102 protein-coding genes and 1 tRNA gene (1 of these 103 running past the window's edge) are annotated in these 112,639 nt (G+C 71.1%); 53 read left to right on the plus strand and 50 right to left on the minus strand.

Annotation, left to right across the window (positions count from 1 at the left end):
• Nucleotides 1-274 precede the first annotated feature (274 nt).
• From ACZ49J_RS11410 to ACZ49J_RS11425, 4 genes are all read left to right on the plus strand, one after another.
• The gene (locus ACZ49J_RS11410; RefSeq protein ID WP_467451260.1) at nt 275-649 is read left to right on the plus strand and encodes a response regulator; all 375 of its coding nucleotides are present in this window, start codon (nt 275-277) and stop codon (nt 647-649) included.
• A 199-nt stretch (nt 650-848) separates the two neighbouring features.
• Nucleotides 849-1,817, plus strand: a complete 969-nt coding sequence (locus ACZ49J_RS11415; protein WP_467451261.1) for a hypothetical protein — start codon at nt 849-851, stop codon at nt 1,815-1,817.
• Between the two features lie 208 nt (nt 1,818-2,025).
• The gene (locus ACZ49J_RS11420; RefSeq protein ID WP_467451262.1) at nt 2,026-3,120 is read left to right on the plus strand and encodes a LacI family DNA-binding transcriptional regulator; all 1,095 of its coding nucleotides are present in this window, start codon (nt 2,026-2,028) and stop codon (nt 3,118-3,120) included.
• Nucleotides 3,117-4,028 (plus strand): carbohydrate kinase family protein, encoded by a 912-nt coding sequence (locus ACZ49J_RS11425; protein WP_467451263.1) that lies wholly within the window; start codon nt 3,117-3,119, stop codon nt 4,026-4,028. The genes ACZ49J_RS11420 and ACZ49J_RS11425 overlap by 4 nt, the downstream gene beginning before the upstream one ends.
• Before the next feature lie 149 nt (nt 4,029-4,177).
• On the opposite strand, the gene uvrA is transcribed toward ACZ49J_RS11425, so the two are convergent.
• Nucleotides 4,178-7,204 carry an excinuclease ABC subunit UvrA gene (gene uvrA / locus ACZ49J_RS11430; RefSeq protein WP_467451264.1) on the minus strand — a complete coding sequence of 1,009 codons (3,027 nt, stop codon included), beginning with the start codon at nt 7,202-7,204 and terminating at the stop codon, nt 4,178-4,180.
• Nucleotides 7,205-7,427: 223 nt separating this feature from the next.
• On the opposite strand from uvrA, the gene ACZ49J_RS11435 reads away from it, so the two are divergent.
• The 5 genes from ACZ49J_RS11435 (at nt 7,428) to ACZ49J_RS11455 (ending at nt 11,757) form a co-directional block, all read left to right on the plus strand.
• A complete protein-coding gene (locus ACZ49J_RS11435) occupies nt 7,428-8,114 on the plus strand; it encodes a maleylpyruvate isomerase family mycothiol-dependent enzyme (RefSeq protein WP_467451265.1) in 687 nt (228 codons plus the stop codon).
• Nucleotides 8,115-8,124: 10 nt separating this feature from the next.
• A complete protein-coding gene (locus ACZ49J_RS11440; protein WP_467451267.1) occupies nt 8,125-8,781 on the plus strand; it encodes an MBL fold metallo-hydrolase in 657 nt (218 codons plus the stop codon).
• A 390-nt stretch (nt 8,782-9,171) separates the two neighbouring features.
• Entirely contained in the window at nt 9,172-10,065 is an 894-nt protein-coding gene (locus ACZ49J_RS11445; protein ID WP_467451268.1) for an ABC transporter substrate-binding protein, read from the plus strand.
• Between the two features lie 10 nt (nt 10,066-10,075).
• On the plus strand, nt 10,076-10,984 hold the full coding sequence (locus tag ACZ49J_RS11450) for an amino acid ABC transporter permease (RefSeq protein ID WP_467451269.1): 909 nt from the start codon (nt 10,076-10,078) through the stop codon (nt 10,982-10,984).
• On the plus strand, nt 10,981-11,757 hold the full coding sequence (locus tag ACZ49J_RS11455) for an amino acid ABC transporter ATP-binding protein (protein WP_467451270.1): 777 nt from the start codon (nt 10,981-10,983) through the stop codon (nt 11,755-11,757). Before ACZ49J_RS11450 ends, ACZ49J_RS11455 begins: the two co-directional genes overlap by 4 nt.
• 81 nt (nt 11,758-11,838) lie before the next feature.
• On the opposite strand, the gene aroQ is transcribed toward ACZ49J_RS11455, so the two are convergent.
• The gene (aroQ, locus tag ACZ49J_RS11460; RefSeq protein ID WP_467451272.1) at nt 11,839-12,312 is read right to left on the minus strand and encodes a type II 3-dehydroquinate dehydratase; all 474 of its coding nucleotides are present in this window, start codon (nt 12,310-12,312) and stop codon (nt 11,839-11,841) included.
• A 100-nt stretch (nt 12,313-12,412) separates the two neighbouring features.
• On the opposite strand from aroQ, the gene ACZ49J_RS11465 reads away from it, so the two are divergent.
• Both ACZ49J_RS11465 and ACZ49J_RS11470 read left to right on the plus strand, forming a co-directional pair.
• A complete protein-coding gene (locus tag ACZ49J_RS11465; protein ID WP_467451273.1) occupies nt 12,413-13,462 on the plus strand; it encodes a S66 family peptidase in 1,050 nt (349 codons plus the stop codon).
• 113 nt (nt 13,463-13,575) lie between these two features.
• Entirely contained in the window at nt 13,576-14,844 is a 1,269-nt protein-coding gene (locus ACZ49J_RS11470) for an MFS transporter (protein ID WP_467451338.1), read from the plus strand.
• Nucleotides 14,845-15,001: 157 nt separating this feature from the next.
• Here ACZ49J_RS11470 and ACZ49J_RS11475 read toward each other — a convergent pair whose 3' ends face one another.
• From ACZ49J_RS11475 to ACZ49J_RS11495, 5 genes are all read right to left on the minus strand, one after another.
• Nucleotides 15,002-16,018 (minus strand): TerC family protein, encoded by a 1,017-nt coding sequence (locus ACZ49J_RS11475; protein ID WP_467451274.1) that lies wholly within the window; start codon nt 16,016-16,018, stop codon nt 15,002-15,004.
• Between the two features lie 286 nt (nt 16,019-16,304).
• A complete protein-coding gene (locus ACZ49J_RS11480) occupies nt 16,305-18,344 on the minus strand; it encodes a TerD family protein (RefSeq protein ID WP_467451275.1) in 2,040 nt (679 codons plus the stop codon).
• 46 nt (nt 18,345-18,390) lie between these two features.
• The gene (locus ACZ49J_RS11485) at nt 18,391-18,969 is read right to left on the minus strand and encodes a TerD family protein (RefSeq protein ID WP_467451276.1); all 579 of its coding nucleotides are present in this window, start codon (nt 18,967-18,969) and stop codon (nt 18,391-18,393) included.
• Nucleotides 18,970-19,153: 184 nt separating this feature from the next.
• Nucleotides 19,154-21,289, minus strand: a complete 2,136-nt coding sequence (gene uvrB, locus ACZ49J_RS11490) for an excinuclease ABC subunit UvrB (RefSeq protein ID WP_467451277.1) — start codon at nt 21,287-21,289, stop codon at nt 19,154-19,156.
• A gap of 40 nt (nt 21,290-21,329) precedes the next feature.
• The gene (locus ACZ49J_RS11495; protein ID WP_467451279.1) at nt 21,330-22,211 is read right to left on the minus strand and encodes an MHYT domain-containing protein; all 882 of its coding nucleotides are present in this window, start codon (nt 22,209-22,211) and stop codon (nt 21,330-21,332) included.
• A gap of 279 nt (nt 22,212-22,490) precedes the next feature.
• Between ACZ49J_RS11495 and ACZ49J_RS11500 the strand changes: the two genes are divergently transcribed.
• Entirely contained in the window at nt 22,491-23,363 is an 873-nt protein-coding gene (locus ACZ49J_RS11500) for a glycerophosphodiester phosphodiesterase (RefSeq protein WP_467451280.1), read from the plus strand.
• Between the two features lie 150 nt (nt 23,364-23,513).
• Nucleotides 23,514-24,068, plus strand: coding sequence for a methylated-DNA--[protein]-cysteine S-methyltransferase (locus ACZ49J_RS11505; protein ID WP_467451281.1), 555 nt, complete (start codon nt 23,514-23,516; stop codon nt 24,066-24,068).
• Between the two features lie 25 nt (nt 24,069-24,093).
• On the opposite strand, the gene ACZ49J_RS11510 is transcribed toward ACZ49J_RS11505, so the two are convergent.
• Nucleotides 24,094-24,522 (minus strand): VOC family protein, encoded by a 429-nt coding sequence (locus ACZ49J_RS11510; protein ID WP_467451283.1) that lies wholly within the window; start codon nt 24,520-24,522, stop codon nt 24,094-24,096.
• 99 nt (nt 24,523-24,621) lie between these two features.
• On the opposite strand from ACZ49J_RS11510, the gene ACZ49J_RS11515 reads away from it, so the two are divergent.
• Both ACZ49J_RS11515 and ACZ49J_RS11520 read left to right on the plus strand, forming a co-directional pair.
• Nucleotides 24,622-25,530 carry a pseudouridine-5'-phosphate glycosidase gene (locus ACZ49J_RS11515; protein WP_467451284.1) on the plus strand — a complete coding sequence of 303 codons (909 nt, stop codon included), beginning with the start codon at nt 24,622-24,624 and terminating at the stop codon, nt 25,528-25,530.
• Nucleotides 25,531-25,568: 38 nt separating this feature from the next.
• A complete protein-coding gene (locus tag ACZ49J_RS11520) occupies nt 25,569-26,504 on the plus strand; it encodes a carbohydrate kinase family protein (RefSeq protein WP_467451285.1) in 936 nt (311 codons plus the stop codon).
• A 61-nt stretch (nt 26,505-26,565) separates the two neighbouring features.
• On the opposite strand, the gene ACZ49J_RS11525 is transcribed toward ACZ49J_RS11520, so the two are convergent.
• Entirely contained in the window at nt 26,566-27,360 is a 795-nt protein-coding gene (locus tag ACZ49J_RS11525; protein WP_467451286.1) for a methyltransferase domain-containing protein, read from the minus strand.
• 263 nt (nt 27,361-27,623) lie between these two features.
• Here ACZ49J_RS11525 and corA point away from each other — a divergent pair, with 263 nt between their 5' ends.
• Nucleotides 27,624-28,751 carry a magnesium/cobalt transporter CorA gene (gene corA / locus ACZ49J_RS11530; protein ID WP_467451289.1) on the plus strand — a complete coding sequence of 376 codons (1,128 nt, stop codon included), beginning with the start codon at nt 27,624-27,626 and terminating at the stop codon, nt 28,749-28,751.
• Nucleotides 28,752-28,842: 91 nt separating this feature from the next.
• Here the strand turns inward: corA and ACZ49J_RS11535 are convergent, their stop codons facing one another.
• On the minus strand, nt 28,843-29,271 hold the full coding sequence (locus ACZ49J_RS11535) for a CBS domain-containing protein (RefSeq protein ID WP_467451290.1): 429 nt from the start codon (nt 29,269-29,271) through the stop codon (nt 28,843-28,845).
• 153 nt (nt 29,272-29,424) lie between these two features.
• Nucleotides 29,425-30,066 carry a nucleoside/nucleotide kinase family protein gene (locus ACZ49J_RS11540; protein ID WP_467451292.1) on the minus strand — a complete coding sequence of 214 codons (642 nt, stop codon included), beginning with the start codon at nt 30,064-30,066 and terminating at the stop codon, nt 29,425-29,427.
• A gap of 153 nt (nt 30,067-30,219) precedes the next feature.
• On the opposite strand from ACZ49J_RS11540, the gene ACZ49J_RS11545 reads away from it, so the two are divergent.
• The 3 genes from ACZ49J_RS11545 to ACZ49J_RS11555 all read left to right on the plus strand — a co-directional run bounded on the left by ACZ49J_RS11545 (nt 30,220) and on the right by ACZ49J_RS11555 (nt 33,289).
• Nucleotides 30,220-30,927, plus strand: coding sequence for a DUF2293 domain-containing protein (locus ACZ49J_RS11545; RefSeq protein ID WP_467451293.1), 708 nt, complete (start codon nt 30,220-30,222; stop codon nt 30,925-30,927).
• 165 nt (nt 30,928-31,092) lie between these two features.
• Nucleotides 31,093-31,572 (plus strand): anthrone oxygenase family protein, encoded by a 480-nt coding sequence (locus tag ACZ49J_RS11550; RefSeq protein ID WP_467451295.1) that lies wholly within the window; start codon nt 31,093-31,095, stop codon nt 31,570-31,572.
• Between the two features lie 229 nt (nt 31,573-31,801).
• Nucleotides 31,802-33,289, plus strand: coding sequence for a glutamate synthase subunit beta (locus tag ACZ49J_RS11555; protein WP_467451296.1), 1,488 nt, complete (start codon nt 31,802-31,804; stop codon nt 33,287-33,289).
• A gap of 516 nt (nt 33,290-33,805) precedes the next feature.
• Here the strand turns inward: ACZ49J_RS11555 and ACZ49J_RS11560 are convergent.
• From ACZ49J_RS11560 to ACZ49J_RS11570, 3 genes are all read right to left on the minus strand, one after another.
• Complete coding sequence (locus tag ACZ49J_RS11560) at nt 33,806-34,609, minus strand: SAM-dependent methyltransferase (RefSeq protein ID WP_467451297.1); 804 nt, start codon at nt 34,607-34,609, stop codon at nt 33,806-33,808.
• Between the two features lie 118 nt (nt 34,610-34,727).
• Complete coding sequence (locus ACZ49J_RS11565; RefSeq protein WP_467451299.1) at nt 34,728-35,000, minus strand: DUF397 domain-containing protein; 273 nt, start codon at nt 34,998-35,000, stop codon at nt 34,728-34,730.
• Entirely contained in the window at nt 35,001-35,861 is an 861-nt protein-coding gene (locus ACZ49J_RS11570; RefSeq protein WP_467451300.1) for a helix-turn-helix domain-containing protein, read from the minus strand.
• Between the two features lie 244 nt (nt 35,862-36,105).
• Here ACZ49J_RS11570 and ACZ49J_RS11575 point away from each other — a divergent pair, with 244 nt between their 5' ends.
• The 3 genes from ACZ49J_RS11575 to ACZ49J_RS11585 all read left to right on the plus strand — a co-directional run bounded on the left by ACZ49J_RS11575 (nt 36,106) and on the right by ACZ49J_RS11585 (nt 39,662).
• On the plus strand, nt 36,106-36,849 hold the full coding sequence (locus tag ACZ49J_RS11575) for an ATP-binding protein (RefSeq protein WP_467451303.1): 744 nt from the start codon (nt 36,106-36,108) through the stop codon (nt 36,847-36,849).
• 41 nt (nt 36,850-36,890) lie between these two features.
• Nucleotides 36,891-37,301 carry a hypothetical protein gene (locus ACZ49J_RS11580; protein WP_467451339.1) on the plus strand — a complete coding sequence of 137 codons (411 nt, stop codon included), beginning with the start codon at nt 36,891-36,893 and terminating at the stop codon, nt 37,299-37,301.
• A 498-nt stretch (nt 37,302-37,799) separates the two neighbouring features.
• A complete protein-coding gene (locus ACZ49J_RS11585) occupies nt 37,800-39,662 on the plus strand; it encodes an ABC transporter ATP-binding protein (RefSeq protein ID WP_467451340.1) in 1,863 nt (620 codons plus the stop codon).
• A gap of 90 nt (nt 39,663-39,752) precedes the next feature.
• Here the strand turns inward: ACZ49J_RS11585 and ACZ49J_RS11590 are convergent, their stop codons facing one another.
• The 3 genes from ACZ49J_RS11590 to ACZ49J_RS11600 form a co-directional block, all read right to left on the minus strand.
• The gene (locus ACZ49J_RS11590) at nt 39,753-39,926 is read right to left on the minus strand and encodes a hypothetical protein (RefSeq protein ID WP_467451305.1); all 174 of its coding nucleotides are present in this window, start codon (nt 39,924-39,926) and stop codon (nt 39,753-39,755) included.
• A gap of 220 nt (nt 39,927-40,146) precedes the next feature.
• Nucleotides 40,147-41,535 (minus strand): amidohydrolase, encoded by a 1,389-nt coding sequence (locus tag ACZ49J_RS11595; RefSeq protein ID WP_467451307.1) that lies wholly within the window; start codon nt 41,533-41,535, stop codon nt 40,147-40,149.
• A 52-nt stretch (nt 41,536-41,587) separates the two neighbouring features.
• Entirely contained in the window at nt 41,588-43,501 is a 1,914-nt protein-coding gene (locus tag ACZ49J_RS11600; protein ID WP_467451308.1) for an FUSC family protein, read from the minus strand.
• 356 nt (nt 43,502-43,857) lie between these two features.
• Here ACZ49J_RS11600 and ACZ49J_RS11605 point away from each other — a divergent pair, with 356 nt between their 5' ends.
• Nucleotides 43,858-44,265, plus strand: a complete 408-nt coding sequence (locus ACZ49J_RS11605; protein WP_467451309.1) for a RidA family protein — start codon at nt 43,858-43,860, stop codon at nt 44,263-44,265.
• A 2-nt stretch (nt 44,266-44,267) separates the two neighbouring features.
• On the opposite strand, the gene ACZ49J_RS11610 is transcribed toward ACZ49J_RS11605, so the two are convergent.
• Nucleotides 44,268-45,002, minus strand: a complete 735-nt coding sequence (locus ACZ49J_RS11610; RefSeq protein ID WP_467451310.1) for an aspartate/glutamate racemase family protein — start codon at nt 45,000-45,002, stop codon at nt 44,268-44,270.
• Between the two features lie 2 nt (nt 45,003-45,004).
• Nucleotides 45,005-46,486 (minus strand): NCS1 family nucleobase:cation symporter-1, encoded by a 1,482-nt coding sequence (locus ACZ49J_RS11615; protein WP_467451311.1) that lies wholly within the window; start codon nt 46,484-46,486, stop codon nt 45,005-45,007.
• Nucleotides 46,487-46,686: 200 nt separating this feature from the next.
• Here ACZ49J_RS11615 and ACZ49J_RS11620 point away from each other — a divergent pair, with 200 nt between their 5' ends.
• Together ACZ49J_RS11620 and ACZ49J_RS11625 are read left to right on the plus strand one after the other, a co-directional pair.
• Nucleotides 46,687-47,475, plus strand: a complete 789-nt coding sequence (locus tag ACZ49J_RS11620; protein WP_467451312.1) for a GntR family transcriptional regulator — start codon at nt 46,687-46,689, stop codon at nt 47,473-47,475.
• On the plus strand, nt 47,472-47,879 hold the full coding sequence (locus ACZ49J_RS11625; protein ID WP_467451313.1) for a (2Fe-2S) ferredoxin domain-containing protein: 408 nt from the start codon (nt 47,472-47,474) through the stop codon (nt 47,877-47,879). Before ACZ49J_RS11620 ends, ACZ49J_RS11625 begins: the two co-directional genes overlap by 4 nt.
• On the opposite strand, the gene pip is transcribed toward ACZ49J_RS11625, so the two are convergent.
• Complete coding sequence (gene pip, locus ACZ49J_RS11630) at nt 47,876-48,850, minus strand: prolyl aminopeptidase (protein ID WP_467451314.1); 975 nt, start codon at nt 48,848-48,850, stop codon at nt 47,876-47,878. The genes ACZ49J_RS11625 and pip overlap by 4 nt on opposite strands.
• Before the next feature lie 87 nt (nt 48,851-48,937).
• Nucleotides 48,938-49,657 carry a uracil-DNA glycosylase gene (locus ACZ49J_RS11635; protein ID WP_467451315.1) on the minus strand — a complete coding sequence of 240 codons (720 nt, stop codon included), beginning with the start codon at nt 49,655-49,657 and terminating at the stop codon, nt 48,938-48,940.
• Between the two features lie 99 nt (nt 49,658-49,756).
• Between ACZ49J_RS11635 and ACZ49J_RS11640 the strand changes: the two genes are divergently transcribed.
• A complete protein-coding gene (locus ACZ49J_RS11640) occupies nt 49,757-50,350 on the plus strand; it encodes an RNA-binding S4 domain-containing protein (protein WP_467451316.1) in 594 nt (197 codons plus the stop codon).
• Between the two features lie 106 nt (nt 50,351-50,456).
• Here ACZ49J_RS11640 and ACZ49J_RS11645 read toward each other — a convergent pair whose 3' ends face one another.
• A complete protein-coding gene (locus ACZ49J_RS11645; protein WP_467451317.1) occupies nt 50,457-51,149 on the minus strand; it encodes a class I SAM-dependent methyltransferase in 693 nt (230 codons plus the stop codon).
• A gap of 76 nt (nt 51,150-51,225) precedes the next feature.
• Nucleotides 51,226-52,224 (minus strand): acyltransferase domain-containing protein, encoded by a 999-nt coding sequence (locus tag ACZ49J_RS11650; RefSeq protein ID WP_467451341.1) that lies wholly within the window; start codon nt 52,222-52,224, stop codon nt 51,226-51,228.
• Nucleotides 52,225-52,307: 83 nt separating this feature from the next.
• Between ACZ49J_RS11650 and ACZ49J_RS11655 the strand changes: the two genes are divergently transcribed.
• A complete protein-coding gene (locus tag ACZ49J_RS11655) occupies nt 52,308-52,574 on the plus strand; it encodes a DUF6343 family protein (protein WP_467451318.1) in 267 nt (88 codons plus the stop codon).
• Between the two features lie 93 nt (nt 52,575-52,667).
• Here ACZ49J_RS11655 and ACZ49J_RS11660 read toward each other — a convergent pair whose 3' ends face one another.
• From ACZ49J_RS11660 to rpsA, 4 genes are all read right to left on the minus strand, one after another.
• Nucleotides 52,668-53,048 carry a tetratricopeptide repeat protein gene (locus ACZ49J_RS11660; RefSeq protein WP_467451319.1) on the minus strand — a complete coding sequence of 127 codons (381 nt, stop codon included), beginning with the start codon at nt 53,046-53,048 and terminating at the stop codon, nt 52,668-52,670.
• A gap of 50 nt (nt 53,049-53,098) precedes the next feature.
• A complete protein-coding gene (gene coaE, locus ACZ49J_RS11665; protein WP_467451320.1) occupies nt 53,099-53,713 on the minus strand; it encodes a dephospho-CoA kinase in 615 nt (204 codons plus the stop codon).
• Between the two features lie 80 nt (nt 53,714-53,793).
• On the minus strand, nt 53,794-54,732 hold the full coding sequence (locus ACZ49J_RS11670; RefSeq protein ID WP_467451321.1) for a PAC2 family protein: 939 nt from the start codon (nt 54,730-54,732) through the stop codon (nt 53,794-53,796).
• Nucleotides 54,733-55,013: 281 nt separating this feature from the next.
• Nucleotides 55,014-56,504 (minus strand): 30S ribosomal protein S1, encoded by a 1,491-nt coding sequence (rpsA, locus tag ACZ49J_RS11675; RefSeq protein ID WP_467451322.1) that lies wholly within the window; start codon nt 56,502-56,504, stop codon nt 55,014-55,016.
• Between the two features lie 398 nt (nt 56,505-56,902).
• Between rpsA and ACZ49J_RS11680 the strand changes: the two genes are divergently transcribed.
• Nucleotides 56,903-57,715 (plus strand): class I SAM-dependent methyltransferase, encoded by an 813-nt coding sequence (locus ACZ49J_RS11680; RefSeq protein ID WP_467451342.1) that lies wholly within the window; start codon nt 56,903-56,905, stop codon nt 57,713-57,715.
• Nucleotides 57,716-57,744: 29 nt separating this feature from the next.
• The gene (gene hrpB, locus ACZ49J_RS11685) at nt 57,745-60,279 is read left to right on the plus strand and encodes an ATP-dependent helicase HrpB (RefSeq protein ID WP_467451323.1); all 2,535 of its coding nucleotides are present in this window, start codon (nt 57,745-57,747) and stop codon (nt 60,277-60,279) included.
• On the opposite strand, the gene pgfA is transcribed toward hrpB, so the two are convergent.
• The 3 genes from pgfA to ACZ49J_RS11700 form a co-directional block, all read right to left on the minus strand.
• On the minus strand, nt 60,269-61,261 hold the full coding sequence (pgfA, locus tag ACZ49J_RS11690; protein ID WP_467451324.1) for a cell envelope lipid trafficking protein PgfA: 993 nt from the start codon (nt 61,259-61,261) through the stop codon (nt 60,269-60,271). The genes hrpB and pgfA overlap by 11 nt on opposite strands.
• A gap of 21 nt (nt 61,262-61,282) precedes the next feature.
• On the minus strand, nt 61,283-61,417 hold the full coding sequence (locus ACZ49J_RS11695; RefSeq protein ID WP_467451325.1) for an SPW_0924 family protein: 135 nt from the start codon (nt 61,415-61,417) through the stop codon (nt 61,283-61,285).
• Between the two features lie 148 nt (nt 61,418-61,565).
• A complete protein-coding gene (locus tag ACZ49J_RS11700) occupies nt 61,566-63,281 on the minus strand; it encodes a lytic transglycosylase domain-containing protein (RefSeq protein ID WP_467451326.1) in 1,716 nt (571 codons plus the stop codon).
• A gap of 312 nt (nt 63,282-63,593) precedes the next feature.
• Between ACZ49J_RS11700 and ACZ49J_RS11705 the strand changes: the two genes are divergently transcribed.
• On the plus strand, nt 63,594-64,445 hold the full coding sequence (locus ACZ49J_RS11705) for a DUF4184 family protein (protein ID WP_467451327.1): 852 nt from the start codon (nt 63,594-63,596) through the stop codon (nt 64,443-64,445).
• A 30-nt stretch (nt 64,446-64,475) separates the two neighbouring features.
• Here ACZ49J_RS11705 and ACZ49J_RS11710 read toward each other — a convergent pair whose 3' ends face one another.
• Both ACZ49J_RS11710 and polA read right to left on the minus strand, forming a co-directional pair.
• Nucleotides 64,476-64,682, minus strand: coding sequence for a hypothetical protein (locus tag ACZ49J_RS11710; protein WP_467451328.1), 207 nt, complete (start codon nt 64,680-64,682; stop codon nt 64,476-64,478).
• Between the two features lie 182 nt (nt 64,683-64,864).
• On the minus strand, nt 64,865-67,591 hold the full coding sequence (gene polA, locus ACZ49J_RS11715) for a DNA polymerase I (protein ID WP_467451343.1): 2,727 nt from the start codon (nt 67,589-67,591) through the stop codon (nt 64,865-64,867).
• 310 nt (nt 67,592-67,901) lie between these two features.
• On the opposite strand from polA, the gene ACZ49J_RS11720 reads away from it, so the two are divergent.
• The 9 genes from ACZ49J_RS11720 (at nt 67,902) to ACZ49J_RS11760 (ending at nt 77,878) form a co-directional block, all read left to right on the plus strand.
• The gene (locus ACZ49J_RS11720) at nt 67,902-70,181 is read left to right on the plus strand and encodes an FdhF/YdeP family oxidoreductase (protein WP_467451344.1); all 2,280 of its coding nucleotides are present in this window, start codon (nt 67,902-67,904) and stop codon (nt 70,179-70,181) included.
• 80 nt (nt 70,182-70,261) lie between these two features.
• A complete protein-coding gene (locus ACZ49J_RS11725) occupies nt 70,262-70,750 on the plus strand; it encodes a PaaI family thioesterase (protein WP_467451345.1) in 489 nt (162 codons plus the stop codon).
• A 56-nt stretch (nt 70,751-70,806) separates the two neighbouring features.
• Nucleotides 70,807-71,232, plus strand: coding sequence for a hypothetical protein (locus tag ACZ49J_RS11730; RefSeq protein ID WP_467451346.1), 426 nt, complete (start codon nt 70,807-70,809; stop codon nt 71,230-71,232).
• Nucleotides 71,229-71,864: a Tat pathway signal sequence domain protein gene (locus ACZ49J_RS11735; protein ID WP_467451347.1), complete on the plus strand. Its 636-nt coding sequence runs from the start codon at nt 71,229-71,231 to the stop codon at nt 71,862-71,864. Before ACZ49J_RS11730 ends, ACZ49J_RS11735 begins: the two co-directional genes overlap by 4 nt.
• Nucleotides 71,865-72,141: 277 nt before the next feature.
• Nucleotides 72,142-73,371 carry a branched-chain amino acid ABC transporter substrate-binding protein gene (locus tag ACZ49J_RS11740; RefSeq protein ID WP_467451348.1) on the plus strand — a complete coding sequence of 410 codons (1,230 nt, stop codon included), beginning with the start codon at nt 72,142-72,144 and terminating at the stop codon, nt 73,369-73,371.
• 112 nt (nt 73,372-73,483) lie between these two features.
• Nucleotides 73,484-74,416, plus strand: coding sequence for a branched-chain amino acid ABC transporter permease (locus tag ACZ49J_RS11745; protein ID WP_467451349.1), 933 nt, complete (start codon nt 73,484-73,486; stop codon nt 74,414-74,416).
• A gap of 5 nt (nt 74,417-74,421) precedes the next feature.
• Complete coding sequence (locus tag ACZ49J_RS11750) at nt 74,422-76,248, plus strand: branched-chain amino acid ABC transporter permease (protein ID WP_467451350.1); 1,827 nt, start codon at nt 74,422-74,424, stop codon at nt 76,246-76,248.
• A 5-nt stretch (nt 76,249-76,253) separates the two neighbouring features.
• A complete protein-coding gene (locus ACZ49J_RS11755; RefSeq protein WP_467451351.1) occupies nt 76,254-77,165 on the plus strand; it encodes an ABC transporter ATP-binding protein in 912 nt (303 codons plus the stop codon).
• A complete protein-coding gene (locus ACZ49J_RS11760) occupies nt 77,162-77,878 on the plus strand; it encodes an ABC transporter ATP-binding protein (RefSeq protein WP_467451352.1) in 717 nt (238 codons plus the stop codon). The genes ACZ49J_RS11755 and ACZ49J_RS11760 overlap by 4 nt, the downstream gene beginning before the upstream one ends.
• A gap of 109 nt (nt 77,879-77,987) precedes the next feature.
• Here ACZ49J_RS11760 and ACZ49J_RS11765 read toward each other — a convergent pair whose 3' ends face one another.
• Nucleotides 77,988-78,644 (minus strand): ANTAR domain-containing response regulator, encoded by a 657-nt coding sequence (locus tag ACZ49J_RS11765; protein WP_467451353.1) that lies wholly within the window; start codon nt 78,642-78,644, stop codon nt 77,988-77,990.
• 103 nt (nt 78,645-78,747) lie between these two features.
• On the opposite strand from ACZ49J_RS11765, the gene ACZ49J_RS11770 reads away from it, so the two are divergent.
• Both ACZ49J_RS11770 and ACZ49J_RS11775 read left to right on the plus strand, forming a co-directional pair.
• Nucleotides 78,748-78,820 (plus strand) — tRNA-Leu (locus ACZ49J_RS11770).
• A 106-nt stretch (nt 78,821-78,926) separates the two neighbouring features.
• The gene (locus tag ACZ49J_RS11775) at nt 78,927-79,688 is read left to right on the plus strand and encodes a transcriptional regulator (RefSeq protein ID WP_467451354.1); all 762 of its coding nucleotides are present in this window, start codon (nt 78,927-78,929) and stop codon (nt 79,686-79,688) included.
• Nucleotides 79,689-79,695: 7 nt separating this feature from the next.
• On the opposite strand, the gene pyk is transcribed toward ACZ49J_RS11775, so the two are convergent.
• Both pyk and ACZ49J_RS11785 read right to left on the minus strand, forming a co-directional pair.
• Nucleotides 79,696-81,132, minus strand: a complete 1,437-nt coding sequence (gene pyk, locus ACZ49J_RS11780) for a pyruvate kinase (RefSeq protein WP_467451355.1) — start codon at nt 81,130-81,132, stop codon at nt 79,696-79,698.
• Nucleotides 81,133-81,286: 154 nt separating this feature from the next.
• A complete protein-coding gene (locus tag ACZ49J_RS11785) occupies nt 81,287-82,003 on the minus strand; it encodes an SIMPL domain-containing protein (RefSeq protein ID WP_467451356.1) in 717 nt (238 codons plus the stop codon).
• A 163-nt stretch (nt 82,004-82,166) separates the two neighbouring features.
• Between ACZ49J_RS11785 and ACZ49J_RS11790 the strand changes: the two genes are divergently transcribed.
• Complete coding sequence (locus ACZ49J_RS11790; protein WP_467451357.1) at nt 82,167-83,972, plus strand: bifunctional metallophosphatase/5'-nucleotidase; 1,806 nt, start codon at nt 82,167-82,169, stop codon at nt 83,970-83,972.
• 274 nt (nt 83,973-84,246) lie between these two features.
• On the opposite strand, the gene ACZ49J_RS11795 is transcribed toward ACZ49J_RS11790, so the two are convergent.
• The 6 genes from ACZ49J_RS11795 to ACZ49J_RS11820 form a co-directional block, all read right to left on the minus strand.
• Nucleotides 84,247-85,668 carry a lysine N(6)-hydroxylase/L-ornithine N(5)-oxygenase family protein gene (locus ACZ49J_RS11795; protein WP_467451566.1) on the minus strand — a complete coding sequence of 474 codons (1,422 nt, stop codon included), beginning with the start codon at nt 85,666-85,668 and terminating at the stop codon, nt 84,247-84,249.
• A 62-nt stretch (nt 85,669-85,730) separates the two neighbouring features.
• A complete protein-coding gene (locus ACZ49J_RS11800; protein ID WP_467451358.1) occupies nt 85,731-87,092 on the minus strand; it encodes a pyridoxal phosphate-dependent decarboxylase family protein in 1,362 nt (453 codons plus the stop codon).
• 114 nt (nt 87,093-87,206) lie between these two features.
• Nucleotides 87,207-89,723 (minus strand): aminopeptidase N, encoded by a 2,517-nt coding sequence (gene pepN / locus ACZ49J_RS11805; RefSeq protein WP_467451359.1) that lies wholly within the window; start codon nt 89,721-89,723, stop codon nt 87,207-87,209.
• Between the two features lie 99 nt (nt 89,724-89,822).
• On the minus strand, nt 89,823-90,434 hold the full coding sequence (locus ACZ49J_RS11810; RefSeq protein ID WP_467451360.1) for a response regulator: 612 nt from the start codon (nt 90,432-90,434) through the stop codon (nt 89,823-89,825).
• 114 nt (nt 90,435-90,548) lie between these two features.
• Nucleotides 90,549-90,899, minus strand: a complete 351-nt coding sequence (locus ACZ49J_RS11815; RefSeq protein WP_467451361.1) for a chorismate mutase — start codon at nt 90,897-90,899, stop codon at nt 90,549-90,551.
• Nucleotides 90,900-90,909: 10 nt separating this feature from the next.
• Nucleotides 90,910-91,731 carry a helix-turn-helix transcriptional regulator gene (locus ACZ49J_RS11820; RefSeq protein ID WP_467451567.1) on the minus strand — a complete coding sequence of 274 codons (822 nt, stop codon included), beginning with the start codon at nt 91,729-91,731 and terminating at the stop codon, nt 90,910-90,912.
• A 110-nt stretch (nt 91,732-91,841) separates the two neighbouring features.
• Here ACZ49J_RS11820 and ACZ49J_RS11825 point away from each other — a divergent pair, with 110 nt between their 5' ends.
• Complete coding sequence (locus ACZ49J_RS11825; protein ID WP_467451362.1) at nt 91,842-93,659, plus strand: glycoside hydrolase family 35 protein; 1,818 nt, start codon at nt 91,842-91,844, stop codon at nt 93,657-93,659.
• Here ACZ49J_RS11825 and ACZ49J_RS11830 read toward each other — a convergent pair.
• Nucleotides 93,578-94,027, minus strand: a complete 450-nt coding sequence (locus ACZ49J_RS11830; RefSeq protein ID WP_467451363.1) for a GNAT family N-acetyltransferase — start codon at nt 94,025-94,027, stop codon at nt 93,578-93,580. The genes ACZ49J_RS11825 and ACZ49J_RS11830 overlap by 82 nt on opposite strands.
• Nucleotides 94,028-94,481: 454 nt before the next feature.
• Nucleotides 94,482-95,264: a S1 family peptidase gene (locus tag ACZ49J_RS11835; protein WP_467451364.1), complete on the minus strand. Its 783-nt coding sequence runs from the start codon at nt 95,262-95,264 to the stop codon at nt 94,482-94,484.
• 226 nt (nt 95,265-95,490) lie between these two features.
• On the opposite strand from ACZ49J_RS11835, the gene ACZ49J_RS11840 reads away from it, so the two are divergent.
• Both ACZ49J_RS11840 and ACZ49J_RS11845 read left to right on the plus strand, forming a co-directional pair.
• Nucleotides 95,491-96,477 (plus strand): hypothetical protein, encoded by a 987-nt coding sequence (locus tag ACZ49J_RS11840; protein ID WP_467451568.1) that lies wholly within the window; start codon nt 95,491-95,493, stop codon nt 96,475-96,477.
• A gap of 77 nt (nt 96,478-96,554) precedes the next feature.
• Complete coding sequence (locus tag ACZ49J_RS11845) at nt 96,555-97,445, plus strand: ankyrin repeat domain-containing protein (RefSeq protein WP_467451365.1); 891 nt, start codon at nt 96,555-96,557, stop codon at nt 97,443-97,445.
• 40 nt (nt 97,446-97,485) lie between these two features.
• Here the strand turns inward: ACZ49J_RS11845 and ACZ49J_RS11850 are convergent, their stop codons facing one another.
• Complete coding sequence (locus ACZ49J_RS11850; protein WP_467451366.1) at nt 97,486-98,400, minus strand: SDR family oxidoreductase; 915 nt, start codon at nt 98,398-98,400, stop codon at nt 97,486-97,488.
• Nucleotides 98,397-99,206: an SDR family oxidoreductase gene (locus ACZ49J_RS11855; RefSeq protein ID WP_467451367.1), complete on the minus strand. Its 810-nt coding sequence runs from the start codon at nt 99,204-99,206 to the stop codon at nt 98,397-98,399. The genes ACZ49J_RS11850 and ACZ49J_RS11855 overlap by 4 nt, the downstream gene beginning before the upstream one ends.
• An 83-nt stretch (nt 99,207-99,289) precedes the next feature.
• Here ACZ49J_RS11855 and ACZ49J_RS11860 point away from each other — a divergent pair, with 83 nt between their 5' ends.
• The 4 genes from ACZ49J_RS11860 to ACZ49J_RS11875 are packed head-to-tail and all read left to right on the plus strand — an operon-like array spanning nt 99,290 to nt 102,795.
• The gene (locus ACZ49J_RS11860) at nt 99,290-100,060 is read left to right on the plus strand and encodes an enoyl-CoA hydratase family protein (protein ID WP_467451368.1); all 771 of its coding nucleotides are present in this window, start codon (nt 99,290-99,292) and stop codon (nt 100,058-100,060) included.
• Nucleotides 100,053-100,961, plus strand: coding sequence for a CoA transferase subunit A (locus tag ACZ49J_RS11865; RefSeq protein WP_467451369.1), 909 nt, complete (start codon nt 100,053-100,055; stop codon nt 100,959-100,961). The genes ACZ49J_RS11860 and ACZ49J_RS11865 overlap by 8 nt, the downstream gene beginning before the upstream one ends.
• The gene (locus ACZ49J_RS11870) at nt 100,958-101,737 is read left to right on the plus strand and encodes a CoA-transferase subunit beta (protein WP_467451370.1); all 780 of its coding nucleotides are present in this window, start codon (nt 100,958-100,960) and stop codon (nt 101,735-101,737) included. The genes ACZ49J_RS11865 and ACZ49J_RS11870 overlap by 4 nt, the downstream gene beginning before the upstream one ends.
• Nucleotides 101,737-102,795, plus strand: a complete 1,059-nt coding sequence (locus ACZ49J_RS11875) for an NAD(P)H-dependent flavin oxidoreductase (RefSeq protein WP_467451371.1) — start codon at nt 101,737-101,739, stop codon at nt 102,793-102,795. Before ACZ49J_RS11870 ends, ACZ49J_RS11875 begins: the two co-directional genes overlap by 1 nt.
• Here ACZ49J_RS11875 and ACZ49J_RS11880 read toward each other — a convergent pair.
• From ACZ49J_RS11880 to ACZ49J_RS11890, 3 genes are read right to left on the minus strand one after another with little or no spacing between them, the layout of a single operon-like run.
• A complete protein-coding gene (locus ACZ49J_RS11880; RefSeq protein WP_467451372.1) occupies nt 102,779-103,936 on the minus strand; it encodes an acetyl-CoA C-acetyltransferase in 1,158 nt (385 codons plus the stop codon). The genes ACZ49J_RS11875 and ACZ49J_RS11880 overlap by 17 nt on opposite strands.
• A gap of 31 nt (nt 103,937-103,967) precedes the next feature.
• Entirely contained in the window at nt 103,968-104,606 is a 639-nt protein-coding gene (locus ACZ49J_RS11885; protein ID WP_467451373.1) for a TetR/AcrR family transcriptional regulator, read from the minus strand.
• A 15-nt stretch (nt 104,607-104,621) separates the two neighbouring features.
• Nucleotides 104,622-105,422 carry an SDR family oxidoreductase gene (locus tag ACZ49J_RS11890; RefSeq protein ID WP_467451374.1) on the minus strand — a complete coding sequence of 267 codons (801 nt, stop codon included), beginning with the start codon at nt 105,420-105,422 and terminating at the stop codon, nt 104,622-104,624.
• Nucleotides 105,423-105,533: 111 nt separating this feature from the next.
• Between ACZ49J_RS11890 and ACZ49J_RS11895 the strand changes: the two genes are divergently transcribed.
• Together ACZ49J_RS11895 and ACZ49J_RS11900 are read left to right on the plus strand one after the other, a co-directional pair.
• A complete protein-coding gene (locus tag ACZ49J_RS11895) occupies nt 105,534-106,673 on the plus strand; it encodes an acyl-CoA dehydrogenase family protein (RefSeq protein ID WP_467451375.1) in 1,140 nt (379 codons plus the stop codon).
• Between the two features lie 61 nt (nt 106,674-106,734).
• Nucleotides 106,735-107,715 carry an acyl-CoA dehydrogenase family protein gene (locus tag ACZ49J_RS11900; protein ID WP_467451376.1) on the plus strand — a complete coding sequence of 327 codons (981 nt, stop codon included), beginning with the start codon at nt 106,735-106,737 and terminating at the stop codon, nt 107,713-107,715.
• 52 nt (nt 107,716-107,767) lie between these two features.
• On the opposite strand, the gene ACZ49J_RS11905 is transcribed toward ACZ49J_RS11900, so the two are convergent.
• Nucleotides 107,768-108,496, minus strand: a complete 729-nt coding sequence (locus ACZ49J_RS11905; RefSeq protein ID WP_467451377.1) for a vWA domain-containing protein — start codon at nt 108,494-108,496, stop codon at nt 107,768-107,770.
• Nucleotides 108,497-108,728: 232 nt separating this feature from the next.
• Between ACZ49J_RS11905 and ACZ49J_RS11910 the strand changes: the two genes are divergently transcribed.
• Together ACZ49J_RS11910 and ACZ49J_RS11915 are read left to right on the plus strand one after the other, a co-directional pair.
• Nucleotides 108,729-109,661, plus strand: a complete 933-nt coding sequence (locus ACZ49J_RS11910) for a rhomboid family intramembrane serine protease (protein ID WP_467451378.1) — start codon at nt 108,729-108,731, stop codon at nt 109,659-109,661.
• 212 nt (nt 109,662-109,873) lie between these two features.
• Complete coding sequence (locus ACZ49J_RS11915; protein WP_467451379.1) at nt 109,874-110,779, plus strand: chitosanase; 906 nt, start codon at nt 109,874-109,876, stop codon at nt 110,777-110,779.
• Nucleotides 110,780-111,221: 442 nt separating this feature from the next.
• Here ACZ49J_RS11915 and ACZ49J_RS11920 read toward each other — a convergent pair whose 3' ends face one another.
• Nucleotides 111,222-112,639, minus strand: partial view of a glutamate synthase subunit beta gene (locus ACZ49J_RS11920; RefSeq protein ID WP_467451380.1) — the 3' portion only. 43 nt of this gene lie beyond the right edge of the window; 1,418 of the gene's 1,461 nt are visible here — the last part of the coding sequence; the start codon falls outside the window, past its right edge; it ends in the stop codon at nt 111,222-111,224.

Genomic DNA, 112,639 nt, shown 5'->3' on the forward strand with positions numbered 1-112,639 from the left:
AGACCGGACCACACTCCTCCGGCCATCGCGCACAAGACCGGACCACACTCCTCCGGCCATCGCGCACAAGACCGGACCACACTCCTCCGGCCATCGGGCACGGGACGTCAGCATTCCACCGGCTCTGCGACCCACGCGAGGTGCGCACTCCCCGGCCTTCGGGCACAGGACGTCAGCACTCTTCCCGCCCCTCGCGGCCCTCGTGAACTGAGCACCCCGTACTTTTCCGGCTAGCCGGAAGGCGCAATCACCGACCGGTTGGCACCCTTGCTGCATGTCCATGCGCTGTCTGCTCGTCGATGACAGCGCCCGGTTCCTGGAGGCAGCGCGCTCCCTGCTGGAGCGCGACGGGGTCAGTGTCGTCGGCGTCGCCTCGACGGGCGCGCAGGCGATCGCGCGGGCCACCGAGCTGGCCCCGGACGTCGTGCTGGTGGACCTGGACCTCGCCGGCGAGAGCGGCTTCGACCTGGCCACGCGGCTGGCGGAGACCGTTTCCTCCGTCATCATCCTCATCTCCACGCACCCCCTGGACGACTTCGAGGAGCTCGTCGCCGCGAGTCCCGCCCGTGGGTTCCTGCACAAGTCGTGGCTGTCCGGGCGCGCCATACGCGATCTTCTGGGACCGGAGCCGGGGTCACCGACGGCTTGACGGGTGAGCGAGGCGTTCCGCGCCAGGTGTTGTCGGAGCATGGTCAACACGCTTCAATGCGGGATGGCCCGGCGCCGTGAACTGCCCACATACGGGCGTGGAGTTCCGGCCCACCGAGCACCGGCGCCCACCGGGCACCTGACGCACGTACGCGAACGGTCCGACCAGCCGTCCGCACCCCGGACAGAAAGGCCCCTGCATGCTGCACGGCACAGAGCACGCGGACGTCGCCATGGCGGAGGCCGACCTCGCCGCGGCGGAACTGGAAACGGCCTTGCGGAGCGGCCCCTTCCATGTCGCCCTGCGTGCCGCCATCGCCGCGCGCGGGCTGCCCCTGCAACGCGTCCAGCACCACCTGTCGCGCTACGGGGTGAAGGTCGGCGTGACCAGTCTGAGCTACTGGCAACAGGGCGCCCGACGGCCACAGCGTCCCGAGTCCCTGCGGGCCGTGCGCGCCCTGGAGGAGATCCTCCGCCTCCCCGACGAGTCGCTGATCCGCCTGCTCGCCGAGACCGAGGAACGCCCTGGCCAGGAACGTCACGCCGGCCGCTCGTACCGCTCCCTGGTGGAGGCGTCGGGAGTGCTGGAGCAGCTCCTGAACGAACTGGAGACGTCGCTCGACGGCGGCCTGCACACCATCGGCCACCACGAACAGGTCCGGATCGGGGCGCGCCGCGAACTGCTGGCCCGCGAGTCCCACCACATCGTGCGCGCCTACAAGGACGGTGTGGACCGATATGTGGCCGTCCACCACGGTGACCCCGGATGCGCCCCGGAGCGCATGACCGTGCGTGCCCTGGAGAACTGCCGCACGGGGCGCGTCCGCTGGCACCGCGACACCGGGGTACTCGTCGCGGAACTGCTCTTCGACCTCCGGCTGCGCACGGGCGACACCTTCCTCTTCCGGTACCGGGTCGAGGACGGCACGGCCGGGACGTCCTACGAGTACGCCCGCGGGTTCGGCTACTCGGACGGGCAGTACGCGCTCCAGGTCTGCTTCGACGAGCGGGCGCTGCCCACGCGCTGCCACCGCTTCGCCCAGCACACGGCGGCGGCCCCGCGCACCGGCCGCCACGAACTGCCTCTGAACCGCCGGCACCGCTCGGTCCACCTGGTCGAGCCGCGCGTCCGCTCCGGGATCCTGGGCATCGGCTGGGACTGGGAGTGATCTGACCGGCCGAGCGCCTCCGCCACCGTCTCCGCTCGTGCCCGTACCCATACCCGTACCCGTACCCGTGCCCTCGCCCTCGCCCTCGCCCTCGCCCTCGCCCTCGCCCTCGCCCTCACACGTAAGCGCTTGCGTAAACGTTTACGTCCTCGTCCGGATGCGGTAGCTTCCGCTCAGGCAGCTCACCGTGTTCGAGGAGGGGACCGCCTTGGCCACCATGGTCGACGTCGCGCAGCACGCGGGTGTGTCCGTGGCGACCGTCTCGCACGTGCTGAACAACACGCGCGCCGTGCGGCCGCAGACCCGCCAGCTGGTCCTCGACGCCATCGAGGCGCTCGGTTACACGCCCAACACGCTGGCCCGTTCCCTGGTCACCTCGCGGACGCGGTCCATCGGGCTCGCGGTGTCGGCGGTCAGCAACCCGTACTTCACGGAGATCCTCCAGGGCGTCGAGGCAGGCGCGCTGGAGCACGGCTACAGCCTGCTGATCGCCGATCCGCACGACGACCCGGAGCACGAGCGGAAGGTCGTCCAGCTCCTGCACGAACGGCGTGTGGACGGCATGATCGTCGCGCCCTCCGCCCGACCGGACGGCCTCCTGGACTACCTCCGCCGGCACGACGTCCCGACGGTGTTCCTGGACCGGCTGGTCACCGTGCCCGACGGCGACCCGTTCCGCTTCGACCAGGTCTGCACCGAGAGCACCGGGCCCATGGCGCGACTGGTCGGACATCTCGCCGATCTCGGCCACCGGCGCATCGGGCTGGTCGCGGGTCTGCCCGGCCTGAGCACCACGGGCGAGCGGATCACCGGCTACCGTCTCGGCCTCTCGGCCACCGGGCTGCCGTACGACGAGTCGCTCGTGGCGCAGGGCGACTCCGACGCGGAGGTGTCCCGGCGCGTCACGCGTGAGCTGCTCACCCGGGCGAGCCCGCCCACGGCGCTCGTCACCGGCAACAACGCCATGACCATCGGCGCCCTGCGCGCCATGGGCGAGCTGAGCGTCCGCGTACCCGAAGACGTCGCGCTGTGCTGCTTCGACGACTTCGCGTGGGCCGATCTGTTCCACCCACGGCTCACCGCCGTCGCCCAGCCCAGCAAGGAGATCGGCGCTCAGGCCGTGCGGCTGCTGCTGGAGCGGCTGGGTACGCCTGAGCAGCCCGCCCGTACTGTCCGGCTGCCCTCCACGTTCGTCCACCGCGGCTCGTGCGGCTGTCCGGAAAGCCGCGAGAGCACCCCACGTCCGGAGATCTCCGTGGGCGCGCGGAGCCCGAAGGACTCCCAGAAAGGACCCGACTCGTGATCGTCGTCGCCGGTGAGGCCCTGATCGACCTGGTACCGCGGGGCGCGGGCGCCCTCGTGGACCTCCAGCCCGCTCGCGGCGGCGGCCCTTACAACACGGCGGTGGCCCTCGGCCGCCTCGGCTCGCCCACCGCGTTCTGTTCCCGCGTCTCGCGCGACGCGTTCGGTGACGCGCTGCTGGACGGGCTGCGCGCGGCGGGTGTGGACGTGGCGTCCGTGCAGCGCGGTGCGGAGCCGACGACCCTCGCCGTGGCCTCGATCGACGAGAGCGGTTCGGCCGCGTACTCCTTCTACGTCGAGGGCACGGCGGACCGGCTGTTCGAGGCTCCCGGCGGCCTGCCCGCCGGCACGAGGGCCGTGTCCTTCGGTACCTGCTCGCTCGTCCTGGAGCCCGGCGCGAGCGCGTACGAGGAGCTGATGCGGACGGCCGCGGCCCAGGGGGTCTTCACCGCGCTCGACCCGAACATCCGGGCAGGGCTCATCCCGGACGCGGACGCCTACCGTGCCCGGTTCAAGAGCTGGCTGCCGTCGGTGTCCCTGCTGAAGCTCTCCGAGGAGGACGCCCGGTGGCTCGGCGGCACCCCGCGTGAATGGCTGGCCTCCGGCCCCGCCGCCGTCGTGGTCACGCACGGCGGCGACGGGCTGACGGCCTTCACCGGCGACGGCGGCGAACACTCCGTTCCGGGCGAACGCGTTGACGTCGTGGACACCATCGGCGCCGGCGACACGGTCAACGCGGCCCTGTTGCACGGTCTGTCCACGTGGGACGCGCTGTCCCCCGAGGCCCTCGTGGGCCTCGGCGCCGACGGCTGGGCGCGGCTGCTGCGGTTCGCGGCGCGCGCTGCGGCGATCACCTGCTCCCGGGCGGGCGCGGAACCGCCGTACGCCACCGAACTGGGCGGCCTGTGACCGTCGCCGTGGAGCCTGTGGTGTCCGCGGACTCGGCGGACGCGGCGGACTCGAACGGCTGCTGACGTGCGGCGGGCGGTGTCCCGCGGGGAGTTCCCGTGGGACACCGCCCGTCGTGCGCTTCGCTGTCTCGCCTCAGGGCGCGGACGTCACGCCTTGGGTGCCCGCGCCGCCTTCTTCGTGGCGGCCCTCTTGGTGGCCGAGGCGGCCTTCCTGGTCGCCGTGTTGTTGGCGGTCTTCGCCGTGGCTGTCTTCCTGGCCGTCGCCGTGGCGGCGACCGCCTTCTTGGCCGCGGCCTTGCGCGGGGCCTTCACCTGGGCGGCGTCGCTGACGCGCTCGGCGCCCAGGATCTCCCGCAGGAACTTGCCCGTGTGGCTGGCCGGGACCCCGGCGACCTGCTCGGGCGTGCCCTCGGCGATGACGAGGCCGCCGCCGCTGCCGCCCTCGGGGCCCATGTCGACGATCCAGTCGGCGGTCTTGATGACGTCGAGGTTGTGCTCGATGACGATGACCGTGTTGCCCTTGTCGACGAGGCCCGACAGCACCGAGATGAGCTTGCTGATGTCCTCGAAGTGCAGACCGGTGGTCGGCTCGTCGAGCACGTACACCGTGCGCCCGGTGGACCGCTTCTGCAGTTCGCTCGCGAGCTTGACGCGCTGGGCCTCACCGCCGGACAGCGTCGGCGCGGGCTGGCCGAGCCGGACGTAGCCGAGACCGACGTCGTTGAGTGTCTTCAGGTGTCGGGCGATCGCGGGCACGGCCTCGAAGAAGCCGAGGGCCTCCTCGATCGGCATGTCAAGGACCTCGGAGATGGACTTGCCCTTGTAGTGGACCTCCAGGGTCTCCCGGTTGTAGCGCGCCCCGTGGCAGACCTCGCACGGGACGTACACGTCCGGCAGGAAGTTCATCTCGATCTTGATGGTGCCGTCGCCGGAGCAGTTCTCGCAGCGGCCGCCCTTGACGTTGAAGGAGAAGCGCCCGGGCTGGTAGCCGCGCACCTTCGCCTCGGTCGTCTCGGCGAACAGCTTGCGGACGTGGTCGAAGACTCCGGTGTACGTCGCCGGATTGGACCGCGGGGTGCGGCCGATGGGCGACTGGTCGACGTGGACGACCTTGTCGACGAGGTCGTCGCCGTCCACGCGCGTGTGGCGGCCGGGCACGGTCCTCGCGCCGTTCAGCTCGCGGGCCAGGTGCGTGTACAGGATGTCGTTGACCAGCGTCGACTTGCCGGAACCCGACACGCCTGTGACGGCGGTGAGCACGCCCAGCGGGAAGGACACGTCGATGTCCTGGAGGTTGTTCTCGCGGGCGCCGTGCACCGTGAGCCTGCGGCCCGGGTCGACGGGGCGGCGGATGTCCGGGAGTGCGATCTCCTTCTTGCCCGCCAGGTACTGCCCGGTCATCGACTCGGCGTTGTCCAGCAGCTCCTTCAGGGGACCGCTGTGCACGACCTTGCCGCCGTGCTCGCCGGCGCCGGGGCCGATGTCGACGATCCAGTCGGCGGTCTTGATGGTGTCCTCGTCGTGCTCGACGACGATGAGCGTGTTGCCCATGTCGCGCAGCCGGACGAGGGTCTCGATCAGCCGGTGGTTGTCGCGCTGGTGGAGGCCGATGGACGGCTCGTCGAGGACGTAGAGGACTCCGACGAGTCCGGAGCCGATCTGGGTGGCCAGGCGGATGCGCTGGGCCTCGCCGCCGGAGAGGGTGCCGGCCGCACGGTTCAGCGACAGGTAGTCCAGGCCGACGTCGACGAGGAACCGCAGCCGCTCGTTGACCTCCTTGAGCACCCGCTCGGCGATCTTCTTGTCGCGGGCGTTGAGCTTCAGCTCGCCCAGGAACTCCGCGCAGTCGCTGATGGACATCGCCGAGACCTCGGCGATCGACTTCTCCATGATCGTGACCGCGAGGACGATCGGCTTCAGGCGCGTGCCCTCACAGGTAGGACAGGGCACCTCGCGCATGTAGCCCTCGAAGCGCTCACGGCTGGCGTCGCTCTCGGCCTCGCTGTGCCGCCGCTTCACGAACGGGACGGCGCCCTCGAAGGCCGTGGTGTACACGCGCTCGCGCCCGTACCGGTTGCGGTAGCGGACCTCGATCTGCGTCTTGTGGCCGTAGAGCAGGGCCTTCCTCGCGCGCTGCGGGAGACCGGCGAAGGGAATGTCGGTACGGAATCCCAGCGCGTCGGCGAGGGCTCCGATGAGACGGCCGAAGTAGTCCTTGGTGTGACCGTGCGACCAGGGGTGGATGGCGCCCTCGTCGAGCGACTTCTCCTCGTCCGGGACGATCAGCTCGGGGTCGACCTCCATGCGCGTACCGATGCCGGTGCAGTCCGGGCAGGCGCCGAAGGGCGAGTTGAAGGAGAAGGAGCGGGGCTCCAGTTCCTCGAAGGACAGGTCGTCGTACGGGCAGTACAGGTGCTCCGAGTACATGCGCTCGCGCTCGGGGTCGTCCTCGGGGAGGTCGACGAAGTCGAGCACGACCATGCCGCCGGACAGGCCGAGGGCCGTCTCCACGGAGTCGGTGAGGCGGCGCTTGGCGGAGTCCTTCACCGTGAGGCGGTCGACGACCACCTCGATGGTGTGCTTCTCCTGCTTCTTCAGCGTCGGCGGCTCGGAGAGCTGGATGGTCTGCCCGTCCACGCGCGCGCGGGAGTAGCCCTTGGTCTGCAGGTCGGCGAAGAGGTCGACGAACTCGCCCTTGCGCTCGCGCACCAACGGCGACAACACCTGGAAGCGGCTCCCCTCCGGCAGCTCCAGGACCTTGTCGACGATGGCCTGCGGCGACTGACGCGAGATCGGGCGGCCGCACTCGGGGCAGTGCGGCTTGCCGATGCGCGCGAAGAGCAGTCGCAGGTAGTCGTAGACCTCGGTGATGGTGCCGACCGTCGAGCGCGGGTTGCGCGAGGTCGACTTCTGGTCGATGGAGACAGCCGGGGACAGACCCTCGATGAAGTCCACGTCCGGCTTGTCCATCTGGCCGAGGAACTGCCGGGCGTACGAGGACAGCGACTCCACGTAGCGGCGCTGGCCCTCGGCGAAGATGGTGTCGAAGGCCAGCGAGGACTTGCCCGACCCCGACAGGCCCGTGAAGACGATGAGCGAGTCGCGCGGCAGGTCGAGCGAGACGTTCTTCAGGTTGTGCTCGCGCGCGCCACGGACGATGAGACGGTCGGCCACGCCGGTCCGCACCTTTCTTGAGTGAAGTAGCAGGGGCGGGACCCCCACCCCTCACAGACTAGGGGGAGCCACTGACAGCGCCGGTCCTGTTTCCCCGTTCCACAACAATCCCGGGCCTTCCAGCATGCCCGACGCAGACCCCGACCATATAGCACGCGCATTCGATTTGCGGCGGCGGTCCACATCCTTCACCCAAACGTGTGGCGGGGTTAGGGTCGGACTCATGATGGATCACGCCCGCGACCTGGCATCTGTACGTGACGCGACCGAACGGCTCCTCACCGCAGCCGCCAAGCTGGACAACGCCTCTGTCTCCGAGCCGTCGCGGCTGCCGGGCTGGACCCGCGGCCACGTCCTCGCCCACCTCGCCCGCAACGCGGACGCTCTCGTGAACGTCTCCCAGGGGCGCCCCATGTACGTCTCCGAAGACGCCAGGGACGCCGACATCGAGCGGGACGCCCCGCGTCCCCTGGACGTCCACCTCGCCGACGTGCGCGAGAGCGCGAACCGCTTCCAGGACGCCACCTCGGCGTCCGCGGACTGGTCGCGCACGGTGGAGCTGCGCAACGGGGTGACCGACCAGGCGGCGAGGGTGCCTTTCCGGCGCTGGGTCGAGGTGGAGTTGCACCACGTGGACCTCGGGATCGGGTACGAGCTGGAGGACCTGCCGGAGGAGTTCGTGCAGCGGGAGATCGCCTTCCTCGCGGACCGCTTCGCGGGGCACCCCGAGGTACCGCCGACCCGGTTGACGGACGGCACGCGCGCGTGGAGCACGGGCCGCACCTCGTCCGGGGCGGAGGTCACGGTGACCGGTGCCGCCCCCGAGCTGCTCGGCTGGCTGGCCGGGCGCCGCGAAGGAGCGGGGCTGGACACCTCGGGCGGCCCCCTCCCGTCGCTGCCCCCGCTATAGGCTTGCAGACATGACGTACAGCGGAGCGGTGAAGGTCGGCGGCCCTGCGGATGTGCACGAACTGCAGGACCTGATGATCTCCAAGGTCGCGGTCGGCCCGATGGACAACAACGCGTACTTGCTGCGCTGCCGGGCCACCGACGAACAGTTGCTGATCGACGCGGCGAACGACGCGGACACGCTGCTCACGCTGATCGGCGGCGACGGCATCGCCTCCGTCGTCACCACGCATCAGCACGGTGACCACTGGCAGGCGCTCGCCGAGGTCGTGGCGGCCACGGGTGCGCGTACCTACGCGGGCCGGGACGACGCCGACGGCATCCCGGTACCGACCGACGTCCCGGTCGACGACGGCGACACGATCCGGGTGGGGCGCGTCGAGCTGACGGCCCGCCATCTGGTCGGCCACACACCGGGGTCGATCGCACTCGTCTACGACGACCCGCACGGGCACCCCCATGTGTTCACGGGGGACTGCCTGTTCCCGGGAGGTGTGGGCAACACACGTAAGGACCCAAAGGCGTTCGCCAGTCTGATCCACGACGTCGAGACGAAGATCTTCGACGTGCTCCCGGATGAGACATGGGTCTACCCGGGACACGGCAACGACACGACACTGGGTGCGGAGCGTCCGCATCTGCCGGAGTGGCACGCACGGGGCTGGTGACACCCCGGACTTTCCTGAAGGCCTAAGGCCGTTCTTGAAGTCCCTGACGCCGGGCGGAAGTTGGTGCACCGCCCGGCGCGCACCGCGGGGCGCGCGCCGTACGCGCCCCGTGTGAACCGAACACACGCGCTGGTGCCCTTCGCGCGCTCCCGGCGCAGTCATTGGCGCAGTCCACTGGAAGCAGGCCCGCACAGGATGACGGCTCCTGTGGGGTATGGGCCGCCGGCCATTCAATCCCCGCCCTCGGCCGGCGGCCCCTCGGGCTGACCGCCGGGCCCTCGGGGAGGTTTCCCGCCAGGTGTTCACGAGATCGCAACACGCGCTCCCACTATGCGGACAATTGCCGTCGTGACCTCGACAAACGGGACTCCGCACTGTCAGTCTCCCGCCATGCCTCTCGCCCTTGGAGCGCCTCGCGCCCTGCGCCGCGCCGCGTCCGCCGTCACCGTCGCCCTGCTAGCCGTCGCCGTGGGCTGCGCCCCGCAGCCCGAGGACGACGCGTCCGGCGATGCCTCCGGCTCCGCCCAGGAGAACTGCGCCAGGGGCAGGTTGAGCACCGAGACGTCCGGCAAGCTGACGATCGCGACCGACAAGCCGGCGTACGAGCCCTGGTTCGAGGACGACGACCCCGCGAACGGCAAGGGCTTCGAGTCGGCGGTCGCGTACGCCGTGGCGAAGCAGCTCGGCTACGACAAGTCCGACGTGGTCTGGCAGACCGTGCCCTTCAACAAGGCCTTCGCGCCCGGTGAGAAGACCTTCGACTTCGACATCAACCAGGTGTCCATCAGCGACGAGCGCAAGAAGGCCGTGGACTTCTCGTCCGGCTACTACGACGTGCGCCAGGCCGTCATCGCGCTCAAGGGCTCCAAGGCCGCGAAGGCGACGAGCATCGCCGGCCTCAAGGACGTGAAGCTGGGCGCCCAGGTCGGCACCACCAGCCTCGACTACATCAACGACGTGGTGAAGCCCCAGCAGGAGGCCGCCGCGTTCGCCAAGAACGACCAGGCCAAGTCCGCGCTGAAGAACGGCCAGGTCGACGCCATCGTGGTCGACCTGCCGACCGCCTTCTACATCACCGCGGCCGAGGTGACGGACGCGAAGATCGTCGGACAGTTCGAGAACGAGGGCGGCACTCCGGAGCAGTTCGGACTCGTCCTCGACAAGGGCAGTGCGCTCACTTCGTGCGTGACGGACGCCGTGGACGCCCTGCGCGAGGACGGCACGCTGGCGAAGATCGAGAAGCAGTGGCTGTCCGACGCCGTCGACGCCCCGGTGCTCAAGTGACGGTGCTGAAGTGACTGTTCTGAAGGAGGAGTCCGGGCAGGACGAACCGGGCGACGTGCGGGGTGGGGGCGAGGCGTACGTCCCCTCCCAGCGGCGGATCGAACGGGAGGCCTACAAGCGTGCCCGCACCCGCCGCGCGACCGCGATCGCCGCGCTCTCGACCCTGGTCACGGCTGTCGTCCTCTATCTGATCGTCGTCAACGCGCCGGGCTGGCCACGCACCAGGGAGACCTTCTTCGACTGGGGGTACGCGCGCGAGGCGTTCCCCAAGGTCCTCGAAGGGCTGTGGCTCAACGTCCGGCTGCTGCTGGTGTGCGGTGTCGCGGTGCTCGTCCTCGGCATGCTCATCGCCATCGCGCGCACCCTGCCCGGCCCCGTCTTCTTCCCCCTGCGGGCGCTGGCCGCCGCGTACACCGACTTCTTCCGGGGCCTGCCGCTCATCATCAACCTGATGATCGTCGTGCTGGGCGTCCCGGCTCTGCGTCTGCAGGGCGTGACCGTCGATCCGGTGCTGCTGGGCGGCACGGCACTGACACTGACGTACTCGGCGTACGTCGCCGAGGTGTTCCGTGCGGGCATCGAGTCCGTGCACCCCTCGCAGCGGGCGGCGGCACGCTCCCTCGGCCTGACCAGCCGGCAGGCACTGCGGCACGTCGTCCTTCCCCAGGCGGTGCGCCGCCAGGTGCCGCCCCTGCTCAACGACCTGGTGTCGCTGCAGAAGGACACGGGGCTCGTGTCGATCGGTGGCGCGGTCGACGCCGTGCGCGCGGCCGACATCATCGTGGGCCGCAGTCTCAACTACACGCCGTACATCGTCGCCGGGCTGGTCTTCGTCGCGCTGACCATCCCCATGACCCGCTTCACGGACTGGGTCACCGCCCGCATGGACCGGCGCAGGGCCCAGGGAGGCACGCCATGAGTCAGTCCACGGAGCAGTCCTCGCCGCAGTCCCCGGTGCTGCGGATGGAGTCCGTCCGCAAGACCTTCGGTGGTGCTGTGGTCCTGCGCGACGTCGACCTGGAGGTCGCCCCGCACACGGTGACCGCCCTGATCGGTGCCTCCGGGTCCGGCAAGTCGACACTGCTGCGCTGCGCCAACCTCCTGGAGGAGATCGACGACGGGGCGATCTGGCTGGACGACGAGGAGATCACGCACCCCCGGGCGGACCAGGACGCGGTGCGCCGCCGGATCGGCGTGGTCTTCCAGGCGTACAACCTCTTCCCGCACATGACCGTCCTGGAGAACATCACCCTCGCCCCGCGCCGCGTCCACGGCGTGGCCCGCCCGGAGGCCGAGGAACGCGCCCGGGAGCTGCTGGAACGGCTCGGGCTCGGCGACAGGGCGGCCGAGTACCCCGACCGGCTGAGCGGCGGGCAGCAGCAACGCGTGGCGATCGTCCGCGCGTTGGCCGTACGGCCCCGGCTGCTGCTCCTCGACGAGATCACCGCCGCACTCGATCCGGAACTCGTGGGCGAGGTCCTCACCGTCGTCCGGGATCTGAAGGACGAGGGCATGACCATGGTGCTGGCGACGCACGAGATGGGCTTCGCCCGCGAGGTCGCGGACCAGGTGTGCTTCCTGGACGGCGGCGTGGTCCTGGAGCGCGGCACCGCCGAGCAGGTCTTCGCGGATCCGCAGCAGGAGCGCACCCGACGCTTCCTGCGGCGGATCGTGGACGCCCGGCGGCTGTGAGGCGGGAGATCTGGGACGGGGCTCGCGGACAGTCCGTATGAGGGCGGTCTGCGGGCGGCTTCGAGCCCCGTCCGGGCCCGCTCAGGTGTCCGCCTGTCCCCCTCCCGCCAGCGCCGCGACCCGCTCCACCCCGAACACGTACCCCTGGACCCCACAGCCCGCGATGACCCCGTCGGCGCGGAGCGAGACGTACGAGTGGCGCCGGAACTCCTCCCGCTTGTGGACGTTGGAGATGTGGACCTCCACCACGGGCAGGCCGTCACAGGTGTTGAGGGCGTCCAGGATCGCGACCGAGGTGTGCGAGTAGGCGCCGGGGTTGATGACGATGCCGCAGTGGTTCAGGCGCGCCTCGTGGATCCAGTCGACCAGTTCGCCCTCGTGGTTGGACTGCCGGAAGTCCACCGTGCCGCCGTGCGCGGCCGCCGCCTTGGCGCACAGGGCCTCGACGTCGGCGAGCGTGTCGGAACCGTAGATCTCGGGCTGGCGCTGGCCGAGAAGGTTCAAATTGGGCCCGTTGAGGATCATGATCGGGGCGTTGGCGAGGGTGCGGGGCACGGTTCCTCCGGTCCGGTCGCTCGGGCGGCCGTCCAAGGCCGCTGCTCAGACCCGGTTTATCACGGTGCACCGGCAGTGAGTGAGCCCGTACGCTCCCCGCATGACCGCACCCGCGTATCCACCCAAGCCCTCCCCCGGCGACCGCGTAGCCGTGCTCTCCCCGTCCTCCGGACTGCCGGGACTCCTCCCCCTCCCCTTCGAACTGGGTCTGGAACGGCTGCGCAACGACTACGGCCTCGAACCGGTCGAGTACCCGACCACCCGGAAAATGGGCTCGCCACCCCAGGCACGCGCCGACGACATCCACGCGGCCTTCGCCGACCCGGGCATCAAGGCGGTCATCGCGTCGATCGGCGGCGACGACCAGATCACGGTGCTGCCGCTGCTGGACCGCGAGCTGATCCGCGCCAACCCGAAACCGTTCTTCGGTTGGAGCGACAACACGAACATGCTCGCGTACCTGTGGAACACCGGCATTGTCGGCTACCACGGTGCGTCCGTGATGGCCGAGTTGGGCCGGCCGGTCGCGATGCACCCGTTGACCGCCGAGTCGGTGCGGGCGGCCCTCTTCACCTCGGGTGAGTACGAGCTCAGGCCCGCCGAACGCTGGAGCGACGTCAGCCGCGACTGGGCGGACCCGGCGACCTTCGCGTCCGAGCCGGAGACCCGACCGGGCACGGGCTGGACCTGGGTCAACGCGGACCGGGTGGTCGAAGGCCGCAGCTGGGGCGGCTGCCTGGAGATCGTGGGCTGGCTGCTGATGGCCGACCGCGAGGTCCCTCGCGACCTCTCGGTGTTCGACGGCGGCGTGCTGTTCCTGGAGACCTCGGAGGAAATGCCGAGCGGCGAGGAGGTCTTCCGCACCCTTCGCAACATGGGCGAGCGCGGACTGCTCCAGCGCTTCTCCGCGCTCCTGATGGGCCGGGCCAGGACCAGGTCGATCGAGCGACCCGGCACCAGCCCGGAGGAGGGCGCCCGTTACGCGGCCGAACAGCGCGAGGCCGTGCTGCGCGCCCTGCGCGTGTACGCCGCCGACATGACGATCGTCTTCGACGTGGATCTCGGGCACACCGATCCCCAGGTCGTCATCCCCTATGGGGGCGCGATTCGCGTGGACGGTCCCGCCCGGCGCATCACGGTGACGTACTGAGACTCGTGGGGAGGCACTGACGTCGTACGGACCACCGCGCGCCCCCGTAACCGCCCGTCACCGTGGGTAGTTGACGCGGCATGCGCCATGCACACACCGTGAGACCACCCTCCATGTTGCGGCTCGCGGCCGCCTCGCTCGCCGGGACGGCCATCGAGTTCTACGACTTCTTCGTGTACGGCACGGCGGCCGCGCTGGTCCTGGGGCCGCTGTTCTTCCCGACGTTCTCGCCGGTGGCGGGCATGCTCGCCGCCTTCGCGACCTTCGGCGTCGGCTTCGTCGCTCGCCCCCTGGGGTCGGTGCTGTTCGGGCACATCGGGGACCGGCACGGACGGCGGCCGGTCCTGGTCGCCTCGCTGCTGCTGACCGGCGGGGCGACGGTCGCCGTCGGCTGCGTCCCGACGTACGACTCGATCGGGCTGGCCGCTCCCGCGCTGCTGCTCGGGCTGCGTTTCCTGCAGGGGCTCGGGGTCGGCGGGGAGTGGGGCGGGGCCGTGCTGCTGACGGCGGAGCACGCGCCTGCCGAGCGGCGCGCGTTGTGGTCCAGCTTCCCGCAGATCGGCCCGGCGGTGGGGTTCTTGCTGGCCAACGGCGTGATGCTGGTGCTGTCGGCGACGCTTTCGGAGGACCGGTTCGCGTCCTGGGGATGGCGGGTGCCGTTCTGGGTGGCGGGGGCGCTGGCCCTGGCCGGGCTGTGGCTGCGCTCCTCTCTCGCCGAGAGCCCCCAGTTCCTCGGCATCGACAACCACGCGCGCGTGCCCCTCGCCGAAGTGGTGCGCGGCCACTGGCGGCTGGTGCTGCTGACAGCCGGGGCGCTCGCGACCGGGTACGCCGTGTTCTACGCGGTGACGACCTGGTCCCTCGCGTACGCCACCGAACGGCTGGGCGTGGACCGTACGGTCATGCTGGCCTGCATCATGGCCGCCGTGGTCGTCAAGGGCGCGCTCACGCCGGTGGCGGCGCTCCTCGGCGACCGGTTCGGTCGGCGGCCCATGTGTCTGGTCGGCTGCGCGGCGTCCGCGCTGTGGATGTTCCCCATGGTGAGACTCCTGGCGACCGGTGAGCCGCTGCTGATGTTCTTCGGCTTCCTCGTGGCGATGCTCGCGTTCATCACGATGTTCGCCGTCATCGCGGCGTATCTGCCCGAACTGTACGAGCCCCGTGTGCGGTGCACGGGGGCCGCGGTGGGCTACAACCTGGGCGGGGTGCTCGGCGGCGCCCTGACGCCGATCGTGGCGACAGCCGCGGCTCAGGGCGAGGGGATTCCCTGGGGCGTGGCCGCGTACCTGACGGGCATCGCGCTGCTGAGCCTCGGCTGCTTCGCGTTGCTGCCGGAGACACACCCGGGGCGGGTGGTCGCTGCCGGAGCCACCACCGGCTGAGGCGAGGACGGGCGGCCCCGACTGAGAGAGACGGGCCCGTTGCACCGACCGCGGCGGGCCCGTCCCAGGTGCCCCGAGTCGCGGGGCACCTGGACGAACAAGCACCGGGAGCGGTGGCCTGCGACGCGACCAGCGGTGCTCCCGGTGCTGGTTGTCGCTACGCCTGCGGCCGTCCGGCCTCGACGCTGTCCTGCGGAGCGCCTTCGGTCTCCTGCTGCGCCGCCTCGGCCGCCGCCTGCTTCTTGGAAGCCATCAGGCTGGTGATCGTGGTGACGATCAGGACCGAGCAGATCACGCCGAGCGAGACCGGTATGGAGATCTCGGGGACGTGGACGCCGGACTCGTGCAGCGCGTGCAGCACCAGCTTGACGCCGATGAAGCCGAGGATCACCGACAGTCCGTAGGAGAGGTGGACCAGCTTCTTCAGCAGGCCGCCGATGAGGAAGTACAGCTGCCGCAGGCCCATCAGCGCGAAGGCGTTGGCCGTGAACACGATGTACGGGTCCTGGGTCAGACCGAAGATCGCCGGGATCGAGTCGAGTGCGAAGAGCACGTCCGTCGTGCCGATGGCGAGCATCACGACCAGCATCGGCGTCATGACCCGCTTGCCGTTCTGCTCGATCCACAGCTTGGTGCCGTGGTAGCGGTCGGCCACGCCGAAGCGCTTTTCGGCCGCCTTGAGCAGCTTGTTCTCCTCGTACTCCTCCTCGGGCTCGTCGGCCCTGGCCTCCTGGATCAGCTTCCAGGCGGTGTAGATCAGGAAGGCGCCGAAGATGTAGAAGACCCAGGCGAAGCTGGAGATGATGGCGGCGCCCGCGGCGATGAAGACGGCGCGCAGCACGAGGGCTATCAGTACACCGATGAGCAGGACCCGCTGCTGGTACTGAGAGGGCACCGAGAACTTCGCCATGATCAGGACGAAGACGAAGAGGTTGTCGACGCTCAGCGACTTCTCGGTGATGAAGCCGGCGAAGAACTCCCCGGCGGGCTGCCCACCGGAGAAGACGAGCAGGCCGAGCCCGAAGAGCACGGCGAGGACGATCCAGACAACCGTCCAGATCCCGGCTTCCTTGATGGACACGTCATGCGGCTTGCGGCCGATGAAGAAATCGACCGCGATGAGGGCGGCAAGGCCCACGATGGTCAGGACCCACAGGGTCGTGGAAACTTCCACTGCGCCTCCGGCAGTACGTAACGGCAAATGTCAGCGTCGTCGCTACCGGAGGTCTCTTCCACCCGTGCCCGCCCCTGGCGTCTGACACGCCTGGTGCCGCCGGGCCGACGCCCCGGGATCTGGCCAGATCCGTACTGACGGGTGCGCCGCAGTTGGTAGGGAGTACTCCCCTCCGTGTGGAAAAGAGTACCCGAATCACCAAGGAAAGGTAAAGGGTTGAGCAAAAGCGAGGTCAAAATGCCTGGTCAGATGGCTTTGCTTGCGCTTGGGGCGTAACCCGGAGGGCTCAACGGTTCCAGGAGCGGCGGGCCGCCGCGACCTGGGTGAGGACCTGCTGCAGGACCTGACTTCCGGGTGGGACGAGCGCGGGTTCGTACGTCCAGGCGTGCCCCACCCAGGGGTCGGCGAGGTGGTCGTCGGGCACGGGTGTGAGTCGCAGCAGCGAACGCCAGAGGGGGTCGAGCAACGGCCCGTACGCGGCGGCGTCCTGACGGTCGGCGACCATCATCAGGTGGACACCCACGGCCGGGCCCTCGTCCGCGAGGTAGCGCAGCTGCGTGACGGCCCGGTCGTCGAAGCCGTGCGGGAAGTCATTGACGATCAGCAGCTGTTCGGACGTGTCGAAGTCCGGGGGCAGGGCGTCGGACGCGCCACCGCGCACCGCCATCTGCACCAGGTCGACGCGCTGGGTGAGCCGGCTCAGCATCTCGGTCACGCCCGCGGCTCCGGCGGCGGGTGGACCTGCGAGCACGCCGGTCCGCACCAGCGGCGCGAGCGCGGACGCGCCCGTACCGGCGGGGTCGATGACCTGCACCGAGAAGTCGCCCGGCGGGTAGACCGCGAGGATCCGTGCGGCGAGCGCGGCCGCCGTCTCCAGGGCCAGGACGCGCAGTTCGTCGGAGTCGGTGAGCGAGGCTTCGTCCGACCCGGAGCGGCCGCTGTCGATCCACAGCCCCCGCTCCAGCGGCAGTCGGACCAGCATCGGTATCCGCAGGTTCTCGCTCTCGGGGAGGTGTAGGTCGCCCAGGCGCAGGGCCATGGGGGTCTCCATCGGGACCCGGTAGCCGTGCCAGACGGGGTTGTCCCAGCGCGCGTACGCCGGGGGCAGTGCCGGCTCGACGACGTCCGCCTCCGCCTTGAGCTGGGCGAGGTCCCGGTCGAGGGCCTCCCTGGCACGTTCGACGAGCTGCGTGTGCCTGGCCCGGGCCGCCTCGCGCGCGGCGTCGCCCTGGCCGCCCATTCGGTTGCGCGGGTCGGACAGGACCTTGTCGAGCTCCTGTTCCATGCGCGAGTCGGCGAAGTCGACGGCGCTGCGGTAGGCGGCCGTGGTGCGGGCCAGGTCCTCGAACATGCCCCACACCTGGTTGTAGAGCCGCTCGTCCATGGACCAGCCGGTGGCGTCACCGGCGACGGGCTGCGCGGGCTGTCCCGGCTGGGCCTCTGGCGCGGTCGGCGGAGGCGGCGGAGCAGCCGCGGTCTGCCGACCGGGGTGCGTGTAGTTGACGGGGCCACCGGCAGTGGGTGCGGCGGACGGTGTGCCGGCGGGCGGTCCCGCCGACGCGGGCCCCGGCTGCGGTGCCGCTCCGTGGTCGGCTCGCCTGCTGCCCTGGGCGTCCGGGGCGCCGTAGGGGCTGTGCGGCGGTGACCCGTTCGGGGAGGTGCCCTGGGGGGCGGTGGCGCCGTGGGTCTGGTCGTGGCCCTGTGCCGGGGCGGCGGCGTGCCGGGGGCGGTCGGCATCGGGGATCCGGGGCGGGGGCGCCGCCACCGAGCGGGCCAGGCCCTGGGCCACCGCTTCGTTGATGCCGTGCGCGAGCTGCGGCGCCTCGGACAGGCCCTGGTCGGCGAGGAGTTCGGCGAGGCCACCCGCGTATCCCTGGCCGACCGCGCGGACCTTCCACGCGCCCTGCCGGCGGTAGAGCTCCAGGGCGACGACCGCCGACTCGGAGTCCAGGCCGGTGACGGTGTAGCTGGCGATCTCGGTGCCGTCGAGGCAGGTGACGGCGAGGAAGGGAGCGGCGACGGCACCGAACCGGACGGGGCCCCCGACGCCGGACGGCAGCGCGAGCAGCACGCTCACCCTGTGCACGGTCTGCGGCAGGGCGTCCAGGTCGAAGGCGAGACGGTGGTCGGCCGCCGCCTGCCTGGACACCTCGAGGCCGGGCAGCGTGGGCGCGCCCGGGTGGGCCACCCACTCCACGCCGTGCACCTTGCCGTGCTCGTCGCTGAGCGTGGCCCCGGCCACGATCGGCTTGCCGGCCGAGACACGGACTTCCAGTCGGACCTCGGGGAGCGGATGGTTCTGCCCCCGGACCAGCTCGGCCGTCATCGCCTTCGCCCCCCTGTGTCGCTGTGTGCGCTGCGCTTCGGTCTGCCTACAGGACCGGCAGGATCGCCGGCATCAGGTCCTGGAAGGTGCGGCCGTTGGCTGCGGAGCCGATGGCCGTCATGCTCCAGCCCCCGCCGACCCTGTGCACCTTCGCCATGATCTGGGCGGTGTAGTTGCCGCCGCCGTCCAGCGTGTAGCGCGCCAGCTCCTGGCCGTTGGTCTCGTCGACCAGGCGGCAGAAGGCGTTCTGCACCTCCTGGAAGGTCTGGCCCGTGAAGGAGTTCACGGTGAAGACGATCTGGTCGATGTGGACCGGAACGCGCGCCAGGTCGACGAGGATGGCCTCGTCGTCGCCGCCCTGGCCGACACCGCCGACGAGGTTGTCTCCTGTGTGACGTACGGAGCCGTCGTCGCTGACGAGGTGGCGGAAGAAGACGACGTCGACCGGCTGCTTGTCCGCGAACAGCACAGCCGAGGCGTCGAGGTCGATCTCCCGGGTGCGGGAACCGAACAGCCCGCGACGCGGGGCGGCCTGCCAGCCGAGCCCCATGCGCACCGCGGTCAGCGTGCCCCCGTCGTTCTTCTGCAGGCTGATGGCCTGCCCCTTGGTCATGTTGACCGTCACGGGCTGTTCCCCTCTCGAACTGTCCCCTGTTGCCGCAGAGTCCGCGGTTGACCAGCACCCTACGGTTCTGTGCGGACGGTGCCGAACCCTGGGTCGCACTTTGTGTCGGTCTTGCAACACAGTGCGCCCGAGCCGGTGGCGCGGGGTCCTCTCCCGGTACTCTGCGCCGTCCCGTGCGGGACTCTCAGGACAGACCTGCCTCCTGCATCTGCCGCAGTTCCTTCTTCATCTCGGACACCTCGTCGCGCAGGCGGGCGGCGATCTCGAACTGGAGGTTGGCCGCCGCCGCGCGCATCCGCTCCGTCATTTCCTCGATCTGCTCGGCGAGCTCCGAGGCCGGACGGTCGGTCGGCACGGTGTCCCGCGCCTTGCCCTTGGCGGACTTGGCGTCCTTGGCCGCTTTGCCGAGAGCAGGGACGGGGGCCTTGGCGCCCTTGCCGTCCTTCCCCTTGCGGTAACCCGTACCGAGCAGCTGCTCCGTGTCCACGTCCTCGCGGGCGATCTGCGCCACGATGTCGTTGATCTTCTTGCGGAGCGGCTGGGGGTCGATCCCGCGCTCCTTGTTGTACGCGATCTGCTTCTCCCGGCGGCGGTTGGTCTCCTCGATGGCCTTCTCCATCGCCGGAGTGATCTTGTCGGCGTACATGTGGACCTGGCCGGAGACGTTGCGCGCCGCGCGGCCGATGGTTTGGATGAGGGAGGTCCCGGAGCGCAGGAAGCCCTCCTTGTCGGCGTCGAGGATCGCCACCAGGGAGACCTCCGGCAGGTCGAGGCCCTCGCGGAGGAGGTTGATTCCGACCAGGACGTCGAACTCTCCGGAGCGCAGCTCGCGGAGCAGCTCGACACGGCGCAGGGTGTCGACGTCGCTGTGGAGGTAGCGGACCTGGATGCCGAGTTCCAGGAAGTAGTCCGTGAGGTCCTCGGCCATCTTCTTGGTGAGCGTGGTCACGAGGACACGCTCGTCCTTCTCGGTACGCCCCCGGATCTCGTGCACCAGGTCGTCGATCTGCCCCTCGGTCGGCTTGACGACGACCTCTGGGTCGACGAGTCCGGTGGGACGGATGATCTGCTCGACCTGGCCGTCGGCGCGGGAGAGCTCGTACTGCCCGGGGGTCGCCGACAGGTAGACGGTCTGGTCGATGCGCTCCTGGAACTCCTCCCACTTCAGCGGGCGGTTGTCCAGCGCGGAGGGCAGCCGGAAGCCGTGGTCGACCAGGGTGCGCTTGCGGGAGGCGTCGCCCTCGTACATGGCGCCGATCTGCGGGACGGTGACATGCGACTCGTCGATGACGAGGAGGAAGTCCTCGGGGAAGTAGTCCAGCAGGGTGTTCGGCGGGGAGCCCGGTGCGCGGCCGTCGAAGTGCATCGAGTAGTTCTCCACGCCGGAGCAGGAGCCGATCTGGCGGAGCATCTCGATGTCGTACGTGGTGCGCATGCGCAGCCGCTGGGCCTCCAGGAGTTTGCCCTGCTTCTCCAGCTCGGCCAGGCGCTCCTCCAGCTCCTTCTCGATGTCGTTGACCGCGCGCTCCATGCGCTCGGGGCCGGCGACGTAGTGGGAGGCCGGGAAGACGTACAGCTGCTCGTCGTCGCTGATGACCTCGCCGGTGAGGGGGTGCAGCGTCGAGAGCGCCTCGATCTCGTCGCCGAACATCTCGATGCGGACGGCCAGCTCCTCGTAGACCGGGAAGATCTCGATCGTGTCGCCGCGGACGCGGAAGGTGCCGCGGCTGAACGCCATGTCGTTGCGGGTGTACTGGATGTCCACGAAGCGGCGCAGCAGATCATCGCGGTCGATCTCGTCGCCCACTCTGAGGGGGACCATCCGGTCGACGTATTCCTGTGGGGTACCGAGGCCGTAGATGCAGGAGACCGAGGCGACCACGACGACGTCGCGGCGGGTGAGCAGCGAGTTCGTCGCGGAGTGGCGCAGGCGCTCCACCTCCTCGTTGATCGAGGAGTCCTTCTCGATGTAGGTGTCCGACTGCGGGACGTACGCCTCGGGCTGGTAGTAGTCGTAGTACGAGACGAAGTACTCGACTGCGTTGTTCGGCAGGAGCTCGCGGAACTCGTTCGCCAGCTGGGCGGCCAGCGTCTTGTTCGGCGCCATGACGAGGGTGGGGCGCTGAAGCTTCTCGATCATCCACGCGGTGGTGGCGGACTTGCCGGTGCCGGTCGCACCCAGCAGGACGACGTCCTTCTCACCTGCGTCGATGCGCCGCGCGAGCTCGGCGATGGCCGCGGGCTGGTCGCCACTTGGCTGGTAGGGGCTGACGACCTCGAAGGGCGCCACCGTGCGTTCGATCTTTGATACGGGCCGCATGGAATCCACCGTACGACTCCGCACTGACAACGGGCTCTGATCACCAGTTCTGCGGTGTGCGGGAGCCAGGCCGCCGGGGGCGCTGGTGGTGGTGGCGGGAGCGGGCCGCGGGGCGCCTGCCGAGGTGGGCGGCGGTGGCGTGGGCGGGAATGCCGGGGCGCTGCTCGGCGGTGGTCCAGGCGGCGGGCTTGCCCATGACCATCATGGGGTCGAACAGCACGACGACACCGGCGAGGAATAGGAACGCGAGCGGGCCGATCATCATCGGCGCGAGCAGGGAGGCGGGGGATTCGCCCCCGGGGACGCTGCCGGCGGGACCGTGCAGGTGGACGCGGAGCGCGGCCATGCCCGTGTAGTGCATGCCGGTGACCGCGAGGCCCATGACGAGGCTGGCCCCCACGCTCCACAGGAAACCGCGGACCTGCCCGGCGGCCCAGAGGGCGGCGGTGGCGGCCGCGACCGCTATGACGACCGAAGCGCACACGGTGAAGGTGTTGTACTCGAGCTTTCCGTTGAGACGCATGCCTGCCATGCCCAGGTAGTGCATGGTGGCGATGCCCAGACCGGTGATGGTGCCGCCGGTGAAGAGGGCCGTTCCCGTCGCCCCTTTGTATCCGACGATGAAGATCCCGATACCGACCATCACGATCGCCACGGCCAGGCTCGCGAACGTGATCGGTTTGTCGTAGTGGATCGGGGTCTCCCGGACCGTGAAGCCCATCATCGCGATGAAGTGCATGGTCCAGATGCCGGACCCGATCGCCGCCGCGCCCATGGCGAGCCAGCCGACCCGCCAGCGACCGGCGACAAGCATCGATCTGGTGGTGCAGCGCAGGCCGAGCGCACCGCCGAGGCAGGCCATGAGATAGGCCACCAACGGCGTGACGAGTCCGTAGCTGAAGCCGTCGACCGTGCCCTGCATGCGCGGCTGCCCTTCCCACCCTGTTACGTCACGAACGTACTGAATTGCCCCCACCCCGGAACCGCGGACAAGCAGTCAGGGGTGAGCAGAGAGTATGACTCCCACCGGAATGGTCGAACGATAATCCGGCAAAGAAACACGGCCCTGCCCCACTTGTGCGGTGTCCGTGTGCGGACTTGGGCATCTCCATTCAATTCGTGGCCATCCTGCGCCCCCCTCCCGTTGACCGTCTGCTGTCACTCTGGAGCTGTCCGTGACCGCTCGACGCGAGGAGTACGCATGCACGTGCGCGCTGTTGCCACCGCGACCACCGCGCTCATGGGGGCCACCGTCCTCTTCCTCCCCACTTCCCACGCCCAGGCCGCTCCCACGAGCGGCAGTCCCCTGGTGGTGGCGCATCGCGGAGCCTCCGCGTACGCACCCGAGAACACGCTGGCGGCCGTGGACAAGGCCGCCGAGATGGGCTTCCCCTGGGTGGAGAACGACGTCCAGCGCACCAAGGACGGCGAACTCGTCGTCCTCCACGACGCCTCCCTGGCCCGAACGACGAACGTGGAGGAGGTCTTCCCCGGCCGGTCGCCGTGGAACGTGCGGGACTTCACCGCCGCGGAGGTCGCCCGGCTGGACGCGGGCAGCTGGTTCAGCTCCCGGTACAAGGGCGCGCGCGTGCCGACCCTGAAGCAGTACATGGACCGCGTGTCGCGCAATCACCAGAAGCTCGTCCTGGAGATCAAGAACCCCGCTCTCTACCCCGGCATCGAGCGGGAGACCCTCAAGGTGCTGAGCAACGAGGGCTGGCTCAGCCCGGCGCGACTGAGGAACAGTCTGGTCGTCCAGAGCTTCAGCGCCGACACCGTGCGGACGGTTCACCGGCTGCGTCCCGGCGTCAAGACCGCCTTCCTGGGCACCCCCTCGGTCGCCGACCTGCCCGAGTACGCCACGTTCGCCGACCAGATCAACTCCTCGTACACCACGATCTCCCGCAGCTACGTCACCGCGATCCATGCGTTCGACGGGCCGCACGGCAAGCCGCTGGAGATCCTCACCTGGACCGTCGACGACGCGACCGACGCCCGCCGCGTCGCCGGGTACGGCGTGGACGGCATCATCACGAACAAGCCCGACGTCGTCCGGGACGCGACTGAGCGCTGACGGGCGAGCACTGACACGGACGGAGCGCTGACGGAGGGCTGTCGGTGCCCTGACGGAGGGCCGCCGGGAGCGGGCCCCCGCCCGGGGTTCGGACATGCGCGTGTGTCCGAACCCCGGGTGCTGTCAGTGGGGCGCCGTACGGTGGGTCGCATGAACAGCCACGGGCAGAACGAGCAGCAGGTCGTGTGGGCCGTCGTGGACACGGACATCGGTCCACTCCTGCTGGCCGCGACGCGTGAAGGCCTGGTGAACGTCGTGTTCCACGCCACGGAGACGGTCCGGGACAAGGCGCTCGACCGGCTGGCGTCCCGGCTCGGCACCGAGCCCGCCGAATTGCCGGACTCCCCGCTGCTGACCGAGGCGATACGTCAGGTCGAGGCCTACTTCACGGGTGAGCGGCGCACCTTCGACCTGCCCCTGGACTGGTCGCTGATCTCCGGCTTCAACCGCCAGGTGCTGCGCGAGCTGGCGTCCGGTGTCCCGTTCGGCACGGTCGTGGGGTACGGCGACCTGGCAGGGCGGGTGGGGCAGCCCGGCGCGGCCCAGGCGGTGGGCATGGCCATGGGGGCGAACCCCCTGCCGGTCGTGGTGCCCTGCCACCGGGTCGTCGAGAGTGACGGCGGGATCGGCGGGTTCGGAGGTGGCCTGGAGACCAAGCGGAAGCTGCTGGCGCTGGAGGGAGTGCTTCCGGAGCCGTTGTTCTGAAGCACTGCCGGCCCGGCCCCCGTGCCTACTCGTAGTGCCGCGCCTCGAACACGTTGCCGTCGGGGTCGCGGAAGTAGAAGCTGCGGCGAGCCATGCCGCGGGCGCCGAACGAGTCGTACGAGAAGTCCGAGACGGGCACGCCCCGCTCCTCGAGCCGGGCCCTCAGCGCCTCGAAGTCGTCGGTCTCGAAGGAGAGGCACACATGGTTGACCGGGTGACCCGCGCTCTCCGCGGCCCCGGGCACCATGGTCATGCGTTCGGCCATCGTGAGCGGCATGAGGTCGAGGATGGTCTCCTCGTTGACCCGAACCGAAGGGAACGGCACCTGGCCGCTGGCGTACTCGGTGAGCCTCACCGGCCGCAGCCCGACGGCCTTCTCGTAGAAGTCGGCCGCGGCGATCGGGTCACGGGCCCAGAGGACCACATGGTCGAGGCGTGTCGCGTTGTCCTTCATGTGTCCCAGGCTGGTGGCCTCCCCCACAGGTCGCAAGGGTTTGGCCGGGCGCGCCGCCCGCCAGAGATGAGGGAGAGCCCGAAGACAGGAGGCAGGCGCGTGGTGCTGGTGGTGTCCGAAGAGGTGCGGGAGGCGCTCGACGCCCGCCGTCCGGTGGTGGCCCTGGAGTCCACGATCATCGCGCACGGGCTGCCGCGCCCGCGCAATCTGCAGGTCGCGCTCGAGCTGGAGGAGGTGGTGCGCAGGGAGGGCGCCGTCCCGGCGACGATCGCCGTGCTGGACGGGCGGCCCCGCGTCGGCCTGGACAAACAGCAGCTGGAGCGTGTCGCGAACGAGGACGGGATCCGCAAGCTGGGCCACCGGGACCTGCCGCTCGCGGTGGCGTCGGGGGTGAGCGGTGCGACCACCGTGTCGGCGACCGCGCTGCTCGCGGCCCTCGCCGGCGTACGGGTGTTCGCGACAGGCGGTCTCGGCGGGGTGCACCGGGAGTGGACGGTCACCCAGGACGAGTCCGCGGATCTCGGGTTGCTGGCGCGCACGCGGATCACGGTGGTCTGCGCGGGAGTGAAGTCGATCCTGGACGTGCCGGCGACGCTGCAGCGCCTGGAGACGCTGGGTGTCGCCGTCGCCGGATACGGCACGGACCGTTTCCCCGGCTTCTACCTGTCCGACTCGGGGCACCCGGTGGACTGGACCCTGGAGTCGCCGGAGCGGGTGGCGGAGGTCATGCGCGCGCAGGACGCGCTCGACGGGCCGGATTCGGCGCTCATCGTCGCCAACCCCGTGCCGGAGGCGGAGCAGCTCGATCCCGGGCTGCACGCCCGTGTGCTGGCCGACGCGCTGCACGCGTGCGAGGCGGAGGGCGTCACCGGTCAGGCCGTCACACCGTTCCTGCTCGACTACCTGGTGCGGCACACCGACGGCGCGTCGCTGAGCGCGAACCTGGCGGCGGTGCGCGGGAACGTACGGCTCGCGGCCCGCATCGCGGCGGCCTGGTCCGGGATGTGACCGGTCCGGGCGGGCGAGGGCGAAGAAGGAGCATCGAGGTGCCGCCTTCCGGTGGGGCGCTGCTGGTCGTCGGGGACGTCGTCACCGACATCGTCGCCCGGCACCGAGGACCGCTCGCGTCGGGGACGGACACCACCGCGTCGGTGAGGACCCTGCCGGGAGGTGCGGGTGCCAACGTGGCGTGCTGGGCTGCTCACTGGGGCTGCGCGGAGGTTCGGCTGCTCGGGCGGGTGGGCGCGGACGCGGCCGCGTGGCACGAACGGGCACTGGCGGCCTGTGGCGTGCGGCCGCGCCTCGTCGTCGATCCGGTGGCGCCGACGGGAACGGTCATCTGCCTGGTCGACACCGACGCGGCGGCCGAGCGGACGTTCCTGACGGACAGTGGGGCGTCCTTGCGGCTCGACCCCGGAGACTGGTCGGACGCCCTGCTCGACGGGGTCGCCCGGCTGCATCTGTCGGGTTATCTGCTGTTCTCCGGGCCGAGCCGTGCGCTGGTCGCGGTGGCCCTGGACTCGGCACGCGCGCGTGGCGTGCCGGTGAGCCTGGATCCCGCGTCGGCCGGTTTCCTGGCGGGGCTGGGTGCGGACCGCTTCCTGGCGCTCGTCGAGGGGATCGACCTGCTGCTGCCCAGTCGTGACGAGGCGTGCCTGATCACGGGCCTGCCCGATCCGTCGGACGCGGCGGCCGAGCTGAGCCGCCACGTTCCGCTGGTGGTCGCCAAGCAGGGCGCTGACGGAGCGCTGGTGGCCCGGTCCGGGGCCGTCTGCGCGCGTGTTCCCGCCGTTCCCTCCACCCCGAGCGACACGACAGGCGCCGGCGACGCCTTCACTGGTGCGTTCCTCGCCGCTCTCCTCGCGGGCTCCGGTCCCGAGGAGGCGGCGGGCGAGGGATGTCGTGCCGGAGCGCTGGCCGTGCGACGGGTGGGCGGGCGGCCACCAGAGCGGCCACCCGGGCGGCCACCGGTGGCGAGCTGACGGCGCCGCGCCGGCTCCGTGGGACCAAGCAGGTGGGAGGACTTCACTTGCAGTCGGGACGCTACGGCTTCCTTCCCCAGGCGGAGATCATCGGGGCCGTGGCGAGGTCCATGGTGCCGGACGCCACGTTCGCGAGGTGTTGTTCGACCTCCTGATCGGTGGCGAGGCCGGACGAGACGAGCTGGTCGCGGATCTGAAGGATCGTCGCGGACTCCAGGGCGGCGCACGCCGGCGAGGCGACCGGGAAGTAGGCGTCGGCCTGTACGCCGCGCAGGCCGGCCTCACGGAGCAGTCGTGGCAGCCTGCGGCCGTACGCGAGGTCGGCGCCGCGCTCGGAGAGCAGGGCGCGAAAGCCTTGGCGCAGGCGGTTGGCCAGCTGCTGCTCGGGGCCGTACTCCTCGGGGCAGAGCAGCGGCTGGAGGGCCGGATCGGCGTCCTCGACCAGGATCCGCCCGCCGGGCCGCAGCGCCCTGATCATGGACTGCAACGCTCGCTCCCGTTCCCGCACATGGACCAGGACCAGCCGGGCGTGCACGAGGTCGAAGCCCTCCCCGGGCAACTCGTCCGCACCCACGTCATGGACGCGGACCTCGACCGGCGGGCGCGCGGCCGAGGCCATGAGGGAGGTGTCGATGTCGGTCGCGAGGACCTTGCCGGTCGGACCGACCTTCTTGGCGAGCCAGGAGATCACGGAAGTGCCTCCCGCGCCGACCTCCCAGCATCGCCAGCCCGACCCGATGCCGAAGTCCTGGAGGTGCCCGAACGTGATGGGGTCGAAAAGCGTGGCGAAGGCCTCGAAGCGCGCTCCCGCCCCGGCCTGCTGGTTGTCGAGGAGATACTCATCGGTTCGCGTCATGCCGTGATCATCCCATTTATGCGTGTTGTTCAGCACGGTGACGCCCCGCAGCCGCCCGGCTTGCCCGGCCCCGGTGCGGTCCGGGACCGGTCGGCGGGCGGCACGCCCGGCAGGCCGTCCGGGCAGCAAAGCGGGTCGATCGACCACGAAGCGAAGCGGAGGGCTCCGTTCCCACAGTCTTACCCGTCACTCGATCGGTGCTGGCAAACTGGCCACGACAAGGCGCAAGAGCGGCGCGGGGAGATCCACGCAAGGAGATCCAGATGTCCATGGCAGGGAATCTGCGGAAGGTCACGGGCCTCGACAAGGTAGGCGGCTTCCGCAGGGTGGCACGGCTGGCACGGCGCCGTGCCCGGGTCGATCTGAGTCACCCGGCCCGCTCCCCCCTGGGCTCCGCGGTGGTCAACTGCGTGACGTATCAGGACGGGCAGCGCGTGCCCGGCACCGGCGACCTCGTCGATTCCGTCGAGCGCGTCCGCAAGACGGACGACGGCTTCGTCTGGCTGGGGTTGCACGAGCCGACGGAGCGTGAGTTCGCGGGCATCGCGGAGCTGTTCGGGCTGCACCCGCTGGCCGTCGAGGACGCGGTCGAGGCCCATCAGCGCCCGAAGCTGGAGCGCTACGGAGAGACACTTTTCGCCGTGTTCAAGACCGTCTGCTACGTCGAGCACACAGAGCTGACGGCGACCAGCGAGGTGGTGAACACCGGCGAGATCATGGTCTTCGTCGGCCACGACTTCGTGATCACGGTGCGGCACGGCCGGCACGGTTCGCTCGGTCCGCTGCGCGAGGAGCTGGAGGCGAATCCCGAGCAACTCGCCAAAGGTCCTGCGGCGGTGCTGCACGCGGTCGCCGACCACGTGGTGGACGACTATCTGAACGTCACGGACTCGGTCCAGGCGGACATCGACCAGGTCGAGACGGACGTGTTCGCGGAGAACGGCGCGCGGGCGGACCCGGGCCGCATCTACCAGCTCAAGCGCGAACTGCTGGAGCTGAAGCGGGCGGTGGCCCCGCTCGCCCGCCCGGTCCTGGAGCTCGCCACCCGGCCGGAGCGGGTGGTCGCCCCGGAGATACAGGCCTACTTCCGGGACGTCTCCGACCACCTGCTGCGGGCCACGGAGCAGATAGCCGCGTTCGACGAATTGCTGAACTCGATCCTGCAGGCGCACCTTGCGCAGGTCAGCGTCGCGCAGAACGAGGACATGCGGAAGATCACGGCCTGGGCGGCGCTGATCGCCGTGCCGACGATGGTGTGCGGGGTGTACGGCATGAACTTCGAGTACATGCCGGAGCTGCACTGGAAGCTCGGCTATCCGATGGTCTGGATGGTCATAGCCGTCGCCTGCACCGCCCTGTACCGGGGCTTCAAGCGCAACGGCTGGCTGTGACCTCCCCCGCCCGGGACGGAGGGCCGGGCACCGGCCCGTCCGCGGACTGGGCGGGGGCGCGCTCTCGGCGGGGCCGCGCGGGCCCGGGGAGTCAGCGCGTGGTGCCCTTCGCGTAGACGCTCTCGGCCCAGGAACCGATCTGCTCCTCAGGCAGGTGCTGGGCGAGATCGGCCTCGCTGATCATGCCGACGAGGCGCTTGTTCTCGATGACCGGAAGCCGGCGGATCTGATGCCCCGTCATCTCCCGGAGCACTTCGCTGACGTCGGCGTTCGCGTCGATCCAGCGCGGTGTGCCCTTGGCCATCTCGCCCGCCGTGACGCGTGACGGGTCGTGCCCCACCGCCACACAGCCCACCACGATGTCGCGGTCGGTCAGGATGCCGCAGAGCCGTTCGTTCTCGTCGCTGATGGGCAGGGCTCCGACATTGAGCTCGCGCATCAGCTGCGCGGCACGGTCCAGGGTCTCGTGGGCGGGGATCCACTGGGCGCCACGGTGCATGATGTCTCCGGCAGTGGTCATGAAGTACCTCCCGTTGCCGGACGGCCGGCGCGGCGCGGGACGCACCGCTGGTCCCGGCCACAACATTCTCGCCGCGCCGCGGGGGGAACGCACGCGGAGAGCCGAGCCTCCCCCGGGAAGGGTGCCGGCCCTGCCCGAGGGCGGCGCCGGAACTCAGCCGCTCCACGCGGGGTGCCGTGGGTCGTCGGCGCGCACCAGGACGTCCGCCGTCGCCACCGGATCGGCCTCCGCCGCGTAGCGCTCATAGGCGGGGAGCGTCCAGTGCTCGGCCTCGGGGGTGCGGCGGCGCAGAGCGCCCGCCGAGAGGAGGACATGGACGGACAGGTCGAACGGGAACCAGTGCTTGAGGAGAAGAGGACCGTGCAGCAACAGAAGTGCACCGGCCGGGAGCTGGACGTAGGGGCTGCGGGTGGCGCGGTCGGTGGCCGGATCCCACAGGTCGGGAAGGACGCGGCCGTCGCCGCCGGGGTCGAGGGGGCCGAAGACCTCGCGCCACAGGGCGGCCGTGTCGAACCATCCGCTGTAGTACGCCTCCACGTCCTCGTGCCCGTGCTCGAACCGGAGGGACGCGGGACGCAGGAAACCGTCCGTGCCGACGACGAGCGAGGGCCGGCCGCGTACGCGCAGTGCCTCGGAGACGCGCTGGGCGAGATCGCCGGGGCGGGCGGCGGGAGCTCCGTCGAAGGCTATGCGGGGCCAGGGGCTGTCGTCGTCCGGTTTCAGGTCGAGCAGGCGGTCGGCGAGGAGGTCGCCGAGCCGTTCCCAGGTGATCGCTTCGAGTCGCACACGGCCCATGATGCCTCGCGGGAACGCACGGCCCTGAGAGCGGTCAGGGGCGGAGGACGGACCCCCCGCGTGCGGCGCGGGCGGCGGAAAGCCACCGGAAGGAGGCCGGTCATGGGCCCGTGAACCGGGTGAAGTGCTGGTCGGGCCGGGAATGATCCACGTATGACAGCACTCGCGACTCCCCCGGTCGGCACCGGGCTTGTGGTGATCCAGGCACTCAGGAAGAAGCACTGCGCCGAGTGCCGGAGCGGGCCGCTGGCGTTGCTGGTCCTGGAGGACGGTGTGCCTAGGTGTCTCGACTGCGTGGATCTCGGGCATCTGGTGTTCCTGCCGCGGGGTGACACCGCCCTGACGCGGAGGGCGCGGGAGGAGAGCGCGCTGTTCGCGGTGGTGGTGCGGTTCAACCGGAGGAGGAGCCGGTACGAGCGGCAGGGCGTCCTGGTCGAGGAAGCGGCGCTCGCCCGCGCCGAGGAGCGGTGCCTGGCGGACGCGGAGGCGCGACGCCGGCGCCGGGCTCGGGACACGCGGCGGCGAGCGGCGGAGGACGTGCGGTTCACGGACGCGTTCGCGGCGGAGATCCGGCGACTGTTTCCCGGCTGCCCGGCCGGGCGGGCGAGGGCGATCGCGGCACATGCCTCGGTGCGTGGCAGCGGGCGGGTCGGGCGGAGCGCCGCGGGGCGGGCGCTGTCCGAAGTGGCCGTGACCTCGGCGGTCATCGCCTCCGTACGGCACCTGGACACGCCGTACGACCAGCTCATGATGAGCGGGATGTCCCGGCACGAGGCACGACGGCGGATTGCGGGGGCGTTGGAGGTGACGTTGCGAAACTGGAGAGGAACCGGAGAGGACGGGCATGACCGGACAGCGTGAGAGAACGGCCCCGGCACTGGATGCTCAATGGCGGGATCGCTCTGGACGCTCGGGTGTCGGCTCGCGCATCGCGGCGAAGGTCACTGTGCCCGTACGGCTTTTCACTTGTGGTGACGACAGCGGACGCTCAGACCGCGCGTTTCGGGGGACGATGGGGGAGTGATCATGATTGATGGGCCGTACTACGTGATGACGGTGCTGGGTGTGCTCGGGACGGGGCTGGTCGCCGGGGTGTTCTGCGGGTTCTCGACGTTCGTGATGAGGGCCCTCGCCGCGCTGCCGCCGGCGCAGGGCGTGGCCACTATGCAGGCGATCAACGTCGCGGCACTGAGGCCGCCCTTCATGCTCGTCTTCCTCGGGTCGGCCGTGCTGAGCGCCGTACTGGCGGTGGTCACGTTTGTGCTGTGGCCGGACCACGGGACGGTGGAGCTGCTGGTGGGGAGCGCGCTGTATCTGTTCGGGTGCTTCGGGGTCACGGCGGTGGCGAACGTGCCGCGCAACGAGGCCCTGGCCAAGCTGGACGCCGGCACGCCGGAGGCCGCCGCGTACTGGCCGACGTACGTGAACGAGTGGTCGACGTGGAACCACATCCGGGGCGTGGCCGCGGCCGCGGCGGCGATATCGTACGTGCTCGCCCTGACCTGAGGCGGATACGCGGGCGTCCGCCCGGGCAGCCTGAAGGGTGACAGGCGCGCGCGTGCCTGGAGGGAAGGGGCCTGCGCCGGCCGGGGCGGTTGCGGCGGCCGCCGCGTATCGTGGCTGGGAAGAGAGTGCCGCCCGACGGCGTACGGCCTCGCGCAGAGCCTCGCGAAGACCGAATTCCGCAGGTCGTACGGCCACGCCGTACGCGTACGTCACACAAGAGGACACGGCCATGGCCGATCCCAAGGGTTTCATGACCACCCCACGTCAGGAATGGCCACGCCGGCCCGTCGAGGAACGTGTACGGGACTGGGACGAGGTCTACGTCCCCGGAGCCCTGTTGCCGATCATCAGCAAGCAGGCCGACCGGTGCATGGACTGCGGCATACCGTTCTGTCACGACGCCTGCCCGCTGGGGAACCTGATACCCGAGTGGAACGACCTCGTCTCGCGGGAGGACTGGCGGGCGGCGAGCGACCGGCTGCACGCCACGAACAACTTCCCGGAGTTCACCGGACGGTTGTGTCCCGCGCCGTGCGAGGCGGGATGCGTGCTGGCGATCAACCAGCCGGCGGTCACCATCAAGAACGTCGAGGTGGCCATCGCCGACCGGGCCTGGGACGAGGGCTTCGCGCCGCCCCGGCCGCCGGACCGGCTCACCGGGCGGACGGTCGCGGTGATCGGGTCGGGGCCCACCGGGCTGGCGGCGGCCCAGCAGTTGACGCGGGCCGGGCACACCGTGGTGGTGTTCGAGCGGGCCGACCGGATCGGCGGGCTGCTGCGGTACGGCATCCCGGCGTTCAAGATGGAGAAGCGGCACCTGGACCGCCGGCTGGAGCAGATGCGGGCAGAGGGCACCAAGTTCCGTACGTCGACGGTGGTCGGGCGGGACATCGGGGCGGCCGAGTTGCGGACGCGGTACGACGCCGTGGTGATCGCCACGGGGGCGACCGCGTGGCGGGACCTGGACGTCCCCGGGCGCGGGCTGGACGGTATCCACCAGGCGATGGAGTACCTGCCGCTCGCGGACCGGGTGTGCGAGGGGGACTTGGAGGCCTCGCCACTGTCGGCCGCCGGGAAGCACGTGGTGATCGTCGGGGGTGGCGACACCGGGGCGGACTGTCTGGGGACGGCCGTGCGGGAGGGCGCGGCCTCGGTGACCCAGCTGGACATCTACCCGCTGCCGCAGGCCGAGCGCGACGAGGACACCGAGCCGTGGCCGACCTATCCGAAGATCTACCGGCTCTCGGCGGCGCACGAGGAGGCGCGCGATCTGCGGACCGCGCCGGCGGCGAACGCCGACGCCCGGTTGTTCGCCGCGTCCACGCTCCGCTTCACGGGGGACGAGGACGGACACGTGCGGGCGCTGCACCTGGTGGAGGTGGACGCGGAACGACGCCAGGTGCCGGGCACCGGGCGCACGCTCCCCGCGGACCTCGTCCTGCTCGCCCTCGGCTTCTCCGGGCCCGACCGGCGGGACGGGCTGATCGACCAGTTCGGTGTCACGCTCGACCGGCGCGGTCTGATCGCCCGTGACGCGGACTTCGCGACCGACGTGCCCGGGGTGTACGCCGCCGGTGACGCCGCCCGTGGGCAGTCACTCATCGTGTGGGCGATCGCGGAGGGGCGGGCGGTGGCCGCCGCGGTGGACCGTCATCTGACGGGTGCGACCCGGCTTCCGGCGCCGATAGGTCCGTACGACCGGCCCATGACCGTGTAGTCCTCCCGGGCCTCCGCGGGGTACGCGTCGCCGGCCTGGTCGATCGCATCCTCGGTGAGCGGCGCGCGGCGGGCCCGACACACCGGTCACCGGCGACCAGCCTGCTCCGGCCACTGGCTGAGCGGGCGGGGTCGGATGCCGCGGACGGAGACACCCACGGCGCCACCGGAGTCCGGCGCCGACGGGGCAGGTCCCCGGAAGCGTGGCGGGCGGCACCCGCGCGCGGCCGATACTGGCGCGCCCCCCATCGCGCTCGTTATCGACGAGGGCGGGCGGCTGTGGCGGTTCCCGCACCGGCCGGTCGCGGCGATGCCGGCCCGGCGACCACGCGGGGCACGACTCCTCGGCTCGGGGCGGATGTCGGAGACGCTGCCGGACCAGGGAGCCACTCGCCGCCCGCGGTGGTCGGTTCCCAGCCGCCCGGCGGACGCGCCGCGCCGCACGTGGAGCCGGGGCTCCGACCGCGCCGCACACGGCGCGGGGCGTGCCCGCTTCGTACACGGCGCGGCTCCGGCGTCAGGCCTTGCGGCCCACCGCCCCGTACCCCGGGACGACGTCGTCGTCCTGGCCCGGAACGGGCTCACCGAGCTCGGGATGCCAGTCGGTGATCAGTGACACGCCGGGGTCGACGAGTTCGAGGTTCCGGAAGAAACGGCCGACCTCGTCGCGGGACCGCAGCGCCAGGTTGATGCCGCCGGCCCGGTACGTCTCGACCGCCGCCTTCGACTTCTCCGGAGTGAAGTCCGCCGTGGCGTGCGACACCGTCAGGTAGCTGCCCGAGGGCAGCCGGGCGAGCAGCCGGTCCACGAGGTCGTACGCGCCGTCCTCGTCGGTGACGAAGTGCAGCAGCGCGACGAGCGAGAGCGCCACGGGCCGGTCGAAGTCCAGGACCTCCCCGGCCCGCTCCACGATGGCGTCCGGCTCCCGCACGTCGCCCTGCACGTACTCGGTCACGCCCTCGGGTGTGCCGCGCAGCAGGGCCCCCGCGTGGGCCAGCACGATCGGGTCGTTGTCGCAGTACACGACACGGGCGTCCGGCGCGACCCGCTGGGCGATCTGGTGCAGGTTGGGCTCGGTCGGGATGCCCGTGCCGATGTCCAGGAACTGGCGGACACCGTTGTCAGCCAGCCAGCGCGTGGCGCGGTGCATGAACGCGCGGTTGACCTTGGCCATCACCGGCGTCCGCGGGTCGAGGGCGAGCATCTTGCGGCCCAGTTCCTCGTCGACGGGGTAGTTGTCCTTGCCGCCGAGGAACCAGTCGTACGTCCGTGCCGGATGCGGCTTGCTCGTGTCGAGCTTCAGAGGACCCTGCCCGGTCATGGAGAACTCCGTAAGCGGTTGCGGCCGTTGACGTTCGATTCCATCAATTCCACGCTCAATTCATCATCAAGATCAGGGAAGTTGGCTGAACAGTCGGCTGAACAAAAGCCTCAGGAGCTCACGACAGCAGGAAGTCGGCCTCCCCCGCCTTGGCGCCCTTGATGAACGCGTTCATCTCGTCGGGCGTGTAGATCAGCGCCGGCCCGTCGGGGTCGGTGGACTGGCGTACGGCGATCCGGCCGTCGGCGAGCTTCATCGCCTCCAGGCAGTTGCCGCCGTTGCCACCGCTCCACGGCTTGTGCCAGCCCTCGCTGCCCAGTTCCCGGGCGGGCATGCCGTTGTAGGCGCGCATGTGCGACTGCTTGGGGGACTGGGGCTTGATGCGATCCATTCACAGCTCCTTGCGGAGATCCCGGAGGATCTCCTTCGTGCGATGTGCTGTGGCGGCCTGGGCCGCCATGCGGTCCATGACCTCGAGGTGGGTTGCCACTTCGTTGCGTGCGTCCAGGTAGACGGCGCCGGTCAGGTACTCGCTGTAGACCATGTCGGGAAGCTCCGGCACGGCGAATCGGAACAGCACGAAGGGCCCGTACGTCCCGGGGTGCGGCCCCCGGTCGAACGGCACGATCTGCAGCGTCACGTTGGACAACGCCGTGGCGTCGAGCAGCCTGTCGATCTGGGCGCGCATGACCTCGGGCCCGCCGACGGGACGGCGCAGTACCGTCTCCTCCATCAGGACCCAGAAGCGGGGCGCGTCCTCACGCGTGAGCAGGCCCTGCCGCTGCATGCGCAGCGCCACGTGACGCTCGATGTCGTCGGGGCTGGTCTGCCCGATGGCGCCCGACTCCAGGACGCCACGGGCGTACTCCTCGGTCTGCAGCAGTCCGGGCACGAAGTGGGGTTCGTACGAGCGGATGGTGCTCGCCGCGCCCTCCAGGCTGACGTACATCGAGAACCAGCCCGGCAGGATGTCGTGGAACCGCTGCCACCAGCCGGGTTTGTTGGCCTCCTCGGCCAACTGGACGAAGGCTTCGGCATCTTCGTCACTGATGCCGTACGCCTTCAGCAGGAGCTGCAGGTACGGGATCTTGAGAGCGACCTCCGCCATCTCCATGCGGCGCACCGTGGCGGGCGCGACGCGCAGGACGCGTGCGGCCTCCTCGCGCCTCAGGCCCGCCTGCTCCCGCAGGTCCAACAGGCGTCGCCCGAGGACGACCTGACCGACCGTCGGCGCGGACCGCGGCTCGCTCACCTCGCCCCTCCTCCTGGCCCGTGGGCGCTGTTCCTCCTGGTCTCGACAGCCCTGCGGCGCCCGTCAAAACCTTGCCGTGCCCGTGCGTGTTCATGTGGTCACACACCTGTGCACTCGTGCAGGGATCCAACTGGCGCCGCGTCACGTGCTGTTACCGAGCAGTGTGCCACGACCTTTCAGAGAGTCACACCGCACTCTGCAATTTTCAGAGTGACTCTTGCCAAGTGTTCGAGGCGAGGAGATAGTGGCTACTGTGATTCCGCCTGCGCCCTTAGGAACAGATGCCGCCGCAGACCGGTTCGGTCCCGGACCGGCGGCCGGGGTGCGCCCCGACGCGGCCGTCGAACGCCGGTTCCGCTTCGAACTGGCCGCGCATCCGGGGTCCGTGGCTCACGCCCGGCGGATGACGCGCGCCCGGCTGTCCGGTTGGGCGCTCTGCGAGGACACCTGCGACACGGCCGCACTGGTCGTCTCCGAACTGGTCACCAACGCCATCGTGCACGCGGCCGGCCACCGGGTCGTCTGCGAGCTGTACGACCGTGACGACCTCGTCCGGATAGCTGTGCGTGACGAGGGGTGCGCTCCGGGCGAGCCGCATCCCTCGCCGCAGCGGCCCGAGGAGGAGCACGGGAGGGGACTGCTTCTCGTCGAGGCCATGTGCCGGGCCTGGGGCGCGCAGGAAGCCGGCCCGGGACTGCTGGTCTGGGCGGATCTGCCTCGCGGGGTCATTCCCGCTCAGCGTTCGGCGGACACGTCGCGCCCGGCGGACTCCGCGCGCCCCCTGCGTGCTGTGCCGCCCCCCGCGGACCGTCGCGGCCAGGCCCGCGGCCGGGACACGGCAGCCCGCTCCGACCTGGGCTGGAGCGCGAAGAAGCCACCCGCCGAGGACCGGGGCAACGGCGCGGGGGCGTCCTACGAGACGTCCCACGAGACGGCGGCCATCGAGGTCCCCGCGGTCGAGCACGGCCGAGAGCGGGGGAGTGTGTGAGGGCGTCGGCCGGTGCGAATTCGGCGGGTCGTACGGCCCCGGTGGTGTGCCTGGACACGCTGATCCGCCTCCGGCGCGGGCAGCGCACCCCCGAGACGCTCCGGCGGCTCGCGCTGCCCGAGGGAATGTCCGCCCCCATGGGCTGCGACGCGGTCGGGGTGCCCGCCGACCTCGGCCCCGAGGTACTGCCGCGGCTGCCGCGCGTGGGGTGCGTGTACGCCGACGGAACGCACTGGTGGTGGCTCGTGCCCTCCGACTCCGACTACGCCCTGCAGTGGCCGGAGCCCGTCCGGTACGTCGCGGGAGCGGCCCTGCCCGGCAGCCCGGCCGTCCCCGGCCTCATCCACAAGCCCGCCGGCACGATCCCGTACACCCCGCCGATACCGCTCTACCTGGCCCTGTGCCGGGTGACGGGGACGACGCCCACCTGGTCGCGGCCGATCAGCGCCTGAGCGCTGTCCACCGGGCCGGTGGTGGCGGGCGGGATTCGGGTCGGGGGTGTTCCGGTCCCCCGAGTCGCACGAACCGTCACCACCTTCCGGCCCGCCTTCCCCCGGCCTCTCCCGCCGTTTTCCCCCTCTTCCCCCCGCACCGCCCCGCCTCCCCGGTCTCCCCACCACTCCCCCGCACCGGCCGCCACTCCCCACGCACAGTCGTCCGCCGACACGCGCTCCGCGTGCCCCGTACGAGCCGCCGCGAGACGGTCGCGCGCTCTGGTCCCCCGGCCGTCCACCCCGCGATAGTGGCCGTGCGCCGACGATCGGGGGAGGCCCGGGGTGGGGACAGCGCGCGACGCGAACAAACGCACACCACGCACACCACGCACACCGCGCAAAGGTGAGCGGGACCACAAGCCCGAGACACCGGAGACACCGGAGACACCGACCCCGAAGACCCCGGAGACATCGGGCTCCGAGGTACTCCTCTTCGGCGGGCCGCTCCGGTACGACATGGGCTGGTCCCAGCACGCCGACGCGTTCCTGGAGCTGAACTTCCGCGCCATGGTGAGGCGGCTGCCGTCGCTGCTCACCTCCAGTTTCCGGCTGGCCTGGCAGGCGGACCGGCGCGCCGCCCGGACCGTACTGGCCGCCGAGGTCGGCCAGGGTCTGGCCCAGGCGGTGAGTCTGCTGGCGGTCAACACCGTCCTGGCCCGGCTGATCGCCGACGGCTCGGTCGAGGACCGGTTGCGCGGCGCCGCTCCGGCACTCGTCATGATCGCCGCCGCCGCGCTCCTGGCCGTGCTGCTGCACGCCGCCTCGACGTACGCCACCGGCCGTCTGGAACCCAAGGTCGAGCGGGTGGCCACCGAGCTGTACCTGGAGCGGGCGGCGGCCGTGGAGCTTGCCGCCATCGAGGACGACGCCTTCCACAAGCTGCTCGACACCGCGAAGTACGGCGCCCAGTCGGCGCGCCGGATGATCTCCTACTCCGCGCGCGTGGTGAACGCGATGATCTCGCTGGTCGCGGCGGCGGGCGTACTGACCGTGCTGCACCCGGCCCTGCTCCCGCTGCTCGTCACGATGACGCTGCCGAGCGCCTGGAGCTCGTTGACCATCGCCCGGCGCCGTTACGAGTCGTTCCACGCCTGGGTGCAGCACGCGCGCGCGGGACACCTGATCAGCACGCTGCTGACCGAGCCGGAGGCGGCCCCGGAGATCCGCGTGCACGGCGTCGGCCCGTTCCTGCTGCGCCACTTCCGTTCGATGTCGGAGACGGCGGAGGCCGAGCAGGCACGGCTGGCTCGCCTGGCGGCCCGTACGGGGCTGATCGCCGCCGCCTGGACGGGGCTCGCGACCGTGGCGACATACGCGACCCTCGGCGGCCTGCTGCTCGCGGGTGCCATGGCCCTGTCCGTGGCGGGGACGGCGGTCATCGCGATCCGCACCGGCTCGACCAGCCTCGACACGCTCGTCCTCGAGCTCAACGCGCTGCACGAGGAGGCGCTGTTCGTGGGCGACATGGAACGCCTGTACGTGGAGGCGGCCAAGCGCGCCATACCGGTGGGCGGGGAGCCGCTGCCCGCGGACCCGCGCGAGATCCGCCTGGAGAACGTCACCTTCTCGTACCCGGGCAAGGCGAGCCGGCCGGCTCTGTGCGACGTGACGCTGACGGTGCCGCTCGGCAAGATCGTCGCACTCGTGGGTGAGAACGGCTCGGGCAAGACCACGCTGGTCAAGCTGCTCGCCGGGCTGTACACGCCGGACAAGGGCCGCATCCTGTGGGACGACGTGGACACGGCGACCGCCGACCGGCAGCAGCTCGCCGAACGCATCGCGATGGTGGCGCAGGACTTCAAGAGGTGGCCCTTCACGGCCCGCGTGAACGTAGCGGTGGGCCGCCCGTCTGCGCCGCTGACCGACGAGCGCGTCTCCTCGTCGGTCGCCGAGGCGGGGGCCCAGGACGTGGTGGCGGACCTTCCGCGCGGCCTGGACACGCTCCTCGCGCGCGGGTTCAGCGGCGGGCACGAGCTGTCGGGCGGGCAGTGGCAGCGGCTCGGTATCGCGCGGGCGGCCTACCGGCGCGGCCACATCCTGATCGTGGACGAGCCGACGGCGGCCCTCGACGCCCGCGCCGAGCTGGAGGTCTTCGAGAAGATCCGTGCCCTCGCGGGCACCGGCCAGACCGTCATCCTCATCACCCACCGCCTGGCCTCGGTGCGCCACGCCGACCTGGTGCACGTCCTCGACCAGGGCCGGCTGGTGGAGTCCGGCACACCGGAGGAACTGCTGGCCACGGGCGGCGTCTACGCGGAGTTGTACGCGCTGCAGGCGGAGCAGTTCACGGCGAAGGTGCCGACCAGGGAGGCGGGTTGACGCGCCTCGGGGGTCCGTCGGTCCCCACGGTCACACTCCGGAGTCATCCAGGGCTCACTCTCCGGAGTCGGCTCCGGAGTCATCCAGGAATCACTCTCCGGAGTCGGCTCCGGGCACGATCACCAGGAACGTGTCGGTGGCGAGGTCCATGACGACCTCCGCGGCCTGGCCCTCCAGGCGGCGCGCCTGCGCGAACTCCTCGGCGGGCCACGATCCGCGCGGGCCGCCCGCGGGGAAGCGCTCCAGCACTGTTCTCCCCTTCACCCTGCACCTCCATGTAAAGCCTGTACTCGTAGAGTTAAACGCCCTCCCTGGGGTGAACGGCTCTTTACGTGACGGTAATGAGACGTAGTTGACACGCGGTCAACGCAGAACGGTGAGGGAATTCTCAGAAAACGCCCTGGCGGGTGACTTTCCGTACCGAATTCGGCACGAGCCGTGTCCGCACGAGCCGTGTCCGCACGTGCCGGGTCCGGTGCTCAGCTCACTCCGGCGGCTTGTCGTACTCCTGGATCCGCCTCCCGTGGCCGCGGTCCACCAGCGCGGGCAGGCGCTCTCCGAGTTCCCGCACGGTCGCCGGGAGGTCGATGGTGAGGAGTCGCCGGTCTCGCATGAGGACGCGCCCGTCGACGATCGTGGTGCGGACGTCGGAGGAGCGGGCGCTGTGCACGAGGGAGGCGGCGAGGTCGTGGACGGGCTGGGTGTGCGGGCCGGTGACGTCGACGAGGATGATGTCGGCGCGCCGTCCGGGGGCGAGGCTGCCGATGTGGTCCCCCAGTCCGACCGCCCGGGCGCTCTGGAGCGTGGCGTGGTGCAGCGCCTGCCGTGAGGTCAGCCAGCGCGGGTCGCCCTCGGTCGACTTCTGCACGAGCGCGGTGAGTGCCATGGACTCCCATACGTCGAGCGAGTTGTTCGAGGCGGCGCCGTCCGTGGCGAGACCGACGTCGATACCGATGCGGCGCAGGGCCCGTACCGGAGTGGTGGGCCAGGCGAACTTCAGGTAGCCGCGGGGCGCCGAGGCCACGGCGACCGGTCCCGTCGCCCGCTCCAGAACGGGCAGGTCGCGCTCGATGATGCCGGTGCCGTGCGCGATGAGCACGCCCGCGTCCAGGCCGAGGAGCCCCGTGCGTTCCAGCACCTCGATGGGTGTGACGCCGTGCCGGGCGAGGCTGTTGTCGGTCTGGTCGCGGCTCTCGGCGGCGTGGAGGTGGACGGGCAGGCCGTGTTCGCCGGCGAGTCCGGCCGTGGCGGTGAGGTCGGTGTCGTCGACGGTGTAGGGGGCGTGCGGCGCGAGCGCGGTGGTGATGCGACCGCCGGCGGCGCCCCGATTCCGTAGCGCGAACTCCAGTGACTTCTCGCGCCCTTCGGGCCCCTGGGAGGAGAAGTAGGCCTCCCCCAGATGGGCGCGCAGACCGGTCTCGGCCGTCACGGCGGCGACCGTGTCCATCGCGAAGTAGTGGTCGGCGAAACAGGTCACCCCACCGCGGATCATCTCGGCACAGGCCAGCCGCGCGCCCAGCTCCACGTCCTTGGGGGTGAGGTTCGACTCGATCGGCCAGACGACGTCGTTGAACCACTCCTCGGCCGGCAGGTCCTCGGCGACTCCGCGCAGGGCGACCATCGGGGCGTGGGTGTGGCAGTTGATGAGACCGGGCAGGGCGACCTGGCCGCGGGCGTCGATGCGCTCGGTCGCAGGTGGTTCGGCCATGTCCCCGGCAGCGCGCCCCGCCGGGCCGACGGACACGATGACCCCACCGCGTACGACGATCGAGGCGTCCTCGACGAACCCGATCCCTTCCTGGTCGTCGTGCACGAGGGCGGTGCAGCCGGTGATGAGGATATCCGCGGAGGAGTCGGCGCGAGACGGCGTCATGCGGTCACGGTACGACGGCGACGTAGTCGCGTGGAACGTGAACAAGCCGCCTCTAGGCTCCGATTCCGCCCTGGCCCGCCGTCCGCAGCCCCGGCAGTGTGGCCCTCCGGGCCGCCGGTGCCAGGCGGCCCAGCCCCGCCCGTCTGCCGCGCTCGGTGAGCTCGTCGAGGAGTTCGGTGAGTCGCTCGGTGTCCTCGGGCGTGAGGTGGCCGGTGTCGTCGAGGTGGACGGCGTACGCGGTGGTCGTGTCCACGAGGCGTTCGAGCGTGGCCGCGACCTCGTCGGTTCCCTCCGTGTGCCGGGCGAGGGCGGGGAGTTCGGCCGCGGCGAGGCCGATCGCGGCGTGGGCCTCGGCGAGCGTGCGGTAGGCCTCGCGGCGCAGGGTCCACCGCCGCGCGCGATCGTCGGACTCGCTGAGCACGTGCGCGAGGTAGGCGTACGCGGCGTCCCCGGCCTTGGTCAGCCGGGAGCGCACACCTCCGCCCTGCTGCCCCGGCATCGGCAGGTGGCCCACGATAAGCACGATCGCGCAGGCCAGCAGCGTCTCCAGGATCCGGCTCCAGGAGGCCTGCGGATCGCCGCCCACCATCACGAGGGCGAGCACGAGCACGGTGACGACGGCGGTCTGCGCGGCGAAGTGCCGCGTGGCGACGGGAATCAGGGCACCGCAGACGGCGACGAGCGCCACGAGCCCCTCGGGCCGCGGCAGCACGGCGGCGAACCCGGCGAAGAGGACCGCCCCCAGCAAGGTCCCGGCCGCCCGGGACAGCACGCGTGAGGCGAGCGGTCCGAGGTCGGGCTTGACCAGGAAGACGGCCGTGGCGGGCAGCCAGTACCAGTGGACGTGATGGAGGGCCTGCGCGACAGCCGCGCTGACGCCGAACGACAGCGCGACCCGCATCCCGTACTCACGTCCGCCGGACCCGAGGGCGACCCGGGCGAGCGACCTGGCGGTACGGCGCCGGCGGTGGAGCCTCTCCTCGTGAGCGCCGCCTTCCTGGTCGAACGCCTCGGCGGCCCGCAGCAGGGCGTCGTCCAGGGCACGCAGGGCGGGTGCGGAACGGGCGGGCGCGGGCAGCGGCCCCGTGGGCGCGCCCGCCCGTACGGCGGCGGCGAGGCGCCGTGGCCCTTCCGCCGCCCGGGCGGGCACGGCGTCCCCCGCCCAGGCGAGCGCGGTAGCGGCCTCGGCGAGGGGCAGCGCGGCGGCGTACTGGGCGTGCAGCCGCCGCTCGGTCGCCGAACTCGCGTACCGCCGCAGCCGGGGCCCCGCGAGGGCGTCCTGCGCGTGGTCGAGAGCGGCGGTCAGGGCGGCCCGCCGGTCGGTGGCCTCTGGGGTACCCGCCGCGCCGAGCAGCTCCACGATGGCGTCGTACACCTTGGCGACGGCGTCCCGCTCCCCGTCGAACCGGAAGTCGAGCCAGAACTCCAGCCGCGCGTCCCCCGCGACGGCGCCGGGCGTGGGCAGCACGAGCCGGAGGGTGAGCAGCCACGCGGCCCCACCGACGTAGGCGAGCGCGCGCTCCCAGCCGCTCTCGGGCAGGGGCATCCCGGCCCCGATCGCGGCGGCGACCAGCAACTGCGTCCCGGCCCCGGAGGCCACGGGCCCGATCGCACTGACGCTCCCGGCGAGCAGCCCGAGCAGGGTCAGGACAAGGGTGAGCACCACGGCGTGCGCGTGTTCCCCGGCGAACGTCCCCACGAACAGCCCGGCGGCCCCGGCCAGCGCCGGTACCCCGATCCGCTTGACCGAGGCCCTCCGGCTCCCTGGCCGGTCGTTGATCCCGGCGAGCATGGCCCCGAGCGCGGCGACGACCCCGACGGAGGCCTGGTCGAGGAGCACGGCCGCGAACAGCAACGGCCCACCCGCCAGGGCCCCTCTCACCACCGCGTTCCACGGCACGGGCCCCCTTTGCGCACGCAGAGCATGAGCGAGCCAGGGCGGCACGGCGAGCACGAGGCGGGACAAGGGTGTGGCTCCTGTCAGGACGAGGGCGGGGTGTGCCTTCGGGCGACGGTGGCCGGGCGGGGGTTCGTTGTCTCCACGGTACGGGGCTCTGCCGGAGGGGACGGGGGAGATGTGTTACCGGGGTGTGACGATCGGCGGGAAGGCCGCGTTCTTTATGAACGCAATGGAGGTGAACACACAGCGCCGTCGGTCACGCGCGGTCGGCGAGCCGACCGTCTTCGCGAAACCACGGCGGCGCGCCGCCCGGGCGCCAGTGCGACCGGGGGGGGGAGGGCGAAACTCGGGTGCGCTCAGGTCACGGGGTTCGCATGATCAGACAGTAGTCAGGAGTTGGCCTTTCGACCCCGGGAGTTCCCATGATCCAGCGCGTCACCGTCCCCGGCCTCTTCCCACCGCCCGTGTACTCCCACGCCTCCGTCGTCGAGGCGGGGACGAAGCTGGCGTTCCTGGCCGGTTCCGTCCCCCTGGACGCCGACGGGAACCTCGTCGGCGCGGGCGACCCCGTGCGGCAGGCCGAGCAGGTGCTCGCGAACCTCGGCGAGCAGTTGCGCGCGGTCGGCAGCGATTTCGCGCACGTGGTGTCGACGGAGGTGTACGTCGTGAGCCAGAAGCCCGCGGTCCTCTCCGCGGTCTGGGACGTCGTCGAGGCCTCCGGCCTGAGTACTGGCCCGCACTCCTCGACCCTGCTCGGCGTGGCCTGCCTCGGCTACACGGGCCAGCTCGTGGAGATCACGGCGACCGCGGCCGTCCCGGGGCCCGCGTAGGTTCACTGAGCCCGTGTCGCCTCACTTGCGGCTCCGCCCCAGGTCCTGCGCTTGGGGAGGGGCTTGGCGTAGCTCCCCGCCCGGCTGGTGGTGAGTCCGAGTGTCACCAGTGACTCGGCGAGTTTCACGGCCGCGGCCACTCCGTCGACGACGGGCAGCCCCAGCTTCTCCCCCACCGTGCGCTGCAGACCTGTCATGCCGGCGCATCCGAGCACGAGGACCTCGGCGCCCGCGTCCCGGGCCCGCTCGGCGGCGGTCACGAAGGCTTCCTCGGTGCGTACGGGATCGCCGAGGTCGAGCACGCCGAGCCCGGTGCCGACCACGGCGGCGCAGTTCCGCCCCACCCCGGCCACCTCCAGGCTGTCCTCGATCTGCCCGCAGGACCTCTCCAGCGTGGTGACGACCCCGTACCGCCGTCCCAGCAGACACGCGAAGTGGGCGGCGGCCTCGGTGATGTCGACCACGGGCACGTCCACGAGTTCCCGCGCCCCTTCGCGTCCGTGTTCGCCGAACCCGGCCATGACGACCGCGTCGTACGGATCGTCGTACGTCCGCAGCGTGTCGAGGACGGCGGCGGCCGAGAGATAGCTGTCGAGCCAGCCTTCCGCGGACTGAGGTCCCCATGCCGGGGTCAGTCCGGTCACGGTGGTGCCCGGGCCTGCGGCGGCCCGGGCACCTCGTACGATCTCCTCGGTCATCTCCTGCGTGGTGTTGCAGTTGGTGACGACGATGCGCACGCTCAGCCCTCCATGGCGGCGGGCTCCGCGCCCGCCGGTTCGGCCGCGGCGCGCTCGGGGCGGCAGAGCAGGGCGTAGAGCCCGGCCGCCAGCGCCGTTCCGATGAACCAGGAGTACGGGGCGACGGGGCTGAAGTCCTTCACCAGCGCGAGCACCGCCGACACCGCCGCGGCGGGCAGGAACGCCCACAGGGCCTTGGGGTTGACGCCCTTGCGGTAGTAGTAGCGGGAGCCGGGGGTGGCGTTGAAGAGTTCGTCGACGTCGATGTGTCCGCGCTTGACCCAGAAGTAGTCGAGCATGATCACGCCGAACAGGGGTCCCAGGAAGGCGCCGAGGCCGCCGAGGAAGTAGTTGACGACGGTGGGGTTGGAGAAGAGGTTCCACGGGGTGACGACCAGCGCGGCGACCGTGCTGATCATGCCGCCGACCTTGAACGTGATCTTCTGCGGCCAGACGTTGGCGAGGTCGTAGGCCGGCGAGACGAAGTTGGCGACGATGTTGACGCCCATGGTGGCGATGGCGAAGGTCAGGGCGGCCAGCACGAGCACCCAGGTGTTGCCGACCTTGGCGACGAGTTCCGCCGGGTCGGTGATGGCCTCGCCGAACACCTCCAGCGAGCCGGCCGTGACGATGACTGACACGACCACGAAGGCAGTGGAGTTGATGGGCAGGCCCCAGAAGTTGCCCCGCTTGACGGTCCGGTAGTCGGGGGCGAAGCGCGAGAAGTCGCAGAAGTTGAGCATCAGCGTGCCGTACGTGGCGAGGATCAGCCCGATCGCGCCGAACCACTGCCGCCACTGCTCACCGGTGGAGACAGGGTGCGGGGTCGAGGTCAGCGAGATGGTCCAGCCGGCCTTGGCCAGGATCCACACGGCGAGCGCGATCATCACGACCCAGATCGCCGGACCGCAGAAGTCCTGGAACTTGCGCACCGACTCCATGCCCTGGCTGATGATCAGCGCCTGGATGACCCACAGGGAGAGGAAGGAGATCCAGCCGAGCGCGTGCAGGCCCAGGAAGGAGCTGTGCGTCCAGGACTCCAGTCCCGGCCAGGCGGCCAGCAGCATCACGTTGACGGCGACGGACGCGAGGTAGGTCTGGATGCCGTACCACATGATGGCGATGACGGCCCTGATCAGCGCGGGGATGTTGGCGCCCCAGACGCCGAAGCTGATCCGGCTGACGACGGGGAAGGGCACACCGTGGCGCTGCCCGATCCTTCCCATCCAGTTCATGCCGACGTAGATGAGCACGAAGCCGACGAGCAGGGACGTGAAGACCTGCCACACGTTCATGCCGAGGACCAGCAGGCCCGCGGCGAACGTGTAGTTGCCGAGGTTGTGGACGTCCGACATCCACATCGCGAAGAGGTCGAAGACCTTCCAGTTGCGCTTGCCCGCGGGCGCGAGGTCTTCGTTGGTGAGCCGGGGGTCGGGGACGAAGGCGGCTGCTGAGGTTGCTTCGGCATGGTCGGCGAGGGACACGGGGCCTCCATGAGCGAGGGGACGGAGGAGGACTGTTGGTGGAGGGCTGCTGTTGCTGGCTGCCTGCTGGGGGGACTGACCGTGGGGGGCCAACCGCGCGCGTTTGGTATACCAAACTGCGCACATGGTGCCCCCGTCAACCGTTCCGACCGATGTCGCTGTTGTTAACGCTTCGTAAATCACCCCCGGAGTCGACGAAGATGGGGCCCATGGCGAAGATCGAACCCCTGGGCGCGGTACGGGAACGCGTCCTGGCGAACCTGCGGCAGGAGATCATCGCGGGCCGACTCCGCCCCGGTGACCGACTCGTCGAACGGGAGCTGGCCGACCGCTTCGGAGTCTCCCGCGTCCCCGTCCGCGAGGCGATCCGCGCGCTGGTCGGCGAGGGGTTCGTCCACTTCGAGACGCCGCGCCGCACGGTCGTACGCCGCCTCACCGCGAACGACGTCAGGGAGCTCTTCGAACTGCGCGAGGCGCTGGAGGTCTACGCCGCCGGGCTCGCCGCGGCGCGCGCTACGCCCGAGGACCTGGCCGAGGTCCGGGACCTCCTCGCCCAGGCGTCCGCGGCGACGAACGCGGAGGACGCGGAGGCGATCACCGACATCAACAGCCGCCTCCACGACCGCATCGTGGCGATGGCGGGCAACAACCTGTTGACCTCCTCCCTCGAACCCGTCGCGGGCCGCCTTCGCTGGATGACCCGCCGGAACGAGGAGTGGCCCCAACTACTCGTCGAGCACCGTGAGTTGTACGAAGCCATCGCCTCCGGCGACCCGGCGCGGGCCCGGGCACACGCGCTGGCCCACGTGCGGACGAACTACCGGTCGACGGTGCGGCATCTCTTCGGTACGGAGCTCGACGACGACGGTCCGGCGACGAAGCTCGCCGACGGTGAGGCGGGGCGCGAAGCCGACGGAGAGGCGGGGCCCGAAGCCGACGCACCGATGCGCGGCCCACGCGCGGAGCCCGGCCCGGAAGGACAGAAGTGACCACCCGCACGGTGATCGGCGCCGCCCGGACCCGCCCCTGCACGCTGATCGTGTGCCGCGGCTGTTGCTGCGGTGATCCGCGCAAGTACCCCGGCCACGACCACGAGGGCCAGCTGGACCGGCTGCGCACGGCGGCCGCGGCCTCCGACGGGCGCTTCACGATGCGTACCACGGACTGCCTAGGCCCGTGCGATCAGGCGAACATCGTGGTCGTCCAGCCGTCGAGCGAGGGGCGCAGGCGTGGGGGCCGGCCCGTGTGGGTCGGCTGGTCGATGGGTGACGACTGCACCGACGAGTTGGTGGAGTGGGCCGAGGCGGGCGGGCCGGGTGTGGCCCCTCCCCCGCCCACCCTGGCGTTGCAGTTCGTGCAGTCGGCGGGCGAACGGGCACGCGTCCGCCGCTAGGGACAGGTGTTCCGGGCCCCGTACCTGTCCGTGGCCGCCACCAGCGCGTCCACCATGCCCGGCGCGCCCGCGTTGTGGCCGACCTCGTCGACGAGGACCAACTCGCTGCCGGGCCAGGCCTGGTGGAGGAGCCATACGGTGCCGAGGAGGTTGCCGGGGTCGAGGCTGCCCTGGACGAGGGTGCCGGGGATGTCCTTGAGGAGCGGGGCGTCCCGCAGGACCACGCCCTCGTCGTTGCCCTCGCCGAGGAAGTGGTCGTTGCCCCAGTAGTGCGTGACCATGCGGGCGAAGCCCATGCGGAAAACCGGGTCCTCGTAGCGGGGGATCGAACGCGGCGGGGCGGGAGCCATGGCGGTCTCCCAGTCGGTCCAGGCGCGCGCCGCCCGCGCCCGCACCTCGGGGTCGGGCGACTCGATCAGCCGGTTGTACGCCGCCGCGAGGTTCCCCTCGCGCTCGTCCTCGGGCAGCTCCGCGAGGAACCGCTCGAAGGCCTCCGGGAAGAACTGCCCGAGCCCCCTGGTCAGCAGGGCCACCTCACGATTGGCCCCGGTCCCGACAGCGGTCAGCACCAGCTCGGACACGGCACCCGGGTGCGTCTGCGCGTAGCGCAGGCCGAGCACCGACCCCCAGGACACGCCCCACACCAGCCACCGCTCGATCCCGAGGTGCCGGCGCAGCCGCTCCAGGTCGGCGATGACATGCGCCGTCGTGTTGACACTCATGTCGGTGTCGTACGCGCTCGCGTGCGGCGTGGACCGCCCGCAGCCGCGCTGGTCGAGCAGGACGATGCGGTACACGGCCGGGTCGAAGTAGCCTCGGAAGCGGGGGTTGCTCCCGGATCCGGGCCCGCCGTGCAGCACCACCGCGGGCTTGCCCCGCGGATTGCCGCTGACTTCCCAGTACACGTGGTTGCCGTCGCCCACGTCGAGCATGCCTTGGTCGTACGGTTCGGTCTCCGGATACAGGCTCATTCGCACGACCCTAGACGGCACCGACCACGTTCAGCAGCGCGATATCTCGCTGCCCGGCACCGCCCCCACAGGCGTGCGGCGCCGCCACTACGGCTCGTCCGGCGAGGTGGGCAGCCCCGCGGTCCGGGCCGCCGTGCGCAGGACGTCCCGCAGCATCGCGGGCGTGAGCCGGCCCGTGAAGGTGTTGCGCTGGCTGACGTGGAAGCAGCCGAAGAGATCGAGTGACCGCGGCCGCCCCTCCAGCGTGAACCGTGCCCCGTGCGCGAAGGCGGGTCGCGGCCGGGGCACGTCCCATCCGGCGCCGGTGAGCGCCGGCAGCACGGCCTGCCAGCCGAAGGCCCCGAGCACCACGACGGCCCGCAGCGTGGGCCGCAGCAGCTCGAGCTCACTGATCAGCCACGGGCGGCAGGTGTCCCGCTCCCCGGGTGTCGGCCGGTTGGCGGGCGGGGCGCAGTGCACCGGCGAGGTGATCCGCACCCCGTACAGCTCCAGGCCGTCGTCGGCGCTCACCGCGGTCCCGCGCGAGGCCAGTCCCACCTCGTGCAGCGCCGCGTACAGCACGTCCCCCGACCGGTCTCCGGTGAACATCCGTCCCGTCCGGTTCCCTCCGTGCGCCGCGGGCGCGAGCCCCACGATCAGCAGGGACGCGTCGCCCGGCCCGAACCCGGGCACGGGACGCCCCCAGTAGGTCCACTCGGCGAAGGCGGCCCGCTTCGTACGGGCCACCTCCTCCCGCCAGTCGACCAGCCGCGGGCACGCCCTGCACCCGATGATCCGTGCGTCGAGCTCGGCCAGACTGCTGTCCATGCCTCCACGGTACGGCTGGTGATCGGTGAACCGGGTGACAGCGGCGTACGGGCGGAAATCCGGCCGGGTGACCTGCTCGCCGGCGTTAAGGTCGGACACATGGCTTCTGAGGGTGCGGACGAGAACACGGGCGCCGCGGGCGAGGCGGGCAGTGCGGGCAGGGCCGCTGACGGCACCGGCCGCAGGTCGGACGCGGAGGGCGCGTCCGGCGGACACGACACGCGGGACGCGCGCGGCTCGGCCGATGCCTCGTCCGCCGCCGAGGCCGCCGGCCCCGCCAGTGGCGAGAGCGTGCGGATCGACAGCTGGATCTGGTCCGTCCGCCTCGTCAAGACGCGCTCGATGGGTGCCGCGGCCTGCCGTGGAGGGCACGTCCGGGTGAACGGCGAACGCGTCAAGCCCGCCTACTCGGTCCGCGTCGGTGACGAGGTACGGCTGCGTCACGCGGGCCGCGAGCGGATCGTCGTCGTCAAACGCCTCATCCGCAAGCGAGTGGGCGCCCCGGTCGCGGTCGAGTGCTACGTCGACAACAGCCCGCCGCCCCCGCCCCGCGAGGCCGTGGCCCCCGTCGGCGTCCGCGACCGTGGCGCGGGCCGCCCCACCAAGCGCGACCGCCGCGAGATCGAACGCCTCCGTGGTCTGGGCGGACCGGGCGGACCCGGTCGGCCAGCGGGCCCCGCCGACCCCAACTGATCCGGGACGGAAGACGCCGAGGGAGCCGCACCCGCCGCTCGCTCCCTCCGTCACCCCCGGTGCCGAACCAGCCGGGCCGGCTCATCGCCCTCCAGCGGGGTTTCGGCTACCCCGCCGGCACCGCCTTCACCCAGATCCCGTCCTCCGTCACACACCGGTCCACCCTCAGCCCGGCTTCCCCCAGCGCCTCCTCGAACTGGTCCCTGGTCAGTGGTCGCGTGCGGAACGTGTGGGTCCAGGCCGCGTCCGGGAAGTCGTACTCCACGTGCACCGAGTTCACCCCACCGCCCACGGGCTCGGACGACACGATGCGCACGGTGTAGCCGCTGGGGTCGACGTGCTCGCGGGGCACGTTCTGGTGGTAGTCCTCCCCCTCACGCTGGATCAGCACGAAACCGTCGTCTGCGACATGCCGACGACAGGTTCTGAGTATGCTCCGCCGCACCTCGTCGTCCCCGTTGTGCACGAGGAACGACGCGAGCAGGACCACGTCGAACGTCTCGCCCAGGTCGAGTTTCTCGATCGGGCCGCATATCGTGCGGGCCCCGCGCACCCTCTCCAGCATGTCCCGCGACTCGTCCACGGCCGTGACGGTGAATCCCCGTTCCAGCAGTGGATGGGTCATCCGCCCCACCCCGCTGCCCAGTTCGAGAATGCTCGCCCCCGCGGGTGCCACGCCGGCGATCACGTCCGGCTCTCCCCGTAACGACAGCCTCGAATACAGCTCGACCGCACAACCGTCCGGAGTGATCGCCCCAGGTCCGGTCCCCTCGTATCCCTCACGCATCTGAATGCTCATGTCCGTCCAACGGACCGTCTCCGCATGGCCGTTCCCCCGAACGGTCACCCGATGGAGTGAATCCGTTCGACGCGCGTCAGAGCGCGAACCAGCCGTGCCCCGGGTACCAGTGCCCACCGGACCGCAGGTGGTCCACCACCGCCCGTTCGATACCCGTGCGGCGCGGCAGCGTGTCCACCGGCAGGTCCGGGTCGCCGAAGACGAAGCGGACGGGCAGGCCGTCCTCCGGTTCGGTGTCCACGTACACGGCCTCGAACCGCTCCTGGAACCGCACGATGTTGGAGCCCTCGGGCAGCCGGTGCCTCAGCTGCGGATCCAGCAGCCAGGAGTGGCAGAGGGCGGACGCGTAGCGCTCGTCCGGGTAGTGCCGTGCGAAGAACTCCCGTGCCAGCGCGACCGACCGGTCGCACGCCCCCGGTGACAGCGGCCCCCGGTAGTCGGGGATGTGCAGGCTCAGATACGGCTCCCCCACCGGCAGTTCCACGCCCACGCCCGCGAACCCCTCCGTGTCCCGCTGCTCGGCCCGCGAGCGCTGGAACTGGAGTCGGCCCAGTTGGTACAGCTCCCCGTGGAAGTGCAGCGCCAGCCAGCCCGGCACGAGCACCCCACCCGTGCCGTGCCGCCTGCGGTGCAGGACCATGGCGCGGCCGAGATCGGCCAGTGTGCGCCGGGAGACGTCGTCCGGGACGCCGCGTTCACGGTGGTACGCGCGCACGTACGGCAGGGCGGCGACGAGGACGTACACGTAGAAGTAGCGGACGAGCGGACCCGCTTCCGGCGGGAAGGACGGGAAGTGCGGCCCCTTGCCGGGCTCCCCCATGTCCCGTCGCAGCGCGCCGACGCACCGTTCGAGAAGACCGGTCGCCTCCGCGTCCGCGAGCAGCGTGACGCGCAGTGCCACGATCTCGTTGACGTCCTCGTACGGCACCGCCAGATCCAGCAGGACATCAGGGAGGTCGTCGGCCGAAGGAAGCCGCACGTCCACGCGCGGGACATCGTCGGCGTCCTGTTCCTCCAGTTCCTTCAGCCAGCCGGCCAGCTTCTCGTCCGCCCTCAGCGCGTCCAGCAGCGCCATCGCCTCCCTGTCCGCTCGTTTCACCGTCTCCTGGAGAACGTGCCGGACGAAGAGTACGTTTCCGAAGAGGAGCAGTGATCCTGATGCGTACGGGCAGTGAACCGAGGACAGCGCGCAGTGCCCTGCGGTTGCGTCTCTGGCTCAGTGTGTGGGGGCTGGTCTGGGCGGTCGCGGGGACCATCGCCTTCGCGCTCGCCGGACGGACCGGCTGGGCCGTCGCCTGCGGAGTGCTCTGGCTGATCGTCACGATCGACCTGTTGATCGTGCTGCGGCACATCCGCCAGGGCCCCCACTACCAGCCCGGCCGTGACGTCCCGCCGTACCGGCCTCCGGACCACGACCAGCGCTAGTCCCGCGTCGGCGGCGGCATTGGCAGACATCGGCATCTGCATCGGCATCGGCATCGGTCAAGCCGCTACGGGGCGACCGGCTGCAGACGGGCCTCACGCCTCGAAGCGTGCCGCTTCCAGGTACTCGGGGTTCGGATCGAGTGCCGCCGCGAGACGGAAGTGGCGCTTGGCGGGGTGGGGCCGGCTCTGGCGCTGGTAGGTGCGGGCGAGCGCGAAGTGCGCGAACGCGTTGTCCGGCTCGCGCTCCAGGACGATCGTGAACTCCAGTTCGGCAGGCCGCAGTTGCGCGGCGGCGAAGAAGGCACGTGCGCGCAGCAGCCTTGCCGCCGTGTTCTCCGGGTGCAGGGCGATGACCTCGTCGAGCAGCTTCACCGCGCCCCGCGGGTCGCCGGCCGCGAGCAGTTGCTCGGCGGCGCGGTAGTCGATGACGTGCGTCTCCGGAGTACGTCCGCTGGAACCGCTGTTCTCGGGCACGGCTGATCCCTTCCCTTGCTGCCACCGTTCAACGCGCCCCTGGAGGGGCGCTATTCCTGGGGCCGCGGCTCCCGCGCCCTGCGGGCGAGCTCGGCCCATACGTCCCCCACGCGCCGCCGGAGTTCCTCCAGGGGCACGTCGTTGTCGATCACGATGTCCGCGATCTCCAGGCGCTTCTCGCGGGTCGCCTGGGCGGCCATCCGCGCGCGGGCGTCCTGCTCGGTCATGCCGCGCAGGCGCACCAGCCGGTCGAGCTGGGTCTCAGGGCTCGCGTCGACCACGACCACCAGGTCGTACAGCGGGGCGAGTCCGTTCTCGGTGAGGAGGGGGACGTCGTGGATCACGACCGCGTCCTCGGGGGCGGCCTCTTCGAGTTCGCGGGAGCGTGCACCCACCAGGGGGTGCACGATCGCGTTCAGCACGGCGAGCTTCTCCGCGTCCGCGAAGACGATGGAGCCGAGCCGGGGACGGTCCAGGCTGCCGTCCGGAGCGAGCACGTCCTCGCCGAACGCGTCGACGACCGCCGCCAGGCCGGGCGTTCCGGGCGCGACGACCTCGCGCGCGATGCGGTCCGCGTCGATCAGCACCGCACCGCGCTCGACGAGCAGCCGTGACACCTCGCTCTTGCCGGCGCCGATACCCCCGGTCAACCCCACCTTCAGCATGACCGGAAGCTTAGGCCCTGCGACCCCGCGCCGGCATGGCGCCCGCCCGGGTCCCGTCCGGGTGTCCCTTCGGGCCGGGGTCAGCCCTCGCCCTCCCGCTCCGCCAGGAACTTCTCGAACTCGCGTCCGATCTCGTCGGCGGACGGGATGTCGGCGGGCTCCGCCAGCATGTTGCCGCGTGTCTCGGCACCCGCGGCGGCGTCGTACTGGTGCTCGAGGCCCTGGACCAGGGAGACGAGCTCCTCGTCCCCCTCACGGATCTGCCGGTCGATCTCGGTCTGGGTGCGGTAGGCCTCCGTGCGCAGGGCGTGCGCGACGCCGGGCAGCACCAGGCCGGTCGCCCCGGTGATGGCCTCCAGGGCGGTCAGCGCGGCGTCCGGGTACGGGGAGCGGGCGATGTAGTGCGGGACGTGCGCGGCGACGCCGAGGACGTCGTGGCCGGCCTCCATGAGGCGGTACTCGACGAGGGACTCGGCGCTGCCCGGCACCTGTGCCTCCTCGAAGGGGCTGCGGTGGCCCGGGACCAGCTCGGCGCGGTTGCCGTGCGGGGTGAGGCCCACAGGGCGGGTGTGCGGGACGCCCATGGGGATGCCGTGGAAGTTCACCGACAGACGGACGCCCAGCCGCTCCACGATCTGCTGGACGGCCGCGGCGAAGCGCTCCCACTCGACGTCGGGCTCGGGACCGGACAGCAGCAGGAAGGGCGCCCCGGTGGCGTCCTGCACGAGCCGCACGTCCAGTGTGGGCTCCTCGTAGCCGGTCCAGCGGTCGCGCTGGAACGTCAGCAGCGGGCGCCGGGCGCGGTAGTCCACGAGCCGGTCGTGGTCGAAGCGGGCGACGACCTGGTGGGGCAGCGAGCCGAGGAGCCGGTCGACGATCTGGTCGCCGGTTTCGCCCGCGTCGATGTATCCGTCGAAGTGGTAGAGCATGACAAGGCCGGCCGACTCCTGGGCGAGCGCCACGTCGACGACTGCCAGGCCCTTCGGCTCCCATGCGTACAAACCCTGCGGATCAAGCACTGTGACCGCTCCTCCTCGTGTTCGTACTGGACAACGTCGCGCTGGGCGCGGGCATTCCCGCCAACAGCCCTCCACGGCCTCATCGCAGAGGCTTTTCAACCGTACGAGTGACGCTCGGCGCAGCGGGACGGTCCGCAGGCGGGCCGCCGCCGGCCCGCACAACAGACCCGCACACCAGGCCTGCACAACACACCCGCGTAACAAGCCCCCACAACAGACCCAGGGCCCGCACCTCACTGGTGCGGGCCCTGGGTCAGCGGTTACTGCCTAGCGGTGAGCGTTCAGCTCTGGCCGCCGGCGAGCTTCTCGCGGAGCGCGGCAAGGGCCTCGTCCGACGCGAGGGCACCGGAGTTGTCCGGACCCTCCGAGGAGTACGAACCACCGGACGCGGCCGGAGCAGCGGCCTCGCCACCCTCGGCAGCGGCCTTCTCGTCCGCCTCGCGGGACTTGATGACCTGCTGCTGGTGCTGCTCGAAGCGGGCCTGCGCCTCGGCGTACTGGCGCTCCCACTCCTCGCGCTGCTTCTCGTAGCCCTCGAGCCAGTCGTTGGTCTCGGGGTCGAAGCCCTCGGGGTAGATGTAGTTGCCCTGGTCGTCGTAGGACGCGGCCATGCCGTACAGGGTCGGGTCGAACTCGACCGCGGCCGGGTCGGCACCGAAGGACTCGTTGGCCTGCTTGAGGGACAGCGAGATCCGGCGACGCTCCAGGTCGATGTCGATGACCTTGACGAAGATCTCGTCGTTGACCTGGACGACCTGCTCCGGGATCTCCACGTGGCGCTCGGCCAGCTCGGAGATGTGGACCAGACCCTCGATGCCCTCGTCCACGCGGACGAACGCACCGAACGGAACCAGCTTCGTGACCTTGCCGGGCACGACCTGCCCGATCTGGTGCGTGCGGGCGAACTGCTGCCACGGGTCTTCCTGGGTCGCCTTCAGCGACAGGGAGACGCGCTCGCGGTCCATGTCGACGTCGAGGACCTCGACCGTGACCTCCTGGCCGACCTCGACGACCTCGGAGGGGTGGTCGATGTGCTTCCAGGACAGCTCGGAGACGTGGACCAGACCGTCGACGCCACCCAGGTCCACGAAGGCACCGAAGTTGACGATCGAGGAGACCACGCCGGAGCGGACCTGACCCTTCTGCAGGGTCGTGAGGAACGTCTGGCGGACCTCGGACTGGGTCTGCTCCAGCCAGGCACGGCGGGACAGGACCACGTTGTTGCGGTTCTTGTCCAGCTCGATGATCTTGGCCTCGAGCTCCTTGCCGACGTACGGCTGGAGGTCGCGGACGCGGCGCATCTCGACCAGGGAGGCCGGGAGGAAGCCACGGAGGCCGATGTCGAGGATGAGACCACCCTTGACGACCTCGATGACGGTACCGGTGACGATGCCGTCCTCTTCCTTGATCTTCTCGATGGTGCCCCAGGCACGCTCGTACTGGGCGCGCTTCTTCGAGAGGATCAGGCGGCCTTCCTTGTCCTCCTTCTGGAGGACGAGGGCCTCGATCTCGTCACCGACGGCGACGACCTCGTTCGGGTCGACGTCGTGCTTGATCGAGAGCTCGCGGCTCGGGATGACACCTTCGGTCTTGTAACCGATGTCGAGCAGGACCTCGTCCCGGTCGACCTTCACGATGACGCCGTCGACGATGTCGCCGTCGTTGAAGTACTTGATCGTCTCGTCGATCGCTGCGAGGAAGGCTTCCTCGTTACCGATGTCGTTGACCGCTACCTGCGGCGTGGTGGCGGTGGTCTCGGTGCTGCTCGTCATGTGGGAAAGGGCTCCGGTACGGACATTGAAGTCGTAGGCACTGCTTACGCCGGGAGCCCGTTTCGCTCTGCAGAAGCCGGACAGCCTAGGAAGCGCCACACCGGAAAACCGCTGGCGCCTCGACAACCGAGGGGACATACAACAGATGCGAGCGCAGCCTGCTCCGTCTGAGGCGCGCAGGCCCGCAGCGCAACTTGTAGCATACGGGGGCAGCCGGGCAGGGTCAACGTACGAAGACGCACACCCGGGGCGGATCGCCCCAATCCCGGCACAAGAACACACGCGGCGGCAACCGCACGCCGTGCACCGGACGGCGTTCCGAGCCACGCAGGCCCGGTATGCCCCTTCTGTGACACCACCGGTACCGGTAGGTACCGAAGAGTACGACGAGGGAGCCGATCATCCAAGAGCCCGATGCGTTCGACGCCGAAGCGACCCGGCGAGCGGCGGGAGTCGCGGAGAGTGCCCGTGCCAACCGGGGCTGGTGGGACAGGAACGCGGACGACTACCAGGTGGAGCACGGCACGTTCCTCGGGGACGACCGCTTCGTGTGGGGTCCGGAGGGCCTCGACGAGATGGAGGCCGAGTTCCTGGGACCGCCGGAGGACCTGAAGGGCAGGGACGTTCTGGAGATCGGCGCCGGCGCGGCCCAGTGCTCGCGCTGGCTCGCCGCGCAGGGCGCCCGTCCGGTGGCCCTGGACCTGTCCCACCGCCAGCTCCAGCACGCGCTGCGCATCGGCGGCTCCTTCCCCCTGGTGCAGGCCGACGCGGGCGCCCTGCCCTTCGCGGACGCGTCCTTCGACCTGGCGTGCTCGGCGTACGGCGCGCTGCCCTTCGTCGCCGACCCGAGGCTGGTGCTGAAGGAGGTCCGGCGGGTGCTGCGCCCGGGCGGCCGTTTCGTCTTCTCGGTCACCCATCCGATCCGCTGGGCCTTCCCGGACGAGCCGGGAGCTGAGGGGCTGAGCGTCTCCGCGTCGTACTTCGACCGCACTCCGTACGTCGAGCAGGACGAGGAGGGCCGTGCGGTGTACGTCGAGCACCACCGCACCCTCGGCGACCGGGTGCGGGACATCGTGGCGTCCGGTTTCCGCCTGGTCGACCTGGCCGAGCCGGAGTGGCCCGCCTGGAACACCTCCGAGTGGGGCGGCTGGTCCCCGCTGCGCGGGAACCTGATCCCGGGGACGGCCGTCTTCGTGTGCGAGCGGGACTGACGCGCGGACAGCCGTACGACACTGGGGGCGTGATCCGTTACGACGCCCTGGACGCGCTGCCCGTCCGCAGTGCCCTGCCCGCGCTGGACGACGCTCTGCGGGGGCACGGCACCGCCGTTCTGGTGGCGCCGCCCGGCACCGGGAAGACCACGCTCGTTCCCCTGGTGCTGGCCGGGCTGGTCGGTGACGGGCCCGCGCGGCGCGTGGTCGTCGCCGAGCCGCGCCGGATCGCCGCCCGGGCCGCGGCCAGGCGGATGGCGTGGCTGCTCGGGGAGAAGACCGGCGAGAGCATCGGGTACAGCGTGCGCGGCGAGCGGGTGGTGGGGCGGCACGCGCGCGTGGAGGTCGTCACGACGGGCCTGCTGCTGCAGCGGTTGCAACGGGACCAGGAACTGGCGGGCGTCGATGTCGTGGTGCTCGACGAGTGCCACGAGCGGCATCTGGACGCGGACACGGTGGCGGCCTTCCTGCTGGACGTACGGGCCGCGCTCCGCCCCGAGCTGCGTCTGGTGGCCGCGTCCGCCACGACCGACGCGGAAGGGTGGGCCCGCCTGCTGGGCGACGCGCCGGTGGTCGAGGCGGAGGGCGTCTCGCACCCGGTGGAGGTGGTTTGGGCGCCGCCCGCGTTCCCTGTTCGGCCACCGCACGGCATGCGGGTGGACCCGGCGCTCCTGACGCACGTGGCGTCGGTGGTGCGCCGGGCGCTGGCGGAGCGGGAGGGCGACGTCCTGTGCTTCCTGCCCGGGGTCGGGGAGATCGCACGGGTGGCCGGGCAGTTGGGCGGCCTGGACGGCGTCGAGGTGCTCCAGGTGCACGGGCGGGCGCCCGCGGCCGTGCAGGACGCGGTGCTGTCCCCCGGGGCGTGCCGCCGGGTGGTGCTGGCCACGGCTGTCGCCGAGTCGTCGCTGACGGTTCCGGGCGTGCGGGTCGTGGTGGACGCCGGGCTGGCACGGGAGCCACGGGTGGACCACGCGCGCGGGCTCAGCGCGCTGACGACCGTACGGGCCTCGCAGGCGGCCGGGCGCCAGCGGGCGGGACGTGCCGGGCGCGAGGCTCCTGGCGCCGCGTACCGCTGCTGGGCGGAGGCCGAGAACGCGCGTCTGCCGCGGTTCCCGGCCCCCGAGATCAAACTGGCCGACCTCACGGCGTTCGCCCTCCAGGCGGCCTGCTGGGGCGATCCGGACGCATCCGGCCTGGCGCTGCTCGACCCGCCGCCGGGCGGGGCGATGGCGGCGGCGCGGGACGTCCTGTCGGCGATCGGGGCCGTGGATCCGGCCGGGCGGGTCACGGAGCGTGGTGTGCGGATGTCACGGCTCGGGCTGCATCCGCGGCTGGCGCGGGCGCTGCTGGACGCGGCGCCCGAGGTCGGCGCGGACCGGGCGGCCGAGGTCGTCGCCCTGCTCAGCGAGGAGGCGCCGCGCGAGTACGGCGACGACCTGGCCTCGGCTCTGCGGACGGCCCGGCGCGGCGGTGACCCGTACGCGGGGCGCTGGCGGGCCGAGACGCGGCGGCTGAAGGCGTCGGCGGCGGACGTGACCGGGAGGGCGGCCGACGTGACCGCCGGGCCCGCGTCCGGTTCCTCCGCGCCCACGGACGACGCCGCCGTGGGGCTCGTGGCCGCGTTGGCCTTTCCCGAGCGGGTTGCCAGGGCGCGGGGCGGGTCGTACGTCATGGTGTCCGGGACCCGGGCGGACGTGGGGGACGGCTCGTCCCTGCGGGATGTTCCGTGGCTCGCTGTCGCCGTCGCGGACCGGCCCGTCGGCGCGGGGCACGCGCGCGTGCGGCTCGCCGCCGCGATCGACGAGGACGTGGCCCGGCGTGCGGCGGCGCCGCTGCACGCCGTGGCCGAGGAGGTCCACTGGGCCGACGGGGACGTCGTCGCACGGCGGGTCGAGCGGCTCGGGGCCGTGGAGCTGGCGGTGCGCCCTCTCAGGGACGCCGACCCCGGGCTCGTGCGTCAGGCGCTGCTGGACGGGCTGCGGGAGGAGGGGTTCGGGCTGTTGCGGTGGTCGCCGGACGCCGGGCTGTTGCGGCAACGGCTCGCGTTTCTGCGGCTGCACCTCGGCGATCCGTGGCCCGAGGTCTCCGACGACGCCCTCCACGCGCGCGTGGACGAGTGGCTGGAGCCGGAGCTGAGCCGTGCCCGGCGCAGGGGCGATCTGGCGCGGATCGACGCCGGTCAGGCGCTGGGCCGGTTGCTGCCGTGGGCCACCGGGGAGGCCGCGCGGCTCGACGAGCTCGCGCCCGAGCGGATCGAGGTGCCGAGCGGGTCCAGGATCCGGGTCGACTACGGCGACCCCGAACGGCCCGTGCTGGCGGTGAAGTTGCAGGAGATGTTCGGGCTCCACGAGTCGCCTGTGCTGGCGGGGGTGCCCGTGCTGGTGCATCTCCTCTCCCCCGCGGGGCGGCCCGCCGCCGTCACCGCCGATCTCGCGTCCTTCTGGAGGGACGGTTACCGGGCCGTGCGGGCGGAGCTGCGCGGCCGGTACCCGAAGCATCCCTGGCCGGAGGACCCGGCGACCGCCGAGCCGACCCGGCACACGAACGCCCGGCTCAGGCGCTGACCGGCTCGGGGTCCGACGACTCCACCGGCTCCGGTTCGCCCGGCCTGCGTCCGCGTGCCTCCAGCCAGAGGGCGAGCGACAGCAGCAGGACACCGAGGGCCAGGAAGCCCCACGGCAGGTACGAGGTCATCAGGAGCACCAGTGTGCGGTTGCCCTTGACCAGGTCCACGGTCGACCTGATGTAGTCCTCGCGCATCTTCACGTGCCCGGCGAAGGCCGTCACCTTCTCGCGGCCCCCGAGGAGCGTGCCGCCGCGGAGTTCCTCCTTGTGGATCTCCTCGCCGTACACGGGGGCGCCGGTGAGGGGCTCGACCCAGAACTTGCGGACGGTGGTGTACCAGCGGGTGGTGCCCGTCTTGGCGACCGACTCCGGGGTGATGCCCTGGACGGGCATGGTCTTGGGGAAGGGGACCTTGGTCCAGGGGATCGTCTGCTCGAAGTAGTAGACCTCGACGCCGCGGAAGTCCCGCGTGCCCTTGTAGTGGATGGGCGCGGTGACGCGGGCCTGGGCGTCGAAGTACTCGTAGTCCCGCTTCTCCGTGAGGAACGGCCACTTGAACTCCAGGCCCTCGCGCTTCACGGGGTCGCCGTCGACCATCTCGCCCTGTGCGTGCACCGGTTCCTGGGTGTGGGCGTCGAAGATGTAGCGCTCGGGGACCTTGGAGACCATCTTGCCGTCGGGGCCCTGGACATAGGACAGCCCGTCCCAGACGACGACGTCCCGGCCTGCCGTCTCCTCGATCTTCTCGGCGGCCTCCACGTTGCCCTTGAGGGTCTGCACGATGGTGACCTTCGGGACCTTCTTCGCGCGCATGGTGCCGTAGTCGAGGAGGGTCGCGTCCTTCGCCTCCAGGACCATGTCCTGGTACTGGTTCGCGGGAATCTTGGCCAGGCGCGGGAAGGCGTACCAGCGCAGCAGTGGGGACAGGGCCGCGAAGAACACGGCGAGGGCGAGCAGGACCAGGCCGGCCTTGCGGCGCATCTCGGCCTCCCTCCCGGGGAGCTACGGGTGTGCGGGCACTGTCGTCAGCAGCGGCTTCGGTGACGTCTCGCCGGTCGGTGAGCCCATCGCCGTGATCGTGAACACCAGGGCGAGCGCGAGGGCGAGACCGGTCGCGGCGGCGACGACAGCACGCATGCGGGCCTCCCGGCGGACAGAACTGATACTCCGTCAGTTCCGGCACCGTAGCAACGGGCGGATGAGATGAGAACACGTCGCACACACAACGACGGCGCCCCTCCGGGTGGAGGAGCGCCGTCGCCGCGGTGAGCTGTCGTGACGGGGGCTACGCGCTGGGGCTGGGGCTGGGCGACGCCGACTCGGCCGGGGCAACCTTCAGCTCGACCGTCAGCACCGCTCCGCCGGTGGTGGTGATGCGGAGCTGGAACGTGCCCGTCGTGTCGTCCGCGTACAGCTTCGGCAGCTTGAGCAGGCCGTCCTTGTCGGTGGCGAGGCCGGTGAGGGTGCGGACGGTCCTGCCGTCCGCGTCCTTGAAGTACGGGCCCTTGTCGTTCTCGGTCGGGTCGTCCGCCGACTTGACGAGCGTGGCGGTGGCCGCGACGCCGTCGGCGACCTCGCCCTTGTACGTGGCCTTCACCTGGACCTGCTCGGCGAACTCGCCGCCCGGGACACAGGTCAGCTCGGTGTCGGTGGTGCGGGCCAGGGCGTCGGCCTGGCGGGCGGTGACGGTCGCCTTGTAGTCCAGGCCGGGTACCGAGCGGCCAACGACCGTGGCGCGGACCGTGAAGTCGCCGGTCTTCTCGCCCGCCTGCAGGGCGGGCGCGGTGGCCGTGCCGACGCTGTTGGTGAGGACCGTGGCGACCGTCTCGCCGCCGGTGAACGTGGCGTCGGTGTCGCCGACGACGGCGAAGCGGACGCGGACCTTCGCCACGGCCTTGCCGGCCTCGGTCTCGGTGCGGACGGCGACCTTCTCGGCGAACGCGTCGCCCGCCATCGCCGTGAGCGTCCCGGTGCCCGCGTTCTCCAGGTGGTCCACGGTGTCGGTGGGCGTGGGCGGCGTGCTCGGCGGGGTGGGGCTCGGACTGCCGGAGCCGCCGCCGCCCGTACCCGGGTTCTCGGGCGTGTTGGGCTTCTCCTTCGGGGGGGTCGGCTTCTGGGTGTCCCTCGGCTTCGGGCTCGGGCTGGTGCTCGACCCCGAGTTGCCGTCGTCGCTCGGAGTGCGGGGCAGCGAGCCCGTGCCGTCCGGAACCTCGTGGGCGCCCTTGCGGTAGTACTCCAGCCACGTCAGCACCGTGTTCAGGTAGTGCGTCGAGTTGTTGTAGCTGAGGATCGCGCGCCTGAGGTCGGCCTGGTCCGACAGGTCCCAGTTGAACCGGCACAGGTAGTTGCCGGCCGCGAGGGCGGCGTCGTAGATGTTGTTGGGGTCCTTGCGGCCGTCGTCGTTGCCGTCGCGGCCCGCCCAGGCCCAGGTGGACGGGATGAACTGCATGGGGCCCACCGCGCGGTCGTACGCGCTGTCGCCGTCGTACGCGCCGTTGTCGGTGTCCCTGATGGTCGCGAACTGGCCGCCGTTGAGGACCGGGCCGAGGATCTTCGAGAACGTCGTACCCGCGGCGTCGACACGGCCGCCGCGTGCCTGGCCCGACTCGACCTTGCCGATGGCGGCGAGGAGCTGCCAGGGCAGGTTGCAGCCCGGCTTGGACGCGCGCAGGGATTCCTCGGCCTTCTTGTAGGCGTCGAGGACGGTCGCGGGGATGCCGCGCTCCGTGCCGCCCGTAGTACCCGACGTGTCACCGCCCGCGCCCGGGGTGGCCGTGGGGCTGTCCAGGGGCGGGAGGTCGGTGTAGTAGCGCGAGTTGCCGGTCGCCGTGTCGTCGGCGCCGGGCGTGGCGTCGGGGGAGGGCGAGCCCGTCGTCTGTCTGCCGGCGCTGTCGGTGGTCACTCCCGGAGCCTGGGAGGCGGCCAGTGCCGCGACCGCGATCGCGGCGACTGTTGTGGTCGCCGCTCCCTTGCGCAGCCTCTTGCCGAATTGCGCCGACATCGAGTGAACCCCTCCCCGCGGACGATGGTTTTCGCGTTCCCTGTGGTGCCGTCTGTCAGGACTGTCGACGTCCCTCTTCGGTTGCCCCGTCATCGGCGTTTTGATCGCGCTTCCCCGCGCCGTGACCCAGGTGACCCTACGACAACTTCCATCGCGCCAACACCCGTTCATGCCCGGTATTCACCGGTTGGCCATATCCGTTCCGCCTGGATTCGGCGTCCTTGGGGCGGGCGGCACCGTGTCGCGCATACTGGCCGGACAGTGATCACCGGGCGGTGCGCCCGGACAACATCCGCCCCGGGGGGGGACGACTTGCCCTTCACGCTCAGCCACGCGGCCGCCGTCCTGCCCGCCGTGCGTCTCGACGGGACCGGCCGCGGGCGGCTGGTGCCCTCGTTGCTCGTCGCCGGTTCGTTCGCGCCCGACATGACCTACTACGCGGCAGGTGTGCTGCCCGGAGCGATGGAGTTCGGGGACTTCACCCACTCCTTCACCGGGGTTCTCACTTTCGACGTCCTCGTCACCTGGGCACTGGTGGGGATGTGGCTGTTCCTGCGCGAACCGCTGGTCGCCCTGCTGCCCCGGCGGCGGCAGGGCCGGGTGGCGGCGCTGGTGCGGGGCGGGGCGCGACATGAGCGGCCGCGCGGACGTCCACGCCCGTCCGAGATGGTGTGGTGGTACGTCTCGGCAGCGCTTGGTGCGCTGACGCATGTCGTCTGGGACGCGTTCACGCACCTCGACCGGTGGGGGATGCGGCTGCTGCCCGTCCTGGGGCGGGAGATCGCGGGCTCACCGCTCTACTGGTACCTGCAGTACGGCGGTTCGGCCGTGGCCGCCGTCGTGATCGCGGTCTTCGTGGTGCTCGCCCTGCGCCGGCAGCCGTCCGGCAAGCCGGAGGGCGTGCCCGCGCTGTCCGCGACGGACCGCTGGGTGGCCGGCGTCGTGATCGGAGGATGCGCGCTGGCGGCCGCGGTGCAGCGGGTGACCCGGTGGTGGGAGTTCTGGGGCGCCACGGCGAAGCCGTACGAGGTGATTCCCACACTGTGCTTCGGTGCCGGAGCGGGCCTCGTCCTCGGGCTGACGCTGTACGGGGTCGGGGTCAGGGTGTGGCGGCCGGTACCGGCGCCCCCGGGCGATGCCGTTGCGGAGCGCGTGTCCCGCTGATCGCGTGCTGTTCTTGACGCCCCCGTCGTGTCAGGGCCGTGTGGCTGTTCGTGAGAGCGCGGCGGAGGCCTGTTCCGCCGCGCGGGCGAGGTCGCGCTGGGAACGGAAGAGGGCGACGTCTTCGGGGACACGGGGTGTGCTGGCGTCGAGCGCGTAGACGGGTGCCCGTCCGAGCAACGCCGAGACGAGGACGCCGGCGGTCGTTGCGGTACGGCGGCGAAGCGTGCGTATACCCATGCCCGCATCCTTACGCCGGGCGCACGCCCAGGGCGCCCTCTTGGGGGCCAGGTGGGTGACGTATCGCAGGGGTCTCCGCGACTCCGACCGGGTGACGCGGTACCGCGACGAGGGCCCGGCACTCGCGGGTGCGGGCCCTCGTCGCGGTACCGGAGGATGCCGTCCGCTCCCCGCCGGAGGCGTCAGTGGGCCGCGGACTCCCAGTCCGGGCCCGAGCCGACGGAGACGTCCAGGGGAGCCCTCAACTGGACGGCGCTCGCCATCTCACGGCGGACGAGTTCCTCGGCCCGGTCGCGCTCGCCGGGAGCGATCTCCAGGACGATTTCGTCGTGGACCTGCAGGAGCATGCGGGAGGTGAGGCCCGCCTCGCGCAGCGCCCGGTCGACGTTCAGCATGGCGATCTTGACGATGTCGGCGGCCGTGCCCTGGATCGGGGCGTTCAGGGCCATGCGCTCGGCGGCCTCGCGGCGCTGGCGGTTGTCGCTGTTGAGGTCGGGCAGGTAGCGGCGGCGCCCGAAGAGCGTCGCCGTGTAGCCGGTCGCCCGGGCCTCGTCGACCGCCCTGCGCAGGTAGTCCCGTACGCCACCGAAACGCTCGAAGTAGGCGTCCATCAGGGCGCGGGCCTCGGCCGCCTCGATGTTCAGCTGCTGTGACAGGCCGAACGCCGACAGCCCGTACGCCAGGCCGTACGACATCGCCTTGATCTTGCGGCGCATCTCCGCGTCCACCGCGGACTGCTCGACGCCGAACACCTGCGAGGCAGCCGTGGTGTGCAGGTCCTCGCCCGACGTGAACGCCTCGATCAGGCCCTCGTCCTCCGAGAGGTGGGCCATCACGCGGAGCTCGATCTGGCTGTAGTCCGCCGTCATCAGGGACTCGAAGCCCTCGCCGACCACGAAACCCCGGCGGATGGCCCTGCCCTCGTCCGTGCGGACGGGGATGTTCTGCAGGTTCGGGTCCACGGACGACAGGCGGCCCGTGGCGGCGACCGTCTGGTTGAACGTCGTGTGGATGCGGCCGTCGGTTGCGATGGTCTTGATCAGGCCCTCGACGGTGACGCGCAGCTTGGCCTGCTCGCGGTGGCGGAGCATGATGACCGGCAGTTCGTTGTCCGTCTGGGTGGCCAGCCAGGCCAGGGCGTCCGCGTCCGTGGTGTAACCGGTCTTCGTGCGCTTGGTCTTGGGCAGGGCCAGCTCGCCGAAGAGGACCTCCTGGAGCTGCTTGGGCGAGCCCAGGTTGAACTCGTGCCCGGCTGCCGCGTGCGCCTCCTTCACGGCCTGCTGCACGGCGCCCGCGAACATCTGCTCCATGGCCTCCAGGTGCGCCCTGTCCGCCGCGATGCCGTGCCGCTCCATGCGGGCGAGCAGGGCGGAGGTGGGGAGTTCGACGTCCCGCAGGAGGTCTGCCGCGCCGACCTCCTGCAGCCGCGTCCCGAACGCCTCGCCCAGGTCGAGGATCGTGCGGGCCTGCATCATCAGCGCCTCGGCCTCCGCCCCGTCGTCCGCGCCGAAGGCCAGTTGCCCGTCGGCCTCACCGGCGGGGGCCAGCTCCCGGTGGAGGTACTCGAGGGAGAGCGCGTCCAGATCGAAGGAGCGGCGGCCCGGCTTGACGAGGTAGGCGGCGAGGGCGGTGTCCATCGTGACGCCCTCGACGGTCCAGCCGTGCTCGGCGAAGACCCGCATGGCGCCCTTGGCGTTGTGGAAGACCTTGGGCTTGGACGCGTCCGCCAGCCAGGCCGCCCAGGCGTTCTCGTCGGGCTCGTCCAGCTGGGCCGGGTCGAACCAGGCGGCCGCTCCCCCTGCCGCGGCCAGCGCGACCTCGGCCACCGCGCCCGCGCCGAGCGTCCACGCGTCGACCGTGGCCACACCGAGGACCGCCTTGCCGTGCTCGGCGAGCCAGGGAGCGAGCTCGCCCGCGCCGAGCACGGTGCCGTCCAGCTCGACGCCGCCGTCGGCGACCGGGGTGGAGTCCGCCTCCTCGGCGCCCGGGTCGACGGCCAGCAGCCGCTCGCGCAGTGACGGGTTACGGATCTCCAGGGTGTCCAGGACCATCGCGACGGCCTTGCGGTCGTACGGCGCGCGCTCCAGGTCACCGACCGTCCTGGGCAGTTCGACCGTGCGCACCATCTCCGTGAGGCGGCGGTTGAGCTTGACGGCCTCCAGGTGGTCGCGGAGGTTCTGCCCGGCCTTGCCCTTGACCTCCTCGACGCGCTCGACCAGCTCCGCGAACGAACCGAACTGGTTGATCCACTTCGCGGCGGTCTTCTCGCCGACGCCGGGAATGCCCGGCAGGTTGTCCGACGGGTCACCGCGCAGCGCCGCGAAGTCGGGGTACTGCGCCGGCGTCAGCCCGTACTTCTCGAAGACCTTCTCCGGGGTGAACCGGGTGAGCTCGGAGACGCCCTTCGTCGGATACAGCACGGTCGTGTGCTCGCTGACCAGCTGGAAGGAGTCGCGGTCACCAGTGACGATGAGGACCTCGAACCCCTCGGCCTCGGCCTGTGTGGCGAGGGTGGCGATGACGTCGTCCGCCTCGAAGCCGTCGACCGCGAAGCGCTGGGCGCGCATCGCGTCGAGGAGCTCCCCGATCAGCTCGACCTGGCCCTTGAACTCGTCAGGGGTCTTGGAGCGGTTCGCCTTGTACTCCGTGAACTCCTCGGAGCGCCAGGTCTTGCGGGAGACGTCGAACGCCACGGCGAAGTGCGTGGGCGCCTCGTCGCGCAGCGTGTTGGCCAGCATCGACGCGAAACCGTAGATCGCGTTCGTCGGCTGGCCCGTCGCGGTCGTGAAGTTCTCCGCGGGCAGCGCGAAGAACGCGCGGTACGCCAGCGAGTGCCCGTCCATGAGCATGAGCCGGGGACGGCCGCCGCCAGGGGTTTTCTCGGTCTTCTTCGATGCTGTCTCTGCCACGCCCCCGATCCTGCCACGAGCCACTGACAGTCGGCCCCGGCCGTCCCGGGCGGGCACGCTGCCCCACCGTCGCGACGGGCCGGGACGGCAGGCACGGTGGGCAGTCGCAGCGGTACGGAGAGTCGCGGGGCGGGCCGGCCGTCGGGCCCGCGAGGGCCGCGCCCGCCGTGCGCCCGGCGGCGACCGCTGTCAGTGGCACGTGCGAGGATCGGACACGTACTTCACCTCGTGGTCGGACCTCACCAGGTGGTCGAGCTTCACCTCGTGGTCGAAAAGGGAGCTTCACCTCGCAGTCGAAGGAGAGCGTGCGATGGCATCCAAGCCGCCGAAGGGTGATCCGGTTCAGGACGCGCCGCAGGTCGCCGGGCCGAAGCACGCGGCCGCGGGGCTGCCGGCCGTCGGACACTCGCTGCGGATCTCCCAGCGGCAGATGGGACTGAAGCGCACCGCCCTCACGCTGCTCCGCGTCAACCAGAAGGACGGCTTCGACTGTCCCGGATGCGCCTGGCCGGAGCCGGAGCACCGGCACACGGCGGAGTTCTGTGAGAACGGCGCGAAGGCGGTCGCCGAGGAGGCCACCCTGCGCCGGGTGACCCCGGAGTTCTTCGCCGCCCACACGGTGGCCGACCTCGCCACCCGCAGCGGCTACTGGCTGGGCCAGCAGGGCAGGCTCACGCACCCCATGTACCTCCCCGAAGGGGGCGAGCACTACGAGCCGGTGTCCTGGGACCGGGCCTTCGACATCGTCGCGGAGGAGCTGAAGGCCCTCCAGAGCCCCGACGAGGCGCTCTTCTACACCTCGGGGCGCACGAGCAACGAGGCCGCGTTCCTCTACCAGCTGTTCGCGCGCGAGTTCGGGACGAACAACCTGCCCGACTGCTCGAACATGTGCCACGAGTCGTCGGGGTCGGCGCTCTCGGAGACCCTCGGCGTCGGCAAGGGCAGTGTCCTGCTGGACGACCTCTACAAGGCGGACCTGATCATCGTGGCCGGGCAGAACCCGGGCACCAACCACCCGCGCATGCTCTCCGCCCTGGAGAAGGCGAAGGCCAACGGCGCGAGGATCATCACGGTCAATCCGCTGCCCGAGGCGGGTATGGAGCGCTTCAAGAATCCGCAGACCCCGCAGGGCATGCTGAAGGGCGCCGCGCTCACGGACCTGTTCCTGCAGATCCGCATCGGCGGCGACCAGGCCCTGTTCCGCCTCCTCAACAAGCTGATCCTGGAGACCGATGGCGCGGTCGACGAGGAGTTCGTCCGCGAACACACGCACGGGTACGAGGAGTTCGTGCGCGCCGCGCGGGCGGCGGACTGGGACGAGACGCTCACGGCGACCGGTCTCACGCGCGCGCGGATCGACGAGGCCCTGCGCATGGTCCTCGCCTCACGGCGCACCATCGTCTGCTGGGCCATGGGCCTGACCCAGCACAAGCACTCCGTGCCGACGATCCGCGAGGTGGTCAACTTCCTGCTGCTGCGGGGCAACATCGGCCGCCCGGGCGCGGGCGTGTGCCCGGTGCGGGGTCACTCGAACGTGCAGGGCGACCGCACGATGGGCATCTTCGAGCGGCCCGCCCCGGCCTTCCTGGACGCCCTGGAGAGGGAGTTCGGCTTCGCGCCGCCCCGGGAGCACGGCTACGACGTCGTGCGGGCCATCCGCGCCATGCGCGACGACAAGGCGAAGGTCTTCTTCGCGATGGGCGGCAACTTCGTGTCGGCGTCGCCCGACACCGAGGTGACCGAGGCGGCCATGCGGCGCGCCCGCCTCACGGTGCACGTGTCGACGAAGCTGAACCGCTCGCACGCCGTCACGGGCGCGCGTGCGCTGATCCTGCCCACCCTGGGCCGTACCGAGCGGGACCTCCAGGACGGCGGCGAGCAGTTCGTGACCGTGGAGGACTCCATGGGGATGGTGCACGCCTCACGGGGCCGTCTGGAGCCCGCGAGCGCCCACCTGCTGTCCGAGCCGGCCATCGTGTGCCGCCTTGCCCGCCGTGTGCTGGGCGAGGACAGCCGCACCCCGTGGGAGGAGTTCGAGAAGGACTACGCGACGATCCGTGACCGCATCGCGCGCGTGGTGCCCGGTTTCGACGACTTCAACGCGCGCGTGGCCCGTCCCGAGGGCTTCGCGCTCCCCCACGCCCCCCGCGACGAGCGCCGCTTCCCCACCGCCACCGGCAAGGCGAACTTCACCGCGGCGCCGGTGGAGTACCCGGAGCTCCCCGAGGGCCGCCTCCTGCTCCAGACGCTGCGCTCGCACGACCAGTACAACACCACGATCTACGGCCTGGACGACCGCTACCGGGGCATCAGGAACGGCCGCCGGGTCGTGCTGGTCAACCCGGAGGACGCCGCCGCGCTGAAGGTCGCCGACGGCAGTTACGTCGACCTGGTCGGCGAGTGGAAGGACGGCGTGGAGCGCCGGGCGCCCGGTTTCCGCGTCGTGCACTACCCGACGGCCCGGGGTTGCGCGGCCGCGTACTACCCGGAGACCAACGTCCTCGTGCCGCTGGACGCCACCGCGGACACCAGCAACACCCCGGCCAGCAAGTCGGTCGTGGTCCGTCTGGAACAATCGGGAACCGACTGAGCGTTTGCTCAGCCGAGTGGCCGCCCGGCGGAAAGCCGGTCGGCCACGGCGAGATCCATGACGAAACGGAGCCGGGCCCCATGGGCGAGCAGCAGCACGTGACGTTCCCGCAAGAGGTCATCGACGAGTACGCGGCCCTCGGCGTCGACATCGTCGCCATGTTCTCCGCGGGGCACCTGGGCACTCGAATAGGCGTGCAGATCGTGGAGGCCTCGCCCGAGCGCGTCGTCGGCACGATGCCCGTGGAGGGCAACACCCAGCCGTACGGGCTGCTGCACGGCGGCGCGTCCGCCGCGCTCGCCGAGACCCTGGGCTCGGTCGGCTCCATGCTGCACGCGGGCAGCTCGAAGATAGCCGTCGGCGTCGACCTGAACTGCACGCACCACCGGGGTGTCCGGTCCGGCCTCGTGACCGGTGTGGCCACACCGGTGCACCGGGGGCGCTCGACGGCGACGTACGAGGTCGTCATCAGCGACGAGCAGGGCAGGCGGGTGTGCAGCGCCCGGCTGACGTGCCTGCTGCGGGACGCGAACCGGGGCGACGCGCGGTACGTCCAGCCGGAGGGCTGACCCGCCCGGGCGCGCCCCCCGTTGATGGCGGGCAGCTGTCCCCTTAGCGTCAGGGCATGACAACGGGAGGGGCCCCCGGACGGGGGGCGGTACTCGGACGGGGGTTCGGGCTGGTGCTGCTGACCGGCGGGCTGGTCATCGGGTGCGGGGGAGCCGGCCCGGACGAGCGGACGCCGGCCGGTGCGCGGGCAGCCACACCAAGCGACTCGTCGCCGTCGGCCACACCCCCCGAGAAGCTGTGCGCGCGGATCGTCGCGTACTGGTCGCGGGAGGTGCTCGACAGCGACACCTACGGCGACTACCAGTCGATGGGGCTGTCCAACGGGCAGTACGAGATCCTGCGGGAGATCGTGGACGCCGCCCGGGCCGAGAAGGAGCGGGCGGGCCGTAAGCCGGCCGAGGAACTGATCGACCGCGAGGCACGCGAGGGCTGCGAGGACTTGTACGTCGACGGCGCCCCGTCCAAGGGGCCCTGGCAGTGAGCGGCGTCGGTCCGGTCGAGCCGGGTGAGGGCACGCGCGCGTGGGACGACGCCCCGGACGCGGGCCCATCGCCGATCGCCGCGCCCCCGCGCGGGCGCCTGGCGCGGCTGTACGCGCGGCGCCGCCGTGCCGTGCTCACGTCCGGGGCGGCCGCCGTACTCCTCGCCGGCGGCGGCTATCTGTACGCGACGCGTCCCCAGGCGCAGCCGCCGCCCCCTCCGCCGTACCCCTCGCAGGTGATCGGCTTCGACTACCTGGGCGCGGAGCGCACGCCCACGACCACTCCGAGCAGGACTTTCAGCTTCGGGGTGGAGGTCACCACCCAGGCCGGACCGCCCATCACCGTCACCCGCGTCACCCAGCCGTACGCCGCTCTTTCCCTCGTCTCGGCGCCCCGACCGCCCTTCCGGGTCAAGGCCGGCTCCCCCCGAAAGATTGTAATAACCATGCATGTGGTGCGCTGCGCGAATACACCGAGGAACGCCGGCCTGCCTTTCCTGGACGTAACTCTGCGTAATACGCGCGCAATAGAAGACCACAGCTTCATCCTGGGCGAGCGCTATGCGCACGACCTCTCAGAGGCCCTTCGAGCCGCTTGCGGCACCAAGCCCCCGTCATCACCAAAGACGTAGAACACTACTGAAACCACCGCTCGACACCCTGCATGTTCTCACTATGCGGACGGGGCGAATCGGCCGGAATTCCACTCTTCCACCCACCCAGTACCGCTCTGCATTACGTCGTGTCATAACAAGAGCGTCACAGCATCGGTCAGACCCTCCTCCACGTTCCCCACACACGCTTAGAGTCACCGCCAGTCACCGCGCCATCGGATTCGAAGATCTTCGGCCCCAGCGCTCGACTCGGCCGCTCCAACAGGTAGGGCCGTGCCACCGGAAAGGACTGATCGTGCGTCAACGTTCGCTCATCGCCATCACCGCCGCGCTGGCGGCGGGAGCACTCACACTCACCGCCTGCGGTTCGCGCGACGAGGGCGGTTCGGACTCCTCCGGCGGCGGTGGCACCAAGGTCGTCATCGGCGTCGACGCGCCGCTGACCGGCGACCTGTCCGCGCTGGGCCTCGGCATCAAGAACTCCGTGGACCTCGCCGCCAAGACGGCCAACAAGGAGAAGACCGTCGAGGGCGTCACCTTCGAGGTACAGGCCCTCGACGACCAGGCTCAGCCCTCCTCGGGCCAGCAGAACGCCACCAAGCTCGTCGCCAACAAGGACGTCCTCGGTGTCGTCGGTCCGCTGAACTCCTCGGTCGCCGAGTCCATGCAGAAGGTCTTCGACGACGCCAAGCTCGTCGAGGTCTCGCCGGCCAACACCAACCCGGCGCTGACGCAGGGCACCGACTGGCAGACCAAGAAGACCCGCCCGTACAAGTCCTACTTCCGCACCGCGACCACGGACGCCATCCAGGGCCCGTTCGCCGCGCAGTACGTCTACAACGACGCCAAGAAGACCAAGGTCTTCGTCATCGACGACAAGAAGACCTACGGCGCCGGACTCGCCGCCACCTTCTCCGAGGAGTTCAAGAAGCTCGGCGGCAAGGTCGTCGGTACCGAGCACATCGACCCCGACACCAAGGACTTCTCCGCCGTCGCCACCAAGGTGAAGAACTCCGGTGCCGACGTCGTCTACTACGGCGGCGAGTACCCCCAGGCCGGTCCGCTGAGCAAGCAGATCAAGGCCGTCGGCGCCAAGGTCCCGCTGGTCGGCGGTGACGGCATCTACAGCGCCGACTTCATCAAGCTGGCCGGCGCCAGCGGCACCGGCGACCTGGCCACCTCCGTCGGCGCCCCGGTCGAGGAGCTCTCGTCCGCCAAGGAGTTCGTCGCCAACTACAAGTCCGCAGGCTACAAGGAGGCCTACGAGGCGTACGGCGGCTACTCCTACGACTCGGCCTGGGCGATCATCGAGGCCGTGAAGAAGGTCGTCGAGGACAACGACGGCAAGCTTCCGGACGACGCCCGCGCCAAGGTCACCGAGGCCATGCAGAACGTGTCCTTCGACGGTGTGACCGGCAAGGTCTCCTTCGACGAGTACGGTGACGCGACCAACAAGCAGCTCACCGTCTACTCCGTCGAGGGCGGCGAGTGGAAGGCCGTGAAGTCCGGTACCTACACCGGCTGACCCCACCCGCACCACTCATTTGAGCCGCGCGGGGCGCTGCATCACAGGCGCCCCGCGCGCACTCACATCCGGTCACATCCCTCGACTATCCGAACGTCTCGGAGGACATGCGGTGAACGAACTGCCGCAGCAGCTGGTCAACGGCCTGCTACTGGGATCCATGTACGGGCTGGTCGCCATCGGCTACACGATGGTCTATGGCATCGTCCAGCTCATCAACTTCGCCCACGGCGAGATCTTCATGGTGGGAGGCTTCGGCGCCCTCACCGTCTATCTCTACGTGCTGCCCGACGGCACGTCCCTGTGGGTGGCACTACCCCTGATGCTCATCGGCGGCATCATCGTCGCGGTACTGGTAGCCGTCGGAGCGGAACGGTTCGCCTACCGTCCCCTGCGCACGGCGCCCCGCCTCGCGCCCCTCATCACCGCCATCGGCCTCTCCCTCGCCCTGCAGCAGGCGGTGTGGGCCTGGTACCCGGACGCCCGGTCCGCGATCACCTTCCCGCAGATCGACGGCGGCCCCTTCGAGATCGGCAGCGTCACCATCCAGACCGGTGACGTCTTCCTGCTGATCGCCGCCCCGATCAGCATGGCGGTCCTCGCGTACTTCGTGATGAAGACCCGCACCGGCCGCGGCATGCAGGCCACCGCCCAGGACCCCGACACCGCCAAGCTGATGGGCATCAACACCGACCGCATCATCGTGGTCGCGTTCGCCCTCGGCGCCACGTTCGCCGCCGTCGGAGCCGTCGCCTACGGCCTCAAGTACGGCGAGGTCCAGTTCCGCATGGGCTTCATCCTCGGCCTCAAGGCCTTCACCGCGGCCGTCCTCGGCGGCATCGGCAACATCTACGGCGCCATGCTCGGTGGCGTCGTCCTCGGCGTCGCCGAAGCCCTCTCCACCGCCTACATCGCCGACATCCCCGGCATGGACCAGTTCGGCAGCCAGTCCTGGGCCAACGTCTGGGCGTTCGTACTCCTCATCCTCGTGCTCCTCTTCAGGCCACAGGGCCTGCTCGGCGAGCGCGTCGCGGACAGGGCGTGACACCGATGACCACACAGACCACAGCACCGAAGACCCCGAGCACCCCCGTCGCCGGCGCCCCCAAGGGCCTCGTCGGCCTCCCGGAGAACATCGGCCGCGCGCTCGCCACCGGCGGTGGCGTCCTCGCCGTGATATCCACATTCCTGTCCTGGACCTGGACCGCCGCGTTCCCCGGCAACCTCACCGTGTACGGCTACCCCGGCGGCCTGCAGGTCCTGGTCCTCATCGGCGGCGCGCTCACCGCGCTGTTCGGCCTCGCCTCGTACGGCGTCAAGGGCCTCGGCTGGCTGGCCCCGGCGGGCGCCGACAGCGCCATCAAGCTGACCGCTCTGGGCACCTTCGCCACCGCCTGGTTCACGATCATCGCGATCAGCGTCCAACTGGGCGGCCTGGTCAACCTCGAACCCGGTGGCTGGGTCGTGGCGGTCGCCACCCTCGCCGCCGTGCTCGGCGCGCTCTCGCTGCCCTTCGAGCGGCCGGAGCCCGACCCGGCCGACCCCGATGACACCGGCTGGGAGCAGTTCCGCCACAACGCGCGCACCAACCTCGCGGTCTTCAAAGCAGCCTTCGCCTCCGGCACGGCCGCCCCGGCCCGCAAGCTCCCCGCCTACGCCGAGATCCTGATCATCGTCGCGGCGCTGGCCCTCGGGCTGACCGTGTTCACGTACGGAATCGGCACCGAGTACGACGAACTGTTCGTCGGCTTCCTCATCACCGCCGGCTTCGGCTTCGCCGCCGCCGCCAAGGCCGGGCTCGTGGCCCAGGTCTCGGCACTCACCGGCAAGCACCGCAACGTCACGATGATCGGCGCGTTCGTCGCGGCCGCGCTCTTCCCCTTCACCCAGTCCGACGACCAGTACGCGACCATCGGCGTCTACATCCTGATCTTCGCGACCGTCGCCCTCGGCCTGAACATCGTCGTCGGCCTCGCCGGCCTCCTCGACCTCGGTTACGTCGCCTTCCTCGGCGTCGGCGCCTACACCGCGGCCATGGTCTCCGGCTCCCCCTCCTCGCCGTTCGACATCCAGCTGCCGTTCTGGGCCTCCGCCGTCCTCGGCGCCGTCGTCGCCATGATCTTCGGCGTCATCATCGGTGCCCCGACACTCCGGCTGCGCGGCGACTACCTCGCGATCGTGACGCTGGGCTTCGGTGAGATCTTCCGAATCACCGTCCTCAACATGGACGGCACCTCCGGCCCCGACATCACCAACGGCTCCAACGGCATCTCGTCGATCCCGAACCTCAACATCCTCGGCTTCGACTTCGGCGCGGAGCACACCATCGCCGGCTTCACCATCGCGCGCTTCGCCAACTACTTCCTGCTGATGCTGCTCATCACGCTGGTCGTCGTGGTGGTCTTCCGGCGCAGCAGCGACTCCCGCATCGGCCGCGCCTGGATCGCCATCCGCGAGGACGAGACGGCCGCCCTGGCCATGGGCATCAACGGCTTCCGGGTCAAGCTCATCGCGTTCGCCCTGGGCGCCGCGCTCGCCGGCCTCGCCGGCACCGTCCAGGCCCACGTGACGTACACGGTGACCCCGGAGCAGTACCAGTTCGCCCACGTCGTCCCGCCGAACTCGGCATTCCTCCTCGCGGCCGTCGTCCTCGGCGGCATGGGCACCATCAGCGGCCCGCTCGTCGGCGCCGCGCTGCTCTACCTGATCCCCGCCAAGCTCCAGTTCCTCGGCGACTACCAGCTCTTCGCCTTCGGTCTCGCGCTCGTCCTGCTGATGCGCTTCCGTCCGGAGGGCCTCATCCCGAACCGGCGCCGCCAGCTCGAATTCCACGAAGACGCGGAAGCACCCACAGTCCTCAGCAAGGCAGGGGCCTGACCACGATGACCACCGACACCACCACCAAGGGCTCCGCCCCGGGCGCCACCGCCCCCGGCGAGACCGTGCTCGACGCACGCGGCGTCACCATGCGCTTCGGCGGTCTCACCGCCGTCCGCAACGTCGACCTCACCGTCAACAGCGGTGAGATCGTCGGGCTGATCGGCCCCAACGGCGCCGGCAAGACCACCTTCTTCAACTGCCTGACCGGCCTCTACATCCCCACCGAGGGCGAGGTCCGCTACAAGGGCAACGTCCTGCCGCCCAAGTCCTTCAAGGTCACCGCGGCCGGCATCGCCCGTACGTTCCAGAACATCCGCCTGTTCGCCAACATGACGGTCCTGGAGAACGTGCTGGTGGGCCGCCACACCCGGACCAAGGAAGGCCTGTGGTCGGCGCTACTGCGCGGCCCCGGCTTCCACAAGGCCGAGGCCGCCTCCCGCGAACGCGCCATGGAACTGCTGGAGTTCGTGGGCCTGGCCGCCAAGGCCGAACACCTGGCCCGCAACCTCCCCTACGGCGAGCAGCGCAAACTGGAGATCGCGCGGGCGCTGGCGAGCGAGCCGGGCCTGCTGCTCCTCGACGAGCCCACCGCCGGCATGAACCCGCAGGAGACCCGGGCCACCGAGGAACTCGTCTTCGCGATCCGCGACCAGGGCATCGCGGTACTCGTCATCGAGCACGACATGCGGTTCATCTTCAACCTCTGCGACCGGGTCGCCGTCCTGGTGCAGGGCGAGAAGCTCGTCGAGGGCGACAGCGCGACCGTGCAGGGCGACGAGCGCGTCATCGCCGCCTACCTCGGCGAGCCCTTCGAAGACGCACCCGGCAAGGAGGAGGTCGCGGAGGTCGAGGCCGCCGAGGCAGCCGCCGAGCACACGACGGACGCCGCGCCCGGCAAGGAGAACGACCGATGACCGCACTGCTCGAAGTCGAGGACCTCCGGGTCGCCTACGGCAAGATCGAAGCCGTCAAGGGCATCTCGTTCAAGGTCGACGCCGGCGAGGTCGTCACGCTCATCGGCACCAACGGCGCCGGCAAGACCACCACCCTGCGCACCCTGTCGGGCCTGCTCAAGCCGGTCGGCGGACAGATCAAGTTCGACGGCAAGTCGCTGAAGAAGATCCCCGCGCACAACATCGTGTCGCTGGGGCTCGCCCACTCCCCCGAGGGGCGGCACATCTTCCCCCGCATGACCATCGAGGACAACCTGCGCCTCGGTGCGTTCCTGCGCAACGACAAGCCGGGCATCGAGAAGGACATCCAGCGCGCCTACGACCTGTTCCCCATCCTCGGGGAGCGCCGCAAGCAGGCCGCGGGCACACTGTCCGGCGGTGAGCAGCAGATGCTCGCCATGGGCCGGGCACTGATGTCCCAGCCCAAGCTGCTGATGCTCGACGAGCCCTCCATGGGCCTGTCGCCGATCATGATGCAGAAGATCATGTCCACGATCGCCGAACTCAAGTCGCAGGGCACGACGATCCTCCTGGTCGAGCAGAACGCCCAGGCGGCACTGTCGCTCGCCGACCACGGACACGTCATGGAGATCGGCAAGATCGTGCTCTCGGGCACGGGCCAGGACCTGCTGCACGACGAGTCGGTGCGCAAGGCGTACCTCGGCGAGGACTGATCACTCCCGGCGAGGACCGACCACCCACACGACGAGGCCCGCGCCCCTCCTTCTCCGGGGGGCGCGGGCCTCGTCGTGTGTGCCGTGCGGTGGGAGCCGCCCGGTGGGATCAGCCCTTGGAGGCCTTCTTCTCCTCCGCGTCCTGGATGACGGCCTCCGCGACCTGCTGCATCGACATACGGCGGTCCATCGACGTCTTCTGGATCCAGCGGAACGCGGCCGGCTCGGTCAGCCCGTACTCGGTCTGCAGCACCGACTTGGCGCGGTCCACGAGCTTGCGGGTCTCCAGGCGCTGCGTGAGGTCGGCGACCTCCTTCTCCAGCTGCCGCAGCTCGTTGAAACGGGACACCGCCATCTCGATCGCCGGCACGACGTCGCTCTTGCTGAACGGCTTGACGAGGTAGGCCATGGCCCCGGCGTCCCGGGCGCGCTCGACGAGGTCACGCTGGGAGAAGGCGGTCAGCATGAGAACGGGCGCGATCGACTCCTCCGCGATCTTCTCGGCGGCGGAGATCCCATCGAGCCTGGGCATCTTCACATCGAGGATCACGAGGTCGGGCCGGTGCTCCCGGGCGAGCTCGACGGCCTGCTCACCGTCGCCCGCCTCACCGACGACGGTGTAGCCCTCTTCTTCGAGCATCTCCTTGAGGTCGAGGCGGATCAGCGCCTCGTCCTCGGCAATGACGACACGGGTCGTCAGCGGAGGCACGTGCGACTTGTCGTCGTCGGGCACGTCTGCGGGCTGGGGCGACTCGGACGTGGTCACTCGGGCTCCTCGTTCACGGGCAGGGGTACTGCTGACAAGAGCGTACCTAGCTGCGGTATGGTGGGGGCACGGCGGGTGACCGCCAACCTTCGTTTTGCAGGAAGCCCCGGTAGCCCAGCGGGAGAGGCACGGTGCTCAAACCACCGACAGCGTGGGTTCGAATCCCACCCGGGGCACTTTTCCTTAGATTCCAAGGTCAGCACTAGAAAGCGGATGTCCACGTTCTCGTGAACATCCACTTTTTGCTGCGTGTCGCAACGATCACTCACGCAGGGTGGCCGCATGTACGACATGGGCACACGCAAGCGAGCGCTGGCGCTCGTAGCACAGGGACGCAGCCTGAGCTCCGTCAGCAAGGAGACTGGGGTCTCCCGGGCAGCGATCCGCTCTTGGCGGACCCGTATCGAGCCACGGGGAGGCACCGGCCGCCCTTGCCCGAGGTGCCAGGATGTGCCTGGCAACCCCGACAACCAGGCGGCGTACGCCTACCTGCTGGGCCTGTATCTCGGCGACGGCTGCATCAACGCTCACCGGCGAGGCGTGTACTTCATGCGCATCGTGCTCGACAATGCGTGGCCCGGCATCATCAATGCGTGCGAAACCGCGATGCGCTCCGTGCGCCCGGACAACAGCGTGTACCGCGTCAAGAAACAGGGCTGCGTAGCGGTCACCGGCTCCAGCAAGCACTGGCCCTGCCTCTTCCCCCAGCACGGGCCCGGCGCAAAGCACAACCGCAAGATCGCACTGGAACCCTGGCAGCAGGAAATCGTCGATGCTCACCCATGGGAGTTCATCCGAGGACTCATCCACTCCGACGGGTGCCGCATCACCAACTGGACGATCCGGCTCGTACGCGGAGTACAGAAGCGCTACGAGTACCCCCGGTACTTCTTCACCAACAAGTCGGCCGACATCATCCATCTCTTCACGGCAACGCTCGACAAAGTCGGGGTCGACTGGAAACAAGCGAACTCACACAACATCTCCATCGCCCGCAAAGCCTCCGTAGCCCTCATGGACGCCCACGTAGGCCCCAAGTACTGAGCGACCGCTACTTGGGGCTGTCGTCCTCCCCGACGTGGTGCACCCGGACCATGTTCGTCGTCCCGGAGACCCCCGGGGGCGAGCCCGCCGTGATCACCACCATGTCGCCCTTCTCGCAGCGGCCGGACCGCAGCAGCAGCTCGTCCACCTGGTCCACCATCGCGTCCGTCGAGCCCCCGTACGGCCCCAGGAAGGTCTCCACGCCCCAGGTGAGGGTGAGTTGGGAGCGGGTGGCCGGGTCCGGGGTGAAGGCGAGGAGCGGGATCGGGGAGCGGTAGCGGGACAGGCGGCGGGCCGTGTCGCCGGACTGCGTGAACGCGACGAGGAACTTGGCGCCGAGGAAGTCGCCCATCTCGGCGGCCGCGCGGGCCACGGCGCCGCCGTGGGTGCGGGGCTTGTTGCGGTCGGTCAGGGGCGGCAGGCCCTTCGCCAGGATGTCCTCCTCCGCCGAAGCGACGATCCGGGACATCGTGCGGACCGTCTCCACCGCGTACTTGCCGACGCTCGTCTCGCCGGAGAGCATCACCGCGTCGGTGCCGTCGATGACCGCGTTGGCCACGTCCGAGGCCTCCGCGCGCGTCGGCCGGGAGTGGTCGATCATCGAGTCGAGCATCTGGGTGGCGACGATGACCGGTTTGGCGTTGCGCTTGGCGAGCTTGATGGCTCGTTTCTGGACGACCGGGACCTGTTCCAGCGGCATCTCGACGCCGAGGTCGCCTCGGGCGACCATGATGCCGTCGAATGCGAGGACGATGTCCTCGATGTTGTCCACGGCCTGCGGCTTCTCGATCTTGGCGATGACCGGGAGGCGGCGGCCCTCCTCGTCCATGATGCGGTGGACGTCCTCGATGTCGCGTCCGCTGCGGACGAATGACAACGCGATGATGTCGAAGCCGGTGCGCAGGGCCCAGCGCAGGTCCGCCTCGTCCTTCTCCGACAGGGCCGGGACGGAGACGGCGACGCCCGGCAGGTTCAGGCCCTTGTGGTCGGAGATCATGCCGCCCTCGACGACGGTGGTGCGCACCTGGGGCCCGTCGATCTCGGTGACCTCCAGGCAGACCTTGCCGTCGTCGACGAGGATGCGCTCGCCGGGGGTGACGTCGTCGGCCAGGCCGGCGTACGTCGTCCCGCAGGTGGTGTGGTCGCCCTCGACGCCTTCCTCGACCGAGATGGTGAAGGTGTCGCCGCGTTCAAGGAGTACGGGCCCTTCGGTGAAGCGGCCGAGCCGGATCTTCGGACCCTGAAGGTCGGCGAGGAGGCCGACGCTCCGGCCGGTCTCGTCGGAGGCCTTTCGTACGCGCTCGTAGCGCTCCTCGTGCTCGGCGTGGCCGCCGTGGCTGAGGTTGAAGCGGGCGACGTCCATTCCGGTCTCGACCAGGGCCTTGATCTGGTCGTACGAGTCGGTGGCGGGCCCCAGGGTACAGACGATCTTTGCTCGGCGCATGGGTCGAGCCTAGGCCTTACCGACCGGTAGGGAATTGGCCGGGCATGACGACTCAACAACCTTTGCATGAAGGGTGGTTGACAAAGGTTGAAGTGTGCGCCGGGGTGCTCCGATGAGCACCCCGGGAGCACTCACTGGCGCTCCTCCGCGCTTCTCACAGCCGGGGCGGTGCCATCGTGAAGCGGGCGTTCACTGATGCGTGGACGCGCTGCCGTTGTGGTTCGAGGTCGAGGGGGGCGGCCGCCTCCGCGGCGTCCGCGGCGTACGCCATGGACCGCATGTGGCCGGGGGCGGGCGCGTACGGCTGGGCGTTCTCGGCGCCGATGTCGGCGAGTTCGACCAGGGCTGTGAGGGTGGTGCCGAGGGCCTCCGCGTATTCGCGGGCGCGGAGGACGGCCTCGCGGACGGCTTGCTGGCGAGCCCGGCGATGGGCGGGCGAGGCGGGGCGCAGTGCCCACCAGGGGCCGTCGACGCTGGTGAGCTCCAGGTCGGCGAGGCGGGTGGTGAGTTCGCCGAGCGCGGTGAAGTCGGTGAGTTCGGCGGTGATGTGGACGCGGCCGTGGTAGGCGTGGACGCGTTCGCCGCGGCCGTGCTTGGTCAGCTCGGGCGTGATGGAGAAGGCGCCGGTCTCCACGTGCTCGACCGCGTCCCCGTACCCCTTGACGAGGTCGAGCACGGTGGCGTTGCGGCGGGTGAGGTCGTCCAGGGCCGCACGCCGGTCCTTGCCGCGGGCGCCGACCGTGACGCCGATGCGGGCGATCTCGGGGTCGACTTCGAGCTGTGCCTCGCCGCGGACGGCGATGCGGGGCGCGTCGGGGGTGCCGTACGGGACGTGGGCTGCTTCGGCGGATGGTTCGGCGGGCGAGGTCATACGCCCCACTCTGTCACGTCTTTCCTGGTTGCGGTGTTGCGGTTCACGGATGAGGTCATCAGATCGAAACCTGCGGGACCTGTTGCGGTCCGTCATGGCCGGGTCAGAATCTACGCGCGTTATCTACGCGCGTTGTTGACCCGTTCCCCGAGGAGTACCCGACATGCCGTTGAACCGCCGGAAGTTCTTGAAGAAGTCCGCCGTGACCGGGGCGGGCGTCGCGCTGACCGGCGCGGTCGCGGCGCCGGGCGCGCAGGCAGCGGAGGCGAGGGGCGCGGGCAAGCGGCCGAAGCGGTACGCGTTCACCGTGCTGGGCACGACCGACCTGCACGGCAACGTCTTCAACTGGGACTACTTCACGGACAAGGAGTTCGACGACAAGGCCCACAACGACGTCGGCCTGGCGAAGATCTCCACCCTGGTGAACCAGGTGCGTGCCGAGAAGGGCCGCCGCAACACCCTCCTCATCGACGCCGGCGACACCATCCAGGGCACTCAGCTGTCGTACTACTACGCCAAGGTCGACCCGATCACCGCCAAGGGCGGTCCGGTGCACCCGATGGCGCAGGCGATGAACGCCATCGGTTACGACGCGGCGGCGCTCGGCAACCACGAGTTCAACTACGGCATCCCGGTGCTGCGCAAGTTCGAGGAGCAGTGCCGCTTCCCGCTGCTCGGCGCCAACGCGCTGGACGCGAAGACGCTGCGGCCCGCCTTTCCGCCGTTCAGCATGCACCGGCTGCGTACCCCGTTCGGCCGTGACGTGAAGGTGGCGGTGCTCGGCCTGACCAACCCGGGCATCGCGATCTGGGACAAGGCGAACGTGCAGGGGAAGATGACGTTCCCGGGCCTGGAGGAGCAGGCCGCGAAGTGGGTGCCGAAGCTGCGCTCGATGGGCGCGGACGTCGTCATCGTGTCGGCGCACAGCGGTTCGTCCGGCACGTCGTCCTACGGTGACCAGCTGCCGTACATCGAGAACGCGGCCGGCCTGGTGGCCGAGCAGGTGCCGGGCATCGACGCGATCCTGGTCGGTCACGCGCACACCGAGATCCCGGAGTACTTCGTCACCAACAAGGAGACCGGCAAGCAGGTCGTGCTCTCCGAGCCGCTGAAGTGGGGTCAGCGTCTGACGCTGTTCGACTTCGAGTTGGTCTGGGAGAAGGGCTGCTGGAAGGTCGAGAAGGTGGGTGCGCGGGTCCTGAACTCCAACACGGTGGAGGAGGACCCGAAGATCACGAAGCTGCTCGCCGACGAGCACGAGAAGGTCGTGGCGTACGTCAACCAGGTCATCGGCACCAACGCCGCCGAGATGACCTCGGCCGAGGCGCCCTACAAGGACGTGCCGATCATCGACCTGATCAACCACATCCAGGCAGACACGGTGAGGCAGGCGCTGGCGGGCAGCGAGTACGCCGCGCTGCCGGTGCTGTCGCAGGCCGCGTGCTTCTCGCGCACCGCCGTGATCCCGGGCGGCGAGGTGACGATCCGGGACGTGGCGGGTCTGTACGTCTTCGAGAACACGCTGGAGGCGCGCCTGATGACGGGTGCGCAGATGAAGGCCTACCTGGAGTACTCGGCGAACTACTTCGTGCAGACGCCCGCGGGCGCCGAGGTGGACCCGGCGAAGCTGACCAACGCGAACGGCACACCGGACTACAACTACGACGTGGTCAGCGGCCTGACGTACGAGATCGACATCGCGAAGCCGGCGGGGTCGCGCGTCACGAACGTGCGGTTCGAGGGCGCTCCGCTCGCGGACGACGCGAAGTTCGTGTTCGCGGTGAACAACTACCGTGCCAACGGCGGTGGCAACTTCCCGCATGTCGCTGCTGCCCAGTTGCTGTGGTCGAACTCGGACGAGATCCGCAACACCATGATCGCGTGGGTGAAGGCGAAGGGGTCCGTCGATCCGGCCGCGTTCGCGGCGGTGGACTGGAGGCTGACGCGCGAGGGCACGCCGGTCTTCTGAGCCCGAGTGGCTGGAGCCTCAGCAGAGTGAGGTCCACGGCGTCGGCGAGGGCCTTCGCGCCGGCGCCGTTGACGTGGAGGCCGTCGCCGCTGCTGGATTCCACGCGGATCCGGGTCGGTGGGTCCGGGTCCGCGACGGCGGCACGAAGGGCGTCGCCGCCGTCGGCCGGGTGTTCGGCTGGGAGGCGCTCTGGTCGGCGAAGCCCCGGACCTCGGAGGGCGCTCGGAGCCTCGCGCGGGTTGACGACGGCGGCGCAGGGCGCGGCGACATTCGCCTACCCGCGGTCGACGGGCGGGATGAGGGCCGGTTTCCGGCGCGTGGGCGGGATCTGCGGCCGCCGAGGCTCGAGACCGAAGGTCGTGAAGGCCGTACGGTCGGGCAGCGGGTACGGCTCCTTGCCGGTGACCGCGTTCAGGATGCTGGCGCTGCGCCAGGCGGCCAGGCCGAGGTCGGGGGTGCCGACGCCGTGGGCGTGGAGCGCCGCGTTCTGTAGGTAGACGTGGCCGCCCGAGGCGGTGACCGAGGGGTCGAGGACGAGGCGGAACCGGTCGTCGACGCGGGGCCGCTCGGAGCTGTCGCGGCGCAGGTACGGGTCGAGGCCGGCGAGGAGGCGGTCGAGGGGGCGCTCGCGGTAGCCGGTGGCGAGGACGACGGCGTCGGTGGCGAGGCGGGAGCGGGTGCCCTGCTGGAGGTGTTCCAGGTGGAGCTCGACCTTGGTGGCTGAGAGCCGGCCGGCTGTGCGGACCAGGACGCCGGGGGTGAGGACCGCGTCGGGCCAGCCGCCGTGCAGGGTGCGGCGGTAGAGCTCCTCGTGGATGGCGGCCAGGGTGGGGGCCGCGATGCCCCGGTGGAGCTGCCACTGCGCGGCGACGAGCCGGTCACGGGTCGGTTCGGTCAGGGCGTGGAAGTAGTGGGTGTAGTCGGGCGTGAAGTGCTCCAGGCCGAGCTTGGAGTACTCCATGGGCGCGAACGCATCGGTGCGCGCCAGCCAGTGGATCCGCTCGCGCCCCGCGGGCCGGGACTTCAGGAGGTCGAGGAAGATCTCCGCACCGGACTGCCCCGCGCCGATGACGGTGACGTGGCCGGCGGCGAGGAGGCGGTCACGCTCGCCGAGGTAGTCCGCGGCGTGGATGACGGGCACGCCGGGAGCGTCGACGAGCGGTTTGAGGGAGTCGGGTACGTGCGGGGCGGTGCCGATGCCGAGGACGACGTTCCTGGTGTACGTACGGCCGAGGGACTCGGCTTCGCCGTCGCGGTCGAGGCGGGTGAAGGCGACCTCGAACAGGTCGCGTCGGGGGTTCCAGCGGACCGCGTCGACCTGGTGGTTGAAGCGCAGTCCGGGGATGTTCTCACTGACCCAGCGGCAGTAGGCGTCGTACTCGGCGCGCCGGATGTGGAAGCGCTCGGCGAAGTAGAAGGGGAACAGCCGGTCACGGGACCTGAGGTAGTTGGGGAACGACCAGGGGCTGGTGGGGTCGGCGAGGGTCACCAGGTCGGCCAGGAACGGGACCTGGAGGGTCGTGTCCTCGATGAGCAGGCCGGGGTGCCAGTGGAACGCGGGGTGCTGGTCGTAGAAGACGGCGTCGAGCTCGGCGAGCGGATGGGCGAGGGCGGCGAGGGACAGGTTGAACGGGCCGATGCCGATGCCCACCAGGTCGCGGGGGGCTTCCGGCTCGTGGGGTGGGGGCGTGCCCATGCGTGGGGTCATGTGGGGGGACGTGTCCACGTGCGGGGACGTGTCCATGTGGGGGGACGTACTCATGTGGGGGCGTTTCCTTCCACGAGTTCCAGGAGTGCGGCCAGGTCGCTCGGCCGGGTGTGCGGGTTGAGCAGGGTGGCCTTGAGCCAGAGGCGTCCGTCGGGCGCGGCCCGTCCGAGGACGGCACGGCCGCTGTGCAGGAGCCGTCGGCGTACCTCCGCCACGTCCGCGTCGGTCGTTCCGGTGGGCCGGAACAGGACGGTGCTGATGGTGGGCGGGGCGTACAGCTCGAAGCCGGGGTGTGCGTCGACGAGCGCGGCGAACTTGCCGGCGAGGGCGCAGACCCGGTCGACGAGTGCGCCGAGACCTTCGCGGCCGAGGCTCCTGAGGGTGACGGCGATCTTGAGGACGTCGGGGCGGCGGCTGGTCCGCAGGGACCGGCCGAGCAGGTCGGGCAGTCCGGCCGCGGTGTCGTCGTCGGCGTTGAGGTAGTCGGCGCGGTGGGCCAGTACGGCGAGGTCGGCGGCGTCACGCACGGCCAGGAGGCCGGCGGCGACCGGCTGCCAGCCGAGTTTGTGCAGGTCGAGGGTGATCGTCTGGGCACGGTCGAGGCCGTGCAGCCGGGCGCGGTGGCGGTCGCTGAAGAGGAGCCCTCCGCCGTAGGCGGCGTCCACGTGCAGCCGGGCGCCGCGGGCCGCGCACACGTCGGCGAGGTCGGTCAGCGGGTCGATCAGCCCGGCGTCGGTGGTGCCGGCGGTGGCGGTGACCAGGGCCGGACGGTTCAGCCGGGTGAGGGTCTCGTCGAGGGCGGCCGGGGTGAGGACGCCGGCCGGGGTGGGGACGACGACGGGTTCGGGCAGGCCCAGCAGCCAGGCGGCGCGGTGCAGGGAGTGGTGGGCGTTGGCGCCGCAGACGAGCCGGAGGGGCCCCTGGGCCGCCTGGGTTTCGCGGGCCAGGAGGAGGGCGAGCTGGTTGGACTCGGTGCCTCCGGTGGTGACCAGGGCGTCGCCCGCGTGCACTTCGTCGGCGAACGCCCTGGTGACGAGGGCCTCCAGCGCCGAGGCGGCCGGCGCCTGGTCCCACGAGTCGAGGGAGGGGTTGAGGGCGGAGGCCGCGAGGTCGGCGGCGGCCGCCACGGCGAGGGGCGGGCAGTGCAGGTGGGCCGCGCACAGCGGGTCGGCGGGATCGGCCGCCCCGGCGGCGAACGCGCGGACGAGGGTGTGGAGGGCGTCCGGGTCGCCGTGGCGTGGGAGGACCTCTCCGACGGCGGCCCGGACGCGTGCGGTGACGGCCTGCGGCCCGCCTTCGGGGAGGGGGCCGCCCCTCGCTTCGGTGCCCTCTCGCAGGGCGCCCAGCACGGTTCGCAGCAACTGCCCCAGGGGGGCGCCTCCGGCGGTTGAGGCGAGGGGCGGGGTGCTCATGTCCTGGAGAACGATGCGGCGCGGGTGAGGGTGCTGTTCGGAGCGCCGTTGTGGTTTCTGCCGGTGGGAGTTCCGCGGGTCCTGCCTGGCTGGTCGCGCAGTTCCCCGCGCCGCTTACGGGGCGCTGTGCGCCTCCCTCACCCTCAGTGCCCGTCCCAGGTCGTCCAGCTGGTCGGCGAGCTTGCGGCGCAGGGACGGGATCGGGTCGGACTTCTTGAGGCACTTCTTGCCGAGGCGGAGCGTCTCGGCGTCGACGGCGTACGCGGGGAAGGCCCAGCGGCCCGCGGCGTCGGCGATGGCGGGGCCTCGGCGGGCGGCGAGGGCGACCGCGTCGGTGAAGTACCGCTCCACGTACTCCTGGAGCAGCTCGGCCTGTTCGGGCTGCCAGAAGCCCTGGGCGGTGGCCGTGAAGAGGTAGTTGGAGAGGTCGTCGGTGGCGAACATGGCCTCCCAGGCCGTGCGCTTGGACTCCGGGTCGGGCAGCGCGGCCCGGCAACGGGCGGCGCCCTCCTGGCCGGTGGCGCTCCGGTCGCGCTGCGCCTCGGCGTCGATGGCGGCCTCGTCGGTGGCGCCGAGGACCGCGAGGCGGCCCAGGATGCGCCAGCGCAGCTCGGGGTCGAGTTCGGGACCGCCGGGCACCGTGCCGTCGGCGAGCCAGGCGGCGATCGCGTCGGGGTGGGCGGCGACGTCGATGAAGTGCCGTACGGCCGTGAGGCGCAGGCCGGGGTTCGAGCCGTCCTCCGTGCGGCGGATCAGGTCGTGGCACAGGGCGGTCAGGTTCGACAGGGCGGCGGGCCGGTCGTCGTCGTTCAGGAAGCGGTCCGTGATCTGGGCCGACGCGAACGACAGCACGCCCTGGACCAGCGCCAGGTCCGTCTCACGCGGCAGATGGGCGCGCGCGGCCTCCAGGTAGGCGGTGGGGGGCAGTTCGCCGTCGCGGACGGCGTCCCGCAGGGCGTTCCAGACGACGGCGCGGGTCAGCGGGTCGGGCAGCCCCGACAGGTTGTCGCGGACGGCCGCGAAGGACGCGGGGTCGAAGCGGACCTTGGCGTAGGTGAGGTCGCCGTCGTTGAGCAGGAGCAGCGCGGGCCGCTTGCCGATCGGCCTGCCCGTGTCCTGAGGGACGTCGAACTCGGGGCGCTCGCGCAGGACGAGGTGATGGCTGTCGTCGCCGGGGTCCGGGTCGTAGAGGCCAACGGCGATGCGGTGGGGGCGGCTGCCGTCGCGCTCGACGGTCAGTGTGTACGTGCCGTCGTCGGCGCGGGCGACCTTCGGGGTGAGTGTGTCGACGCCCGTGGTGCGCAGCCAGGAGTCGGCCCAGGCGTGCACGTCGCGTTCGGTGGCGTCGGCGAGGGAGTCGATGAAGTCGGCGAGCGTGGCGTTGCCGAAGCGGTGGCGGGCGAAGTGGGTGTTGATGCCGGCGAGGAAGTCCTTCTCGCCGAGCCAGGCCACGAGTTGCCGTAGCGCCGAGGCGCCCTTGGCGTAGGAGATGCCGTCGAAGTTGAGCAGCGCGGAGGCGGTGTCGTCGATGGCCTCGGGGGCGACCGGGTGGGTGGAGGGGCGCTGGTCGGCGTCGTACCCCCAGGCCTTGCGGGCGACCCCGAAGTCGACCCAGGTGTCGGTGAAGGCGGTGGCCTCGGTGAGGGTCTGGTAACCCATGTACTCGGCGAAGGACTCGTTCAGCCAGATGTCGTCCCACCACTTGAGGGTGACGAGGTCGCCGAACCACATGTGGGCCATCTCGTGGGCGATGACCATGGCGCGGGTCTGCCGCTCGGTGTCGGTGACGGCGGAGCGGTAGACGAACTCGTCGCGGAAGGTGACGAGGCCGGGGTTCTCCATCGCCCCGAAGTTGAACTCGGGGACGAAGGCCTGGTCGTAGGAGTCGAACGGGTACGGCTCCTCGAACTTCTCGTGGTAGCGGTCGAAGCACGCGCGCGTGATGTCGAGGATCTCGTCGGCGTCGGCGTCCAGGTGGGGTGCGAGGGAGCGGCGGCAGTGGATGCCGAAGGGCAGCCCGCGGTGCTCGGTGCGCACGGAGTGCCAGGGACCGGCGGCGACGGCGACCAGGTAGGTGGAGATCAGCGGCGTGGGGGCGGCCCGCCAGGTGCCGTCCTCCTGCTGCTCGGTGATGCCGTTGGCGATGACCGTCCAGTCCTCGGGGGCCTTCACCGTCAGCTCGAAGACGGCCTTGAGGTCGGGCTGGTCGAAGGCGGGGAAGACCCGCTTGCAGTCGTCGAGGGCGAGTTGCGTGTAGACGTACGTCTCGCCGTCGGTGGGGTCGGTGAAGCGGTGCATGCCCTCGCCGGTACGGGAGTAGCGCATGACGGCGTCGACGCGCAGTTCGTGCTCGCCGGCGGCCAGGCCCTTGAGGGGCAGCCGGTTCTCGTCGAAGGTGCCCGGGTCGAGGGCGTGTCCGTCGAGGACGGCCTCGCGCAGCTCTTCGGCCTTGAGCTCGACGAAGGTGTCCGTGGCTTGTCGGTCCCCGCGTACCGTGAAGCGGATGACGGTGCGGGAGTCGAACAGCTCGTCGCCACGCGTCAGATCGAGGTCGATCTCGTAGCGGCGGACGTCGAGGAGCCTGGAACGTGTCTGCGCTTCGTCGCGCGTCAGTACGGACATGCAGGACATGCTGCCTGATGCCGCTGACACCGCACAGGGGCGGGCCGGTACACGGCATTTGTCCGCCGCCCTCCCCTGTGCGCCCCCTGCGAGCGGTGTCCGACCGCCTCAGGCCTGTGTCCGGTCCTCCGCGGGCTTCTGCGGCTTCCTGCCGGCCGCGTCGTCCCGGGCGCCGTTCCGTGCGTCCCGGGCGCCGCTCGCCGCGCCCCTCGCGCCGTGCCCCTCGCGCTGCTCGGGTACCCGCCCGTCGGGGCGCGGCAGCGCGGGACCCTGTTGCGGGGTGAGGTCCCCGATGCGGGCGCGCAGCTCCCGTACCTCGCGCTGCAGGGCGTGGCTGCGCTGGTGGGCGTCGTACAGGAAGCGGACCTTGGTGCGCAGCGCCCAGGGGTCGACGGGCTTCATGACGAGGTCGGCGACCCCCAGCGCGTAGGCGGTGGAGGCCAGTTCCGTGTCGGGGCCGAAGCCGGTGAGCAGGATGACGGGGATGTACTGGGTCTGCTCCAGGCGCCGCAGGTAACGCACGACGTCGAGGCCGCTGACGCCGGGCATGCGGACGTCGAGGAGCAGCAGTCCGACCTGGCCGCGCAGGACCTCCTTGAGTGCCGCGTCGCCGCTGGTGGCGCGCGTCAGCTGGTAGCCCAGCGGGGCCAGGGCGCTCTCCAGGGCGTACAGCGTGTCCTCATGGTCGTCGACGATGAGGATCCTGGCATCCGACGGCATGGCCCGACGTCCCCTCGCTCGGACACATCAGTGGGAGGGCCGGGTACCTCACCACTCGTACCCGAGACCTCCACAAGGAGTGCTCACGCAGGATGCCTTCTGGCGGGCGCGGTGTCACTCCCCCGTGCCGGACGCGCCGTTCACCGCGTCGTCCGCGATGCGCTCGTGATGGCGGATGACCTCGGCGATGATGAAGTTCAGGAGTTTCTCCGCGAACGCGGGGTCCAGATTGGCGCTCTCGGCGAGCGTGCGCAGCCGGGCGATCTGCTGGGCCTCGCGCGCCGGGTCCGCGGGTGGCAGCCGGTGCTCGGCCTTGAGGTGGCCGACCTGCTGGGTGCACTTGAACCGCTCGGCGAGCATGTGGACGACGGCGGCGTCGATGTTGTCGATGCTCTCGCGCAGCCGGACGAGCTCGGCGCGGACAGCGGGGTCGACTTCCCCGGTGCCGGTGTTGCTGGAGGTCATGGGCGTCACCCTACGGGGCGTGCAGTTGTTCGATCATCGCGCGGCTCTCCTGAGTGCGGAAGTGGACGGGGGCCACGCCGACACGGCGGGTGAACAGGCGGGAGAAGTACGCCGGGTCGTCGTACCCGACACGCCGGGCCACGGCGGCGACGGGCAGGTCGGTCGAGGCGAGCAGTTCCTTGGCACGGTCAAGGCGGACCCGCAGAAGGTAGTCCTTGGGGCTGCAGCCGGCACCGCGCCGGACGGCGGTGCGCAGCTCGGCGGTGGTCATGCCGAGCCGGGCGGCGTGCTCGGCGACGGACAGGGGACGGCAGGCGTCGCGGGCGAGGGCCTGCAGGATCCGGTCGCCGTCCGGTGCGAGGTCGGCGCGGGCACCGCGCAGGGTCACGAGGAGCTCGTGCAGGGCGGCGCCCGCCCTCACTTCGGGCAGGGACGTGTCGCGCTGGACGGTGCGGGCGATACGGCCGATGACCGCGCGGGCGCCGGACGCGTCCGAGAGGGGCACCACGGGCCGGTCCGGTTCGATGCAGCCGAGCTCGGTGTACGCCTCGGCCGCGGGCCCGGTGAAGGCGACCCAGCTCTCGTCCCAGCGCGGGCCGGGCCCGTAGTGGTGGGGGACGCCCGGGGTGAGCCAGAGCAGGACGGGTGCCGTGACCTCGACGCGGGGTCCGTCGCCGGCCCGGAACCAGCCTCCGCCCTCGCTGATCACGACGGCCACGTGGTGGTCGAGGGTGCGTGGCCCGACGGTGGGCAGCTCGCCGTGCTGCAGTCCGACGCCGAGGCAGGCGAGGCCGAGCCGGTGGAGGGCGGGGCCGGGCGTGAAGTACCGCATCCAGGCGTGGGAGGCGCGCTTCCTTCCGTCCACGGTGCCCTCACTTTCGTCCAAGGGTCGGTCGATCTTTGTCCATGGACTCCGGTCGCCGCCAGGGTGAGGGTGGGGCCATGGGCGAAATCAGGGTCGCAAACAGCCAGTTCAGCGCCGAAGACCGTGAGTTCAGGGTCGGAGACGGCGACTTCCTGCTGGACGGCCGCCCGGTGCGGCTGCTGTCGGGCGCGCTGCACTACTTCCGGGTGCACGAGGAGCACTGGGGCCACCGCCTGGCGATGCTGCGGGCGATGGGCCTCAACTGCGTGGAGACGTACGTCCCGTGGAACTTCCACGAACCGCGCCCCGGCGAGTTCCGTGAGGTGGGGCAGCTGGGCCGGTTCCTGGACGCCGCCCGGGAGGCGGGGCTGTGGGCGATCGTGCGCCCGGGGCCGTACATCTGCGCGGAGTGGGAGAACGGCGGGCTGCCGCACTGGGTGACAGGTCAGCCGCGCACCCGGGACGAGCGCTTCCTGGAGCCGGTGGAGCGCTGGTTCCGGCACCTGCTGGGCCAGGTCGTGCCCCGGCAGATCGACCGGGGCGGACCGGTGATCATGGTGCAGGTCGAGAACGAGTACGGCAGCTACGGCACCGACCAGGTGTACCTGCGCCGGCTGGTCGACCTGTTCCGTGCCGAGGGCGTGACCGTGCCGCTGTGCACCACGGACGGCCCGGAGGACCACATGCTCACCGGCGGCTCGGTCCCGGGACTGCTCGCGACGGTCACCTTCGGCTCCCGCGCGCGGGAGGCGTTCGACGTGCTGCGCAGGCACCGCCCCACGGGCCCGCTGATGTGCATGGAGTGGTGGTGCGGCTGGTTCACCCACTGGGGCGGCGAGCCGGCCGCCCGGGACGCCGAGGACGCCGCGCGGTCGCTGCGCGAGATCCTGGAGCACGGCGCCTCGGTGAACCTGTACATGGCGCACGGCGGAACGAACTTCGCGGGCTGGGCGGGCGCGAACCGGGGCGGCGGAGTCCTGCACGACGGGCCGCTGCACCCGGACGTCACGTCCTACGACTACGACGCGCCGATCGACGAGTACGGGCGCCCCACCGAGAAGTTCTGGCGCTTCCGGGAGATCCTCGCGGAGTACGCGGACGGCCCTCTGCCGGACGTCCCGCCCGCGCCCGCGCCCCTGAGCGAGGCCACCACGGCACGACTCACCGCGTGGGCGCCGCTGGAGGACGTCCTTCAGGCGCGCGGCGGCCCGGAGGTCGAGGCACCGATACCGGCCACGTTCGAGGAACTGGACGTGAACCGGGGCCTGGTGCGCTACTCCGTGGAGATCCCCGGCCCCAGGGAGCCGTATCCGCTTCTCGCGCGCGGGCTGCGTGATCTGGCCGTGGTGTACGTCGACGGGGAGCGGGCCGGGGTACTCACCGAGGACGAGCCTCAGCTCAAGGAGCCTGTCGCGGGGCACGCGCGCGTGGAGCTGTGGGTGGAGTCCCTCGGGAGGGCCAATTACGGGCCCCGGCTCGGCGAGTCGAAGGGCATCACCGGGGGCGTCCTGCACGAGCGGGCGTTCGTGCACGGCGTACGCGCGCGTGGGCTGCGCCTCGACGCGCTGGACGACGTCGAGGGCGTGCCGCTTCGGGAGCTGCCCGAGGAGGGCGCCCCCGGGCTGTACCGGGGCACGTTCGAGGTGCGCGGGGCCGGCGACGCGCTCCTGAGGCTCCCGGGCTGGACGCGGGGCTTCGTCTGGGTCAACGGCTTCAATCTGGGCCGTTACTGGTCCGTGGGGCCGCAGGACGAGCTGTACGTGCCCGGTCCGGTGCTGCGCGAGGGCGTGAACGACCTGTGGGTGCTGGAGCTTCAGGAGGCCACCAGCGACTTGTGGAAGTGCACGTCCTCGTTGCCGCCGGGGATGCCCTCGCTGCGGCCGGTCTCGCGGTAGCCCTGCTTGCGGTAGAAGTCCGGGGCCTGGAAGGTGAAGGAGGAGACGGTCATGTCGGTGCACCCGCGCCGCGTGCCCTCCTCCTCCGCCGCCTTCATGAGCCTGGCGCCCCAGCCCTCGCGCCGGAGGTCCTCGCGCACCCACAGCATGCTGACGGCGCAGAGACTGCCCCAGATCCAGCCGGTGAGGCCGCCGGCCAGTTCCCCGTCCGCGTCGGTCAGCCGGACGGAGAACTCGTCCGGCCGGCCGGCTCCGGTCGCGTCGGCGTTGAAGGCGGTGAGCTCGTCGTCGAGCCGCTGCTCCAGCTCGTCGTCCTGGGCGCCGACCTGCAGGGACGCGGTGGGGGCGAGGTGCCGTTCGGTGGTCATGGGGTGAGTCTCGCAGGGGTGGCGGCTGACGCCGACGCATTTTCCCGCTCGTACGACGGAACCGGCCACCGGCTCCCCCGCGCGGGAGCCGGTGGCCGGTGGCCGGTCCTTGGGAGGGCGTCCGCCACCGTGGCGTGGTGGCGGACGCCGCTTGCGTCACGGCGCGGACGCGTCGGTCGTGGCGCGGAGGCGCCGGCCTGGTGTGGACGCGCCTGTCCTGGCGTGGACGCGAGGTCATGGCCTGGACCCACCCGTCCTGGCGTGGACGCGCCCGCCCAGCGTCGACGCCGAGGTCATGGCGAGGATGCGTCGATCAAGGCGTGGACGCGTCGGTCGTTGACGGGACGGACGTCCGCGTCACGGTGCGGATGCGCCCGTCACATGGGACATGTCCATCACAGCGCGGACGAGTCCATCACAGCGGGACGCGTCCGTCACAGCCCGGACCTGTCCCTCACAGCGTGGACGCCGCCTGGGCTATGGCCGACGCGAAGGTGGACACCTCGGTGTAGACACCGGGGGCGTTGGGACGGGCGCAGCCCTCTCCCCAGCTGACGATGCCGACCTGGATCCAGGCACCGGCGTTGTCCTTGCGGAACATGGGGCCGCCGGAGTCACCCTGGCAGGTGTCGACGCCGCCCTGCGGGAAGCCCGCGCAGATCTCCTCGCCGGGGACGAGGTCGTCGTAGAGGCCGCCGTAGGCCTTGCAGGTCGAGTCACTGACGAACGGCACGGTGGCCTTGAGCAGGTAGCGCTGCTGTGCGCCGCCCTCGCGTGCCGCGCCCCACCCGGCGACGGTGAAGTCACCCGCGTTGTACTGCGAGGTCGTGGCGATCTTCAGGGTCGGCAGGTTGATCGGCTGGGCGAGCTTGATGAGCGCCCAGTCCTTGCCGGTGCCGTTGTAGCCGGGCGCCCGGAGCACCTTGGTGGAGCGGACCTGGACGCGGCCGCTGGTGGACTGCAGGTCCACGACACCGGCGGTCGCGGTGATGCTGGTGTTGTTGCCGGAACCGCTCACACAGTGCGCGGCGGTCAGCACGATCTGCTGGGTGTAGAGGGCGCCTCCACAGCCCATGGAGAGCCGGACCATGAACGGGAACTCGCCCTGCGCGGCACGGGTTCCGCCCACGACCGGACTGGGCGCGGCGTTCGCACTGACCGGCTGGAGGCTGACGACGGCGAGGGCGGCGGCTCCGGCCACCGCGGCTCTCTTGAGGAAGGAGAACAGCTTCTTCAACGGACTGTCCTTTCGTGGGGGGTGGAGCGCGTATGTCAGGTCCATGACATGCCACGGCGACCAGTGACGGTCAGGTACCTGTCAGAACGTTGTGTGAAGTATGAAGATCCGCCCCACCCGCCACAAGGGGCGGAAACGCGCCACCACGCGCCGGTCGCCAACCCGCCGGACCTCCATCGCGTCGACTTAGAGTGGAGGCGTATCGAGGCGTCATGGGGGTATGGACGTGGCGAACGGCGGACCTGTCCAGCACGGCTACCCGCACCTGGACACCGTGCGGGAGTCGATCACCGCGTTGTACAAGCGCCTCTCGTACGACACGATCCGCACCTTCGCCACCAGCGTGGCCCCCGTCGACGTGGCCTTCTGCGACACGGACGACCTCCATCTGGGCGCCCAGCGCGTCGCCCGCGAGATCGTCCGGCACTTCCGGTTGCCCGACACCCGGATGATCATCAGCTTCCGCGAGATGACCCACGCGGCGAACGTCGAGCTGACCGCGGGCCCCGAGTACTTCATCGAGCTCAACGACCGCTTCCGCACCCACCGCAGGGACATCGGCGCCGCCCTCGCCCACGAGGTGATGCACGTCTACCTGCACCGACTCGGCCTGTCGTTCCCCGGCACCCGCGACAACGAGGTCCTCACGGACACGGCCACGACCTACCTGGGCGCCGGCTGGCTCCTGCTGGACGCCTTCCGGGAGGACCGGGACTCCTCGCAGAAGCTCGGCTATCTCACCCCGGAGGAGTTCGGCTACGTGCTCGCCAAGAGGGCGTCGCTGTTCGGCGAGGACCCGTCGATCTGGTTCACCAGCCCACAGGCGTACACCGCGTACACCAAGGGCGCGGCCCGGGCCCGCCGCGACGAGCAGCAGCCGCCCCTGACCGCCGCCGGATGGGCGGGCCGCCGCCGCTACGCCAAGGACCGGCGCCATGCCCAGGACCGCGAGAACGCCCAGGACCGCGAGAACGCCCAGGACCGCGAGAACGCCCAGGACCGGGGAAACGCCCAGGACCGGAGAAACGCCCAGGAACACCGCCGGCCGGGCCCATTGCCGGGCGCCCCGTACGCGTTCACCCCCGACGGCCTGGGCCCGCTGCGCGTCTCCTTTCCCTGCCCCACCTGCCACCAGCGCATCAGGGTCCCCGTCCGTGGCCGGGTCCGCGCCCGCTGCGGGTTGTGCCGGACGGTGCTGGAGTGCGACACGTGAGAACCGCGCTGCCGGTGAACGACGTCATACCGTGAGCCTTTGGCGAAAGCAGAACGGGCGAGCGAGGCTCGGAAGGTATGAACGAGTACGAGCCGCCGACCGGACCAGGTCTCTTCACGGCGGTGTACGAGGGTGACGAGGACGCGGTCGTACGGCTGCTGCGGGCCGGCGTGAGCCCCGAGGCGACGGACGAGGACGGCCAGTCGGTCCTGTATCTGACAGCGGTCAGCGACGCGCCCGGCATCACGCGCCTGCTGCTGGCGGCGGGCGCCGACCCGGACCGCCTCAGCGCGGGTACGGACTCCCCGCTGTGCGGCGCGGCCTGCGGCGGACACACCCAGGTCGTCCGTGCCCTGCTGGCCGCCGGGGCGACCGCCGACCTGGAGGAGGAGCTGGGCTTCACCGCGCTGACGTGGGCCGTGCAGCGGGGCAAGTCCGGGGTGGTAGCGGCGCTCCTGGAGTACGGCGCGGACCCGAACCGCCCCGCCCCGACGGGCGAACCCCCGCTCGTCGCGGCGGCCCGCCGGGGCTCCCTGCCATGCGTGCGCGCACTGCTGGAACACGGCGCCCACGCGCGCGAGGAGGCCCTCACGGAGGCTCGCCGCTGGCTGACGGTCGACGTGGCGTCGGAACTGCGCGCCGGCCTGGAACGGACGTACGGACCGGGCCACGAGGTGACGACCCGGCGCGTGCCCGAGGACGGCGGCATCACCGTCGTGGTCGAACTCCGCACCGACGGCAGGACGGTGGCGGGCAACGACCAGCAGACCGGGCACGCGGAGATCGTGCGGCTCCTGGAGTCGGGCCGTGTCGAGGACGCCCGTGTCGAACGCGACAGCCCTCTGGTCACACCGGCTGAAGGGCCGTCGCCGACGACCGGCCCCGCTGCCGAGGGTGGGCCGTGGTGGTCCGGTCCCCCGTTCCCCGACGGCACTCGCGGTCTCCCGGACACCCCGCCCGCCGTGTGAACGCCCCATCCGGGGAAGCTCGGGCCGCACGACGGTCACGTCACCCGGCCCCGTACACCGGCCTCGGAAGCTCCGCCTCGGCCAGGAGCTCGCGGGCCGCGTCGCCCGCGTCGGCCGGGGTCCAGCGTGCCCCCTTGTCGGCCGTCGGTCCCGGTCGCCAGCCCTCCATGACCGTGATGCGACCGCCCTCGGCCTCGAAGACCCTCCCGGTGACGCCCGCGCTCGCCGCCGAGCCCAGCCACACGACCAGGGGTGAGACGTTCTCCGGGGCCATGGCGTCGAAGCCGTGGTCGGGTGCGGCCATCGTCTCCGCGAAGGTGTGTTCCGTCATACGGGTGCGCGCCGCGGGAGCGATGGCGTTCACCTGGACCCCGTAGCGCGCGAGTTCGGCCGCCGCGACCAGGGTCAGCCCGACGATCCCGGCCTTCGCCGCGCTGTAGTTGCCCTGACCGACCGAGCCCAGCAGGCCCGCCCCGCTACTGGTGTTGACGACCCGGGCCACCGGTGCCCGCCCCGCCTTGGCCTCGGCCCGCCAGTGGGCGGCCGCGTGCTTCAGCGGCAGGAAGTGCCCCTTCAGATGGACGCGCAGAACGGCGTCCCAGTCGTCCTCGTCGAGGTTGACGAGCATCCGGTCGCGCAGGAAACCGGCGTTGTTGACGAGGGTGTCGAGCCGGCCGTACGTCTCCAGGGCGGCGCGTACGAGGGACGCGGCGCCCGCGGTCGTGGCGATGTCGCCGCCGTGGGCGACCGCCTCGCCGCCGGCCGCGCGGATCTCGTCGGCGACCCGGGCCGCCGGGCCGTCCGGTCCCGGTGTGCCGTCGAGGCCGACGCCCAGGTCGTTGACGACGACACGGGCACCCTCGGCGGCGTACGCCAGGGCGTGGGCGCGCCCCAGCCCGCGCCCCGCGCCGGTGACGACGACAACGCGCCCCTCACAGATCCGGCGTGCGCTCATCCCGGTTCCCCTTTCCCGGTCGGTTGGTTGACGGTCGCGGCGTCGAGGAAGGCCGGTCGTTCGCCGCCGCCGTGGACGAGGAGCGACGCCCCGGTGATGTAGGCCGCCGCGTCCGAGGCGAGGAAGACGGCGGCCTCGCCGACGTCGGACGGCTCGGCCAGCCGGCCCAGCGGGACCGTGCGCGCGACCGCCGCGACACCGTCCTCGTCGCCGTAGTGGAGGTGGGACAGTTCGGTGCGGACCATGCCGAGGACGAGTGTGTTCACGCGGATGTCCGGGGCCCACTCCACGGCCATCGAGCGGGCCAGGTGGTCCAGTCCCGCCTTGGCCGCGCCGTATGCCGCCGTCCCGGGCGAGGGGCGTGCCCCGCTCACGCTGCCGATCATCACGATGGAGCCTCTGGCCCGCTTGAGGTGCTCGTACGCGGCGAGCGAGACGGTCAGCGGTGCGGTGAGGTTGAGCTCGATGACGCGGGCTTGGCGCCGGGCGTCGCTGCCCGTATCGCCGTGGGCCAGCGGGCGGTACGGGGAGCCGCCCGCGTTGTTGACGAGGACGTCGACGCGGGGCAGGCCGTCGAACAAGCGGTGTACGGCGTCGGGGTCCCGGACGTCGACCGGGACGAACTCCGTTCCGTCCACGGGTCCTTCCGGCGGTCTGCGCGCACAGACCACGGTGTCGGCACCCGCCTCGGCGAAGGCACGCGCGATCCCGGCGCCGACGCCGCGGGTGCCTCCGGTGACGACGACGACTTTCCCCCTCAGCCCCTTGCCGACCGGCGGCACTGCTCGCTGTCCGGAGTTGTCCACAGGCTCTCCCGCGGGCTCGCGTTCGCTGCTACCTTCGACATCGAACCTAACAAACGTTTGGTGGAAAGGTAGCTGACGATCTGATGGGTGTCTCCACCTCGTCCCCGGAAAAGGGGATTTCCGTCGTCACAGTCGACTTCCCGCCGGTGAACGCGCTGCCGGTGCGCGGCTGGTTCGAGCTGGCCGGGGCCGTGCGCGCGGCCGGCCGCGATGCCGACGTCCGCTGTGTGGTGCTGGCGGCCGGGGGACGCGGGTTCAACGCGGGGGTGGACATCAAGGAGATACAGGCGCAGGGCGGCCCGGCCCTGGCGGGTGCCAACCAGGGCTGCGCGGAGGCCTTCGCCGCGGTGTACGAGTGCGAGGTACCCGTGGTCGCTCAGGTGCACGGCTTCTGTCTGGGCGGCGGTATAGGCCTGGTGGGGAACGCGGACGCGATCGTGGCGAGCGAGGACGCCACATTCGGCCTGCCGGAGCTGGACCGCGGCGCGCTGGGCGCGGCCACGCACCTGGCGCGGCTGGTCCCGCAGCACCTGATGCGCGCCCTGTACTACACGTCGCGCACGGCGACGGCGGCCGAGCTGCACGCGCACGGGTCGGTGTGGCGGGTCGTGCCGCGAGACGCACTGCGTTCGGCCGCACTGGAGCTGGCCCGCGAGATAGCCGCCAAGGACGGCCGGCTGATCCGGCTCGCCAAGGCCGCCATCAACGGCATCGACCCGGTCGACGTCCGCCGCAGCTACCGCTTCGAGCAGGGCTTCACCTTCGAGGCGAGCCTCAGTGGAGTGGGCGACCGGGTCCGGGACACCTTCGGGACACAGGGGGGACAGGGGGCACAGGTGGGTGACCATGGCTGACAAGACGATGACCGCCGACGAGGTCGTCTCCCGGCTGGAGAGCGGCATGACCCTCGGCATCGGCGGCTGGGGCTCGCGCCGTAAACCGATGGCCCTGGTGCGGGCGCTGCTGCGCTCGGACATCACCGACCTCACCGTCGTCTCGTACGGCGGCCCCGACGTGGGCATGCTCGCGGCGGCCGGGCGCATACGAAAGCTGGTCGCCGCGTTCGTGACCCTCGACTCGATCCCGCTCGAACCGCACTACCGCGCGGCCCGCGAGCGCGGGGCCTTCGAGCTGACGGAGGTCGACGAGGCGATGTTCATGTGGGGGCTGCACGCGGCCGCGAACCGGCTTCCGTTCCTGCCGGTGCGCGCCGGCGTCGGCTCGGACGTGATGCGGGTCAACCCCGGGTTACGGACGGTCCGGTCGCCCTACGAGGACGGGGAGACGTTCGTCGCCATGCCAGCCCTGCGAATGGACGCCGCGTTCGTCCACCTGAGCCGCGCCGACCGCCTCGGCAACGGGCAGTACCTGGGCCCGGACCCTTATTTCGACGACCTCTTCTGTGAGGCCGCCGACCGCGCGTACGTGTCGTGCGAGCGCATCGTGGACACGGCGGAGCTGACGAAGGAGGCGGCGCCCCAGACGCTGCTGGTGGGGCGGCACACGGTGTCGGGTGTCGTCGAAGCGCCGAACGGCGCCCACTTCACGTCGTGCGCGCCCGATCACGGCCGGGACGAGGCCTTCCAGAAGCACTACACGAGCACACCGTGGCCGGAGTTCGCCGAGCGGTTCCTCACCGGGGGCGAGGAGGACTACCAGCGCGCCGTGCGAACCTGGCGCGCGGAGCACGAGGACACCAAGCGCGGGAACGGGACGGCGCACGAGGACAAGCGCGAGGGGAGGGAGGGGACATGACGGCCGTGACCCGTGCCGAGTACTGCGTGATCGCCTGTGCGGAGGCATGGCGGGGTGCCGGGGAGATCCTCGCGAGCCCCATGGGCCTGATCCCGTCCGTGGGCGCGCGGCTGGCCAGGCTGACCTTCGCCCGGGATCTGCTGCTGACCGACGGTGAGGCGATGCTCGTCCGGCCGGACGGGACTCCGGAGGGCTGGCTGCCGTACCGCAGGCACCTGACCCTGGTCACCGGCGGCAGACGGCACGTCATGATGGGCGCCAGCCAGATCGACCGGTACGGCAACCAGAACATCTCGTGCATCGGCGACTGGGCCAGGCCCCGCCGGCAGTTGCTCGGGGTGCGGGGCGCTCCGGTCAACACGCTGAACAACCCGACCAGTTACTGGATACCGAGGCACTCCCGGCGGGTCTTCGTCGAGAAGGTCGACATGGTGTGCGGGGTGGGGTACGACCGTGTGGCCGAGCACGCCGTCACCGGCCGTTTCCACCGCATCCCCCGTGTGGTGTCCGACCTCGGTGTCTTCGACTTCGCGACACCGGACCGCTCGATGCGCCTGGCCTCGCTGCACCCGGGGGTGACCGTGGAGCAGGTGGAGGAGGCGACGGGGTTCGGGCTGACCGTGCCCGAGGACGTTCCCCTGACTCGTGAACCGGCGCCGGAGGAACTGCGGCTGATCCGCGAGGTGCTGGACCCGAAGGGCACCAGGGAACGGGAGGTCCCGGACCCCTCGGCCGGAGGGACGGCCCCCACGGCGGCCGGAGGGGCGGGCCGCTGATGGACACCGCGCTCACCCGGCTCGTCGGCGTCCGTCATCCCGTCGTGCAGACCGGCATGGGCTGGGTGGCGGGGCCCCGCCTGGTCTCCGCCGCGGCGAACGCGGGCGCGCTCGGCATCCTGGCGTCCGCGACGATGACGCTCGACCAACTCCGCGACGCCACCAGGGAGGTGAGGTCCCGCACCGACGCGCCCTTCGGGGTGAACCTCCGGGCCGACGCGGGGGACGCCCCGGACCGGGTGCGGATCATCATCGAGGAGGGCGTGCGCGTGGCGTCGTTCGCGCTGGCGCCGTCCAGGGAGCTGATCGCCGAGCTCAAGGACGCCGGTGTGGTCGTCATCCCCTCCATAGGCGCCCGCAGACACGCGGAGAAGGTGGCGGCGTGGGGTGCGGACGCGGTGATCGTGCAGGGAGGCGAAGGTGGCGGGCACACCGGGGAGGTGGCGACGACCGTGCTGCTTCCCCAGGTGGTCGACGCCGTGGACATACCGGTGGTGGCGGCGGGCGGGTTCCACGACGGGCGGGGCCTGGTGGCGGCGCTGGCGTTCGGTGCGGCGGGCATCGCCATGGGCACGCGGTTCCTGCTGACCTCGGACTCGACGGTTCCCGGCCCGGTGAAGGCGAAGTACCTCGCGGCGACCGTCCGGGACGTCACGGTCACCACGGCCGTGGACGGGCTGCCGCACCGCATGTTGCGGACGCAGTTCGTGGACTCGCTGGAGCGGGCGGGACGCACGCGGGCGCTGGTGCGGGCCGTCCGGCGGGCGGCCGGCTTCCGCCGGTTGTCGGGGCTGACCTGGCGGGAGATGGTCCGCGACGGGCTCGCCCTGCGGCACGGCAAGGACCTCGCCTGGAGCCAGGTCCTGCTCGCCGCGAACACCCCGATGCTGCTCAAGGCGTCGATGGTGGAGGGCCGTACGGATCTCGGGGTGATGGCGTCGGGGCAGGTCGCCGGGGTGATCGACGACCTGCCGTCGTGCGCGGAGCTGGTGGAGCGGATCATGGCGGAGGCGGAGGAGGCGCTGAAGTCCCTGGAAGCTCTCAGAGGCGTTCGATGATCGTCACGTTCGCCTGGCCTCCGCCCTCGCACATCGTCTGGAGGCCGTAGCGGGCGCCGGTGCGTTCGAGTTCGTGCAGGAGGGTCGTCATCAGCTTGGCGCCGGTGGCGCCCAGGGGGTGGCCGAGGGCGATGGCGCCGCCGTTGGTGTTGACCTTGTCCGGGTCGGCGCCGGTCTCCTTCAGCCACGCCAGGACGACGGGCGCGAAGGCCTCGTTGATCTCGACTAGGTCGATGGCGTCGAGGGAGAGTCCGGTCTTCTTCAGGGCGTGCGCGGTCGCCGGGATGGGGGCGGTGAGCATGCGGATGGGGTCCTCGCCGCGTACGGAGAGGTGGTGGACGCGGGCGCGCGGGGTCAGAGCGTGTTCTTGTACGGCACGCTCCGAGGCGAGGAGCAGCGCGGCGGCGCCGTCGGAGACCTGCGAGGAGCAGGCGGCGGTGATCGTGCCGCCGTCGATCACCGGCTTCAGGCCGGCCATCTTCTCCAGCGAGGTGTCGCGACGCGGGCCCTCGTCGGTCGTGACGTCCCCGTAGGGGACGGTCTCGCGCTCGAAGCGGCCCTCGTCGATGGCCCGGATCGCCCGCTGGTGGGAGCGCAAGGCGTACTCCTCCTGGTCGCGGCGGCTGATGCCCCACTTGGCGGCGATCATCTCGGCGCCGGCGAACTGGTTCACGGGCTTCTCCCCGTAGCGGGCGCGCCAGCCCTCGCTGCCGGCGAAGGGTCCCTCGGTGAGGCCTAGCGGTACGGCGGCCTGGCGGGAGGCGAAGGCGATGGGGACCATCGACATGTTCTGGACGCCGCCCGCGACGACCAGGTCCTGGGTGCCGGACAGGACGGCCTGCGCGGCGAAGTGCACGGCCTGCTGGGAGGAGCCGCACTGGCGGTCGACGGTCACGCCCGGCACCTCCTCGGGCAGTCCGGCGGCGAGCCAGCAGGTACGGGCGATGTCGCCGGCCTGCGGCCCGACCGTGTCCAGGCAGCCGAAGACCACGTCCTCGACGGCGGCCGGGTCGATTCCGGAGCGGGTGACCAGTTCCTTGAGGACGTGCGCCCCGAGGTCGGCCGGGTGGACCCCGGCCAGGCCTCCCCCGCGCCGCCCGACGGGCGTGCGGACCGCTTCGACGATGTAGGCCTCGGCCATGTCGGCTCCCTGGGTTCAACAGCGGAAACAACTATTCGCGTACGGCGATTCCGTCCAGCACCATCGACAGGTACTGGCGGGCGATCTCCTCCGGGCTGTGCTGTCCGCCGGGCCGGTACCAGGAGGCGGCGACCCACACCGTGTCGCGTACGAACCGGTAGGTGAGCCGGATGTCGAGGTCGGCCCGGAACACCTCGGCGGCGACCCCGCGCTCCAGCGTGGACAGCCATGCCTTCTCGAATTTGCGCTGCGACTCGGCGAGGAACGCGAAGCGCTCCTGCGGGGCGAGCTGTTTGGACTCCTTCTGGTAGATGGCGACGGCGGCGCGGTGCCGGTCGATCTCCCGGAAGGACTCGGTGACCAGGGCCTCCAGGGTCTCCCGGGGCCCGAGTGCGGCGTCCAGGACCGCGTCGTAGCCGTCCCAGAGTTCGTCGAGGAAGGTCCGCAGGATCTCCTCCAGCATCGATTCCTTGGAGTCGAAGTGGTAGTAGAGGCTGCCTGCGAGCATCCCGGCGTGATCGGCGATCTTACGGACGGTGGTGGCGTTGTAGCCCTGCTCGGCGAAGACCTCGGCGGCGGTGTCGAGAAGTTCGCGCCGCCGTTCCGGTACGGCGGTCACCTCGGGCTTTTTCTTCGCGGGCTTCGGTGGCTTCGTAGGCTTCGTAGGCACGGACACATTGTGGTCCTAGGGGTGTTGGCTGCTGACGGCGACGACCTCGCCGGTCATGTAGGACGAGTAGCCGGAGGCCAGGAAGACGATCACGTTGGCGACCTCCCAGGGTTCGGCGTACCGGCCGAAGGCCTCCCGTGCCGTCAGCTCGGCGAGCAGCTCGGGGGTCGTCACCTTCACGAGGTGCGGGTGCATGGCGAGGCTCGGCGCGACCGCGTTGACCCGGACCCCGTACTCGGCGGCCTCCAGGGCCGCGCACCGGGTCAGTGCCATGACACCCGCCTTCGCGGCCGCGTAGTGGGCCTGGCCGGCCTGGGCGCGCCAGCCGATCACGGAGGCGTTGTTCACGATCACGCCGCCACGGCCGCTCACGCCTGACTCGCCGAAGGCCCGCAGGGCGGCCCGTACACACCGGAACGTGCCGTTCAGCGTCACGTCCAGCACCCGCGACCACTGCTCGTCGGTCATCTCGACGAGCGGGGCGGTACCGCCGAGTCCCGCGTTGTTGACCACGATGTCGAGGCCGCCGTGCCGGCTCCGGGCCGCGTCGAAGAGCGCCTGGACCTGGGTCTCGTCTGTGACGTCGCACGGCTGGGCGCCGACGGCGTGCTCGCCGAACTCCCCGGCCAGCTCCTCCTCGTACTCCTTGAGCCGCCGGACGTGCGCGTCGCTGATCAGGACGCGCGCACCCTCCTGAAGGAACCGGCGCGCGGTTGCCCCGCCGATCCCGGCGCCCGCGGCCGCGGTCACGACCGCCGTGCGCCCTCGCAACAGTCCGTGACCGGGCACGTACGCCGGGCTCTCGACGTCTGTCATAGGGCCACGCTAACCTACCAAACACTTGTTAGGGAAGAATCGCGGCCGGAGAACGCCTGCCGGGGAACGGCAGCCGACGCATGCCGGTGAAGGACGGAAGGACGGTGACCGGTGGACCTCACGCTCTCCCCCGCCGACGAGGCGTTCCGCGCCGAGGCCCGTGCCTGGCTCGGTGCCCACGTGCCGGCCGAACCGCTGCCCTCCCTGGAGACCGAGGAGGGCTTCGCGGCCCACCGCGCCTGGGAGGCCGCGCTCGCGGCGGACCGCTGGTCGGTGGTGTCGTGGCCCGAGGAGTACGGGGGCAGAGGTGTCGACATCTTCCGCTGGCTGGTCTTCGAGGAGGAGTACTACGCGGCGGGCGCCCCCGGCCGGGTGGGGCAGAACGGCATCAGCCTCCTCGCCCCCACGCTCTTCGACCACGGCACCGAGGAGCAGCGGGCGCGGGTACTGCCACCGATGGCGACCGGCGAGACGGTCTGGGCGCAGGCGTGGTCGGAGCCGGAGGCCGGGTCCGACCTGGCCTCGCTCACCTCGCGTGCGGTGCGCACCGACGGAGGCTGGCTCCTGAGCGGGCAGAAGACGTGGTCGTCGCGGGCGGCGTTCGCGGACCGGGCGTTCGGCCTGTTCCGCAGCGAACCGGGCCTGCCGAAGCCCCATCAGGGGCTGACGTACCTGATGTTCGATCTGCGCGCGCCAGGTGTCACGGTCCGCCCCGTCGGCCGCCTCGACGGCAAGCCCGCCTTCGCCGAGCTGTTCCTCGACGAGGTCTTCGTTGCGGACGAGGACGTGATCGGTGAGCCGGGCCAGGGCTGGCGCATCGCCATGTCGACGACCGCCGAGGAGCGCGGGCTCACCCTCCGCTCCCCCGGCCGCTTCCTCGCCGCCGCCGACCGGCTGGCCGCGCTCTGGCGGGAGCGCGGCCAGGACCCCCTCGTCCGTGACCGCGTGGCCGACGCCGTGATCGGGGCCCGCGCCTACCAGCTCTTCACGTACGGAGCCGCCTCCCGCTCCACCGTGGGTGAGCGGCTCGGTCCGGAGTCCAGTCTGAACAAGGTCTTCTGGTCCGAGTACGACATCGCCCTGCAGGAGACCGCCCTCGACCTCCTGGGCGAGGAGGGCGAGCGGGCGGACACGCACTGGTCGGAGAGCTACGTGTTCTCCCTCGCGGGCCCCATCTACGCCGGCACCAACGAGATCCAGCGCGACATCATCGCCGAGCGCCTGCTCGGCCTCCCGAAGGGCCGCCGCTGATGCCTCTTCTCCTGCGGAAGGTGCGCCGCACCCCGGCCCGACGCTCGGAAGGGGCCTCTTGATGCGCTTCCTCCTCGACACCGAGCAGCGAGCCTTCGCCCACTCGCTGGACGCGATGCTGACGGCCGCGGACACCCCCTCGGTCGTACGGGCCTGGAGTCGCGGTGATCACGCGGCGGGACTCGCGCTGTGGCGCCGGGTCGCGGAGGCGGGCGTCTTCGCGCTGGCCGCACCGGAGGCGTACGAGGGAGTGGGCCCGCTTCCCGTCGAACTCGCGGTCGCCTTCGTGGAGCTGGGACGTCATGCCGTGCCGGGCCCACTGGTGGAGACGGTGACGGCGACCGTTCTGCTCGCCGGGCTGGACGACCCGGGACCCGCCAAGCGCCTGCTCCCGGCGCTGGTGACGGGAGAGTCGACGGCGACAGTCGCGCGGGCCGGGTCGTACGCCCTGGACGGGGACTCGGCCACGACCCGCCTGTCCCTGACCGCCGACGGCGCACTGCGTCTCGCCCCCGGCCACGATCCCGTCCGCCCCTCCCTGGACCCGGCCCGACGCCTCACACTCCTGCACCCCGACGGTGAACTCCTCGCCATCGCGCCGCCCTTCGCCCACGCCTTGCTCTGGGCCCGGCTCGCCACGGCCGCGCAGGCGCTCGGGGTCGGGCTGGCGCTGCTCGACAGGACGGTGGGGTATGTGCGGCAGCGGACCCAGTTCGGCGCGCCCGTGGGCTCGTTCCAGGCGGTGAAGCACCGGCTGGCCGACGCGAAGGTGGCGCTGGAGTTCGCGCGCCCACTGGTGTTCGGTGCGGCGGTCACCCTGGACCCGGCCGATGTGGCCGCCGCCAAGGTCACCGCCTGTGAGGCCGCGTACGTCACGGCCCGTACGGCCCTGCAGCTGCATGGCGCGATCGGTTACACCGCCGAGTACGACCTCTCGCTGTGGCTCACCAAGGCCCGTGTCCTGCGCGCGGCGTGGGGCACACCGGACGAGTGCCGGGAGGTGGTGCTCGGTGATGTCAGTGGTGGTGCGCGCCGCTCGTGAGCTCACGGCACTCATCGGCCGCCGGCTCCGGAATGCGGCTGTCGGGCGGTTGTCACGCCCGTCCCGTCACGATCCCCTGGGCCCGTGCCGCCACCAGCCACTTCGGGAACTCGCCCACCAGCCGGTCGTAGAGCTCCCCGTCGGAGACCCGCCCCGGGTCGGAACCGGCGTGGAAGAACCCGGCGTTGTCGACGACCCGCTTTCCCGGCACCGCCAGCTCGTCCAGCTTGCGCAGGAAGTCGAACTGCTTGCTGCCCGGGTCTCCGAAGCCGATGAACTGCCAGAACAGCGGCAGCCTGGCCGCCTTGCACAGATACCGTTCCGCGGCGAGTTTGTTGATGGGCCCGCCGTCGGTCTGGAAGACGACGAGAGCGGGGTGCCGCGAGCCGCTGTCCAGGTAGTGGTCGATGACGGCGTCCATGGCCAGGTGGTAGCTGGTCTTCCCCATGTGACCGAGCCCGGCCACGATGCGCTCGACACGGCCCCGGTGGTCGGCGAGGGCGATGTCGGTGACGGCGTCGACGTCCGTGGAGAAGAACACGACGGGCACGATCCCGTCGTCGTCGAAGTGCGCGGACAGCCCGAGCACACGGTCGGCGAGCGCCTGCACGCTGCCGTCCTTGTAGTACGGCTTCATCGAGCCGCTGTAGTCGACGACGAGGTACACGGCGGCCCGCTGCCCGTCGAGCCCGTGCTTGGCGAGCGAGACACCCGCTGTCTTGTAGAGGCTGACGAGCGCGGGCGCGGTCTCCTCCACCTTGCTGAGGCTGATCGCTGCCATGCGGGTTCCTTTCGGGTCCGTTCAGGCCGGTCCGGGCCGGCTCGGTCCGAGACGGCCCAGGCCCGGACCGAGACGGCCCAGGCCCGGACCGAGACGGCCCAGGTCCCGGGCGGGACGCCGAGGCTACCGCCATGGCGGCCCCTTCCTCCCCTCCCTCCACAGGCGTTCGCTATTTTGTTCGCCGCCGTCCCCACCGGCTCACCGTCAGACCGCACCCCACAAGGAGCCGGCCGTGGAACCCGAGTCGCCGTCCGAGTCCGCCGTCACCACGTGCTACCGCCACCCCAAGGTGGAGTCCCACGTCCGCTGCACCCGGTGCGACCGGTACATCTGCCCGGACTGCATGCGGGAGGCCGCCGTCGGGCACCACTGCGTGGAGTGTGTGCGGGAGGGCGCCCGGTCGGTCCGGGAGGCGCGCACGGTGTTCGGCGGGCGCATCACCACGACGCCCCTCGTGACGTACACCCTCATCGTCCTGAACGTCCTCGCCTACCTGGCCGAGGTCGTCCACCCGGAGACCCTGGAACGTTTCTCGATGCTGGGCGCGAGGCTGACGGGACCGGACGGCGGTCACTACGTCTGGCAGAACACCTATCCTCCCGGATTCGCGCCCGAAGGCGTCGTCAACGGCGAGTGGTTCCGCCTGTTCACCGGCACCTTCCTGCACCTGCCACCCACACAGGGCACGTTCGGAATCCTGCACATCGTGATGAACATGGTCACGTTGTGGAACGTGGGCCGGGTGGTGGAGGCCCAGCTCGGCCGCACCCGGTACCTCGCCCTGTACCTGCTGTCCGCTCTGGGCGGCTCGGTCGTGGTGCTCCTCCTGGCACCGACCGCGAGCACGGTGGGGGCGTCGGGGGCGCTCTTCGGCGTGAGCGCCGCGTACTACGTCCTGGCCCGCCGTCTCGGCGCCGACCTGAACAGCGTCAACCGCTTCATGGCGGGCCTGCTCCTGTGGTTGGTTCTCTCCGCGGCGTTCACCTCCTGGCAGGGCCACCTGGGCGGCCTGCTGACAGGCTCGGCGGTGGCCCTGGCCTTCGCACACGCGCCCCGCGGCGGCCGCCGCGCGCTGGTGCAGGCGGGAGCGTGCGTGGCGGTACTGGTCGTGCTGGTGCTGCTCGCGGTGGGAATGGTGTCGGGGCTGAAGAACGGGACGGCCTGAGGAACCCGGGCACGCGGCGGGGGCAGGACACCCGGCGGAACCAGGACAGGCGGCGGGCCGCCACCAGGCATTCGGCAACGGGGCCTGGGTGGCCGCCCGCATTGGGGCACTGGCGCCACAGTCCACACTGTTCGCCGCTCCACAGCGGGCGCGCAGGCACCTCACATCACTCCCTTCGCACACCCACACACCGTCCACATACGCTATGCGCCATGAAACGCGCCGGTTGTCTCCTGTTTGCCGCCGCCCCGCTCGTCATCACGGCGGCGGTCTACGTCTTCACGCCCGAGCCCTCGGACCCGGACGTACCGGGAAGCCGGGTCTCCGCGTCCCAGCAGGCCCGCAAGGACGCCAAAGCGCGGGCCGAAGCCGAGCGCGCCGCCGACGAGAAGGCCATCGCCGCGGCGCCCCCGGGCCTGGCCGCCCCCGCGAAGAAGGAGCTGGCCCAGAAACTGGTGGCGAGCGCCGAGAACTCGACCCTCGACTGGCGCGGGACGTACGGCTACATCGAGGACATCGACGACGGCCGCGGCTACACGGCGGGCATCATCGGTTTCACCACCGGCACCCACGACCTGCGCGCACTGGTGGAGCGCTACACGAAGGCCCACCCCGACAACGGCCTCGCCGAGTACCTCCCCGCCCTGCGCGAGGTGGACGGCTCGGACTCCCACGACGGCCTCGACCCGGGCTTCACCAAGGCCTGGCGGGCGGAGGCGAAGCTCCCGGCCTTCCGCAAGGCCCAGGAAGCCGAACGCGACCGCATCTACTTCGACCCCGCGGTCCGCCTGGCCAAACTCGACGGCCTCGGCACCCTCGGACAGTTCGTCTACTACGACGCCATGGTCCTCCACGGCCCCGGCATCGGCCCCGACGGCTTCTACGGCCTCCGCGAACGCGCCCTGCAGGAGGCCGACACCCCCTCGGAGGGCGGTCGCGAGAAGGCCTACATCGACATCTTCCTCGACATCCGCCGGGCGGCCATGAAGGCCGAGGACCCCGACCGCGACACCACCCGCATCGACACGGCCCAGCGGCAGTTCCTGTACGACGGGAACCTGGAGCTGAGGACGCCGCTGGTGTGGCAGGTGTACGGGGAGACGTTCCGGGTGCCGTGAGGCACGGTCAATCGTCTCTCCTGCCGAGACCTCTTCTCGTCCTGAAGGGCCAGGAAGATTTCGGCAAGCTCGCCCACATTCCGCGCTGGTCGTCATCGGGCTTCTGATCACTGGGTTCGTGACACTGATCGTGGCTTCATGGCTGGGTGTGCTCGCCGTCCACGGACGACTCGGCGAGGAGATCATGCTGGAGGCGAGCAGGCTGCCCCAGTACGAGAAGGACCGCACGCGTACCGTGTGGCGGCTCTTGGTGGGCCCGCTGGCTCGCCTTCGTCGGCGTTTTCGCCATCTGCGGTGCCGTCATCGTCAGCTGGGTCTGGCCCACCGAGTAGGCGCACATGCGACGGCGCCCGCCCAGGTGTCCGGTCGGGGACAAGGGCAGGCGCCGTCTGTGTTCCGTACGCCGTTGTACGGGACGTTGTGGGTTGTTACCGAGCAGCCGTCAGACCACCAGCGCCCGGTCCGTAGGCCGGATCGGCGCCGGCAGGTCGCTCGCGCCCGTGAGGAAGCGGTCGACCCCGCGGGCGGCCGAGCGGCCCTCCGCGATGGCCCAGACGATGAGCGACTGGCCGCGGCCGGCGTCGCCCGCCACGAACACGCCCGGCACGTTGGTCTGGAAGTCGGCGTCGCGGGCGATGTTGCCGCGCTCGTCGAGGTCCAGGCCGAACTGCTCGACGAGCCCGTTCTCGCGGTCGGTGCCCGTGAAGCCCATCGCCAGCGTCACCAGCTGGGCGGGGATCTTGCGCTCCGTGCCCGGCTTCTGGGTCAGCTTGCCGTCGACGAACTCGACCTCGACGAGGTGCAGCCACTGGACGTTGCCGTCCTCGCCGCCCTCGAAGTGGGTGGTCGAGACGGAGTAGACGCGCTCGCCGCCCTCCTCGTGGGCCGAGGTGACCTTGTAGAGCATCGGGAAGGTCGGCCACGGCTGGTGGGCGGCGCGCTCCTCGCCCGGCTTCGGCATGATCTCCAGCTGGGTGACCGAGGCCGCGCCCTGGCGGTGGGCCGTGCCCACGCAGTCCGCGCCCGTGTCACCGCCGCCGATGACCACCACGTGCTTGCCCTCGGCCGAGATCGGCGGGGACACGTAGTCGCCCTCCTGCACCTTGTTCGCCAGGGGCAGGTACTCCATCGCCTGGTAGACGCCGTTGAGCTCACGGCCGGGGACCGGGAGGTCACGGGCCATCGTGGCGCCCGCGGCGATCACGACCGCGTCGTACCGCTTGCGCAGGTCCGTCGCCTTGAGGTCGCGGCCGATCTCGATGCCCGTGCGGAAGCGGGTGCCCTCCGCGCGCATCTGCTCGATACGGCGGTTGATGTGCCGCTTCTCCATCTTGAACTCGGGGATGCCGTAGCGCAGAAGGCCGCCGATGCGGTCCGCGCGCTCGTACACCGCCACGGTGTGGCCGGCCCGGGTCAGCTGCTGGGCGGCGGCGAGACCGGCGGGGCCGGACCCGACGACCGCGACCGTCTTGCCGGACAGGCGCTCGGGCGCCTGCGGCTTGACGTCTCCGCTGTCCCACGCCTTGTCGATGATGGAGACCTCGACGTTCTTGATGGTGACCGGCGGCTGGTTGATGCCGAGCACGCACGCCGCCTCGCACGGAGCGGGGCACAGACGGCCCGTGAACTCCGGGAAGTTGTTCGTGGCGTGCAGGCGCTCGGACGCCTCGGTCCAGTCCTCGCGGTAGGCGTAGTCGTTCCACTCGGGGATCAGGTTCCCCAGCGGGCAGCCGTTGTGGCAGAACGGGATGCCGCAGTCCATGCAGCGCGAGGCCTGCTTGGAGATGATCGGGAGCAGCGAGCCCGGAACGTAGACCTCGTTCCAGTCCTTGACGCGCTCGCCGACCGGGCGGGACTTGG

Source organism: Streptomyces sp. NPDC030840 (assembly GCF_055572015.1).

What these genes read in the sequence shown, in the direction of transcription:
- ACZ49J_RS11545 (WP_467451293.1), top strand. Translation starts at nt 30,220, where the DNA reads ATGACAGCACTCGCGACTCCCCCGGTCGGCACCGGGCTTGTGGTGATC.
- ACZ49J_RS11880 (WP_467451372.1), bottom strand. Translation starts at nt 103,936, where the DNA reads ATGGCCGAGGCCTACATCGTCGAAGCGGTCCGCACGCCCGTCGGGCGG.
- ACZ49J_RS11555 (WP_467451296.1), top strand. Translation starts at nt 31,802, where the DNA reads ATGGCCGATCCCAAGGGTTTCATGACCACCCCACGTCAGGAATGGCCA.
- ACZ49J_RS11700 (WP_467451326.1), bottom strand. Translation starts at nt 63,281, where the DNA reads ATGTCGGCGCAATTCGGCAAGAGGCTGCGCAAGGGAGCGGCGACCACA.
- pepN (WP_467451359.1), bottom strand. Translation starts at nt 89,723, where the DNA reads ATGTCCTGCATGTCCGTACTGACGCGCGACGAAGCGCAGACACGTTCC.
- ACZ49J_RS11415 (WP_467451261.1), top strand. Translation starts at nt 849, where the DNA reads ATGCTGCACGGCACAGAGCACGCGGACGTCGCCATGGCGGAGGCCGAC.
- ACZ49J_RS11560 (WP_467451297.1), bottom strand. Translation starts at nt 34,609, where the DNA reads ATGACCGGGCAGGGTCCTCTGAAGCTCGACACGAGCAAGCCGCATCCG.
- ACZ49J_RS11845 (WP_467451365.1), top strand. Translation starts at nt 96,555, where the DNA reads ATGAACGAGTACGAGCCGCCGACCGGACCAGGTCTCTTCACGGCGGTG.
- ACZ49J_RS11850 (WP_467451366.1), bottom strand. Translation starts at nt 98,400, where the DNA reads ATGAGCGCACGCCGGATCTGTGAGGGGCGCGTTGTCGTCGTCACCGGC.
- pgfA (WP_467451324.1), bottom strand. Translation starts at nt 61,261, where the DNA reads ATGCGCCGCAAGGCCGGCCTGGTCCTGCTCGCCCTCGCCGTGTTCTTC.
- ACZ49J_RS11480 (WP_467451275.1), bottom strand. Translation starts at nt 18,344, where the DNA reads ATGACGGCCGAGCTGGTCCGGGGGCAGAACCATCCGCTCCCCGAGGTC.
- ACZ49J_RS11455 (WP_467451270.1), top strand. Translation starts at nt 10,981, where the DNA reads ATGAGTCAGTCCACGGAGCAGTCCTCGCCGCAGTCCCCGGTGCTGCGG.
- ACZ49J_RS11495 (WP_467451279.1), bottom strand. Translation starts at nt 22,211, where the DNA reads ATGCAGGGCACGGTCGACGGCTTCAGCTACGGACTCGTCACGCCGTTG.
- ACZ49J_RS11565 (WP_467451299.1), bottom strand. Translation starts at nt 35,000, where the DNA reads ATGGATCGCATCAAGCCCCAGTCCCCCAAGCAGTCGCACATGCGCGCC.
- ACZ49J_RS11775 (WP_467451354.1), top strand. Translation starts at nt 78,927, where the DNA reads ATGTACGACATGGGCACACGCAAGCGAGCGCTGGCGCTCGTAGCACAG.
- ACZ49J_RS11810 (WP_467451360.1), bottom strand. Translation starts at nt 90,434, where the DNA reads ATGCCGTCGGATGCCAGGATCCTCATCGTCGACGACCATGAGGACACG.
- ACZ49J_RS11640 (WP_467451316.1), top strand. Translation starts at nt 49,757, where the DNA reads ATGGCTTCTGAGGGTGCGGACGAGAACACGGGCGCCGCGGGCGAGGCG.
- uvrB (WP_467451277.1), bottom strand. Translation starts at nt 21,289, where the DNA reads ATGCGGCCCGTATCAAAGATCGAACGCACGGTGGCGCCCTTCGAGGTC.
- ACZ49J_RS11905 (WP_467451377.1), bottom strand. Translation starts at nt 108,496, where the DNA reads ATGGCAGCGATCAGCCTCAGCAAGGTGGAGGAGACCGCGCCCGCGCTC.
- ACZ49J_RS11710 (WP_467451328.1), bottom strand. Translation starts at nt 64,682, where the DNA reads ATGGGTATACGCACGCTTCGCCGCCGTACCGCAACGACCGCCGGCGTC.
- ACZ49J_RS11720 (WP_467451344.1), top strand. Translation starts at nt 67,902, where the DNA reads ATGGCATCCAAGCCGCCGAAGGGTGATCCGGTTCAGGACGCGCCGCAG.
- ACZ49J_RS11585 (WP_467451340.1), top strand. Translation starts at nt 37,800, where the DNA reads ATGGGCTGGTCCCAGCACGCCGACGCGTTCCTGGAGCTGAACTTCCGC.
- ACZ49J_RS11440 (WP_467451267.1), top strand. Translation starts at nt 8,125, where the DNA reads ATGACGTACAGCGGAGCGGTGAAGGTCGGCGGCCCTGCGGATGTGCAC.
- ACZ49J_RS11470 (WP_467451338.1), top strand. Translation starts at nt 13,576, where the DNA reads ATGTTGCGGCTCGCGGCCGCCTCGCTCGCCGGGACGGCCATCGAGTTC.
- ACZ49J_RS11435 (WP_467451265.1), top strand. Translation starts at nt 7,428, where the DNA reads ATGATGGATCACGCCCGCGACCTGGCATCTGTACGTGACGCGACCGAA.
- ACZ49J_RS11605 (WP_467451309.1), top strand. Translation starts at nt 43,858, where the DNA reads ATGATCCAGCGCGTCACCGTCCCCGGCCTCTTCCCACCGCCCGTGTAC.
- ACZ49J_RS11655 (WP_467451318.1), top strand. Translation starts at nt 52,308, where the DNA reads ATGCGTACGGGCAGTGAACCGAGGACAGCGCGCAGTGCCCTGCGGTTG.
- ACZ49J_RS11760 (WP_467451352.1), top strand. Translation starts at nt 77,162, where the DNA reads ATGACCGCACTGCTCGAAGTCGAGGACCTCCGGGTCGCCTACGGCAAG.
- pip (WP_467451314.1), bottom strand. Translation starts at nt 48,850, where the DNA reads ATGAGCCTGTATCCGGAGACCGAACCGTACGACCAAGGCATGCTCGAC.
- ACZ49J_RS11505 (WP_467451281.1), top strand. Translation starts at nt 23,514, where the DNA reads ATGAACAGCCACGGGCAGAACGAGCAGCAGGTCGTGTGGGCCGTCGTG.
- ACZ49J_RS11650 (WP_467451341.1), bottom strand. Translation starts at nt 52,224, where the DNA reads ATGGCGCTGCTGGACGCGCTGAGGGCGGACGAGAAGCTGGCCGGCTGG.
- ACZ49J_RS11790 (WP_467451357.1), top strand. Translation starts at nt 82,167, where the DNA reads ATGCCGTTGAACCGCCGGAAGTTCTTGAAGAAGTCCGCCGTGACCGGG.
- ACZ49J_RS11550 (WP_467451295.1), top strand. Translation starts at nt 31,093, where the DNA reads ATGATTGATGGGCCGTACTACGTGATGACGGTGCTGGGTGTGCTCGGG.
- ACZ49J_RS11725 (WP_467451345.1), top strand. Translation starts at nt 70,262, where the DNA reads ATGGGCGAGCAGCAGCACGTGACGTTCCCGCAAGAGGTCATCGACGAG.
- ACZ49J_RS11890 (WP_467451374.1), bottom strand. Translation starts at nt 105,422, where the DNA reads ATGACAGACGTCGAGAGCCCGGCGTACGTGCCCGGTCACGGACTGTTG.
- ACZ49J_RS11815 (WP_467451361.1), bottom strand. Translation starts at nt 90,899, where the DNA reads ATGACCTCCAGCAACACCGGCACCGGGGAAGTCGACCCCGCTGTCCGC.
- ACZ49J_RS11445 (WP_467451268.1), top strand. Translation starts at nt 9,172, where the DNA reads ATGCCTCTCGCCCTTGGAGCGCCTCGCGCCCTGCGCCGCGCCGCGTCC.
- ACZ49J_RS11915 (WP_467451379.1), top strand. Translation starts at nt 109,874, where the DNA reads ATGAAACGCGCCGGTTGTCTCCTGTTTGCCGCCGCCCCGCTCGTCATC.
- ACZ49J_RS11900 (WP_467451376.1), top strand. Translation starts at nt 106,735, where the DNA reads ATGCGCTTCCTCCTCGACACCGAGCAGCGAGCCTTCGCCCACTCGCTG.
- ACZ49J_RS11830 (WP_467451363.1), bottom strand. Translation starts at nt 94,027, where the DNA reads ATGACCACCGAACGGCACCTCGCCCCCACCGCGTCCCTGCAGGTCGGC.
- ACZ49J_RS11865 (WP_467451369.1), top strand. Translation starts at nt 100,053, where the DNA reads ATGGCTGACAAGACGATGACCGCCGACGAGGTCGTCTCCCGGCTGGAG.
- ACZ49J_RS11860 (WP_467451368.1), top strand. Translation starts at nt 99,290, where the DNA reads ATGGGTGTCTCCACCTCGTCCCCGGAAAAGGGGATTTCCGTCGTCACA.
- ACZ49J_RS11800 (WP_467451358.1), bottom strand. Translation starts at nt 87,092, where the DNA reads ATGAGCACCCCGCCCCTCGCCTCAACCGCCGGAGGCGCCCCCCTGGGG.
- ACZ49J_RS11875 (WP_467451371.1), top strand. Translation starts at nt 101,737, where the DNA reads ATGGACACCGCGCTCACCCGGCTCGTCGGCGTCCGTCATCCCGTCGTG.
- ACZ49J_RS11795 (WP_467451566.1), bottom strand. Translation starts at nt 85,668, where the DNA reads ATGGGCACGCCCCCACCCCACGAGCCGGAAGCCCCCCGCGACCTGGTG.
- ACZ49J_RS11500 (WP_467451280.1), top strand. Translation starts at nt 22,491, where the DNA reads ATGCACGTGCGCGCTGTTGCCACCGCGACCACCGCGCTCATGGGGGCC.
- ACZ49J_RS11535 (WP_467451290.1), bottom strand. Translation starts at nt 29,271, where the DNA reads ATGACCACTGCCGGAGACATCATGCACCGTGGCGCCCAGTGGATCCCC.
- ACZ49J_RS11645 (WP_467451317.1), bottom strand. Translation starts at nt 51,149, where the DNA reads ATGAGCATTCAGATGCGTGAGGGATACGAGGGGACCGGACCTGGGGCG.
- ACZ49J_RS11635 (WP_467451315.1), bottom strand. Translation starts at nt 49,657, where the DNA reads ATGGACAGCAGTCTGGCCGAGCTCGACGCACGGATCATCGGGTGCAGG.
- ACZ49J_RS11825 (WP_467451362.1), top strand. Translation starts at nt 91,842, where the DNA reads ATGGGCGAAATCAGGGTCGCAAACAGCCAGTTCAGCGCCGAAGACCGT.
- rpsA (WP_467451322.1), bottom strand. Translation starts at nt 56,504, where the DNA reads ATGACGAGCAGCACCGAGACCACCGCCACCACGCCGCAGGTAGCGGTC.
- pyk (WP_467451355.1), bottom strand. Translation starts at nt 81,132, where the DNA reads ATGCGCCGAGCAAAGATCGTCTGTACCCTGGGGCCCGCCACCGACTCG.
- ACZ49J_RS11595 (WP_467451307.1), bottom strand. Translation starts at nt 41,535, where the DNA reads ATGACGCCGTCTCGCGCCGACTCCTCCGCGGATATCCTCATCACCGGC.
- ACZ49J_RS11525 (WP_467451286.1), bottom strand. Translation starts at nt 27,360, where the DNA reads ATGACGCGAACCGATGAGTATCTCCTCGACAACCAGCAGGCCGGGGCG.
- ACZ49J_RS11755 (WP_467451351.1), top strand. Translation starts at nt 76,254, where the DNA reads ATGACCACCGACACCACCACCAAGGGCTCCGCCCCGGGCGCCACCGCC.
- ACZ49J_RS11695 (WP_467451325.1), bottom strand. Translation starts at nt 61,417, where the DNA reads ATGCGTGCTGTCGTCGCCGCCGCGACCGGTCTCGCCCTCGCGCTCGCC.
- ACZ49J_RS11540 (WP_467451292.1), bottom strand. Translation starts at nt 30,066, where the DNA reads ATGGGCCGTGTGCGACTCGAAGCGATCACCTGGGAACGGCTCGGCGAC.
- ACZ49J_RS11730 (WP_467451346.1), top strand. Translation starts at nt 70,807, where the DNA reads ATGACAACGGGAGGGGCCCCCGGACGGGGGGCGGTACTCGGACGGGGG.
- ACZ49J_RS11410 (WP_467451260.1), top strand. Translation starts at nt 275, where the DNA reads ATGTCCATGCGCTGTCTGCTCGTCGATGACAGCGCCCGGTTCCTGGAG.
- corA (WP_467451289.1), top strand. Translation starts at nt 27,624, where the DNA reads ATGTCCATGGCAGGGAATCTGCGGAAGGTCACGGGCCTCGACAAGGTA.
- ACZ49J_RS11785 (WP_467451356.1), bottom strand. Translation starts at nt 82,003, where the DNA reads ATGACCTCGCCCGCCGAACCATCCGCCGAAGCAGCCCACGTCCCGTAC.
- ACZ49J_RS11820 (WP_467451567.1), bottom strand. Translation starts at nt 91,731, where the DNA reads ATGCGGTACTTCACGCCCGGCCCCGCCCTCCACCGGCTCGGCCTCGCC.
- ACZ49J_RS11620 (WP_467451312.1), top strand. Translation starts at nt 46,687, where the DNA reads ATGGGGCCCATGGCGAAGATCGAACCCCTGGGCGCGGTACGGGAACGC.
- ACZ49J_RS11750 (WP_467451350.1), top strand. Translation starts at nt 74,422, where the DNA reads ATGACCACACAGACCACAGCACCGAAGACCCCGAGCACCCCCGTCGCC.
- ACZ49J_RS11870 (WP_467451370.1), top strand. Translation starts at nt 100,958, where the DNA reads ATGACGGCCGTGACCCGTGCCGAGTACTGCGTGATCGCCTGTGCGGAG.
- ACZ49J_RS11510 (WP_467451283.1), bottom strand. Translation starts at nt 24,522, where the DNA reads ATGAAGGACAACGCGACACGCCTCGACCATGTGGTCCTCTGGGCCCGT.
- coaE (WP_467451320.1), bottom strand. Translation starts at nt 53,713, where the DNA reads ATGCTGAAGGTGGGGTTGACCGGGGGTATCGGCGCCGGCAAGAGCGAG.
- ACZ49J_RS11465 (WP_467451273.1), top strand. Translation starts at nt 12,413, where the DNA reads ATGACCGCACCCGCGTATCCACCCAAGCCCTCCCCCGGCGACCGCGTA.